The organism is Falseniella ignava CCUG 37419 (assembly GCF_000301055.1).
Lineage (GTDB): Bacteria > Bacillota > Bacilli > Lactobacillales > Aerococcaceae > Falseniella > Falseniella ignava.
Genome location: NZ_JH932301.1, coordinates 715,321 through 830,663 on the forward strand (window position 1 = coordinate 715,321; position 115,343 = coordinate 830,663).

Annotated in this window: 119 protein-coding genes, 2 tRNA genes and 1 other RNA gene (2 of these 122 only partly in view); 92 read left to right on the forward strand and 30 right to left on the reverse strand. The window is 37.3% G+C overall.

Annotation, left to right across the window (positions count from 1 at the left end; translation table 11 throughout):
• A protein-coding gene (locus HMPREF9707_RS09300) for a methylcobamide--CoM methyltransferase (protein ID WP_269943863.1) crosses the window boundary here: on the reverse strand, positions 1 to 1,000 show its 5' portion. Its footprint begins 194 nt before the window's first position; 1,000 of the gene's 1,194 nt are visible here — the first part of the coding sequence; it begins with the start codon at positions 998 to 1,000; its stop codon lies beyond the left edge, outside the window.
• Between the two features lie 345 nt (positions 1,001 to 1,345).
• Here HMPREF9707_RS09300 and merR point away from each other — a divergent pair, with 345 nt between their 5' ends.
• The 4 genes from merR (at position 1,346) to HMPREF9707_RS09025 (ending at position 5,169) form a co-directional block, all read left to right on the forward strand.
• Positions 1,346 to 1,738: an Hg(II)-responsive transcriptional regulator gene (gene merR / locus HMPREF9707_RS07540; protein WP_006702105.1), complete on the forward strand. Its 393-nt coding sequence runs from the start codon at positions 1,346 to 1,348 to the stop codon at positions 1,736 to 1,738.
• 24 nt (positions 1,739 to 1,762) lie between these two features.
• Positions 1,763 to 3,403, forward strand: a complete 1,641-nt coding sequence (gene merA / locus HMPREF9707_RS07545; protein ID WP_006702106.1) for a mercury(II) reductase — start codon at positions 1,763 to 1,765, stop codon at positions 3,401 to 3,403.
• Positions 3,404 to 3,644: 241 nt separating this feature from the next.
• On the forward strand, positions 3,645 to 4,970 hold the full coding sequence (locus HMPREF9707_RS07550; RefSeq protein WP_006702107.1) for an ISL3 family transposase: 1,326 nt from the start codon (positions 3,645 to 3,647) through the stop codon (positions 4,968 to 4,970).
• A gap of 102 nt (positions 4,971 to 5,072) precedes the next feature.
• Positions 5,073 to 5,169: transfer RNA gene (locus HMPREF9707_RS09025), tRNA-Sec, on the forward strand.
• A gap of 46 nt (positions 5,170 to 5,215) precedes the next feature.
• Here HMPREF9707_RS09025 and HMPREF9707_RS07555 read toward each other — a convergent pair.
• Complete coding sequence (locus HMPREF9707_RS07555; protein ID WP_006702108.1) at positions 5,216 to 5,551, reverse strand: phage holin family protein; 336 nt, start codon at positions 5,549 to 5,551, stop codon at positions 5,216 to 5,218.
• Between the two features lie 275 nt (positions 5,552 to 5,826).
• On the opposite strand from HMPREF9707_RS07555, the gene pflB reads away from it, so the two are divergent.
• The 3 genes from pflB (at position 5,827) to ssrA (ending at position 9,401) form a co-directional block, all read left to right on the forward strand.
• Positions 5,827 to 8,082 carry a formate C-acetyltransferase gene (gene pflB / locus HMPREF9707_RS07560; RefSeq protein WP_006702109.1) on the forward strand — a complete coding sequence of 752 codons (2,256 nt, stop codon included), beginning with the start codon at positions 5,827 to 5,829 and terminating at the stop codon, positions 8,080 to 8,082.
• 41 nt (positions 8,083 to 8,123) lie between these two features.
• A complete protein-coding gene (pflA, locus tag HMPREF9707_RS07565) occupies positions 8,124 to 8,906 on the forward strand; it encodes a pyruvate formate-lyase-activating protein (protein WP_006702110.1) in 783 nt (260 codons plus the stop codon).
• 129 nt (positions 8,907 to 9,035) lie between these two features.
• Positions 9,036 to 9,401: a transfer-messenger RNA gene (ssrA, locus tag HMPREF9707_RS08830) on the forward strand.
• A gap of 789 nt (positions 9,402 to 10,190) precedes the next feature.
• On the opposite strand, the gene HMPREF9707_RS07570 is transcribed toward ssrA, so the two are convergent.
• The 9 genes from HMPREF9707_RS07570 to HMPREF9707_RS07610 all read right to left on the reverse strand — a co-directional run bounded on the left by HMPREF9707_RS07570 (position 10,191) and on the right by HMPREF9707_RS07610 (position 17,102).
• Complete coding sequence (locus HMPREF9707_RS07570; protein ID WP_006702111.1) at positions 10,191 to 10,670, reverse strand: hypothetical protein; 480 nt, start codon at positions 10,668 to 10,670, stop codon at positions 10,191 to 10,193.
• A complete protein-coding gene (locus HMPREF9707_RS07575) occupies positions 10,660 to 10,965 on the reverse strand; it encodes a hypothetical protein (RefSeq protein ID WP_156790275.1) in 306 nt (101 codons plus the stop codon). The genes HMPREF9707_RS07570 and HMPREF9707_RS07575 overlap by 11 nt, the downstream gene beginning before the upstream one ends.
• A gap of 130 nt (positions 10,966 to 11,095) precedes the next feature.
• Positions 11,096 to 11,281, reverse strand: a complete 186-nt coding sequence (locus HMPREF9707_RS07580) for a hypothetical protein (RefSeq protein WP_006702113.1) — start codon at positions 11,279 to 11,281, stop codon at positions 11,096 to 11,098.
• Positions 11,282 to 11,591: 310 nt separating this feature from the next.
• Entirely contained in the window at positions 11,592 to 13,946 is a 2,355-nt protein-coding gene (locus HMPREF9707_RS08595; RefSeq protein ID WP_156790276.1) for a DNA primase family protein, read from the reverse strand.
• A gap of 46 nt (positions 13,947 to 13,992) precedes the next feature.
• A complete protein-coding gene (locus HMPREF9707_RS07590) occupies positions 13,993 to 14,379 on the reverse strand; it encodes a hypothetical protein (RefSeq protein WP_006702115.1) in 387 nt (128 codons plus the stop codon).
• 157 nt (positions 14,380 to 14,536) lie between these two features.
• A complete protein-coding gene (locus HMPREF9707_RS07595; protein ID WP_006701354.1) occupies positions 14,537 to 15,949 on the reverse strand; it encodes an ISNCY family transposase in 1,413 nt (470 codons plus the stop codon).
• 210 nt (positions 15,950 to 16,159) lie between these two features.
• On the reverse strand, positions 16,160 to 16,438 hold the full coding sequence (locus tag HMPREF9707_RS07600) for a helix-turn-helix domain-containing protein (RefSeq protein ID WP_006702116.1): 279 nt from the start codon (positions 16,436 to 16,438) through the stop codon (positions 16,160 to 16,162).
• 1 nt (position 16,439) lies between these two features.
• A complete protein-coding gene (locus HMPREF9707_RS07605) occupies positions 16,440 to 16,658 on the reverse strand; it encodes a hypothetical protein (RefSeq protein ID WP_006702117.1) in 219 nt (72 codons plus the stop codon).
• A 234-nt stretch (positions 16,659 to 16,892) separates the two neighbouring features.
• A complete protein-coding gene (locus HMPREF9707_RS07610) occupies positions 16,893 to 17,102 on the reverse strand; it encodes a helix-turn-helix transcriptional regulator (protein WP_006702118.1) in 210 nt (69 codons plus the stop codon).
• 125 nt (positions 17,103 to 17,227) lie between these two features.
• Here HMPREF9707_RS07610 and HMPREF9707_RS08835 point away from each other — a divergent pair, with 125 nt between their 5' ends.
• From HMPREF9707_RS08835 to HMPREF9707_RS08600, 5 genes are all read left to right on the forward strand, one after another.
• Positions 17,228 to 17,824 carry a helix-turn-helix domain-containing protein gene (locus HMPREF9707_RS08835; RefSeq protein WP_006702119.1) on the forward strand — a complete coding sequence of 199 codons (597 nt, stop codon included), beginning with the start codon at positions 17,228 to 17,230 and terminating at the stop codon, positions 17,822 to 17,824.
• A gap of 102 nt (positions 17,825 to 17,926) precedes the next feature.
• A complete protein-coding gene (locus HMPREF9707_RS07620) occupies positions 17,927 to 19,087 on the forward strand; it encodes a tyrosine-type recombinase/integrase (RefSeq protein WP_006702120.1) in 1,161 nt (386 codons plus the stop codon).
• A gap of 437 nt (positions 19,088 to 19,524) precedes the next feature.
• Positions 19,525 to 19,719: a hypothetical protein gene (locus HMPREF9707_RS07625; RefSeq protein WP_006702121.1), complete on the forward strand. Its 195-nt coding sequence runs from the start codon at positions 19,525 to 19,527 to the stop codon at positions 19,717 to 19,719.
• A gap of 64 nt (positions 19,720 to 19,783) precedes the next feature.
• Positions 19,784 to 20,176, forward strand: coding sequence for a DUF1622 domain-containing protein (locus tag HMPREF9707_RS07630; protein ID WP_006702122.1), 393 nt, complete (start codon positions 19,784 to 19,786; stop codon positions 20,174 to 20,176).
• A 719-nt stretch (positions 20,177 to 20,895) separates the two neighbouring features.
• Positions 20,896 to 24,339, forward strand: coding sequence for an SNF2-related protein (locus HMPREF9707_RS08600; RefSeq protein ID WP_006702123.1), 3,444 nt, complete (start codon positions 20,896 to 20,898; stop codon positions 24,337 to 24,339).
• Between the two features lie 93 nt (positions 24,340 to 24,432).
• On the opposite strand, the gene HMPREF9707_RS07645 is transcribed toward HMPREF9707_RS08600, so the two are convergent.
• Positions 24,433 to 25,611 carry a D-alanyl-D-alanine carboxypeptidase family protein gene (locus tag HMPREF9707_RS07645; RefSeq protein WP_006702124.1) on the reverse strand — a complete coding sequence of 393 codons (1,179 nt, stop codon included), beginning with the start codon at positions 25,609 to 25,611 and terminating at the stop codon, positions 24,433 to 24,435.
• A 169-nt stretch (positions 25,612 to 25,780) separates the two neighbouring features.
• Between HMPREF9707_RS07645 and HMPREF9707_RS07650 the strand changes: the two genes are divergently transcribed.
• The 5 genes from HMPREF9707_RS07650 to HMPREF9707_RS07670 all read left to right on the forward strand — a co-directional run bounded on the left by HMPREF9707_RS07650 (position 25,781) and on the right by HMPREF9707_RS07670 (position 29,011).
• The gene (locus tag HMPREF9707_RS07650) at positions 25,781 to 26,929 is read left to right on the forward strand and encodes an O-antigen ligase family protein (RefSeq protein WP_006702125.1); all 1,149 of its coding nucleotides are present in this window, start codon (positions 25,781 to 25,783) and stop codon (positions 26,927 to 26,929) included.
• Between the two features lie 183 nt (positions 26,930 to 27,112).
• Positions 27,113 to 27,661, forward strand: a complete 549-nt coding sequence (infC, locus tag HMPREF9707_RS07655; RefSeq protein ID WP_415751411.1) for a translation initiation factor IF-3 — start codon at positions 27,113 to 27,115, stop codon at positions 27,659 to 27,661.
• A gap of 27 nt (positions 27,662 to 27,688) precedes the next feature.
• The gene (gene rpmI, locus HMPREF9707_RS07660) at positions 27,689 to 27,886 is read left to right on the forward strand and encodes a 50S ribosomal protein L35 (protein ID WP_006702127.1); all 198 of its coding nucleotides are present in this window, start codon (positions 27,689 to 27,691) and stop codon (positions 27,884 to 27,886) included.
• 23 nt (positions 27,887 to 27,909) lie between these two features.
• A complete protein-coding gene (rplT, locus tag HMPREF9707_RS07665) occupies positions 27,910 to 28,266 on the forward strand; it encodes a 50S ribosomal protein L20 (RefSeq protein ID WP_006702128.1) in 357 nt (118 codons plus the stop codon).
• Positions 28,267 to 28,327: 61 nt separating this feature from the next.
• On the forward strand, positions 28,328 to 29,011 hold the full coding sequence (locus HMPREF9707_RS07670) for a YjjG family noncanonical pyrimidine nucleotidase (protein WP_006702129.1): 684 nt from the start codon (positions 28,328 to 28,330) through the stop codon (positions 29,009 to 29,011).
• Between the two features lie 14 nt (positions 29,012 to 29,025).
• On the opposite strand, the gene HMPREF9707_RS07675 is transcribed toward HMPREF9707_RS07670, so the two are convergent.
• Positions 29,026 to 29,712, reverse strand: coding sequence for a DsbA family protein (locus HMPREF9707_RS07675; RefSeq protein WP_006702130.1), 687 nt, complete (start codon positions 29,710 to 29,712; stop codon positions 29,026 to 29,028).
• A 187-nt stretch (positions 29,713 to 29,899) separates the two neighbouring features.
• On the opposite strand from HMPREF9707_RS07675, the gene HMPREF9707_RS07680 reads away from it, so the two are divergent.
• From HMPREF9707_RS07680 to ald, 28 genes are all read left to right on the forward strand, one after another.
• Positions 29,900 to 30,583: a GTP pyrophosphokinase gene (locus HMPREF9707_RS07680; protein ID WP_006702131.1), complete on the forward strand. Its 684-nt coding sequence runs from the start codon at positions 29,900 to 29,902 to the stop codon at positions 30,581 to 30,583.
• Positions 30,576 to 31,394: an NAD kinase gene (locus HMPREF9707_RS07685; RefSeq protein ID WP_006702132.1), complete on the forward strand. Its 819-nt coding sequence runs from the start codon at positions 30,576 to 30,578 to the stop codon at positions 31,392 to 31,394. Before HMPREF9707_RS07680 ends, HMPREF9707_RS07685 begins: the two co-directional genes overlap by 8 nt.
• A 17-nt stretch (positions 31,395 to 31,411) precedes the next feature.
• Positions 31,412 to 32,011: a thioredoxin family protein gene (locus tag HMPREF9707_RS07690; RefSeq protein WP_006702133.1), complete on the forward strand. Its 600-nt coding sequence runs from the start codon at positions 31,412 to 31,414 to the stop codon at positions 32,009 to 32,011.
• A gap of 10 nt (positions 32,012 to 32,021) precedes the next feature.
• A complete protein-coding gene (locus HMPREF9707_RS07695) occupies positions 32,022 to 32,909 on the forward strand; it encodes an RluA family pseudouridine synthase (protein WP_006702135.1) in 888 nt (295 codons plus the stop codon).
• A gap of 88 nt (positions 32,910 to 32,997) precedes the next feature.
• The gene (locus HMPREF9707_RS07700; protein ID WP_006702136.1) at positions 32,998 to 34,059 is read left to right on the forward strand and encodes a M42 family metallopeptidase; all 1,062 of its coding nucleotides are present in this window, start codon (positions 32,998 to 33,000) and stop codon (positions 34,057 to 34,059) included.
• Between the two features lie 32 nt (positions 34,060 to 34,091).
• Positions 34,092 to 34,721, forward strand: coding sequence for a DivIVA domain-containing protein (locus HMPREF9707_RS07705; protein ID WP_006702137.1), 630 nt, complete (start codon positions 34,092 to 34,094; stop codon positions 34,719 to 34,721).
• Between the two features lie 92 nt (positions 34,722 to 34,813).
• The gene (locus HMPREF9707_RS07710) at positions 34,814 to 36,394 is read left to right on the forward strand and encodes a peptide chain release factor 3 (protein ID WP_006702138.1); all 1,581 of its coding nucleotides are present in this window, start codon (positions 34,814 to 34,816) and stop codon (positions 36,392 to 36,394) included.
• Positions 36,395 to 36,496: 102 nt separating this feature from the next.
• The gene (locus tag HMPREF9707_RS07715; protein WP_006702139.1) at positions 36,497 to 36,763 is read left to right on the forward strand and encodes a phosphocarrier protein HPr; all 267 of its coding nucleotides are present in this window, start codon (positions 36,497 to 36,499) and stop codon (positions 36,761 to 36,763) included.
• A gap of 129 nt (positions 36,764 to 36,892) precedes the next feature.
• The gene (locus HMPREF9707_RS07720) at positions 36,893 to 38,089 is read left to right on the forward strand and encodes a glycosyltransferase family 4 protein (protein WP_006702140.1); all 1,197 of its coding nucleotides are present in this window, start codon (positions 36,893 to 36,895) and stop codon (positions 38,087 to 38,089) included.
• A 99-nt stretch (positions 38,090 to 38,188) separates the two neighbouring features.
• Positions 38,189 to 38,419 carry a YkuJ family protein gene (locus tag HMPREF9707_RS07725; protein WP_006702141.1) on the forward strand — a complete coding sequence of 77 codons (231 nt, stop codon included), beginning with the start codon at positions 38,189 to 38,191 and terminating at the stop codon, positions 38,417 to 38,419.
• Positions 38,420 to 38,541: 122 nt separating this feature from the next.
• The gene (locus tag HMPREF9707_RS07730; RefSeq protein WP_006702142.1) at positions 38,542 to 39,066 is read left to right on the forward strand and encodes a YqeG family HAD IIIA-type phosphatase; all 525 of its coding nucleotides are present in this window, start codon (positions 38,542 to 38,544) and stop codon (positions 39,064 to 39,066) included.
• The gene (gene yqeH, locus HMPREF9707_RS07735; protein ID WP_006702143.1) at positions 39,059 to 40,168 is read left to right on the forward strand and encodes a ribosome biogenesis GTPase YqeH; all 1,110 of its coding nucleotides are present in this window, start codon (positions 39,059 to 39,061) and stop codon (positions 40,166 to 40,168) included. Before HMPREF9707_RS07730 ends, yqeH begins: the two co-directional genes overlap by 8 nt.
• Positions 40,169 to 40,178: 10 nt before the next feature.
• The gene (gene yhbY / locus HMPREF9707_RS07740) at positions 40,179 to 40,487 is read left to right on the forward strand and encodes a ribosome assembly RNA-binding protein YhbY (protein WP_006702144.1); all 309 of its coding nucleotides are present in this window, start codon (positions 40,179 to 40,181) and stop codon (positions 40,485 to 40,487) included.
• A gap of 13 nt (positions 40,488 to 40,500) precedes the next feature.
• Positions 40,501 to 41,181 (forward strand): nicotinate-nucleotide adenylyltransferase, encoded by a 681-nt coding sequence (locus tag HMPREF9707_RS07745; RefSeq protein WP_006702145.1) that lies wholly within the window; start codon positions 40,501 to 40,503, stop codon positions 41,179 to 41,181.
• 9 nt (positions 41,182 to 41,190) lie between these two features.
• A complete protein-coding gene (yqeK, locus tag HMPREF9707_RS07750) occupies positions 41,191 to 41,787 on the forward strand; it encodes a bis(5'-nucleosyl)-tetraphosphatase (symmetrical) YqeK (RefSeq protein ID WP_006702146.1) in 597 nt (198 codons plus the stop codon).
• A 32-nt stretch (positions 41,788 to 41,819) separates the two neighbouring features.
• Positions 41,820 to 42,146: a ribosome silencing factor gene (rsfS, locus tag HMPREF9707_RS07755; RefSeq protein ID WP_269556271.1), complete on the forward strand. Its 327-nt coding sequence runs from the start codon at positions 41,820 to 41,822 to the stop codon at positions 42,144 to 42,146.
• 2 nt (positions 42,147 to 42,148) lie between these two features.
• The gene (locus HMPREF9707_RS08605; protein ID WP_006702148.1) at positions 42,149 to 42,913 is read left to right on the forward strand and encodes a class I SAM-dependent DNA methyltransferase; all 765 of its coding nucleotides are present in this window, start codon (positions 42,149 to 42,151) and stop codon (positions 42,911 to 42,913) included.
• 11 nt (positions 42,914 to 42,924) lie between these two features.
• Positions 42,925 to 44,073, forward strand: a complete 1,149-nt coding sequence (locus tag HMPREF9707_RS07765) for a nucleotidyltransferase family protein (RefSeq protein WP_006702149.1) — start codon at positions 42,925 to 42,927, stop codon at positions 44,071 to 44,073.
• Positions 44,074 to 44,163: 90 nt separating this feature from the next.
• Positions 44,164 to 44,718 carry a YceD family protein gene (locus HMPREF9707_RS07770; RefSeq protein ID WP_006702150.1) on the forward strand — a complete coding sequence of 185 codons (555 nt, stop codon included), beginning with the start codon at positions 44,164 to 44,166 and terminating at the stop codon, positions 44,716 to 44,718.
• Between the two features lie 19 nt (positions 44,719 to 44,737).
• On the forward strand, positions 44,738 to 44,905 hold the full coding sequence (rpmF, locus tag HMPREF9707_RS07775) for a 50S ribosomal protein L32 (RefSeq protein WP_006702151.1): 168 nt from the start codon (positions 44,738 to 44,740) through the stop codon (positions 44,903 to 44,905).
• A gap of 117 nt (positions 44,906 to 45,022) precedes the next feature.
• Complete coding sequence (clpP, locus tag HMPREF9707_RS07780) at positions 45,023 to 45,628, forward strand: ATP-dependent Clp endopeptidase proteolytic subunit ClpP (RefSeq protein WP_006702152.1); 606 nt, start codon at positions 45,023 to 45,025, stop codon at positions 45,626 to 45,628.
• 236 nt (positions 45,629 to 45,864) lie between these two features.
• Positions 45,865 to 46,905 (forward strand): sugar-binding transcriptional regulator, encoded by a 1,041-nt coding sequence (locus tag HMPREF9707_RS07785; RefSeq protein WP_006702153.1) that lies wholly within the window; start codon positions 45,865 to 45,867, stop codon positions 46,903 to 46,905.
• Between the two features lie 27 nt (positions 46,906 to 46,932).
• Entirely contained in the window at positions 46,933 to 47,940 is a 1,008-nt protein-coding gene (gap, locus tag HMPREF9707_RS07790; protein ID WP_006702154.1) for a type I glyceraldehyde-3-phosphate dehydrogenase, read from the forward strand.
• 98 nt (positions 47,941 to 48,038) lie between these two features.
• Positions 48,039 to 49,229 carry a phosphoglycerate kinase gene (locus HMPREF9707_RS07795; protein ID WP_006702155.1) on the forward strand — a complete coding sequence of 397 codons (1,191 nt, stop codon included), beginning with the start codon at positions 48,039 to 48,041 and terminating at the stop codon, positions 49,227 to 49,229.
• 15 nt (positions 49,230 to 49,244) lie between these two features.
• Positions 49,245 to 50,003: a triose-phosphate isomerase gene (gene tpiA / locus HMPREF9707_RS07800; RefSeq protein WP_006702156.1), complete on the forward strand. Its 759-nt coding sequence runs from the start codon at positions 49,245 to 49,247 to the stop codon at positions 50,001 to 50,003.
• Positions 50,003 to 51,538, forward strand: a complete 1,536-nt coding sequence (gene gpmI, locus HMPREF9707_RS07805; protein WP_006702157.1) for a 2,3-bisphosphoglycerate-independent phosphoglycerate mutase — start codon at positions 50,003 to 50,005, stop codon at positions 51,536 to 51,538. The genes tpiA and gpmI overlap by 1 nt, the downstream gene beginning before the upstream one ends.
• A 30-nt stretch (positions 51,539 to 51,568) precedes the next feature.
• Positions 51,569 to 52,864 (forward strand): phosphopyruvate hydratase, encoded by a 1,296-nt coding sequence (gene eno, locus HMPREF9707_RS07810; protein WP_006702158.1) that lies wholly within the window; start codon positions 51,569 to 51,571, stop codon positions 52,862 to 52,864.
• 77 nt (positions 52,865 to 52,941) lie between these two features.
• Complete coding sequence (gene ald / locus HMPREF9707_RS07815) at positions 52,942 to 54,063, forward strand: alanine dehydrogenase (RefSeq protein WP_006702159.1); 1,122 nt, start codon at positions 52,942 to 52,944, stop codon at positions 54,061 to 54,063.
• A gap of 44 nt (positions 54,064 to 54,107) precedes the next feature.
• Here ald and HMPREF9707_RS07820 read toward each other — a convergent pair whose 3' ends face one another.
• The 3 genes from HMPREF9707_RS07820 to HMPREF9707_RS07830 are packed head-to-tail and all read right to left on the reverse strand — an operon-like array spanning position 54,108 to position 57,409.
• Positions 54,108 to 55,103 carry a hypothetical protein gene (locus HMPREF9707_RS07820; protein WP_006702160.1) on the reverse strand — a complete coding sequence of 332 codons (996 nt, stop codon included), beginning with the start codon at positions 55,101 to 55,103 and terminating at the stop codon, positions 54,108 to 54,110.
• A gap of 17 nt (positions 55,104 to 55,120) precedes the next feature.
• On the reverse strand, positions 55,121 to 56,590 hold the full coding sequence (locus HMPREF9707_RS07825) for a DUF1538 domain-containing protein (protein ID WP_006702161.1): 1,470 nt from the start codon (positions 56,588 to 56,590) through the stop codon (positions 55,121 to 55,123).
• 33 nt (positions 56,591 to 56,623) lie between these two features.
• Positions 56,624 to 57,409 carry a M15 family metallopeptidase gene (locus tag HMPREF9707_RS07830; protein ID WP_006702162.1) on the reverse strand — a complete coding sequence of 262 codons (786 nt, stop codon included), beginning with the start codon at positions 57,407 to 57,409 and terminating at the stop codon, positions 56,624 to 56,626.
• Positions 57,410 to 57,608: 199 nt separating this feature from the next.
• Here HMPREF9707_RS07830 and secG point away from each other — a divergent pair, with 199 nt between their 5' ends.
• From secG to smpB, 3 genes are all read left to right on the forward strand, one after another.
• Positions 57,609 to 57,839: a preprotein translocase subunit SecG gene (gene secG / locus HMPREF9707_RS07835; RefSeq protein WP_006702163.1), complete on the forward strand. Its 231-nt coding sequence runs from the start codon at positions 57,609 to 57,611 to the stop codon at positions 57,837 to 57,839.
• 110 nt (positions 57,840 to 57,949) lie between these two features.
• Positions 57,950 to 60,262 (forward strand): ribonuclease R, encoded by a 2,313-nt coding sequence (gene rnr / locus HMPREF9707_RS07840; protein WP_006702164.1) that lies wholly within the window; start codon positions 57,950 to 57,952, stop codon positions 60,260 to 60,262.
• Positions 60,263 to 60,291: 29 nt separating this feature from the next.
• Positions 60,292 to 60,753 carry an SsrA-binding protein SmpB gene (gene smpB, locus HMPREF9707_RS07845; RefSeq protein WP_006702165.1) on the forward strand — a complete coding sequence of 154 codons (462 nt, stop codon included), beginning with the start codon at positions 60,292 to 60,294 and terminating at the stop codon, positions 60,751 to 60,753.
• Positions 60,754 to 60,837: 84 nt separating this feature from the next.
• On the opposite strand, the gene HMPREF9707_RS07850 is transcribed toward smpB, so the two are convergent.
• From HMPREF9707_RS07850 to HMPREF9707_RS07870, 5 genes are all read right to left on the reverse strand, one after another.
• Positions 60,838 to 61,314, reverse strand: a complete 477-nt coding sequence (locus HMPREF9707_RS07850) for a PH domain-containing protein (protein ID WP_006702166.1) — start codon at positions 61,312 to 61,314, stop codon at positions 60,838 to 60,840.
• A gap of 327 nt (positions 61,315 to 61,641) precedes the next feature.
• Positions 61,642 to 63,138 carry an amidase family protein gene (locus HMPREF9707_RS07855; protein WP_006702167.1) on the reverse strand — a complete coding sequence of 499 codons (1,497 nt, stop codon included), beginning with the start codon at positions 63,136 to 63,138 and terminating at the stop codon, positions 61,642 to 61,644.
• The gene (locus HMPREF9707_RS07860) at positions 63,128 to 63,772 is read right to left on the reverse strand and encodes a queuosine precursor transporter (RefSeq protein ID WP_006702168.1); all 645 of its coding nucleotides are present in this window, start codon (positions 63,770 to 63,772) and stop codon (positions 63,128 to 63,130) included. The genes HMPREF9707_RS07855 and HMPREF9707_RS07860 overlap by 11 nt, the downstream gene beginning before the upstream one ends.
• A 139-nt stretch (positions 63,773 to 63,911) precedes the next feature.
• Complete coding sequence (rnjA, locus tag HMPREF9707_RS07865) at positions 63,912 to 65,627, reverse strand: ribonuclease J1 (protein ID WP_006702169.1); 1,716 nt, start codon at positions 65,625 to 65,627, stop codon at positions 63,912 to 63,914.
• Positions 65,627 to 65,842 (reverse strand): RNA polymerase epsilon subunit, encoded by a 216-nt coding sequence (locus HMPREF9707_RS07870; RefSeq protein ID WP_006702170.1) that lies wholly within the window; start codon positions 65,840 to 65,842, stop codon positions 65,627 to 65,629. The genes rnjA and HMPREF9707_RS07870 overlap by 1 nt, the downstream gene beginning before the upstream one ends.
• A 180-nt stretch (positions 65,843 to 66,022) precedes the next feature.
• Here HMPREF9707_RS07870 and comGA point away from each other — a divergent pair, with 180 nt between their 5' ends.
• The 22 genes from comGA to HMPREF9707_RS07980 all read left to right on the forward strand — a co-directional run bounded on the left by comGA (position 66,023) and on the right by HMPREF9707_RS07980 (position 84,304).
• Positions 66,023 to 67,069 (forward strand): competence type IV pilus ATPase ComGA, encoded by a 1,047-nt coding sequence (gene comGA / locus HMPREF9707_RS07875; protein WP_462936789.1) that lies wholly within the window; start codon positions 66,023 to 66,025, stop codon positions 67,067 to 67,069.
• Positions 67,035 to 68,105, forward strand: coding sequence for a competence type IV pilus assembly protein ComGB (gene comGB / locus HMPREF9707_RS07880; RefSeq protein WP_006702172.1), 1,071 nt, complete (start codon positions 67,035 to 67,037; stop codon positions 68,103 to 68,105). The genes comGA and comGB overlap by 35 nt, the downstream gene beginning before the upstream one ends.
• A gap of 14 nt (positions 68,106 to 68,119) precedes the next feature.
• Positions 68,120 to 68,473: a competence type IV pilus major pilin ComGC gene (gene comGC / locus HMPREF9707_RS07885; protein ID WP_006702173.1), complete on the forward strand. Its 354-nt coding sequence runs from the start codon at positions 68,120 to 68,122 to the stop codon at positions 68,471 to 68,473.
• Positions 68,473 to 68,892, forward strand: coding sequence for a competence type IV pilus minor pilin ComGD (comGD, locus tag HMPREF9707_RS08610; RefSeq protein WP_006702174.1), 420 nt, complete (start codon positions 68,473 to 68,475; stop codon positions 68,890 to 68,892). Before comGC ends, comGD begins: the two co-directional genes overlap by 1 nt.
• Positions 68,879 to 69,211 (forward strand): type II secretion system protein, encoded by a 333-nt coding sequence (locus tag HMPREF9707_RS07895; RefSeq protein WP_006702175.1) that lies wholly within the window; start codon positions 68,879 to 68,881, stop codon positions 69,209 to 69,211. Before comGD ends, HMPREF9707_RS07895 begins: the two co-directional genes overlap by 14 nt.
• Positions 69,195 to 69,626 carry a competence type IV pilus minor pilin ComGF gene (gene comGF, locus HMPREF9707_RS07900; RefSeq protein WP_006702176.1) on the forward strand — a complete coding sequence of 144 codons (432 nt, stop codon included), beginning with the start codon at positions 69,195 to 69,197 and terminating at the stop codon, positions 69,624 to 69,626. The genes HMPREF9707_RS07895 and comGF overlap by 17 nt, the downstream gene beginning before the upstream one ends.
• Positions 69,595 to 70,455 carry a hypothetical protein gene (locus HMPREF9707_RS07905; RefSeq protein ID WP_156790279.1) on the forward strand — a complete coding sequence of 287 codons (861 nt, stop codon included), beginning with the start codon at positions 69,595 to 69,597 and terminating at the stop codon, positions 70,453 to 70,455. Before comGF ends, HMPREF9707_RS07905 begins: the two co-directional genes overlap by 32 nt.
• Before the next feature lie 95 nt (positions 70,456 to 70,550).
• Entirely contained in the window at positions 70,551 to 71,612 is a 1,062-nt protein-coding gene (locus tag HMPREF9707_RS07910) for a M24 family metallopeptidase (RefSeq protein ID WP_006702178.1), read from the forward strand.
• Between the two features lie 44 nt (positions 71,613 to 71,656).
• Positions 71,657 to 72,079 carry an Asp23/Gls24 family envelope stress response protein gene (locus HMPREF9707_RS07915; protein WP_006702179.1) on the forward strand — a complete coding sequence of 141 codons (423 nt, stop codon included), beginning with the start codon at positions 71,657 to 71,659 and terminating at the stop codon, positions 72,077 to 72,079.
• Positions 72,080 to 72,082: 3 nt separating this feature from the next.
• Positions 72,083 to 72,541 carry a transcription antitermination factor NusB gene (gene nusB / locus HMPREF9707_RS07920; protein ID WP_006702180.1) on the forward strand — a complete coding sequence of 153 codons (459 nt, stop codon included), beginning with the start codon at positions 72,083 to 72,085 and terminating at the stop codon, positions 72,539 to 72,541.
• A gap of 120 nt (positions 72,542 to 72,661) precedes the next feature.
• Positions 72,662 to 74,347, forward strand: coding sequence for a DUF1002 domain-containing protein (locus HMPREF9707_RS07925; protein WP_006702181.1), 1,686 nt, complete (start codon positions 72,662 to 72,664; stop codon positions 74,345 to 74,347).
• Positions 74,348 to 74,472: 125 nt separating this feature from the next.
• A complete protein-coding gene (locus HMPREF9707_RS07930; protein ID WP_006702182.1) occupies positions 74,473 to 75,354 on the forward strand; it encodes a bifunctional 5,10-methylenetetrahydrofolate dehydrogenase/5,10-methenyltetrahydrofolate cyclohydrolase in 882 nt (293 codons plus the stop codon).
• Positions 75,341 to 76,708 (forward strand): exodeoxyribonuclease VII large subunit, encoded by a 1,368-nt coding sequence (gene xseA, locus HMPREF9707_RS07935; protein WP_006702183.1) that lies wholly within the window; start codon positions 75,341 to 75,343, stop codon positions 76,706 to 76,708. The genes HMPREF9707_RS07930 and xseA overlap by 14 nt, the downstream gene beginning before the upstream one ends.
• A 12-nt stretch (positions 76,709 to 76,720) precedes the next feature.
• Positions 76,721 to 76,939 carry an exodeoxyribonuclease VII small subunit gene (gene xseB / locus HMPREF9707_RS07940; protein ID WP_006702184.1) on the forward strand — a complete coding sequence of 73 codons (219 nt, stop codon included), beginning with the start codon at positions 76,721 to 76,723 and terminating at the stop codon, positions 76,937 to 76,939.
• 13 nt (positions 76,940 to 76,952) lie between these two features.
• Positions 76,953 to 77,840: a polyprenyl synthetase family protein gene (locus HMPREF9707_RS07945; RefSeq protein ID WP_006702185.1), complete on the forward strand. Its 888-nt coding sequence runs from the start codon at positions 76,953 to 76,955 to the stop codon at positions 77,838 to 77,840.
• An 8-nt stretch (positions 77,841 to 77,848) separates the two neighbouring features.
• Positions 77,849 to 78,670 (forward strand): TlyA family RNA methyltransferase, encoded by an 822-nt coding sequence (locus tag HMPREF9707_RS07950; protein WP_006702186.1) that lies wholly within the window; start codon positions 77,849 to 77,851, stop codon positions 78,668 to 78,670.
• A gap of 17 nt (positions 78,671 to 78,687) precedes the next feature.
• Complete coding sequence (recN, locus tag HMPREF9707_RS07955) at positions 78,688 to 80,430, forward strand: DNA repair protein RecN (RefSeq protein WP_006702187.1); 1,743 nt, start codon at positions 78,688 to 78,690, stop codon at positions 80,428 to 80,430.
• Entirely contained in the window at positions 80,427 to 81,371 is a 945-nt protein-coding gene (gene miaA, locus HMPREF9707_RS07960; RefSeq protein WP_006702188.1) for a tRNA (adenosine(37)-N6)-dimethylallyltransferase MiaA, read from the forward strand. Before recN ends, miaA begins: the two co-directional genes overlap by 4 nt.
• A gap of 10 nt (positions 81,372 to 81,381) precedes the next feature.
• Positions 81,382 to 82,620, forward strand: a complete 1,239-nt coding sequence (gene hflX, locus HMPREF9707_RS07965) for a GTPase HflX (protein WP_040443493.1) — start codon at positions 81,382 to 81,384, stop codon at positions 82,618 to 82,620.
• Positions 82,620 to 83,186, forward strand: a complete 567-nt coding sequence (gene def / locus HMPREF9707_RS07970; RefSeq protein WP_006702190.1) for a peptide deformylase — start codon at positions 82,620 to 82,622, stop codon at positions 83,184 to 83,186. Before hflX ends, def begins: the two co-directional genes overlap by 1 nt.
• Positions 83,187 to 83,199: 13 nt before the next feature.
• Positions 83,200 to 84,153 (forward strand): thymidylate synthase, encoded by a 954-nt coding sequence (locus HMPREF9707_RS07975; RefSeq protein WP_006702191.1) that lies wholly within the window; start codon positions 83,200 to 83,202, stop codon positions 84,151 to 84,153.
• Between the two features lie 77 nt (positions 84,154 to 84,230).
• Positions 84,231 to 84,304, forward strand: a tRNA-Arg gene (locus HMPREF9707_RS07980).
• Between the two features lie 85 nt (positions 84,305 to 84,389).
• Here HMPREF9707_RS07980 and HMPREF9707_RS07985 read toward each other — a convergent pair.
• The 5 genes from HMPREF9707_RS07985 to HMPREF9707_RS08005 are packed head-to-tail and all read right to left on the reverse strand — an operon-like array spanning position 84,390 to position 88,477.
• The gene (locus HMPREF9707_RS07985; RefSeq protein WP_006702192.1) at positions 84,390 to 85,403 is read right to left on the reverse strand and encodes an LLM class flavin-dependent oxidoreductase; all 1,014 of its coding nucleotides are present in this window, start codon (positions 85,401 to 85,403) and stop codon (positions 84,390 to 84,392) included.
• Positions 85,396 to 86,451 carry a lipoate--protein ligase gene (locus HMPREF9707_RS07990; protein ID WP_006702193.1) on the reverse strand — a complete coding sequence of 352 codons (1,056 nt, stop codon included), beginning with the start codon at positions 86,449 to 86,451 and terminating at the stop codon, positions 85,396 to 85,398. Before HMPREF9707_RS07990 ends, HMPREF9707_RS07985 begins: the two co-directional genes overlap by 8 nt.
• A complete protein-coding gene (locus HMPREF9707_RS07995) occupies positions 86,451 to 87,335 on the reverse strand; it encodes an SIR2 family NAD-dependent protein deacylase (protein ID WP_006702194.1) in 885 nt (294 codons plus the stop codon). The genes HMPREF9707_RS07990 and HMPREF9707_RS07995 overlap by 1 nt, the downstream gene beginning before the upstream one ends.
• Before the next feature lie 15 nt (positions 87,336 to 87,350).
• Positions 87,351 to 88,145 carry a protein-ADP-ribose hydrolase gene (locus tag HMPREF9707_RS08000; protein WP_006702195.1) on the reverse strand — a complete coding sequence of 265 codons (795 nt, stop codon included), beginning with the start codon at positions 88,143 to 88,145 and terminating at the stop codon, positions 87,351 to 87,353.
• Positions 88,145 to 88,477, reverse strand: coding sequence for a glycine cleavage system H family protein (locus tag HMPREF9707_RS08005; RefSeq protein WP_006702196.1), 333 nt, complete (start codon positions 88,475 to 88,477; stop codon positions 88,145 to 88,147). The genes HMPREF9707_RS08000 and HMPREF9707_RS08005 overlap by 1 nt, the downstream gene beginning before the upstream one ends.
• 143 nt (positions 88,478 to 88,620) lie before the next feature.
• Between HMPREF9707_RS08005 and HMPREF9707_RS08010 the strand changes: the two genes are divergently transcribed.
• Positions 88,621 to 89,838, forward strand: coding sequence for an NADH-dependent flavin oxidoreductase (locus HMPREF9707_RS08010; protein ID WP_006702197.1), 1,218 nt, complete (start codon positions 88,621 to 88,623; stop codon positions 89,836 to 89,838).
• A gap of 111 nt (positions 89,839 to 89,949) precedes the next feature.
• A complete protein-coding gene (locus tag HMPREF9707_RS08015) occupies positions 89,950 to 90,579 on the forward strand; it encodes a cyclodeaminase/cyclohydrolase family protein (RefSeq protein ID WP_006702198.1) in 630 nt (209 codons plus the stop codon).
• Positions 90,580 to 90,677: 98 nt separating this feature from the next.
• On the opposite strand, the gene HMPREF9707_RS08020 is transcribed toward HMPREF9707_RS08015, so the two are convergent.
• Positions 90,678 to 92,027 carry an MATE family efflux transporter gene (locus HMPREF9707_RS08020; protein WP_006702199.1) on the reverse strand — a complete coding sequence of 450 codons (1,350 nt, stop codon included), beginning with the start codon at positions 92,025 to 92,027 and terminating at the stop codon, positions 90,678 to 90,680.
• A 142-nt stretch (positions 92,028 to 92,169) separates the two neighbouring features.
• Here HMPREF9707_RS08020 and nagA point away from each other — a divergent pair, with 142 nt between their 5' ends.
• The 17 genes from nagA to HMPREF9707_RS08105 all read left to right on the forward strand — a co-directional run bounded on the left by nagA (position 92,170) and on the right by HMPREF9707_RS08105 (position 110,619).
• Positions 92,170 to 93,333: an N-acetylglucosamine-6-phosphate deacetylase gene (gene nagA, locus HMPREF9707_RS08025; RefSeq protein ID WP_006702200.1), complete on the forward strand. Its 1,164-nt coding sequence runs from the start codon at positions 92,170 to 92,172 to the stop codon at positions 93,331 to 93,333.
• Between the two features lie 274 nt (positions 93,334 to 93,607).
• On the forward strand, positions 93,608 to 94,714 hold the full coding sequence (gene pdhA / locus HMPREF9707_RS08030; protein WP_006702201.1) for a pyruvate dehydrogenase (acetyl-transferring) E1 component subunit alpha: 1,107 nt from the start codon (positions 93,608 to 93,610) through the stop codon (positions 94,712 to 94,714).
• 2 nt (positions 94,715 to 94,716) lie between these two features.
• The gene (locus HMPREF9707_RS08035; RefSeq protein WP_006702202.1) at positions 94,717 to 95,694 is read left to right on the forward strand and encodes an alpha-ketoacid dehydrogenase subunit beta; all 978 of its coding nucleotides are present in this window, start codon (positions 94,717 to 94,719) and stop codon (positions 95,692 to 95,694) included.
• Between the two features lie 50 nt (positions 95,695 to 95,744).
• Positions 95,745 to 97,397, forward strand: coding sequence for a dihydrolipoyllysine-residue acetyltransferase (locus tag HMPREF9707_RS08040; RefSeq protein ID WP_006702203.1), 1,653 nt, complete (start codon positions 95,745 to 95,747; stop codon positions 97,395 to 97,397).
• 8 nt (positions 97,398 to 97,405) lie between these two features.
• Positions 97,406 to 98,815 carry a dihydrolipoyl dehydrogenase gene (gene lpdA / locus HMPREF9707_RS08045; RefSeq protein WP_006702204.1) on the forward strand — a complete coding sequence of 470 codons (1,410 nt, stop codon included), beginning with the start codon at positions 97,406 to 97,408 and terminating at the stop codon, positions 98,813 to 98,815.
• Positions 98,816 to 98,930: 115 nt separating this feature from the next.
• Entirely contained in the window at positions 98,931 to 99,224 is a 294-nt protein-coding gene (locus tag HMPREF9707_RS08050; RefSeq protein WP_006702205.1) for a UPF0223 family protein, read from the forward strand.
• Positions 99,225 to 99,226: 2 nt separating this feature from the next.
• On the forward strand, positions 99,227 to 100,027 hold the full coding sequence (locus tag HMPREF9707_RS08055; RefSeq protein ID WP_040443262.1) for an inositol monophosphatase family protein: 801 nt from the start codon (positions 99,227 to 99,229) through the stop codon (positions 100,025 to 100,027).
• Positions 100,017 to 101,864, forward strand: a complete 1,848-nt coding sequence (gene typA, locus HMPREF9707_RS08060; protein ID WP_006702207.1) for a translational GTPase TypA — start codon at positions 100,017 to 100,019, stop codon at positions 101,862 to 101,864. Before HMPREF9707_RS08055 ends, typA begins: the two co-directional genes overlap by 11 nt.
• Positions 101,865 to 101,940: 76 nt before the next feature.
• The gene (locus tag HMPREF9707_RS08065; protein WP_006702208.1) at positions 101,941 to 102,546 is read left to right on the forward strand and encodes a superoxide dismutase; all 606 of its coding nucleotides are present in this window, start codon (positions 101,941 to 101,943) and stop codon (positions 102,544 to 102,546) included.
• Between the two features lie 138 nt (positions 102,547 to 102,684).
• Entirely contained in the window at positions 102,685 to 103,941 is a 1,257-nt protein-coding gene (locus tag HMPREF9707_RS08070; RefSeq protein WP_006702209.1) for an FtsW/RodA/SpoVE family cell cycle protein, read from the forward strand.
• A 5-nt stretch (positions 103,942 to 103,946) separates the two neighbouring features.
• Positions 103,947 to 104,336: a YlbG family protein gene (locus tag HMPREF9707_RS08840; protein ID WP_006702210.1), complete on the forward strand. Its 390-nt coding sequence runs from the start codon at positions 103,947 to 103,949 to the stop codon at positions 104,334 to 104,336.
• Positions 104,327 to 104,890 (forward strand): 16S rRNA (guanine(966)-N(2))-methyltransferase RsmD, encoded by a 564-nt coding sequence (gene rsmD, locus HMPREF9707_RS08080; RefSeq protein WP_006702211.1) that lies wholly within the window; start codon positions 104,327 to 104,329, stop codon positions 104,888 to 104,890. Before HMPREF9707_RS08840 ends, rsmD begins: the two co-directional genes overlap by 10 nt.
• A gap of 3 nt (positions 104,891 to 104,893) precedes the next feature.
• Positions 104,894 to 105,385, forward strand: a complete 492-nt coding sequence (coaD, locus tag HMPREF9707_RS08085; protein WP_006702212.1) for a pantetheine-phosphate adenylyltransferase — start codon at positions 104,894 to 104,896, stop codon at positions 105,383 to 105,385.
• An 83-nt stretch (positions 105,386 to 105,468) separates the two neighbouring features.
• The gene (locus HMPREF9707_RS08090) at positions 105,469 to 106,110 is read left to right on the forward strand and encodes a helix-hairpin-helix domain-containing protein (RefSeq protein WP_006702213.1); all 642 of its coding nucleotides are present in this window, start codon (positions 105,469 to 105,471) and stop codon (positions 106,108 to 106,110) included.
• 203 nt (positions 106,111 to 106,313) lie between these two features.
• Positions 106,314 to 108,431 (forward strand): DNA internalization-related competence protein ComEC/Rec2, encoded by a 2,118-nt coding sequence (locus HMPREF9707_RS08095; protein WP_232217675.1) that lies wholly within the window; start codon positions 106,314 to 106,316, stop codon positions 108,429 to 108,431.
• 97 nt (positions 108,432 to 108,528) lie between these two features.
• Positions 108,529 to 109,467 carry a polysaccharide deacetylase family protein gene (locus HMPREF9707_RS08100; protein ID WP_006702215.1) on the forward strand — a complete coding sequence of 313 codons (939 nt, stop codon included), beginning with the start codon at positions 108,529 to 108,531 and terminating at the stop codon, positions 109,465 to 109,467.
• Between the two features lie 12 nt (positions 109,468 to 109,479).
• Positions 109,480 to 110,619 (forward strand): alpha/beta fold hydrolase, encoded by a 1,140-nt coding sequence (locus HMPREF9707_RS08105; protein WP_006702216.1) that lies wholly within the window; start codon positions 109,480 to 109,482, stop codon positions 110,617 to 110,619.
• 123 nt (positions 110,620 to 110,742) lie between these two features.
• Here HMPREF9707_RS08105 and HMPREF9707_RS08110 read toward each other — a convergent pair whose 3' ends face one another.
• Positions 110,743 to 111,594, reverse strand: a complete 852-nt coding sequence (locus HMPREF9707_RS08110) for a DegV family protein (protein WP_006702217.1) — start codon at positions 111,592 to 111,594, stop codon at positions 110,743 to 110,745.
• 206 nt (positions 111,595 to 111,800) lie between these two features.
• Between HMPREF9707_RS08110 and HMPREF9707_RS08115 the strand changes: the two genes are divergently transcribed.
• From HMPREF9707_RS08115 to HMPREF9707_RS08125, 3 genes are all read left to right on the forward strand, one after another.
• Positions 111,801 to 112,418, forward strand: coding sequence for a hypothetical protein (locus HMPREF9707_RS08115; protein WP_006702218.1), 618 nt, complete (start codon positions 111,801 to 111,803; stop codon positions 112,416 to 112,418).
• Between the two features lie 122 nt (positions 112,419 to 112,540).
• Positions 112,541 to 113,194: a YutD family protein gene (locus tag HMPREF9707_RS08120; protein ID WP_006702219.1), complete on the forward strand. Its 654-nt coding sequence runs from the start codon at positions 112,541 to 112,543 to the stop codon at positions 113,192 to 113,194.
• Between the two features lie 16 nt (positions 113,195 to 113,210).
• Positions 113,211 to 113,840 (forward strand): TIGR01906 family membrane protein, encoded by a 630-nt coding sequence (locus tag HMPREF9707_RS08125; RefSeq protein ID WP_006702220.1) that lies wholly within the window; start codon positions 113,211 to 113,213, stop codon positions 113,838 to 113,840.
• 97 nt (positions 113,841 to 113,937) lie between these two features.
• On the opposite strand, the gene HMPREF9707_RS08130 is transcribed toward HMPREF9707_RS08125, so the two are convergent.
• Both HMPREF9707_RS08130 and HMPREF9707_RS08135 read right to left on the reverse strand, forming a co-directional pair.
• Positions 113,938 to 114,477: a phosphatidylglycerophosphatase A family protein gene (locus tag HMPREF9707_RS08130; RefSeq protein WP_006702221.1), complete on the reverse strand. Its 540-nt coding sequence runs from the start codon at positions 114,475 to 114,477 to the stop codon at positions 113,938 to 113,940.
• A gap of 17 nt (positions 114,478 to 114,494) precedes the next feature.
• Positions 114,495 to 115,343, reverse strand: the 3' portion of a protein-coding gene (locus HMPREF9707_RS08135; protein ID WP_006702222.1) for an NAD(P)/FAD-dependent oxidoreductase. 138 nt of this gene lie beyond the right edge of the window; only the last 849 of its 987 coding nucleotides appear in the window; its start codon lies beyond the right edge, outside the window — the gene reads right to left on this strand; its stop codon occupies positions 114,495 to 114,497.

Sequence of the window (115,343 nt, forward strand, 5' to 3'; positions counted from 1 at the left end):
CGATATGATCAATTCTTGGGTTGACGACACCAACGCCAAGGGCAACTTTATCTTTAAGTTGTGGGTTTTTGAATAGGGCATCAACTGAACCTGCACGAGGTGTTGACATCTCTAATGTTAGCATATCTGCATCAATTGAAGCAAAAAAGTCTGATAACTTCTCATAGTTACCTTCGAGAAGGGATGATTCTTGACGGGTAAAGTTACCACGACAGACATGCAATTGGCTCACGACATTTGCATTTTTCATATCACTTAAGACTGGTTCAATTAAGTCATAAGCGAATTCTAGTTCTTTGCTCTCCAGAGCTCTCTCAGATAAGACACCTCAGTAAAAGGAACGCGCTGCGTCATTACTTGCAAAGCATACTTCTGCTAGAATTGGCTCATCTAATTGAATGACTTCAACACCAAAGTCAATTAAGCGTTGGATTTCATTACGAACAAGTTGTAAAATATCTTTAGCCAAATCACGTCGTCCGCTATAATATTTTCCAGACAATTCTTTCACCCATAAGTTGCGGACTAGGAGGTATGGGCTAGGAACTGTTGCCTTCAATGGTTTTTTAGTCATTTCACGCAGTTCCTTCATCTCTGGAAGAACAAATTCTGCGTTAACATCTAATTTACCAGTAGCGGCAGGACTGTTCATAGAATGGTCATCTGCATCACGCTCCGCTAAGCTCTCAGCAAAATCTTCTTGATGCTCTCCAGTCGTAATTTGTGTTAATTCCTCCGTACTGAACATGGATACGCCTGGGACATTTTGCGCAACAAATGAGATAAAGTTATCGCGGTGGTATTCACCTCCGGTAATCACATCGATGCCTACTTTTTCTTGCAACTGAACTACTTTCATCGTTTCGTCATGAATAACTTGATTGTATTGACGCTGATCAATGCGACCTGACTTCAAGTCATCCTGTGCTTGGAATACTTCTTGAGTTCGTGGCATTGATCCCATCAAATTCGTTGTAAACGGCTTAAAATCTTTTAACATATCACTTTCTCCTTTCTATAAACTCGCTTTTATCATACCATGGTATTATTAGCTAATCAATTCACAAGATGTATTGATTAGCTAAACGCTACGGTTTTTATCATCTATGTTTGATAAAGGATTAAATTTTGGGTCTTCGGAATATATAGTGGAATTACTTTCTTAATAGTTTAAAAACAACTGGTGTTTAAATCGGATTTTCTGGTGGGATGTTAGGACAATCAATAGTATTATATAAAAGCATCAATCACATACGAGTGATACGTTTGGGAAAAATAAAATAGTCCAATTTACTTGACCGCGTACTATGGTACACGGTTTATAATATTCATGGGGTGAAATAAGATGATTTATCGCATTAGTGAGTTTGCAGATAAATGTGGAGTTAATAAAGAAACGATTAGATATTACGAGAGAAAAAATTTATTACAAGAACCTCACCGAACGGAAGCTGGTTATCGGATATATTCATATGATGACGTTAAGCGTGTTGGGTTTATTAAACGAATACAGGAACTTGGTTTTTCTTTAAGCGAGATTTATAAAATACTTGGTGTTGTAGATAAAGATGAAGTTTGTTGTCAAGACATGTTCGAATTTGTTTCTAAAAAACAAAAGGAAGTGCAAAAACAAATAGAGGATTTAAAACGAATTGAAACTATGTTAGACGACTTAAAACAACGATGTCCAGATGAAAAGCAATTACATTCGTGTCCAATAATAGAAACATTAACATGAGACATTAACGAAAGGGGATTTTTTATGAATAAATTTAAGGTAAATATTCAAGGAATGACTTGTACGGGTTGTGAAAAACACGTAGAATCAGCACTTGAAAAGATAGGTGCTAAAAATATTGAGTCTAATTTTCGTCGTGGTGAAGCAGTATTTGAACTGCCCGATGATATTGAGGTTGAAAGTGCAATAAAGGCGATTGATGAAGCAAATTACCAAGCCAGAGAAATTGAAGAAGTATCAACACTAGAAAACGTGGCGTTAATTAATGAAGACGATTATGACCTTCTTATTATTGGTTCTGGTGCTGCTGCCTTTTCTTCGGCAATTAAAGCTATAGAATACGGTGCAAAAGTTGGAATGATTGAGCGTGGAACGGTTGGGGGAACCTGTGTGAATATTGGCTGTGTTCCGTCAAAAACTCTTCTTAGGGCAGGGGAAATCAATCATTTATCAAAAGACAATCCGTTTAAAGGTTTACAAACATCCGCTGGAGAAGTGGATTTAGCTAGTTTAATCACGCAAAAGGATAAATTGGTGAGCGAACTTCGGAATCAAAAATATGTGGATTTAATTGATGAATATAATTTTGATTTAATTAAAGGTGAAGCAAAATTCGTTGATGCTAGTACGGTTGAGGTCAATGGGGCAAAGTTATCTGCAAAACGCTTTTTAATTGCAACAGGTGCATCGCCTTCGTTGCCCCAAATTTCAGGACTTGAAAAAATGGACTATTTAACTAGTACAACACTTCTTGAGTTAAAGAAAATACCAAAACGATTAACTGTAATTGGCTCAGGATACATTGGAATGGAGCTTGGACAACTATTTCATCATTTAGGTTCAGAAATAACGCTTATGCAAAGAAGTGAGCGACTTTTAAAGGAGTATGATCCTGAGATTTCAGAGTCAGTTGAAAAAGCGTTAATTGAACAGGGTATAAACCTTGTCAAAGGGGCAACTTTTGAGCGTGTTGAACAAAGTGGAGAGATAAAAAAAGTTTACATAACAGTAAATGGCAGTAAAGAAGTCATTGAATCAGATCAGTTACTTGTTGCCACTGGAAGAAAACCAAATACGGATTCTTTAAATTTAAGTGCAGCAGGTGTTGAAACTGGAAAAAATAATGAAATCCTGATCAATGATTTTGGTCAAACAAGTAATGAAAAGATTTATGCAGCAGGAGATGTGACGTTAGGACCGCAATTTGTATATGTAGCAGCCTATGAAGGTGGAATTATTACTGATAATGCTATCGGTGGATTAAACAAAAAAATAGATTTATCGGTAGTTCCTGCTGTTACGTTTACGAATCCGACGGTTGCAACGGTTGGTTTAACAGAAGAACAAGCAAAAGAGAAAGGGTATGATGTGAAGACATCTGTATTACCTTTAGATGCTGTTCCAAGAGCAATTGTAAACCGTGAAACAACCGGTGTATTTAAACTAGTAGCAGATGCAGAAACACTAAAAGTATTAGGGGTTCACATTATATCTGAGAATGCAGGAGATGTCATCTATGCAGCATCATTAGCTGTTAAATTTGGCTTAACGATAGAAGATTTAACAGAAACCCTAGCACCATATTTAACAATGGCTGAAGGGCTAAAATTAGCTGCACTTACGTTCGATAAAGATGTTTCGAAATTATCTTGTTGTGCAGGCTAAGGGAACTTTTTTTACAACTCCCTATTCAAGTGAACCAGCTAATACTGTACTAAAGGTGTGCAGTAGTTTAGCAAAGTCTACAAAAGATTTCATACACTATTTTGCGATCACCCATTATATAAATGCTTTAAGGGATTTTCTAAGTGCATTTGTGGTCACAAAAATAATTTAACACTGATGATTTCGACATCAAATCTATAATTGATACCTTAACACCGCAGAGTAATAAAGGATGAACAATATGTCAGACTTATTATCCCTACCAGACATTAAAACAATAGAACCACCGCAAGAAAATGAAACCGATATGATGTTTAAAGTTGAAGCAGTCGGACCACCTGAACGTTGTCCTGAATGTGGTTTTGACAAGTTGTACAAACACAGTTCAAGAAATCAACTAATTATGGATTTGCCCATTCGTTTAAAGCGAGTGGGCTTACAATTGAACCGTAGACGATACAAGTGTCGTGAATGCGGATCTACCTTCTGGGAACGCCTAATATCTGTAGATGAAAAGCGTAGTATGACCAAAAGGCTTTTAAAGTCCATTCAAGAGCAATCCATGTCTAAGACCTTTGTAGAAGTCGCAGAAAGCGTTGGTGTTGACGAGAAAACTATTAGGAACGTTTTTAAGGACTATGTGACACTCAAAGAACGTGAATACCAGTTTGAAACTCCTAAGTGGCTTGGGATAGACGAGATACATATTATCCATAGACCTCGGCTTGTATTGACTAATATTGAACGCAGGACTATTTATGACATCAAGCCAAACCGTGACAAGGAAACAGTCATCCAACGTCTTTCAGAAATCAGTGACAGGACTTATATTGAGTACGTCACAATGGATATGTGGAAGCCTTACAAAGACGCAGTGAACACTATCCTTCCACACGCTAAAGTTGTCGTAGATAAGTTTCATGTAGTTAGAATGGCTAATCAAGCCTTAGATAACGTCAGAAAGTCTTTGAAAGCCCATATGAGCCAAAAAGAAAGACGTACCCTTATGCGTGAAAGGTTTATCCTTCTAAAGCGTAAACACGATCTAAATGAACGTGAATCATTCCTCTTAGATACTTGGTTAGGTAATCTTCCTGCTTTAAAAGAAGCCTATGAACTCAAAGAAGAGTTTTACTGGATATGGGATACTCCTGATCCAGATGAAGGTCGTCTTCGTTATAGTCAATGGAGACACCGTTGTATGTCCAGTAACTCTAAAGACGCATATAAAGACCTCGTGAGAGCCGTAGACAACTGGCATGTCGAAATATTCAACTACTTTGATAAAAAAAGGCTCACTAACGCTTATACGGAGTCAATTAACAGCATTATTAGGCAGGTAGAGCGAATGGGTAGAGGTTACTCGTTTGATGCCTTACGAGCCAAAATCCTTTTCAATGAGAAGCTCCATAAAAAGCGTAAGCCACGATTTAATTCAAGTGCTTTCAATAAAGCTATGTTATACGATACTTTCAATTGGTATGAAGTGAATGATCACGACATTACAGACAACTTTGGTGTCGATTTTTCCACACTTATTAAGAATTTGGAGAAGGGTGATTTATAAGCCCTTTTCCACCATGAAATCCGAATACCCTAAATTTTTAGGTTATTACGGTTGAATTTTAATATAATATTCAGTATAATCAATATTGTTCGTTAAATTTACGGGAGCGGATGGGTTCTGGTGTGCCCTCTGGTCTTCAAAACCAGTATGAGGGGTTAAGAGCTTCTCGGGTGAGTTCGATTCTCACACGTTCCCGCCATGAATATAAACAGCCACTTGCTTTTTGCAAGTGGCTGGTTTTTTTATTATCTACGAACCATATCAGTTTTATTTTCATAGGCCGTGGTAAAGAATGAGATGGCGATGGCAAGAATCGCTGCACTGAAAAATCCGTCGATATACACACCATTAATCATTTTTGCGGCCAGTAAAACCATAAACACATTAATCACTGCATTAAATAGCCCTAAAGTAATGAGATTGACTAAACATCCTACTAATTTCAAGATGTTACCTAAAAAGAAATTAAAAATTCCAAGTACTAAAGCAAACAATAATGCACTAAAAAATCCTGAGACAACAATTCCGGGTAAATAATGGCTTAATATTAAAGTAACAATGGCAGTAATAATTAAGTTCATATTTTCTCCTCCTATCTAAATATAATTATAGCAGAAAAAAGGAAACATAGGATAGGTCTAGAGACCTATTTCGAAAATGATGGCATTATGACTGATACAGCTAATGTAACAGAGCAACCTTGAAAAACGATAACTGTTATAATACAGGAAACAAATGTTGTTATAAAAGGGATTATCTGTATTAAAAATCTATATTTTATATTGACAAATATGCAATTGTCGGTTATGATAAGATTGTTAAAAAAATCACAATTAAAAATCAGGAGGAAAGAGAGATGGAAAAAGCTCAAGATACTTCGATGGTGCACGCTTGGGACGAGTTCAAAGGACATGTATGGCAAGAAGAAATTAACGTTCGAGATTTTATCCAACAAAATTACTCTTTATATGAAGGGGATGACAGTTTCTTAGAAGGAGCTACGGCAGCAACGTTTGAGCTGTGGGATCAAGTCATGGACTTGACCAAACAAGAACGTGATGCTGGTGGAGTCCTTGATATGGATACTAAAGTCGTATCGACGATTACTTCCCATGATGCAGGTTATTTAAATAAAGATTTAGAGAAAGTTGTCGGATTCCAAACTGATAAGCCATTTAAACGTAGCTTACAGCCTTTTGGTGGAATTCGTATGTCAGTAAATTCAGCTGAAGCTTATGGCTATCATATTGACGATGAGGTTCAACATATTTTTACCGAATATCGTAAAACACATAACCAAGGTGTTTTTGATGTATATACGCCTGAAATGCGCGCAGCGCGTCGTTCTGGTGTTATTACAGGTTTACCGGATGCATACGGACGTGGACGGATTATCGGCGATTACCGCCGGGTAGCATTATATGGTGTAAATCGTCTTAAAGAAGAAAAACAAAAAGATTTCGCCAATATTGGCTATGGCACTATGACGAACGATGTGATTCAACTACGTGAAGAAGTCTCTGAACAATATCGTGCATTGGATGAACTCATCGAACTAGGTAATATTTATGGATTTGATTTATCACGTCCAGCAGAAACAGCGCAAGAAGCATTCCAATGGTTATATTTAGGATATCTTGCAGCAATCAAACAACAAAATGGGGCAGCAATGTCACTTGGTCGTGTCTCAACATTCTTAGATATTTATATTGAGCGTGATTTACGTAATGGTATTTTAACGGAAAAAGAAGCTCAAGAATTGGTCGATCACTTTGTCATGAAATTACGTTTGGTGAAGTTTGCCCGAACACCTGAATATAATGAATTATTCTCTGGGGACCCAACTTGGGTAACTGAATCAATTGCAGGTGTGGGTGTGGATGGACGTCCACTTGTTACGAAAAACTCATTCCGCTTCTTACATACTTTATCAAACTTAGGACCTGCTCCAGAACCAAACTTAACTGTTTTATGGTCACCAAAATTACCAGAAAACTTTAAGAAATTTGCAGCGAAGATGTCGATTGAAACATCTGCGATTCAATATGAAAATGATGAAGCAATGCGTCCAATTTATGGCGATGATTACGGTATTGCATGCTGTGTGTCTGCAATGGAAATTGGTAAACAAATGCAATTCTTTGGAGCGCGTGCAAACTTAGCGAAAGCTTTACTTTATGCAATTAATGGTGGGGTTGATGAAATCTCTAAAGTACAAGTCGGACCAGCTTACCAACCGATTACTTCTGAAATTTTAGACTATGACGAAGTAATGGAAAAATATGATGATATGATGGAGTGGCTTGCAGGATTATACTTAAATTCATTAAATGTGATTCATTATATGCATGATAAATATAGTTATGAAAGTCTGGAGATGGCTTTACATGATACTGAGGTATTACGTACAATGGCTACCGGTATTGCAGGCTTCTCAGTTGCCATCGACTCTTTAGCGGCGATTAAATATGGTACGGTTCGTACGATTCGTGATGAATCAGGTCTAGTTGTTGACTTTGAAGTTGAAGGTGACACACCGAAATACGGTAACAATGATGATCGTGCAGACCAAATTGGAGTAGAATTACTGAAATCATTTATGTCTAAAGTGAAAAAACATCCAACTTACCGCGATGCTAAACATACGACTTCAATTCTAACGATTACTTCGAACGTTGTATATGGTAAAAAGACAGGAAATACTCCAGACGGACGTCGTGCCGGTGAACCATTTGCACCTGGCGCCAACCCAATGCACGGACGCGATACGCATGGAGCACTTGCGAGCTTACTATCGGTCGCAAAAATACCTTATGAATATGCTTTAGATGGTATTTCAAATACGTTCTCAATCATTCCTAAAGCTTTAGGGAAAGAAGAAGACATTCAACAAATGAATTTAGTTTCCTTATTGGATGGTTATTCTGTTGAGGGTGGACATCATCTTAACGTCAACGTATTTAACCGAGATACCTTGCTTGATGCAATGGAGCATCCTGAAGACTATCCACAATTAACAATTCGTGTTTCAGGTTATGCTGTTAACTTCATTAAATTAACTCGTGAGCAACAACTCGATGTAATTAATCGAACCATGCATGAGTCAATGTAAATTTAGATTTTTAATAAGATTTGTATAGGAGGAACTGAATGATGGTGACATCTGTGAATCGTCAAAAGGATCAGATTAAAGGGTATATCCATTCGACCGAGAGCTTTGCCTCAGTGGATGGTCCAGGAATTCGGTTCCTTGCTTTTATGCAAGGGTGTCGGATGCGCTGTCAATTCTGCCATAATCCGGATACTTGGAAGTTGACGGGTGGCAAAGAATATACGCCCCAACAGTTATTTGATGAAGCAATTAAATATCGATCTTTTTGGGGTAATAATGGAGGGGTAACTGTTAGCGGGGGTGAGCCGCTCCTTCAGCCAGAGTTTATTTTAGAATACTTTAAGTTATGTAAGGCGCAAGGAATTCATACAACGATTGATACTTGTGGAGCACCGTTTACACATGAAGAACCTTTCTTTAGTGTATTTGAAGAATTAATGGAGTATACGGACCTCTTGTTATATGATATTAAACATATTGACCCCAAGGGACATCTTAAGCTAACAGGACATTCGAATCAACCGATTCTTGAAATGGCACGTTATCTCTCAAATATTAAGAAACCGATTTGGGTTCGGCACGTACTCGTCCCTTATCGGACGGACTATGATGAATATTTGCAACGTCTGTCTGATTTTATTCAAACATTAGACAATGTTCATAAGGTAGAAATCTTACCTTATCATAAGTTAGGTGTTTATAAATATGAAGCCTTAGGTATTCGCTATCCTTTAGAAGGGATTGAGCCGCCTACAGCAGATCGCGTTGAAAATGCACGTCGCATTTTACGTTGTGATCAATATACGAAGTATTTAACGGATTAATCCGATCATAAAATACGTCAATAGTCGCCAATCTATCTTAGTAGATTGGCGATATTCTTTTGAGGGAGGGTTCTCTTTACATTTCTTGACATTCAAGCATGTTATGTTAAGCTATAAGTGTATCTTTGCGGGGGCGTTCCGGTTTCGACAGGTATTCTTCGTGCAGGTGATGCGTCAAGGAGGTTGCGACTCCTTAATAACGCTACAGTTAAATATAACTGCAAACAATACAAACAACAATTTAGCTTTCGCAGCGTAAAAAACTGCTAGCTAAGATCAGTCTAACTTCTCCCATGAGTTAGTAACTGGTCTCAAATGAAGTGGGATACGTGTATATTCTCCGTCTGTGAATGTACAAAGAGATAATCAGACTCGCTAATACTGATGCTTGTTTATCGGCTAGGTTGCAGCTAACTCTAAATAGATAAACTATTGACGTAGATTCATCTGATACGTGATATTTGGACAGGAGTTCGATTCTCCTCGCCTCCATAATACACTATATATTGATTTTAAAATGTTTCATTTAGGCTTGATATGACAATGTTTTTCAGAAACAAAACTTCAATCAATTTCAATCAATTTCAAAAAAACCTTGTAACTTTCCTTGTAACTTTTGAGGATTTAAAAAAATAACCGCCCTATCAAAACAATAGAAAAGAAATAAGCGCATCGATTTTCGGTGCGTTTTTTAATTGCATGAGAATAGACAAACCTCTTAAATGGCTTAAATTAGCCCGTTTTAGGCGTTTGATATTACCTAATACAACCCCTTTGGGTCTTCGTTCAAAAGGGAATTTTGTGTGTGATTGATGGACAGGGCGGTCTTTAAGAGGCTATTCTTCATGATTTCGGGCGGGGGGATACATGTGAAGTTGCACTAAACAATCTGATCGTGTATATGTGGTTGTTCGCTCGTGTTGATTTTTGCTGTTTGTTTTCGCGTTGATTTCTTCGTTTTTCGTCAGTTTTCTTGCAAAGTTTATTATTTATTTTATCGATTGATTTTATTTGTCTTATTTGCTCATCAACTTAAGAAGATTCTTTATTAATGAATAAAATTTTTTTCTATAAAACTTTTCAAATGAACATAAAAAATAAGGGCAAAGGTTAGCGTTAGCATTCGCGCTCCTTTGTACCCTCAGTACGTGATTGCACTGTGGATACAACATCGCGTATCAAGCAATCACTTTAATTGCATTGGTGACTTCGGTTGTCGTCTATTACAATAAATCTTTTGAATTAACTGTTACCGTTTCAATAATCGGTAGGCACTCATAACGGTTAGTGCAATTTACTGGCATCGTATTGCCAATGAAGTCGTACCTTAAACGCAATGTACAACCCCTCTGGCCATATCTTATCTAGTATCTTTACGGCTCCTTTTCTCATGGCATTGACGTCTTCGATGCTAACGTTCAACTTTTCGGCTATCTCTCTACGCTTTAGGTTGCCAATGCATTTTAAAGCTAAATAGGTTCCTGATACTTCATCTTTAGCGTGAACAGATTTAATGATTTCCCTAATCTGTTTCAGTTCGCTTTCGTACTCGTCAACGATTCTTTGTTCTACAATCACGCTGTCATTGAATCCTGAAATATTCGTACTTCGATATGATTCTTTAGACGATTCTAGGTCGTGTTCATGGAGTTCCTTATACCTTTTGATTCGGGTATAATTTTCAAGTTGTTGAATCTTTGTCTTTTTCTCTCGGTCTTTCAACCGTTCCACTCCTCGTATTCGGGTGTTGTTTTCAATCTTCATATAATTCACCTAATATATCATTTATTGTTAATTCGTCTTCGTCTTCTTCTGTCTTGTCTTCAACTTGCCTAATGGATTGTTCAATTTGAGATATGCGGGTATATTGTTCAACCTCTTCATAAGATAAGGGCGCATCAATGGGTAGCACCTTTATATGTGGGATATCCTTAAATTGCACGTATCTATCTGTTAAACGATCGATTCGCTTTTGCATCGTGTTTTCAGCGGTTAAGATTGCAACGGTGCCATAGTACGGACTAATGCCACCTTGGTAGTTCTCATCGCTTAATAGCATGGTGCCTGTGAACGAATGGTTTTGATAAAATCTTGGGGATATTAATTCCTTTTCGTTTTTAAGGAAATCTATTTTCGCCTCAATAGTTTGATAAAAACTAATAGTGCGCCTTATCTCCGTGGTACTGGCATCAAATACGCTCATACACTATCATGGCACTGTATTTAGTCGGTGCGCCGTTGGTGGGTGACGTTTGAAATTGCACGTCAGTAATGGCATAGCCGTCAGCGAATAACCTTTGAGATTTACAATTCAAGATGTCGGTTAGGTCTTCTGAATCGATGGCACTAACAACGGCAAAATGTTTTTGGGTCATGGGTTCGGGTCTCCTTTCACGTTGTAGGTGATAAATTGATGAGTTGTTACAGTTCAAGTTACACATTGGATTTTTGAAAAAGTGGCTACAAACCTTGTCGCATCAACGATTCTGAAAACTGCTAGGGTTGTTACACATTAATCGTCATACTCTATATTTATATCTATATACTATATATATTATTAATTTTAATTTTGATAAAAGAAATAATGCATTACAACTGTAACAGGTCTTCTAATCGTTGATGTATCAAGGTTAAATTGATACACATTGATTTGTATCATCAATAACAATGTGTACCAAGTGGGGGCTATGCGCTTTGGTCTTTCGGCTCGGTCAGTCTAACTAGGGAACGTATCTGTTTCTGAGGTGCAATTACTTTGGGAAACAACATGCTTGGTATTGTTTGAATGTAGTCGCTCGCGTATCGCGCGTTCTTGCTCTCGTATACTTCGCCCGTTAAATCGTTTAAGGCTTTAATCAGTGGGTTGACAAAATGGTAAGGTAGCTTTTGCCTTATACCTGTTTCGTCCATGTATTCCCTCAACAAGTCTTTGATATGAGAAAGGGGCAATTTTTCAAAACGGGTTAGGTTCTCGTGAATGAACACTTCTTCGACAAATGCGCGGTAGAAATCATTTTCAAACTTGTACTTATCGATTTCAGCCTTAACAGATTTAGGTACGATGAATGTTTCAAATTGCAATTCAAGGGCGGTCTTAAGTACATATTCTAAAATGGCCTTGTTATTTAGAAATGTATTCTTGATGCGTGGGTCGTTATATAAACCGTTAAAATCAGCATTGAATGGGATTAATAGCATTCGACGATGCCAACCTTGGGATTTGTTCCGTACATTCGGCATGCTATTGCCACTGAACAAACAGAACAGTTTTAGGTTTACCGCGTAGACGGGTTTGCCTTTGGGTTCGATGGTCACGACGTCACCCGTTGCAATACTCATCAAGTCACTTACCTCATCTAGGTAGGCATTTGAAATATCATCACCTATGTTGCATACCTTACCAACTAACATTTCTTTACTGAATCGGTCAGCAAACTGTGGTGGTTTGAGTGATGCAATATTCTCGGTGCCAATTAGATTTTGAAGAAGTGTTTGAAATGTTCCTTTTCCGCTGTTCCCGTCACCAATAAGAAAGCCTATCTTGTTGCGCGTATGATTCGGGTTAATAGCTTCATTGATCACTTGCCATAATAGGGTGACAATCTCATCATCATTGCACGCTATGGATTGTAGCCATTCGTTAAAGTCAAAATCACCAATACATGGATTTGTCGCGTCAACATTGTAGGCTGTTTTTATCTTACTCGTGAAAATGTATTTAGGACTGAATGGCAATAGTTGCTGTTCGTTTGTATTGAAGATGCCATTCGCCACGGGGATCAGATAAGGTTTGTCAGATTCTTGTTTTAGCTTGACCTCGGTTCTCAATACTTCAATGACGTTTTTCCAATCACTCGGCTTATATCGATAGTCTACCGCCTTGATAAGTTTATTCATCATGGTTTCGGACGATACATAATGGCCTTTGTCATAATCAAAGTATGCTAACCGTGCCTTGTCGTGTTCTGTTCCAATCAGAATTACCTTAGCATATCGTTTTAGGATTCTAGCGCATTTTAGATAGGGCATTAAAGGTGCTTTGTCGCTGTCTCCGTCTTTATTCGCGCGTTCCTTTCGCCATATCTCACCAATGTCGTGCAATAACTCGTATTGCTCTTTCATGCTCTTCGGCAATTCATCTTCTTTAAGAATAAAATAATCTGTTTGACCGTCTACCATTTGCACGATCGTAGTGAAATCATATTCGGTACGTATATTGCTATTGCCTTTCTCGGCATGGAATTCTTTTAAATTTCCCTGTCTCCATTTTTCATCCCCCATTGCCAATATTTCCATGGCTTTAATTGCACCTGATTCATCAATCACGTTATTTTGGAATGATTTAATGATTTGCATCTTGACGGCAACATAATAAGGGCGCTCTTTCAGTTGTTCAGCAAATTTATTGACGTACTCGGTCATATAATGTTCGACAACTTCAATGGGATAAGCCCCGCCCTCGTGTTTAGAAAGAGTGAGGGGGAGGCTGTTATCGTCTATTTTAATTTCTTTGACGGGTACTTTTTCACCTCGATTCACGATGATTCGACAATCTTCATACAGTCCATTGTCAACGGGTAGCCCGTGAATGCGTGTAAAATCTTTACTTGATGGGTCAGTAGGGATACTTAACGCGTTCATGAATTCTTCGGTAATTGCAATGGATTCTGGTTCGTTCATCGGTCTTTCGGGTTCGATAATTAATCGATACCGTGCGTGATTTGGTCTACTGTTAATTGTGGGGTACAGCAAGTATTGGTATTGCTGGCATACTTCGTGTACTTCTTCGATTACGTCTTCATCAGTGAGTGGGGTAGAGTCGCCTTTTTCTCGTTCAATGTCAAGAATGATGAGGCCTTTGCTCTTGGTTGAAATTTTAGTACGTCTACTGCCCACTAAATGGCCACTAAAAAAATAGGGCTGTTGGTGCTTAACTCTGTCGGGTACTGGTTTATCTGAATTCGCATCAATTGTGTAATCTATTTTTTGCGGTGGGTAGTCGGCTATTGCGTCAAAATCGCTCTTATCATTGTCTACCATAACGCCTACGGATTCATAGATTCGCTTGAACAGATATATCAATCATTTACACCTCTTTCTTTTTCGGCGTGAACAATCTGTAGATATCAACGCTAAGTTCAAGATAATAACTATTGATAAAGTAATCTAATACTCTCTCATTATCAAAATCAAGGGCGGTTTGGGCGTTATTAAGTATTAGGTCGGTTATATATTTTGCGAAAAGGGTGTTTAGGTTATCAAAAAGAAGTTTGTCAAATTCTTGTCTTAGTATTTCATAGGATTTAATAATCTTTTCGATAAAATATTGCTTTTCGCTTAGTGATACTTTTTTATCGTGTCCTGAACAATTGATTATTTTTTCCATTTCTGTAAAGCTTACTTCTAAACTATCATCGATCATACTAAATAATTCGCTTAAAGCGCTTGGGAATACAGTTCTTTTCGTCTCCATAAATGAAATCTTCTGTCAAGCACAAATGAATATGTCCCGATTTTTGGGTTTTTAGCGTGTAACGAAAGAGGGTTAAAAACTACCGCGCTTCGCTTGGTTGCCTCGTGATGATGGACGATACAAAAAGCGCATCGTCCTTCATCACGAGGGATTATCACTACACTTCAATTAGCTCTTTTTTCTTTATGTATTCTTGCTTCTTTAGGTAACGTTGATAAGATTGTCCTTTCCACGGATGCGACATCGGTGGAATGTGTGGTTTCGGTTTAGACTTAGCTTCTTGAATATCTAGTATTTTAGATATGGCTTGGTGTGACGGCATTTCAATTAGTTTAAAGAGTTGATTTTTATGAGAGACAAAGAGTTGTAAATCACGCGTACTAATGACCATAACTTTAGTTTTTCTTGGCAAATGGACTTGCCTCCCATGCTGGTCGTAAAGATGATAGACATGGTTGTTGTATCGAACAGTATGACCAGAGTGAATGACACGCAGGGCAAATCTAGCGAGGATGTAATCGAGATTTGTGTCTGCTGATAGTTTTTCAAAGGCATTTATGCTATCTTTAATGGGATGGGCGAATTTTTGATTAAACTGTGGGAGGTAGTCCCTTAGAAACTGATTCGCTTCATCCATATTACGGATACCATTTAACCGCATTTCTTGAAGTAAGCGGTTTTGAAACGTACCGAAAAGACGTTCAATACGTCCTTTAGCTTGGGGTACTGAGGTCGCTTCCAGTTCAATTCCAAGTGTCTGGCAAGCATATCCGTATTGAGTGAGGGCCTGTTCTTCAAGAGCAGCGCCCTTTTTTGGGGTGTTGACGCCTGAGAAAATGGATCGATAATCTGTCAAAATGCGATGAGGAATACCGTAGTGGGTCAGGAATTGATGTGAGACTTGATAATAGCCTTCAAGTGTCTCCTGTGCTGCGAAATAAGCACCAACGACTGTACCAGTGGCATCATCAATCGCGGCATGGAGATAGTAATAGTTCTCGTCAGCCTCGAACCATTGATGTTCTGAAGCATCCATCTGAAGCAGTTCCCCAGCATATTTGCATCGTGGGCGACTCGGGTGTGCTTTTGAGGCTTCAACGACTTGAACCTCCTGTAAGGTTTCTTTTTCGTGAGGGGTCAGGCCTTTCTTGTCTGCTTTGTCTTCGAGCTCTTTAGCGACACGCCGTTTAGTTCGACGGGTAGCTAGAGGCGAGACAATGTGTGCTTCCTTCAAGATATTTCTTAGCGAGCTTTCAGAGAGAAGGATTTCCTCAACTTCTTGAAGTTTTTCATGGAAGTGTGTGAAGTTAAAGTCATAGTATTTCGAGCGATAGAGCTGAACGATTCGCTTTCGAGTATGACGGTCAATGGTTTTAGAAGGTTTGCGATTGGCATTCTTATGTCTGAAGCCTTTTCGCCCCTCTTGTTTGTATTTAAGAATCAATCGATTGATCTGTCGTCTGGATAAGTTTAATTCCACTTCAGCACGAGCTTTGGATTTCCGTCCATTGACGACAGCCTTGATGATATTATATTTATGTGTCTCATTCATGTTAAGATAATCCTCCATTGAGATCCCTCCTTAGATTTAATATACACTAAAGTGGGACATTTTCATTTACGGTTACTTGAGACATTATCATTTGTGGATGAGATCTTTTCGTCTCCATAAATGAAATCTTCCTTTCAATTAAGGTATTTTTAAGGTATAATAATAATGATACACAAATGATTGCAACTTTCGCTTTGGTGGGGCGTTTGTTCTGTTGTTTGTGTTTTTTTAATTTATGACGTGATTATCCATAAACATATGTAGGTCGGTTCGCTTGATATAGCGTTTGTCGCCTATTTTAATAATCGGGATTCCTTTATTCTCGACTTGATTCTTGAACGTGTTGTGTACCATTCCTAACATCGATCTAACTTCAGGTACGGTCAAATAATCTTTGGTAATCGTTGCATCTGCTCGGGCTTGTTCCATGGCCTCACGGTAGATGCTTTTTAGTGATTCGTTTAATTCTTCATAAAACTCTTGTGGCAATTCTAACTGTAGTGCCATCTTATTCACCCCCCGCCAATGTAAAGTGTACGTTGTCTATCTTTTCAATTAATTGTTGGTGTAGGGCGAATGAAGCACTTAAAAAGTCCTTTGATGTTTTAGTGTATGCGAAAGGGTCTTCAATTGATCCAACCGCATTCATTGCAATCAGTTGTAGCTCTAACATGGTCATGCATTCGTATAATTCATCAGTAAGTTTTTCAACATCTATTTCTCTCATGATAGGGTCTCTCCTTTTCTTCAATCTTTGATAAGCGTTCGGTCATTGATGCGCCGTGTCTACTGGTCAATATGGCATGGGGTCACCTCTCTTTTTTGATATTCTTTATTAACATTCTACATGTTTCTGTAGGGGTTACTTTTTAATAGACTTAATATTAGGTAATTCAGTTTCAAAATCGAAAGATTATATGCGGTCGGTAAGTTAATAAAAATACATTTGAATACCATCTGCTTAAAAAAATAATCTGTCAATCGTTAATGATGGGTCAGCTTGCTTGAATATATTTAGCAAAATGATTTTTTCCTTGTCATTAAATGGTCTTCTGCCTAATTCTTTAGGATTGTATTGCTGTTTTGTCATACCTAATACATCAGCTACATCTTCTTGTGTTAGATTCATCATATTACGATAACCTTTGACTAAATTTAGTGATTCTTTCATAAAACAACTCCTTCCGATTTACTTTTGCATACTTAAATATTACCTTATTTTTAATACTGTGTCAATACTTATATTTACTTTTTCTTTTTAAAATGATATTATTAAGTTAAAGGGGGGGTGAATTAATGAATCTTAAACAATTAGGAAAGAAAATTGAATCAATTAGGATAAATAAAGGACTCACGATGGAAGAGTTTGGTAAGCTATTCAATACAAGTAAAGGAACAGTCAACAACTGGGAGAAAGGCAGAAATTCACCCAATAAGACTAATTTAAAAGCCATCGCGGACTTGGCGGGAATTACGGTTAATGAGTTATTAGGCGTTGAAAGATATGATAAGCAAGAAATAATAGATGCTATTCATGATGATGATACAATGGAACTTATTATTAAAGCAAAAACCATAGGGGAAGATGAACCTGAATATATAAAAAAAATTAATGAACAAGCATTAGATAATATCATTAATGCAATAGAGTCATCTAGAATACATTTTCAAAATTATGAAATAATATCTATGTATATAGATGTTTGTAAAGGGGCAAAAGTTTATGACTTGGTCACCCTTTGCAATTATCTGATAGATTTGCGGGATAAAAGAATTCGTTATATGGAAATGTTCAAGGATACCGATTTTATTGCACCGATGTATGCTAGTGAGATTAGTAGGTTAAATGGATATATAGATTCGATAAAAAGACAACTAGAATCAGAAAAATAACGCGTTCGTACGTATTATGAATTATGTGACACACAATACAATCTATCTGATTGGCTTTCTTTTTTATTGCTTTGGTGGGGCGGTAGAAAGGAAGATGCCACGATGGCAAAGTATAAACAGTATCAGAACAAAAACGGTGATGTCCTATGGCAAGTTAGGGGATATCTGGGCGTTGATGCGCTAACGGGCAAGGAGAAAACAATTTCTCGTCAAGGCTTCAAGACAAAAAAAGAAGCCCGTCAAGCTTACAATAAAGCGGTGACGGACTTTGAAAATGGCTCTTTTAAAGCCAAAAATAAAAGAATTACCCTAACTGAATTATACCACGAATGGCTAGATAACGTCTACAAAGATTCGGTGAAAGAATCAACACTAAACAAGACAAAACAGTATTTTAGATTACATATATTGCCCGCATTCGGTGATATGTATGTGGATAAGATAACGGCGAACATCGTTCAAAAGCAAATAAACAAATGGCACAAAGAATTCAAACAATGGAAGATGCTCTACAATTACTTAATTCGCTTATTAGATTATGCCGTGATTCATGGCTATATGAAAGAAAACATCAAGCCTAAATTATCGATTCGTAAGAACAAAATAAAATACGATACTGAACACGATGGCATAAAGTATTACAGTAGAAGCCAATTAAAAAGGCTATTAGACTATATCAAGTCCACGAACAACACAAGATGGTATTGTTATTTTAGGGTACTGGCCTTTACTGGAATGCGAAAAGGTGAGGCGCTCGCTCTTACATGGAATGATGTCAACTTTCAAGATGGCACAATCAACATCGATAAGACAATCACTTTAGGTGACAAAAATAGGGTGATGGTTAATTCTACTAAAACAGAAGCGGGCATTAGAACGATCTCAATTGATAAGGTCACGCTTAAGATTTTAGATGAATGGAAGAAAGAACAAGCTGTTGAAATGCTAAAATACGGATTCAATACCATCAAGCCTAATCAATTAATCTTTAGCAAGTATTCCACTAATGAACCTTTGAATCTATCAGCCCCGTATAATCGACTGCTTAATTACACAAAAAATTGCAATTTGCCTATGATACCAATCCACGGCTTTAGGCATACACATTGTTCATTGCTATTCGATGCGGGGGTAAGTATTAAAGATGTGATGAATCGGTTAGGGCATTCAGATATTCAAACGACAATGAATATCTATGCGCACGTAACAGATGAACAAGAAAAAGAATCGGCGGAAATGTTCGCGCGTTTTGTCGGTTTTTAAGTAAACCTTGTAACTTTCCTTGTAACTTTGGTAAAACAAGGCATTTAATAGGACGGAAACGTTGATATATCAAGTTTCTTCAGGGACAGGAGTTCGATTCTCCTCGCCTCCATAATACACTATATATTGATCTTAATACATTTCATTTAAGGTTGATATGACAGTGTTTTTCAGAAAGGAAACTTCAGTCAATTTCAAAAAAGTCATGTAAAAAATCATGTAATTTTCAAGGATAAAAGGTTTATTGTCAAATAGGGTTGATATAATATTTTTTTGGAATTAAGCTACTTTTTGTAGCTTAGTTCTTTTTTTGTGTTTCCCTATTGATGAAATAGACTATAAAGCATTACATATCTTCTACGAACAAGATGGAAAGGTAAAACTATTGACGAATGACTATGCAAGACGATAATCGTGTTTAAGTAGAGCGTATCTTAATGATTGATTACGGTAGTGGCTTAAGTGAAAAAACATTAAATAATGCGATTAAATTGATTCGAAAAAAGTTTGATGCAGATAAAATTTATTTAAAAACGCAATATCATGCGAATGATTATTATAAACGCGAAGGTTTACTGAGCAATCAGAGGGATTTATGCAAAGAGATATTGCTTATGTTGAAATGGAGTTAGAACTTCAACCTATATTCTAGTATAATGAATACGATGAAAATATAAACTAGAGGATGTAGAGTAGATGGAACAATTTTTTATCTTTAGTGAGCACACGCTAGCACCACTTGTTATTCATATGTTGGAATTGATTGGAATCTTTCTGATTGCAATGGGATCATTGCGGGCGTTTTGGCGCCTTCTTTGTTCGGGATTTAATTTCTCAGATCGCAGCACTCAAATTATGTTAGGTGAATCATTGGCGATGGCTTTAGAGTTCAAATTGGGTGCCGAAATAATTAAGTCGGTAATCGTACGTGACTTGTCCGAATTAATTATTTTAGGATTTGTTGTCGTATTGCGAATTGTCCTGACATTTGTGATACATTGGGAATTGAAACAAATGGATGAAGATAATTATCATGACACGATCGCTGAGGAGCAGCAAAATGCGGCAGCCTTCAAAGAGAAAATATAAAAAATAACCTTACTAAATTGGTTTGGTTAAACCAAAATAGCGGGTCTTTGTCAAAAAGGTTTGATAAAATACTTTATGGGAATTAAGCTACCTTTTGTAGCTTAGTTCTTTTTTTGTGTTTCTCTGAAATATACAGTCAAGATATTAAAGGAATTCGGTTTATCGAGGGAAAGAATTTCTGGATTTTCAGCTATAGCTATCGCAAAACTTAATCGTCCTTGTTGTCCACTCAATAATTTGGACATATGTAAGTTGATTAAATTATGTAGCTGTGTAATATTAACTAATTTGTCAAAAGATTTGAGTTGAGGATAATAAGAACGGGATAAAATAATTTTTTGTGCACTTTCAAATTTTTAAGCACAAATATTATTTTGCAACATAATTCCTGTCTTCTCTTTGACTTCTTGATGAGAGATTTAAGCCCTAAAGAACGTGACTTTACCATGATTAGTAGTAATTAAATGCTTCATAATACTAACTAAAGTTGATTTTTCAAGCTATTTTCCCCTGCCTTTAATCCTATTATATAAAAAGTTACAGAATCATTAGTGATTTTTTTGTAAATATGTATGGCAATTATCATTGAATCCTATGAAATATAATTACTCGAAGAACATATAAATTCTCTAATGGTTCACGCCACTAAAAACGTTTTCTATGATATTATGAATAAAATAGCAAATTATATATTTATTTAACAAATAGGACGGTAAATTATGGAAATAAAAAAGTCTCAGGCAAAAGAAGAGATAAAAAAATTAAGACAATTAAAAAATCGAATCAATGATCAAATAAATAAAGAAATATCTTCTGATATTATTAAAAATATTAGCGCGTCATTGGACCAAACGTTACAGCAACGGGTGGATGAATTACCAAAGTCTATCTTAAATAAATTAGTTATTAATATAGGCGAAAAGGATGAAGTTCAAAAGGCTGAGTTAAAGAATTCGATTAAACCTTATTCCTTTCCTTATTTGAACAGCGAGACTCCCAGCTCAGAGGAAATAGAATTGCTCAATGAATATGTTAATCAATCGAATGTCAAAAAGAAGTATCAAGATCTGAAGAATAAAACACATAAAGATTTAGAAGAATTCAATCAAGCTTTAGAAGATATTATTCGCTTAGATAAAAATTTCTTTTTTAAATTATTTCAAAGCAAATCGGATAAATACTACTTAAGAGATGCACAGCGTATTGCAAATGAAAAAATGATTATTGTTCAAAATATCGAAGAAAAAATGAGTCAATATGAGCGTATGACCTCTTCTAATCATAATTTTATTACTGATTATCGGGAGAATTTTGGGACTTTTCAAGATATTATTGCGAGGATTCTAGATTATAATCCATTAATGATCGATGAATTATGGGGGCGTTTGTCTGATCTAACTTTGTATTATGTTGAGCAAATTGAGAAAAAAGATCTAAAATCGGTCGAACAACATATTGTTAATAATTGGCTAAATGTTGTTGATGAAAAATCTACTGAAAATTTTGATGTTATTTCGATTGATGCGATATCAAGGCGAATTCATAATTCAGAGATGATCACCTATTTAAAAGATAAGGGAATTAAAACCTTAGGGGATGTGCGAAATTGGCAAGGAATCATTCCGTCTGAATTTGGTGATGATAAAAATATGCAGCAGGTAGTTGATGCTGTTAATGGCTTTTATCTGGATAGAGCAAAACAATATTATCCAAAATTCAATTTAAGGGAACTGGGCGGTAACGAAAAAGAGTTACTATTATGGTTATATATTTATAGACGATACACTCCTAAAGAAAAAGAGCTAATCAGTAAATTATCCAAACATTCTCATTTGCTAAGTCAATTGAGTAAAATCTTATCAGAGCCCGTTATCAATATCTATCAATATAACCTTTTAAGTGATAAAGATAAGGAATATGTTGGCCAGAAGTACCATCTTTTTTTAGATGAACTCGCAGATTTTATTGAAAAATATAATAAAATTTCAATTCCTAAATCCAGCAGTGTAACTACAGATCAAGTATTGTCTGACTTTGAAGAAAATAGTGCGTCATATTATTCATTATTCGAGAAGAGTACAGGAGCTGGATCAGGCGACAATGTAAATGATCTACCAACTTATATTATTGACGAAGTGAATTGCTTTGAACTAAATGAGACTGAGTTAAAAGCAACATTAAGACCATATCAAACCTTTGGCACCAAATATATTTTGACCTATACGAAGACGTTACTTGGAGATGAGATGGGTTTAGGTAAGACAATTCAAGCAATTGCTGCAATGAATCATCTCTATCAGGGAGGATCAAAACACTCGATGGTCCTATGTCCTTTAAGTGTGTTACCGAATTGGTCCCATGAAATACGACAATGGTCATCACTTCCAGTACATATATATCGTGGATACAGTCGCGAAAGAGAATTGGAAAATTGGCTCGTTAAGGGAGGTGTTCTCTTAACGAACTTTGAGCAAACTAAACATTTATTAAAGCGTTCAAGACTTCAAAAAATTGATTGCTTAGTTGTTGATGAAGCCCATAATTTAAAAAATCCTAAGGCTCAAAGAACAAGAGATGTTGAAAAATTAAGTGAGTATTGCGAATTTATCTTACTTATGACAGGTACCCCGATTGAGAACCGTTTAGATGAAATGAAACACTTGTTGAATATGTTAAATGAACCAGTGATATCACGCATTAATTCTAAAAATATTGAAAATAATCCTGAATATTTTAAAGAAATTATCGCACCGGTTTATTTACGACGCAAACGCCTAGATGTACTTAACGAACTTCCTGAGATTGAACACATTCAAAAATGGAGTGAATTCCATGAAATTGAAAGAGACTATTATAATAAGGCCTTAGAAGAAGGGTTGGCTGGTCTAAATAAAATGAGGAGAGCTGGTTATCAAGGAAGAACAAAAAAAGAGTCGCCAAAAATAAAACAGTTGTTGGAAATATGTGAAGAAGCGGCGCAAAATGATGATAAAATAATTATTTTTTCTTTTTTCAAACTTGTTTTAGACATTTTAGAACCACTCCTTAAAAATCGAGTTGTAGGTAGAATACAAGGAGGTGTCCCGCCTAAACAGCGGCAAAAATACATAGATAAGTTAGGAAGTGCTCCTAGTGGTTCTATTCTTCTTGCTCAAATAGATTCTGGTGGAACAGGATTAAATATCCAGGCTGCAAATATTGTAATATTATGTGAGCCGCAGTGGAAACCATCTACTATTAATCAAGCTGTGAGTCGTGTATATCGAATGGGACAAACAAAAAATGTCCAAGTATTCCATATGTTATCTGAAGAAAGTTTGGATGAAACGATACTGGAAATGTTAGACTATAAACAATCAATATTCAATACATATGCTGATGAATCGTTTGTCGCTGAAAGCTTTGAAGCTAAAGAAAATGAAGTAAATGAAAAGGTGCTGGGTAATCAGATTATAAAACGTGAGCGAGAACGATTAGATCGTCACAAAAAAGACTTAAAATCTAAGAACATCTCGAATGAAAAGGTAAATAGTCAATCTAAGTCGATATTTACCCCTATCCCGAATCGTGAAAGAAAGACGATTAAACCCAAACGAATTATAAGTTATGATGAGGTTGATTACTTGCTTAGACCACGAGGACAAGACTTGAGAAAGTATGTGGCGGTTGATGTGGAGACAACAGGACGTTATTTAACTGATGAAATTATTGAAGTGTCTGCTGTAAAATTTGTTGATGGCTATCCTAAAGAATCGTTTAATCAATTGGTAAAACCATCCGAATTAATTCCGGCTGAAGCAACTGAAATAAATAATATAACAAATGAAATGGTGAGAAATGCGCCAAAAATTTCAGAAGTAGTCAAACTTTTTGATGAGTTTATCGGGGATTGGCCGATTGTAGGACATAATTTAAGATTTGACTTAAGATTTCTTTATCGAGGTGGGTCACAAATTCTCCGAACACCGCGTAATTATTATTGCACGCATATGATAGGTAAAGATCGAATCGATCGTGGCCAAGTTGAGAATTATAAGTTGGTAACGTTATGTGGTTATTTTGGTATACAGCTTAATCGAGCCCATCGAGCCTCGACTGATGCTGTTGCAACAGGAAAATTACTTTATGCGCTTTTTGCCAGCCAAAAAGATAGATATTGGTAAACAGACTAATTAATTAAGTTAATGAAATGCCCCTCGAAAGTTAGAGTTAAAACTAACTTTCGGGGGGCATATCAAACATTGATACGGTTGCTCTTATTTTTTAAAGAAATTGAAGATGCCACGCATAAAGTTCGTAATCGGATTATCACGATGATTGGTTAGTGTTTGTTCTTCTATTTCAGACTCTTCAGTCGCTTCAATACTGGTTTCTTCTTGAACGACAACTTCTTTTGTAATTGTCGGTAAATCTTTTTGGTATAAATCCGGATAATCTAGCAAGCCGTCTAATAAAATTTCAATTTCCCAGTAAGATGAGTAAGCTTCTTCAAATACTCCCATAGCGATTGCGATATAATTGCGACCGTCTTGAGAACCAGTTGCGACAAAACATTTACCAGCGGAGTTTGTGAAGCCAGACTTCAATCCAGTAACACCTTGACGCGCATAAGTACCGCCTTCAAGTAGTTGGTTCATATTATAGAGTGGTCGCTCTTGCGCGGTGCCTTCCATAAAGATATAGTCTTTGGTTTGGGCAATATCTAAGATAAAAGGTTTTTCTTCAATAATATGTTTAGTCACTAGTGCAAGGTCGGCAGCAGACATCATATTTTGGTGTGTATCATTTGACCCTGGCATCCAGAAAGATTCAGGGACATCAAGGTTTGGAGCGCCGGAAGTTGAGTAAAGGGCAACATCAGTGATATTCCACTCAGCTAATTTATTAATCATCGCCTCGACTCCTGCTTGCTCACTGCCGTATAATTTCCACATCAGAGCAGAAGTAGCATCATTAGCTGATTCAATCATAACAGCGTAAATTAAATCTTTGACAGGGTATTCTACATCTTCCTCTAAGCCCACATTGCTTAGTTCAGGATTGTGAGAAATACCATCGACAATTTCTTTAGGAATGGTAATTTTATCATCCATTTTAAGCTGGCCTTGGTCGATCGCATCTAGAATTAAATAGGTAGAAATAACTTTGGTCATTGAAGCGATTGGATAAGGTGTGGTCGCAGATCCCTGTGCTAAGATTTTTTCCGTTTCTTGATCCACAACGATATAAGACCGTGAGTCGATATTTTTATTATAAAATTCGAGTAACTCAGTTGGGTAATCAGCAGGCATTTCTACAGGTTCAATTTCGCTAAAGTCAAGATTGCTTTCTAAGTCTGGGGTTTTACTCATACTATATACTGTCGGTGAAGAAAGATTCAAAGTAAGAATCAATCCTATGACTAGTGAAAGTATATTTCGAGTGAGTGATTGCATTTAAGGTCCTCCTAATTTCAAGATTCTTAAATATTATAACGAATTATGAAAAGAAATAAAAGGTTAATCGCCGCTTAAATAATTAGCAATTAACATTTATTAAGATGATAGGTATCAACAAATCATTAGGTTTTGGTATAATATGAAATGACTGGGAGGTGAGTCCGCCATGAAGCAGGTACAAAGTATGCTTCGAGATTATGAAGCGTTCAGTTTTTTTGTACTAACCGGAATTATGTTCTTACCGGTATATTTCCATTTACCTTTGGCGCTAATGGTTATTTTCTATCTATTTTATGAACAACGCAAATCGTTAGTTGATATGATTACGGCTCAACCGGTATTGATGATTGGACTCATTTATGCCATGTTGAATGCTTTAATTAATCAAAACTTTTTAGGGACCATGGTTCCAGTGGGCTATTTAATCTTATACTTGCTTTCTCATATTTATTTAAAATGGATTACACCGTATCGCTATGAGAAGTTAATGGCATTAGTAATGGTTGGGAGTGGCGCAGTGGCTGTGTTATCTTTAATTAAGTATTTGATTTATTCGCTTCAACATGGTTATGGGATTTTTTATATTTTCAAATACTCTAATATTCAGACTCGAGCAGAGGGTACATTTTTTAATGCGAATTACTATGGTATGTTTTGCCTCTTTGCGTTAGCGGTCGGTTTGTATTTATTTAAAAAAGAAACTAAGGTTTTACGACCCCGTTTGCTTTATTTACTAATTGGTTTAAATTTAATGGCGATTGTTTTAACAGCTTCACGCATCGTATTGCCGTTGGCAATTTTCGTTTTTGTAGTATTTTATAGTGTGCTCCAGCCCAAACGATTGATACCACTCGGGGGAGTACTTGGTCTTAGTGTAATTCTTTTGATTGCTTTCCCGAATATTTTTCCGAGATTTACTTCCTTAGTTTATGCTTTTGAAGATCGCTTTAGTATTTGGCATGTTGGCTGGGAAATATTTATGCGCAATCCTTTATTTGGTTATGGGCCGATGAGTTATTCGCATTTATTCCATCTGTATACAGATAAAGCAGATATTCATTCCCATCAATTGTATATCAACTTATTAGCGAATTATGGAATCATTGGGATGGTGCTATTACTTTACATAGCAAAAAATATTATTTGTAGATTTTTTAAAGCGTTATGGACTGAACGGACGCCGGAAGCAGCGCTATTTGTGACAGTCGTAATGGTAATCCTTACCCATGGTCTCGTCGATGTGGCAATTTTGTGGACACAATCGTTCTATTTTGCACTCATTATTACGATTCCACTTATTTATCAAAAAATATAAGAGAAAGGCTTGTTTCTAATAAATAACTGTGGTATTATATAGCAGTTGACAAAAACAAGTAGAAACTGGCCGTTTCTCGCCGCGTACGTTTAGGTATTGTGGCAAATATTAAGTAATCCTTCTTCATCGGAAGAACTATAGGGTTTATTTAGTGCGGCGAGTTTGTAATCAAACTTGCTTTTTATTTTGTCGAAAAAAATATGGAGGTGTCGGAGTATCGTTAAAGACTTACCAATTAATGAGAATATCCGGGCGCGCGAGTTAAGAGTCATTGGAGATAATGGTGAACAAATCGGTGTCAAATCATTAGACGATGCATTAACCATTGCTGAATCTTTTGAGTTGGATTTAGTATTAGTATCACCAAATGCAAAGCCGCCGGTTGCCAGAATTATGGATTATGGCAAATACCGTTATGAGTTGCAAAAGAAAGAAAAAGAACAGCGTAAAAATCAACGCGTGATTGCTGTTAAAGAGATTCGCTTAAGTCCATCGATTGAAGAGCATGATTATCAGACAAAATTGAGACAAGCTATTCGTTTCTTGGAAAAAGGCGACAAAGTTAAAGTATCGATTCGTTTCCGTGGCCGTGAGATTACCCATAAAGATATCGGTAAGGATGTAATTGAAGATTTTATCGATGATACTTCAGAAATCTCAGTGGTAGAATCTCGGCCTAAAATGGAAGGCCGCAGTATGTTTGCAATTATTGCGCCAAGTACTGACAAGTAATGTCAATGATATTAAGGAGGACTTATTATGCCTAAAATGAAAACACACCGCGGTTTAGCCAAGCGTGTTAAAAGAACTGGATCTGGAAAATTAAAACGTTCACGTGCGTTTACTTCTCACCGTTTCCACGGTAAGACGAAAAAACAACGTCGTCAATTGAGAAAAGCGGAATTAGTTAGCCAATCAGACTACAAACGTATTAAGGATCAAATTTACAACTTATAATTCGGTACTAAGGAGGAATAAATATGGCACGTGTTAAAGGTGGATACGTTACGCGTCAACGTCGTAAGCGTACAATTAAACTTGCAAAAGGATATTATGGAGCAAAGAGCTTAAACTACAAGATGGCTAAGCAACAAGTGATGAAATCTCACATGTATGCTTTCCGTGACCGTAAACAAACAAAACGTAATTTCCGTCGTTTATGGATTACACGTATTAACGCTGCAGCTCGTCAAAACGATATTAGCTACAGCCGTTTAATGAATGGTCTTAAAAAAGCTGGAATTGAAATGAACCGTAAGATGTTAGCAGAAGTAGCGGTTCATGATGCAGATGCATTTGCTCAACTATGCGAGCAAGCAAAAGCAGCGTTAGCATAATTAATTTTGATGAACCTTCACTCTAATATGGGTAGAAGGTTTTTTTGATAAGGAGGAGCAGATGTCATTGCATATTTTATTTGATTTAGATGGAACTTTGCTTAATTTTAGAGAAGCGGAATATGATGCGCTCGCATCATTGTTTAATCATTTCTCGATGGATTCAGCTGAAGAAAATTTCCAACTGTTTTCTCAAATTAATCAGTCACAGTGGGACTTATTTGAAGATAATCTCGTAACATTGACTCAGTTACGGTTCAATCGATTCAAGCAATTTTTAGAAGTCTTAGGTAGCGATTTAGACCCCTCTTTGGTGGCTACTTATTATGAAAATCAACTCGCCCAAGGAGCCCATTTGATTACGGAAGCTCACGAATTAATGGGACAACTGCATGGGAAGTATCCATTATATGCTGCCACTAATGGCATCGAACATATCCAAACGCAACGTCTCGCTAAGAGTGGATTAGATCATTATTTTGAGAAGGTATTTATTAGTGAAGCAATGGGCGTCTCTAAACCGGATACGGCTTATTTTAATCATGTGTTATCAGCTATTGAAGCGGAGCCGAGTGACGTTATAATGGTTGGCGATAGCCTCAACTCAGATATCTATGGTGGAAACCAATCGAATCTGACAACGGTTTGGTACAACCCCCATAACTATGAATTACCTATTGATATTGATCGTAGACCTAATTATCAAATTCAACATTTGATGCAATTGATTTCTATATTGCCATAAAATAAAACCCGTCCTTATTTTTGGACGGGTTTGTTTTTAACTAGTTTTAAAAGTCGTTTCGATTGCCGTTTTTGATGATGGATAATATTTTCTTCGACAATGGAATCAATTTCTTCTAACGCTTGTTTGCAAGTGATCGGCCGGTTTGTTAAAACTCGTCCTTCGTGATGATTAAATTCAAAAATCACTAATGAAGGTGACTGTGTTACTTGCAGTTCCTGTGCAATGCGTTGATCTTTGATAAATAATTGTCGTACAAAGTCACTTCGATAATCTGACATAAAAGTTTCCACGTCGCATTGGAGGTCTTTTGCAATTGAGATAAAATGATCTTCGTCGAGCGTGAAAATATCTGATTTTGCCAATTCTTGTATGCGAAGTAAGAATAAGCGCCCAATCTTTTTGCCTTGAATGCATGCCGCCTTATAAGCGATGGCAGCTTGATAGACCGCACGGTATACTTGATTACGTAATTGTAGATTGCTGGCGTCCATTTGGTGACGTCGCATGTAATCTTGAATTAAATTTTGGTTTAATAAAGGTAAAATATGGAAATCTATTTTAGAGGTAATTAAATGTGGTAATTTAAGTATTTCCTTTTCTGAAATATAACAAGATTGGCCAAGTGGGTTCACGAATAAATATAATTCAAGATAACTCGCTATGCCATTGTGTCGATATTCAATGCGATATTGATTCATGATTCTCCTCCTATCAACCATTCTTATACTTGTATACTAACAAACTCTTATCATAAATCCTAATGATTCGCTTAAACGGATAGATAGGTGAAAGATAATTCAACTAACGTAGGTCATTCTATGGTAAAATAGACAAGGTATAAAGTAAATGACAAGTTGATTAATGTTTTAAAAGGAATGAAAAAGTATGATTGAGGATAATTTTATAGATAATTGGGATATTTTCCTAGCGCCATATGCCCAGGCTGTCGCAGAACTGAAGCTAAAATTGAAAAATATCCGTAATGAATATCGTACCCATCAAAAGCATGCACCAATAGAATTTGTTACGGGTCGGGTTAAGACGCGTGAAAGTATTTTAGAAAAAATGGAAGTTCGACAAATCGCACCGCAAGATATGTTAATTGGAGTGCAAGATATTGCAGGTATACGTATTATGTGCCAGTTCGTTGAAGATATTTATGAAGTGGCTAATTTATTGATTGAGCGGACGGATTTTAAAGTGATTTTAATCCGCGATTATATTCGAAATCACAAGCCGAGTGGTTATCGTTCATACCATATGGTAGTCGAGTATCCTGTTCATGGTGCCAGAGGGATTGAACCTGTTATCGTTGAAATTCAAATTCGTACCTTAGCAATGAATTTCTGGGCTACAATTGAGCATTCATTAAACTACAAATATCAAGGTGAGTATCCTGAACATATTTTAAAGAGATTAGAGCGTGCTTCGGAAGCGGCTTTTCAACTAGATCAAGAAATGTCTGAGATTCGTGAAGAAATTCGTGAGGCGACTCATTTCTTTGAACAGCGAAAAATTAAAAATATTCCGAATTATGTCGTTCAACAGGAAGGGGAACGTCGTGAATAAAGTACTGGTCTATTCCAATGCCCATAAAGAATCTCTTAAAGTCAAAGAAGTTTTAATTGATCTGTTAGATAAAGCTTCTGTGAGAGTTATTACCGATAAAGAAGTTCCGGATTACATTATCACCATTGGAGGAGACGGAACCTTTCTCCAAGCATTTCACCGCTATTACCAATTTTTAAACACAAGTCATTTTATCGGTATTCATACGGGGCATCTGGGATTTTATACCGACTGGTTAGCAGATGATTTAGAGCAAGTGGTCACTTGTGTGACACAATCTTCGACGCAGACGCATTCTTATCCGTTGCTTGAAACATTAATAACCTATAACAATGGTACGCAACGAAAGATGCTCGCTTTAAATGAAATGACGGTGCGTTCTAATTCGGGGACGATGGTATGTGATGTAATCATCAAAGATTATTTATTCGAAACCTTTCGAGGTGACGGACTATGCGTTGCAACACCAACGGGTTCAACTGGGCTCAGTAAATCTTTGGGAGGGGCCGTCTTATCACCACAACTGAATGCCTTGCAGCTGACAGAGATGGCTTCGATAAATAATCGAGTATATCGGACTCTTGGTTCACCTTTAATTATTACTGAAGATGAATGGATTGAATTGGTTCCACAAAATAAACTATGGATTGATTTAACCATCGATAATATTAGCTGGCAAGATGTAGAATTAGCGAAAATTCAATGTCGAATTGCTGACGAACGATTGCACTTAGCTAATTTTAAACAAATTGAATTTTGGGACCGAGTTGAAAATTCATTTATCGGTGTCAATCGAAATGAATTAAGATAAATGAGAGAGGAAATAGGATGAAAAAAATTAAAGGGATTATTATACTCTGCTTAGGACTATTTGTTGTAGGATGTGAAGCATCAAACACTAACGGTAATATTCCAACGGCAGCACAACTAGAGAAGCAATATGAGCATCGGATTGATGCGCCAATTACCTTTGCGGACGATGAAAAACTATTAGAATTAGATGCAAAGGACAAAGAAGCTCGCTATCAAGCGCTTGATGAAATTGTGACAAATTATCAAAGTAATCAAGCTGCCCAAGACTACTCACAAATAGAGCTCATTGATTCTGAAATGGCATTAACAGAAATCCTTGATGCATCCTCAACGTCGCCACAAGTCATTTATTTTGGGTTTGACGAATGTCATTATTGCAAAGCGTTTGCGCCTAAGATTAATCAAATTGCGAAAGAATTAGATGTTACCATTCATTACTACAATACTGACGCACATCAAGAAGATGTTACTTTCCAAAATATTATTGAGACTTATGAAATCACGACTGTTCCACGCATATACATTGTTAAAGATGGACTGCCAACGCAAAGTTTAAACCATCATTCATCAATGACGGATATTGAAGCTTTTTTTAAGGCTGCTACACAAGACTAGAGGACTTTCTATGGAATTCAAGTATCAATACCAAGGCGAGCGACCGTTAATTTTACGAGAATTCTTAGTTCAAAAGCAATTACCGAGTAACTTTATAAAAAGTGTGAAATATCAAGGCGGTCAGATGTTGGTGAATCAACAGCCCGTTACTGTTCGTTATATGTTGCAACCGAATGATTTAGTTACCATTATTGCGCCAGTAGAAGTAGGACATGAGACTGTGATTGCTTCGAACGAACCTTTGGATATTCACTATGAGGATCGAGATTTTTTGATTGTGAATAAACCAGCAGGCCTCCTTTCGATTCCATCGATGTTAAATCCAGATGATTCGGTCGCCAATCGGTTGAAAGGATATTATCAACAGAAAGCATATCCAGACCAAGTAATCCATGTGGTTACCCGATTAGACAAGGATACTACAGGATTAATGTTAATTGCTAAACATCGTCTCGCACACGCTTTTTTTGATCGACAATTGAGAGAGGGAAAATTAACGCGGCAATATTTAGCGATCAGTCATCGATCTATTTGGCCAGACCATGGTTTTATCGACTCACCCATTGCTAGAAGCGATGATTCCATTATTACTCGTACGGTTTCTCCAACAGGTCAGGCTGCGTTAACCGAGTTTTGGCTTCAAAATCAATATTCTCAAGGGGCACTTTTAAAGTTACAACTCTACACAGGTAGAACACACCAGATTCGGGTTCATCTAAGTCATCTTGAGGGCGCATTAATTGGCGATACGCTTTATGGTGGAGTTTACCATTATAATATGCAAAGACCTGCGCTTCATTGCCATTTACTAGCGTTTCATCACCCTTTTACTGAACAGCCGATGCTTTTTAGACAGGAATTACCTGATGATATGCAGCAATGGATCAATAATAATTAATTAAAAACCGTATGGACGGCTTCAAATTAGCCGATAAATAAGGTAAACTATAGGTGTATGCGAAAGAATAGAAAGAGAGTGATATAAAATGACCGAATTATCCACTGAATCAAGAAAAAGACTAGAAGCTGTGGTTGAATTAACTTCCATTCCATCACCAACAGGACACACAGCTCGAATTATCGATTTTATTAGTAAGAAATTATCTGCCTTAAATGTTGACTATCAAGTGACCCATAAAGGAGCTATTTTAGTTACCATGAAAGGGAAAAATGATGAGCAACATCGTTTTGTCACAGCCCATGTGGATACGTTGGGCGCTATCGTTCGTAGCGTAAAACCAGATGGTCGTTTGAAGATTGATCGTATTGGTGGGTTCCCATACAATATGATTGAAGGAGAATACTGTACCGTTCATTCAAGTTTAACAGATCGAGAATATACGGGAACAATTTTATTACATCAGACAAGTACACACGTATACCGCGAAGCTGGAACGCTAGAGCGCAACCAAAGTAATATTGAAGTGCGTCTAGATTATGAGGTGAAATCACCAAAAGACGTTGAAGAGTTAGGGATTCAAGTTGGGGACTTTATTTCATTTGACGCACGTCCAGTTATTACAGAAGAAGGCTTTATTAAATCACGTCACCTAGATGATAAAGTAAGTGTTGCAATTTTACTTGAAATTATTGAAAAAGTAAGTAAGGGACAGCTAGATCTAGCGCACACTACACATTTCTTTATTTCAAATAATGAAGAGATTGGCTATGGTGGTAATTCTAATATTTGTGATAAGACGGTTGAATATCTTGCAGTAGATATGGGAGCAATTGGTGATGACCAAGCCACCGATGAGTATACTGTTTCGATTTGTGTGAAAGATGCTTCGGGTCCATATCACTTAGGTTTACGCAACCATTTTGTGAAACTTTGCCAAGCAAATGAGATTGGCTATAAATTAGATATCTATCCATTCTATATGAGTGATGCTTCTGCTGCAATGTCAGCGGGAGTCGATGTTCGCCATGGACTGATCGGAGCAGGAATCGATGCGAGCCATGCTTATGAACGAACTCATTCAAAATCTGTCGATGCGACGTATCAATTAGTTGAGGCGTACTTACAATCTGAATGTATCGGCGAATAAATGATATCGTAACGAATTAAAGGAGTTAAATGATGAATCAATTATCGCGGAGTATATTCGGCTATAATCCAACCCAAACGGACCAATTATTAAAAGAGCAGCAAGAAAAAATTAACCGCCTAGAACAACAAATCACAGAATTGGAAGAGCAACTGGCTTCGTATGTTGAGATGGAAGATTTATTAAAAGAAAGTATCGTTGACGCAAGAATGCGTGGCAATGAAATTCTCGATGAATCACACGTAAAAGCTAACCAACTTATTGACCGAACGAACCACCAAGTGTACGAATATAAATCAGATATTGCTAACCAAGGAACGGGATTAGTCGAAGCAGGTCAAAATCTACAAGACCAATTAATCCAAATGAAACAAAATATGAAAGATGTTTTGGCTAAATTTCAAAGCGAGCTTGATAGTACTGATTTTAAAGCGTATTTTCCAAAAGATTCTGTTGCGACTTTTAAGTTGCATATCGATGAACTCGAAGGTGTACACGAGATGGAGCCTACGGTGAATCAATCGAAAGACACAATCAATAATCAAAATCCATTAACACGTGAAGAAAAAGCAAACTTGAAAAGCATTATTCACGAAGTCATGGCCAATGAGTTAAATGATCAAACGGAAACAGTGACTTCGAATTTAAAAGTAGTTAAGTAATTTATAACACTTCGTTTGAAATCCGATCATCTATAGGGTTCACTCTTAAGATGTTCGGGTTTCTTGTTGAGAAGATTATTAAGGAGAAATGCATGAATATTAATATTGTCGAAGAAGTGAATAAGCGTCGAACTTTTGCGATTATTAGTCACCCTGACGCGGGTAAAACGACGATAACAGAAGCTTTGCTATTATTTAGTGGCGCGATTCGTGAAAAAGGGACGGTCAAAGCTAAGGGGAAGAAATCGAATAAATTTGCAAAATCAGACTGGATGGAGATTGAAAAGCAACGGGGTATTTCAGTCACCAGTTCGGTTTTGCAAGTGCACTACGATAATCATCAAATCAACATTGTTGATACACCCGGGCATGAGGATTTCTCCGAGGATACATACCGTACCTTAATGGCCGTTGACGCCGCTGTGATGGTAGTCGATTCGGGGAAAGGGATTGAGCCTCAAACAAAACGATTATTTGAGGTTGTAAGTCATCGAGGGATTCCGGTCTTTACTTTTATGAACAAATTAGACCGCGACGGCCGTGAACCGTTAGAATTAGTTGCGGAACTCGAAGAAGTCCTAGGTATTAACGCCCATATTATGAACTGGCCAATGGGAATGGGTAAAAGTTTGATTGGTTTATATGATTTATACAATCAACGCTTAGAATTGAGAAATCCCCAAGACGATGAAGATGATTTATATTTACCTTTGAATGATCAAGGAGATGTGGATGGCGATTATGACTTTAAGGAATCTTCTGTCTATCAACAAGCGATGGAAGATGCCATGCTGTTATCGGAGGCGGGTAACCCCTTTGACTTAGAGCAAATTCAACAAGGAAAACTTACACCTGTCTTTTTCGGATCAGCTTTAACAGGATTTGGCGTTCAAACATTTTTTGATGCTTATGTGGATTTAGCGCCACATCCTAGCGCGATTGAAACAGAAGATGGTCAAGAAGTCGAACCTTATTCAGAGGACTTTTCAGGTTTTATTTTTAAAATTCAAGCAAATATGAACCCTGCTCACCGAGATCGTATTGCTTTTATTAGAATCGTATCTGGTGTTTTTGAACCTGGAATTAATGTTACCCTTGAACGAACAAATAAGAAGTTGCGTATGGCGCATACGACACAATTTTTAGCGGACGCCCGAGAAGAAGTACAGTTGGCTGTTGCAGGAGATATTATCGGCCTATATGATACGGGGAATTTCCAAATTGGAGATACCATTTATAATGGAAAAAAAGTGAAGTTTAAACCACTCCCTCAATTTACGCCAGAACTTTTTATGCGAGTAACACCTAAAAATGTGATGAAGCAAAAATCTTTCCACAAAGGAATGGAACAATTGGTTCAAGAAGGAGCAATCCAACTTTATAAGACGTATCATACGGAAGAATATATTATTGGAGCAGTAGGTCAACTGCAATTTGAAGTATTCCAACACCGATTACTCCATGAATATAATGCCGAAATTGTGATGACGCCGATAGGTCATAAAGTAGCCCGTTGGATAGATCCAGCGGATTTAGATCCGAATATGTCTTCGAGTCGTAATTTGTTAGTGAAAGACCGATTCGATCAACCTCTCTTCTTATTTGATAACCAATTTGCTGAAAATTGGTTTAAGGATAAGTATCCTGAGATTGAATTAAAGTCATTGTTATAATGGAATAGATGGCAAAAGTAAATTTTGATTGTTGAAAACGCCTTTTAATGATATGCTACTAGTATATCGAAATAAAATAATGAGTAATTTTGGAGGAATCATATGGAGAAGAAAGAATTTACAATTATTGCTGAGACTGGGATTCATGCACGTCCTGCAACATTATTAGTTCAGGCTGCAAGTCGTTTTGCTTCAGAAATTAACCTTGAATACAAAGGCAAATCTGTTAATTTGAAATCAATTATGGGAGTCATGTCACTTGGTGTAGGACAAGGTGCTGAAGTTACGATTACGACCGAAGGTGAAGACGAAGTTGAAGCAATGGAAAGCATTGTAGAAACAATGAAGAACGAAGGTTTATCAGAATAATTTAAAACAATTTTTTCTAGCCATGCGACTTATATCGCATGGCTATTTTTAATATTGGAAAGCTGTTTTTATTGTGCTGCTTGCTGTGTTATAATAAAGCATATTATACGATGAGTCTGGAGGGATTATGTGCGAATTGGGATGTTTACAGATACATATTTTCCGCAAGTTAGCGGTGTATCGACTTCCATTGAGTTACTGAAGGATCAGTTGATTCAATTAGGGCATGAAGTTGTTATTTTTACAACAACCGATCCGAATGCACAAGAAACTCCTGGAATTGTTCGTTTACCGAGTATTCCATTTGCAAGTTTTGAAGATCGACGAATTGCGTATCGAGGATTTGATGATTGTCTAGCGATTGCGAAAGAATATAACTTAGATATTATCCATACTCATACAGAGTTTAGTTTAGGTTTGGCAGGTAAGTATGTTGCAAGTAAAATGAATATTCCTACGGTGCATACTTACCATACGATGTATGAGAATTATACGCATTATATATGGAATGGCATGTTGATCAAAAGACAACATGTAAAATGGTATTCAAAGCTATTTTGTAGTCAAACGCAAGGCGTCATTGCGCCAAGTCGGATGACTTATCAAACTTTGCTCGATTATGGCGTCAAAGTTCCGATTCAAATAATTCCAACGGGAGTTAAACTACCAAAATTTGATCCGAATATTCGTCATGAACTTCGACAACAAATGGGCTTGAGAGAGGATGACTTAGTGCTCCTCTCGTTGAGCCGTATTTCCAAGGAGAAGTCGATTGATGAAATTATTGAGGCATTTCCTAAAATTAAACAATCCTATTCAAATGCCCATTTGCTCATTGTCGGAGATGGCCCACAGCGCGCTTCGCTTGAAGCACTTGTACGTGGTTACGGATTAGAAGATGTGTATTTTATTGGTGAAATTGATCACAAAGAGGTATTTCGCTATTATCAGATGGCTGACATTTATGTTAATGCGAGTGAATCTGAATCACAAGGGTTAACTTATTTAGAAGCTTTAGCGAATCGATTGCCAATGATAGCGAAGCACAACGAGTATCTCGACATGTTAGTTAGCAAACCTAGCTATGGGAGACTCTATACTGCATCAGATCAACTAGCTAATACCGTGATTGCTTTCCTCAATCATCGAGGGCATGGTATGATTCAAGAAATCAATCAAGAGGATTTAAAACAAATTTCGGTTGAGCTTTTTGCAGATCGTATATTAGCTTGCTATGAAGAGGCGCTACAAGGAAATTCAAAAGGGACGACAACGTTTTTTAAATATATTGCAGGCGCAGCTCGCAATCTCTTTAGCTTTCGATAAATAGAATAAACGTTACTATTGCATTTATTTCTAACTTTGTTAACATAATTTAGATGTTGTACATAACAGAAGTTTTGAAGTGATGAAAGGAATAAAAATATGAAACCATCAGTACTCACAGGAATTATCCAACGACTAGAAGCTATGATCAAATCGCAACACGAAGAGAATGAAGTGCGTCGATTTGAAGTGGATGGAATCGAAAAGTGCCAAGTAACTTATCATAATGATAACGATACTTTTACGCTTTACGATAGCTTGAATAAAACTGAATATCAATTCGACAATCTAGATTTAGTAGCGATTGAAATTTATGAGCTTCTAAACTAATTTAGACTCCCGGAAAATGGTAAATAAGTGGACGTGCTTATTTACTATCATCTGGGAATTTTTTATTTGTGTTAAAAATGGTACAATAGGAGTAATTTATAAGATAGTAGGAGTAGACATTGATGAGAAGATTAATTACGCCAACATGGCATGTGAATTCGCTATATTCTTTAACAGCGAGTGATTTATCAAATCACCAAATTGAAGGAGTGATATGTGATTTAGACAATACTTTGATTGACTGGAATGAAGTTGATGCCACTGAGCGAATGATAAATTGGATTCATCAATTAGAAGGAGCTGGAATCCAGGTCTACTTGTTGAGTAATAATACGAATGAACGGCTTGAACAGGCAATTGGAGAGCATCAGTTCAGCTATCATGCAAATGCGATTAAACCACTCCCTCATGGGTATCACCGAGTTCTAAAAGAGATGAAAATTGATAAAGAAAAAGTCGTCGCGATTGGAGACCAAGTCATGACGGATATTATTGGTGCAAACCTTCAAGGAATACGCAGTATTTTAGTGAAGCCAACGGCGCCCAATGACAATATTTATACTTGGTTGAATCGACGGATTGAACGATTGGCTTTAAAATGGGTTGGAATTGAGCGAAATACAGATTGGGGGGATCAACTTGACTAATGAAGTATACCAATGCATTGGTTGTGGCGCGACAATACAAACTGAAGACCCTGAAGGGTTAGGTTATTTACCTGCCTCAGCATTAGCCAAAGGATTGGTCCAAGAATCTTTCTACTGCCAACGTTGTTATCGCTTGAGACACTATAATGAGCTAATTGATTTAGCATTAGACGAAGATCTATTTCTTCAACGATTATCAAGTATTGCTTCAGACGATGCTTTTGTGATATTAGTAGTTGATGTTTTTGACGTTGAAGGAAGTATTATAAGTGGGATTCAACGCTTGATTGGCGAGCAGCCATTTGCGGTTGCTGTAAATAAGTTTGATTTATTGCCTAAAGTAACGCGCCAGAGCAAAGTTAAAGAATGGGTTCGCCAAATTATGAATTCAAACCATCTGTATCCTGAGTCTGTTATTATTACAAATGGTATGAAGCGTTCTGGCATTGAAGCATTAGTTGAACTGATTGAACAATATATCCATTCTAAAAATATTTATATTGTAGGAATTACAAATGTTGGTAAATCAACACTAATTAATCAACTAATACAGCACTACGGCGGTGAACGTGAGATTATTACCACCTCAAATCATCCTGGAACAACACTTGATATGATTCAGATTCCTTTGACTGATGAGCATAGCCTCATTGATACACCGGGTATTATTAAGAAGTCACAATATGCGCATTATCTATCCCGTGATGAATTGAAGGAAGTTTTGCCAAGCAAACCGCTTAAACCTAAAACATATCAGCTGAAAAGTGAACAGACTTTATTTTTAGGGGGATTAGCTAGAATCGATGTTAAAACACAAGCAGACAAAGCGGCAGTTACTTTGTATGTAAATTCATCCCTATACATTCACCGTACAAAAACAGAAAAAGCTAGCGATTTTTACGAAAAGCATCTCGGAGAGTTGTTAAATCCTCCACATCAAAAAGAGGATTTTCCAGAGCTGAAAGCTCAGTCCTATCGTTTATCAGGGAAGGAAGACTTAAATATATCAGGTTTAGGATGGATAACATCTAATGCTCCGGTTAATTTAACAGTTTGGGTACCAAGAGGTATTGCTGTCACTAAGCGACCATCAATTATTTAAGGAGGTAACAATGAATAAAAAACAATTGAAGTTTTTAAGAAGTGAATCACACCAAATTAAACCGCTTTTTCAATTAGGGAAGAACGGTCTGACGGAAGAATTCATTCATCAAATTGATTTAGCATTAGAAAAACGTGAGTTGATAAAGTTTCATATTTTACAAAATTCAGATGAGGAATTAAAGGATGTTACTTCGGAGATTGCGAATCAATTGGGAGCAGAAATTATTCAAGTTATCGGAAGTACAGCGATTCTCTATCGTCCTGCCAGACAAACAAAAAATCAAAAGTTGAGTTTGCGTGTTAACGCACTAAGATAACGAGGAGACGAGTATGAAAAAGGAGTCAACGCTTTACGAAGTAAATGTTGATATCGAAGATTTTTTGCGACCGGTCTACTTGTCGAATACTCAGCTTGAAACTTCTGAATTTCGTCCTAAACGAATTGGTATTTTAGGTGGAACCTTTAACCCTCCGCACTTGGGGCACTTAATGATGGCAGAGCAAGCAGGAACTCAACTTGAGTTAGATCAAGTATGGCTGATGCCAACAGCGAAGCCACCACATGCTCCAGGAAAGCAAACGATTGCGGCATCACACCGTTTAGAGATGGTACGATTGGCGATTCAATCAAATCCTTTATTAGAGGTACAGCCATATGAGGTTCATCGTGGAGGTAAAAATTACACGGTGGATACGATGGAATATTTTAAAGAGGCCTACCCAGATTATGAGTTTTATTTTATTATGGGAAGCGATAGTGCTAACGACTTACCATTATGGCGTAATGTGGATCGGTTAGTTGAATTGGTTCAATTTGTTGGCATCCGCCGGCCAGGACAGCCCGCTTATACGGGGAAATATCCCATTATATGGATCGATTCTCCAATGATTGATTTGAGCTCAACCGAAGTGCGTTTGAGAGTGTTTCTTGAACAGTCGATACGTTATCAAGTGCCAAATGAAGTGATGGACTATATATATAAACATCAATTGTATTGTGATCAAGCATAGGAGGGTATAATGAGAGCGTGGGATACCTTTATTTCTATTTCACGAGATGAATTGATTGATTTGTTAAAAGACCAATTGTCAGCTCAACGCTTTGAACATGTATTAAGTGTCGAAAGCACAGCGCTCAACTTAGCTAAACAAATCGGTTTCGAAGAATATAATCAGGTGAGTATCTGTGCTTTATTACATGATCTATGTAAAGAAATGCCAGAACAGGAAATGTATCAATTAGCAATTCAATACCAACCGGCGCTAGCAGATTACGATGGAAATGGTGCCATTTGGCATGGAGCGGCTGCTGCTCAATATGCTAAAAACCATCTTGGCGTTAAAGATCAAGAGATTTTGCAGGCCGTCTCGGACCATACAATTGGGTCTGTTGAAATGTCATGTTTAAGTCAGCTGCTATTTGTAGCAGATTATATTGAACCGGGAAGAACATTTGAAGAGGCAAAAAAGGCTAGGGAAGTAGCGAATCATTCATTAAAAATGGCTACCCGTCAAATTATGCAACAGACGCTACTTCATCTTGTTAAGTTAGAAAAAAATGTTTATCCTCCAAGTGTTGTAATCTACAATCATTGGATGGAAGAAAGGAATGACTAAAAATCGAAGAAACAATAAACAAAATTAAATTAATCGTACAACATGCACATGACCGCTTGGCGCAAGAAATTACGGTACTTGATGTGCGTGAGTTAACACCTGTAACAGATTACTTTATTATTATGCACGGTCGGAATGGACGACAAGTTAAAGCGATTGTTGATGAGATTGTCGAATGTGTTCATCAAGCGGGTTATGAATTGTTGAGTGTTGAAGGGAAACAAGATGGGCAATGGACGTTGATTGACTTAAATGACGTCGTCGTGCATGTTTTCTTAAATACTGAGCGAGAATTATATGGTTTAGAACGAATTTGGATAGATGCTCCTGAACTAAATATTGAAGAATGGATTGATTAACCATGGGCTTTTCAAAATTAGCCCAAGTATACTCACGTTTTAATGATGAATCAGCTTACTTTGACTGGATTACTTTTGTCGAGCAGTCTTTGGATAAACGTCCACATACACTTCTTGATTTAGCTTGTGGCACAGGCGTTTTAACGGAAATGATGGGGGCATTAGCGGATGAAATTATTGGGATTGATTTGAGTCCCGAAATGATCTTCCAAGCTCAGGAGACATTGGTTCACCCCTACTCTAATGTGTCCTTTAGAGTAGCGGATATGACGCAATCGAGTGCTTATCAATGGGTAGAGGGATACGATGTCATTACTTGTTTCTTAGATTCCCTTTGTTTTTTAGAGGATGAGACGCAGTTGAACCAAACTTTTCATCAAGTCTATCAACATTTAAATGAGGGAGGACAATTTTTGTTTGATGTTTGGACACCGTATCATATCCGCTATGGTTTCAATGGCTTTGAATATTTTGACTATGATGAATCTACCGCACTACATTGGGAGAGTTATCCAACAGAAGCCCTAGAAGAAATTGAAGTGGAACATGATTTAACACTTTTTATCCAAAAGAACGGTAATCTATATGAACGAACGAATATCACGCTCGTCGAGCGGAGTCACCCGTTAGAAGCATTTATGCATCATCTTAAAGAAGCTGGCTTTACACCGGATAATATTCAAGTGTATGTAAATCATGGACGAGAAATATATGATCCAAGTCGACATCACGAGACACCCCGTTGGTTTTTCCGTTGTTATAAATAATGAGGTATGCCATGAAAAAAGTGGGAATTCTTGCAGAGTATAATCCATTTCACCGAGGTCATCAGTATCAATTACAAGTCATTCGCCAACAATTCCCAGAAGCTACAATTATTGTGGCAATGTCAGGAAATCAATCACAGCGTGGAGAATTTACATTGATGGACAAATGGACTCGAAGTCGATATGCGATTGAAGCTGGAGCTGATATCGTCGTGGAGTTGCCAGTCATCGCTTCGCTCCAATCTGCTGATTATTTTGCGGATTGGGGAATGCGAATTTTATCAGGCATGGGAATCGATACTTTAGCATTTGGGGTAGAAACCTTGGATCTTAATTCTTTAATTAAGATTGTTGAAGAGATTGAGACCAATCAATCAATGATTGATTCGACGCTACAGAAGGAAATGAGATCAGGCGTCAGCTATCCGGAAGCTTATTCGAGAAGTATTGAAGCTCATCTTGGAGAAGTGGCGGCTGAACATTTAAATGCCCCTAACCATATGTTAGCAGTACGTTATATTCAATCAATGAAACGATGGAATCCAGACGTAAAATTTATGGCAATCCCTCGAAGTCTAACAACGTTTGATGGGAAAACGATTCTGTCTGGAACGCAAATTCGTAAACACTATTTAACAACAGAAGAATTAATCGCAGTTCCCTATTCAATTCAAGTTGATCAAGGGGTGGTGCTAGAGGATTATTATCCTTACTTGAAATATCGGATTATGAGTGATCAACCAAGTGGTTTGGAACAAATATTCGATGTGAAGAACGGTTTAGGTCAGTATATATATGAAACAAATCAAAAAGCGAATTCTTACGATGAATTAGTAGAATTGTTAACAAGTCGGCGATTTACACGATCGTCAATCCAGCGTAAATTGTTACGGATTATGTTGAATTTTACTGATGAGAAATGGCAGCAATCGATTGAACTCCAACAAGAGATGCCAACAGTGCGTCTATTAGGAATTTCATCACGAGGTAGGGTACATCTTCGAATGGAATCATTGAAAACAACCATTTTTACGCGGTTAAATCGTGAAGTTAATCCTTATTATCAACTAAATTTAACACTAGATCAAATCTATCAAAATAATATGAAGCGCATGATTAATGAACAAAATATCGATAAAATTCCATTTTTAGGTAAATAGACAGGAATTAAATCGAAAAAACTTACTCTGTATCTTGACTTTAAAGCTTGAATTCCATATAATAAAGCTTGTTGCTTTAGAGGTGATATTATGAAGTACACAATTCGTGAAATAAGAAATAGTTCCGAAGCGATTGTTGAAGTGGATCAAATTATTTCGATCCAAGATGAGTTAATCGACCGTCAAATTAATCTCGAAATTCAAAAAGAACCACGCTTAAAAGGATATTTTACCTATGACGATCACGAAGTTGCTTTGCATGGGCAAATTGATGTTACATTAATTCTCCCATCAAGTCTATCTTTGAAACCTGTCGTGTATGACTTAACGATTCCAGTGAGTGAACGGTATGTTGAAGCTCAGTATGACGGGAATATTGAAGACTATGCAGAAACAACGGTTGTGATTACAGATGATACAATTGATTTAGTTGATTTAGTTACGGATTTAATATTGATTAATATACCTACCAAAGTCTATGGTCCAGACGAAGATGAAGCACATCTTCCCCATGGAAAAGATTGGGAAGTTATAACAGAGGCCAACTATATTGAGCAGCAAAGTGAACGTCGCCTACAATCTGAGGATTCGCCGTTTGCCGCTTTGCAACAATTATTAAATGACCAAGAAAGAAGCGATTCTTAAATTGTAGGAGGTGGATAAAATGGCAGTACCTAAGCGTAAAACTTCAAAAGCTAGCAAGAGAAAACGTCGTACACACTTTAAACTTCAAGTTCCAGGGATGAACGTTTGTCCTGAATGTGGTGAATTAAAAATGAGTCACCGTGTATGCGCGAATTGTGGCTACTATGACGGTAAAGAAGTAATTTAATGTAATTTCACGGCTAAGTCGAAAGATTTAGTCGTTTTATTTTTAAAACAAAAAATTTGTCTTTCTTTGACCATTAAGGTAAAATAATAATTGTTGACAAAGATAGGAGGTTTTTATATGAATTTAATTCCAACAGTAATCGAACAAACTTCACGGGGAGAACGTGCGTATGATATTTATTCACGCTTATTAAAAGACCGTATTATTATGTTAAGCGGAGGAATTGATGATCAATTAGCAAACTCCGTTATCGCTCAATTATTATTTTTAGATGCCCAAGATCCTGAGAAAGATATCTATTTATATATAAATTCACCTGGGGGTAGTGTAACAGCTGGTATGGCTATTTATGACACAATGCGCTTTATTAATGCCGATGTACAAACGATTGTAATTGGTATGGCAGCATCAATGGCCTCAGTATTGCTTGCAGCAGGGGAAAAAGGCAAGCGTTGGGCATTACCAAACTCTGAAGTGATGATTCACCAACCACTCGGTGGTGCTCAAGGTCAAGCAACAGAAATTGAAATTGCAGCTCGCCATATTTTAAAAACGAAAGAACGTTTAAATCAAATTTTAAGTGACTTGACAGGTCAACCTTTAGAAGTAATCGAACAAGATACTGACCGTGATAATTTTAAAGATGCGGATGAAGCGCTTGAGTACGGTCTAATAGATGGTATTATGAAAAATAGTAAAGAATTGAATAAATCAAAGAAATAAATAATAGACTCCTTTGATTCCAAAATTGAATGAAAGGAGTCTTTTTTGTACACATTCACTCATTGGACAGTTAATGTCCACTATATTATAAAACGATTCACCTTTTCACTTGTCTTTAATCAGAATCAATGGTACTATGTTACTGTAACCGTGAGAAATAAATGTTTATGGCTATGTTAATTTGTGATTACGCATTGGACTTAATTTGACCAACTATTTATAGGGAGTGAAGGTCGATGAATTATTATAAAGAAATTCAAGCACTTGCTCCAGAGATTGCCTCATTAGTTGATATGCGTTTAAGTATATTGCAAGTGATTGATCGAGAACAGCTTATTGGACGTAAATCTTTAGCTCAAAAAATTAATTTGAGCGAGCGTGTGACGCGTTCTCAAGTCGAAGTTTTACGAAATCAACACCTAGTTAATGTTAGCCCGTCGGGTATTGAACTTACCGATGAAGGACGAAGGATTTACCAAATACTAAATCCTTTACTAAGTATTACATACAATTCTCAATGTTATCAGCTACAAGAACAACTTAAAGCTAAACTCGGAATTGCTCATTGTGTCGTTGTTCCGGGAGATGCTGGAGAAAATCCGGCGATATTTGATGAGCTGGGGAAAGCTGTTGTCCAAGTACTTGGAGATTATTTGCCAGTAGGTGATAATACAATTGCTGTAACAGGTGGCACAACTTTGTCGAAAGTAGCTCATCAGTTTGATCTATCTTTAGCTAAAAATCGTCAGTTAACATTTGTTCCTTCACGAGGAGGGTTAGGTCAAGAAATTGACATTCAATCGAACTCAGTTGGAAATGTGATGGCACAGCGGACTTCGGGAAGTTATATTCCACTATTTATTCCTGAAAATATCACGCTTGAAACATCAAAGATATTAATGAACGATGAAGAAGTTGCTTCAATTGTCGCTAAAAGTAAAAATGCAGATTGTTTGATTCTCAGTGTCGGAACAGCTAAAGTTATGGCTGAGAGAAGAAAAATTAATTCCGATAAGCTAAATCAAATTAATGATTATCATGCGGTTGGTGAAGCGTTTGGTGCCTTCTACAATCGCCAAGGAGAAATTGTCGCTAGTTACCCTCGAATAGGCCTAAAGTTTAAAGATTTAGAGCAAATTCCTTTAGTGATTACCGTCGTAGCTGGTGAAGAAAAAGCTGACGCAGTGGAGGGATTCTTCCATTTGGCACCACGTCACAGTTGGTTAATTTGTGACGAAGCGATTGCATTAAAGATTTTAAACGGGGAAACCCTTTGAAATAAATATCCTTAAGGAGGAAATGGAATGACAGTAAAATTAGCAATTAATGGTTTTGGACGTATTGGACGTTTAGCATTAAGACGTATTTATGAGGTAGGTGCAGATGTTGAGATTGTTGCAATCAACGACTTAACTGATAACGATAACTTAGCTTATCTTTTAAAATATGATACAGCACTTGGACGTTTACCTTACGACGTTGAAGTAAAAGGTGATTCAATTGTTGTTGACGGTCATGAAATTAAAGCATTTGAAGAAAAAGATGCAAGTAAATTACCTTGGGGTGAATTAGGAGTAGATATTGTCCTTGAATGTACAGGTCACTACAACTCAAAAGAAAAAGCACAAGCACATATTGATGCTGGGGCAAAACGTGTATTAATTTCAGCACCCGCAAAAGATAAAGAAACAAAAATGGTTGTATTCGGTGTTAACGAAGACATTCTTGAACCAACGGATACAATTATCTCAGCTGCGTCATGTACAACAAACTCACTTGCACCTGTCGTTAAAGTATTAAACGATAAATTCGGATTGAAAACAGGTAACATGGTGACAGTTCACGCTTATACAGCAACTCAAGCATTACAAGACTCACCAAACGCTAAGAGCGCTCGTTCTGGACGTGCAGGAGCTCAAAACATTATCCCTGCATCAACCGGTGCTGCGAAAGCGATTGGTCGCGTAATTCCAGAAGTTAATGGATTACTTGATGGATCTGCATTACGTGTCCCAACGATTACAGGTTCACACACAATCCTTTACTCATTATTAGGTAAAAATACAACGGTAGAAGAAATTAACGCAGCGATGAAAGAAGCAGAAACAGACTCATTCGCATACAACGAAGATGAAATTGTTTCAGCCGATACCATTGGATACCCAGCAGGAGCAATTTTTGATGCTACTTTAACTTCTATTCAAGAAGCTGAAGATGGATCTCAATTAGTTAAAACAGTATCTTGGTACGATAACGAATCTGGATTTACAGGTAATATGATTCGCTTACTTGAATATTTCGCTAAATTGTAGTCCTTAGAATTTTACAATTCTAGACGTCAAACCAAACGGCGGGGAGGCGTAATGCTTTCCTGCCCTTTTTAGATATTCGCTATATTAGGAGGAATAGAATGGCTAAAAAAACGATTAAAGATTTACAACTCGATGGCAAAACGGTCTTAGTCCGGGTTGATTATAATGTTCCGATGAAAGACGGTCAGATTACAGATGATAACCGAATCGTTGCCTCACTTGAAACATTAAACTACTTATTGAAACATGATTGTAAAATTGTACTATTTTCTCACTTAGGTAAAGTAAAAGAAGAGGCAGATAAAGCCAAAAATAATTTAGCTCCCGTTGCGAAACGCTTAGGCGAGTTATTAAACCAAGAAGTACAGTTTGTTCCAGTTACTCGCGGTGAAGAGCTTGAACAAGCAGTTGCTAATTTACAATCTGGTCAAGTTCTATTGGTTCAAAACACACGTTATGAAGATTTAGATGGTAAGAAAGAATCTAAAAATGATCCAGAACTTGGAAAATATTGGGCATCATTAGGAGATGTATTTATTAATGATGCGTTTGGTACAGCACACCGTGCTCATGCCTCAAACGTTGGTATTGCTTCACATTTACCTAATGGTATTGGCTATTTAGTAGCGAAAGAGGTTAAATATTTAGGTGAAGCCGTTGACCATCCAGTGCGCCCATTTGTAGCCATTTTAGGCGGTGCCAAAGTTGAGGACAAGATTAAAGTCATCGAGTCTTTACTGACTAAAGCAGATAAAGTGATTATTGGTGGAGGGATGGCTTACACTTTCTTGAAAGCTCAAGGAAAAGAAATCGGAAAATCTTTATTAGATGAAACGAGCTTAGATTTTGCTAAAGATATGTTAGCAAAAGCGGGTGATAAGTTAGTCTTACCGGTTGATATTGTGGTAGCAGATGAGTTTTCTAACGATGCTAACCATCAAGTCGTTAGTGCTGACGAAATTCCAGCAGACTGGGAAGGGTTAGATATTGGACCGAAATCGGTTGAATTATTCAAAGATATCCTTTCAGAAGCGAAAACCGTTGTTTGGAATGGACCGATGGGCGTCTTTGAATTTGAACAATTTGCGCATGGTACCAAAGCGATTGCTGAAACATTAGCAAACTTAGATGGAGCTAATACGATTATCGGTGGAGGAGATTCTGCTGCAGCGGTAATTCAAATGGGATTTGAAGATAAATTATCACACATCTCAACGGGTGGCGGAGCTTCATTAACTTATTTAGAAGGTTCTGAATTACCTGGAATTGCTTCGATCGACGACAAATAATAAAGGAGAGATGATATGTCACGCAAACCGATTATTGCCGGAAATTGGAAGATGAATAAATCATTGGAGGAAGCTGTTGAATTTGTTAAAGAAGTTCAAGACAAATTACCGGATGCTTCAGTAGTAGAATCTGTTATCGGAGCCCCTGCATTATTCTTACCAACAATGATTCAAACACGTACGAATGATCAACTAGTGATTGCAGCCCAAAATTGCTATACTGAAGATGCTGGTGCTTTTACGGGTGAAATAAGCCCTAAATTATTAGCAGAAGTGGGTGTTCAATATGTAATCATTGGACATTCTGAACGCCGGGAATATTTTAATGAAAGCAACCAATTTATTAATGAAAAAGCGAAAGCCATTTTCCGAAATGGAATGCTTCCGATTATCTGCTGTGGTGAATCACTTGAACAACGTGAATCGGGTGAGACAGAACCATGGATTAAAGAGCAGATTACTGAAGCGTTGGCTGGACTTAATGCAGATCAGGTCAAACAATTAGTGATTGCGTACGAACCTATTTGGGCAATTGGTACAGGGAAATCTTCTTCTGCGGAACTTGCGAATGAAACTTGTGGTTTTATCCGTTCAGTGGTTGAAGAGTTGTATTCTCAAGACGTTGCCAATGCAGTTCGTATTCAATATGGTGGTTCTGTTAAGCCCGATAATATTGCACAATATTTAGCCGAAGAACATATTGATGGCGCATTAGTGGGTGGAGCAAGTCTAGAACCAACTTCATTCATTCAATTATTGGAGGTGACTTGTTAATGGAACATAAGCCAGTTGCTTTAATTATCTTGGATGGATTTGGATTACGGGATGAAGTTATTGGGAACGCCGTAAAAGCGGCAAATAAGCCGAATTTCGACCGATACTGGAATCAATATCCACATAATCAACTCAAAGCTTGTGGCAATGATGTTGGTTTACCCGAGGGTCAAATGGGGAACTCTGAAGTAGGGCACTTAAATATCGGAGCTGGGCGCATTGTTTATCAATCATTAACGCGGATTGATCGTTCGATTGAAGAAGGAGATTTTTTTGAGCGTGAAGCGCTAGTTGAGGCGATGACCCACGCGAAAGAGAATGATAAAGCATTGCATTTGCTTGGATTATTATCCGATGGGGGAGTGCATTCGCATATCAATCATCTTTATGCATTGCTTAAAATGGCTAAACAATTTGGTCTGGAACGTGTCTACGTTCATGGTTTTCTAGATGGTCGTGACGTGGCACCTGACACTGGATTGAAATTTGTCCAAGAGACTGAAGAGAAGTTCAAAGAGATTGGCGTGGGACAATTTGCTTCAATCTCAGGTCGTTATTATGCAATGGATCGTGATAAGCGTTGGGAACGAGAAGAACTTGCATATCGCGCCATGGTAGATGGCGTTGGCCCATCTTACCAAAGTGCGGCAGCGGGAATCGAAGCTTCTTATCAAAATGAAGTGTTTGATGAATTTGTCGTTCCATTTTATATTTCATCGCAAGGTCAACCGGTAGCAACAATTAATGATGAAGACTCCGTCGTATTCTTTAACTTTAGACCCGACCGTGCGATTCAAATGTCCACAATCTTAACCAATCCTGGATTTGATAAGTTCGACCTAGGAGAACATGCACCTAAAAATATTCAGTTTGTTTCATTTACAGAATATAGTGCAGATGTGTTAGGTTCAATTGTTTTTGAACCGTTAGATTTAAAAAATACGATTGGTGAAGTATTACAAGATGCTGGTAAAACACAGCTTCGTATCGCAGAAACCGAAAAATACCCTCACGTAACTTTCTTTATGAGTGGCGGTCGCCATAAAGAATTTACTGGAGAGAAACGCATTTTAATTCCGTCACCAAAGGTGGCAACGTATGACTTAAAACCAGAAATGTCTGCGTATGAAGTGAAAGATGCTTTAATTAATGCGATTAATCAAGATAATCTTGATGCAATTATATTAAACTTTGCTAATCCAGATATGGTAGGACACAGTGGAATGTTAGAGCCAACGGTTAAAGCGATTGAAGCCGTCGATGAGTGTCTAGGTGAGATTGTTGATCTAATCTTATCAAAAGGTGGTTATGCGATTATTACTGCAGACCATGGTAATTCGGATGAAGTTGTGACCCTTGAGGGCGAGCCAATGACGGCACACACGACGAATCCTGTTCCGGTGATTGTCACAAAAGAGGGAATTGAACTCCGATCTGGAGGACGCTTGGCAGACTTAGCGCCAACACTACTTGATCTACTTGATATTGAAAAACCTGCTGAAATGACGGGTGAATCATTAATTGTTAAAAAATAATTTTAAGAAATTAAAAAGGAGAAAATAACTATGTCATATATTACAGATGTCTATGCTCGTGAAGTTCTAGATTCTCGTGGTAATCCAACAATTGAAGTTGAGGTTTATACTGAAAGTGGTGCTTTTGGTCGTGGAATGGTTCCTTCGGGAGCTTCTACAGGTGAGCATGAAGCCGTTGAGTTACGTGATGGTGATAAGAGCCGTTATTTAGGTAAAGGTGTTACAAAAGCTGTGGATAATGTGAATGAAATTATTGCACCAGCTTTGTTAGGTTTTGATGTTCTTGAACAACAAGCGATTGACCAATTCATGATTGAATTAGATGGTACGCCAAATAAAGGTAAATTAGGCGCTAACGCAATTCTTGGTGTTTCAATTGCCGTAGCACGTGCTGCTGCAGACTACTTAGGAATTCCGTTATATCATTATCTAGGTGGATTTAATACGAAATTATTACCAACACCGATGATGAATATCGTCAATGGTGGTTCTCACTCTGATGCACCGATTGCTTTCCAAGAGTTTATGATTATTCCAACAGGTGCACCTACTTTCTCAGAAGCATTACGTTGGGGTACTGAAGTTTTCCATGCATTAAAAGATATTCTTAAATCTCGTGGATTAGAAACTTCTGTAGGTGATGAAGGTGGATTTGCACCACGCTTTGAAAATACTGAAGATGGTGTTGAAACAATTATAGAAGCTATTAAAAAAGCAGGTCTTAAACCAGGTGAAGATGTCTTCTTAGGTTTCGACTGTGCTGCTTCAGAATTCTTTGAGAATGGTGTTTATGATTATGCTAAATTCGAAGGAGAAGGTGGCGCAAAACGTTCGATTGAAGAACAAGTTGACTACCTTGAAGAATTAGTTAATAAATATCCGATTATCTCAATTGAAGATGGTATGGATGAAAATGATTGGGAAGGTTGGAAGCTATTAACAGATCGCATTGGAGATCGTGTTCAATTAGTAGGTGATGATTTATTTGTAACAAACACTGAAATTCTTGAACGTGGTATTCGTGAAGGAGTAAGTAATTCAATCCTAATTAAAGTTAACCAAATCGGTACATTAACGGAAACATTTGATGCTATCGAAATGGCTAAAAAAGCAGGATTTACGGCTGTAGTATCTCACCGTTCAGGTGAAACTGAAGATTCAACAATCGCTGATATTGCAGTAGCTACGAATGCAGGTCAAATTAAGACAGGTTCATTATCTCGTACTGACCGTATTGCAAAATACAATCAATTATTACGCATCGAAGACCAACTGGGTGATGTTGCGCGTTACGATGGTGAGAAAGTATTTTACAATATTAAGTAATTAAAGAGTGAATAAAAGTTGGAGTTTGGCTTCAGACTCCAACTTTTTGTATCAAAAGGCATATAAGGAGTGATTTTATGATTATTGGAGTTCCTAAAGAACGAAAAACGAGAGAAAATCGAGTTGGATTGACCCCTGATAATGTTCGAGAAATTATAGATTCAGGCCATGAAGTTTGGATAGAGACGAAAGCAGGAACACAATCGCGCTTTGAAGATCAAGATTATGTAAACGCAGGTGCGAAAGTAGTACCAACTGCAGAAGAGGTTTGGCAAGCTGATATGGTGGTTAAAGTTAAAGAGCCTCAGCCATCTGAATACCAATATTTTAGAGAAGGACAAATTCTTTTCTGTTATCTACATTTAGCAAGTGAAAGAGAGCTTGCGGAAGCGTTGGTAGAGAAAAAGGTGACGGGGATTGCTTATGAAACCATGACACGTAATGGCCGGAAAACCCCATTACTGATGCCGATGAGTGAAGTAGCAGGTCGGATGGCTGTTCAAACAGCAGCTCATCTACTCGAACAGTCACAAGGTGGTCGAGGTATTCTACTCGGAGGTATCCCAGGTGTAGGTAAAGCGAATGTTACCATTATTGGTGGCGGGGTCGTTGGCGAGAATGCGGCTAAAATTGCGCAAGGTATGGGTGCATCAGTTACCATTATTGATATTAATCCAAATCGATTAGCGGAGCTTGAAAATACGTTGGGTCAAGGATTGCACACGCTAATGAGTAATGAACAAAATATCCATGATGCAGTGATTCAATCGGATGTTGTCATTGGATCGGTTCTAATTCCAGGTCGAGAAGCGCCAGTCCTTGTTAAAGAAGAGACTGTGAAGCAAATGAAACCAGGTGCAGTTATGATTGATATCGCAGTCGATCAAGGCGGAAACTTTGAGACTACAACGCATTCAACAACCTTTGAAGATCCAACTTACATTGTTCATGATGTCGTTCATTATGCGGTTGCGAACGTCCCTGGAGCCGTTCCAAGAACGTCTACTATCGGATTAACAAACGTTAGTTTACCATACGTAAAATGGATTGCAAGCGCAGGACTCATTGAAGCAGTCAAACAAGACATTATGGTTGAAACAGGAATTAATACTTATCAAGGTCATATTACGCATTATGAAGTTGCAACGTCACTTGATATGCATCATGAACCTTTAAGCAACTTAATTCCAGCTAAATAATATGCACGCAAAAAGCCAGACGGAGTCTGGCTTTTTTAGATGGTTTAATTACTTTGGTAAAGACCTTTTGCGCCTAAGATTGGCATGGTGAAGTACACACCTTGGTGAGGAGCCATCATTATAGGGTGATCTAGTAAGTGGCGATATGCTTCGTTGATTTTATCCGTCTTATCGATTGTAAAGATGATTTCTTTCCGAGGTGACATAGGAATTGAGAAATATTGTTCAATAATTTCGGAACTCAACGTACCAAAAGCACTAATACTAGTTCCGCCATTCATATTCAATTCTCTCATGATATCAACATAAGTTTCTTTCAAATCATCATTGACAATTGAGAATAAGGCAGAAAACTCTGCATTTGAAGGCTCAATTTTTAGTGGGTCCGCAGCTTGACTAAAGGCGTCGACTGCCATGGATAATAATTTTAGCCCTTTGGTTTTCTCAATTTGATATCGATTTTCTAAGTGATCGAATACATCTTTTATATGTTCTTTTGATACAACACTTAGCATCGTCTCTCTTTGAGGAGCAACCTTGATGCCTAGGAAAGATTTCTTTTCGCTAATAAATTCACCACGACCTGTGAAAAAAGTAGCGCCAGTTAGGCCAGACTCACGAATATTATTCATCATTTCTTTATGCATTCCATGTTTAAATGACAACCAAATTAATTGTTGCAAATGGTCTAATTTACTGAAATCATTTTCTGAGTAGTCATAAAAACGAGAAATTGCATTCTTAACTTCCATGTAGAACATAATTCCATGATTTGGCAAATGCATTTGATAGCATTGAGCAAGTTTCTCAATAGCTGGTAGCATAATACTTTCACGGTCAAATAATACTACGACATCTTTCTTTTGTGAGCGAATGGATAATAAATTTAAAATTTCTGAATTGATTAACCCACTTCCAGGACTGATGAATCCACCTCTTAAATCATATTCAATCGCATGATTTACAAAAGGTAAACCTTTCCCATCTTCTAAGATAGCGATCGCTAATATTAGTGGGTCATGTTTCATTGGATTAGGCATGTTTAAAAAGTTCCTTTCTAATCTTCTAGGCGCTTCGTCGCCATGTGGTAGATAAATCCTAAAATTTCGATAAATAGAATGGGTGTCATTGCAACGACAGCAATCATTCCAAAGCCATCCACGATAACATCGGCATGGGGGTTGCTAAGCGCGATTCCTTGTACAAAGGCAAAGATAAAGGTTCCCGTCATCGGACCACTTGCGACACCACCGGAGTCAAAAGCTAAGCCGACAAATAATTTTGGAATCACCCATGATAATGCAATCGAAATTAAAAATCCAGGCAGTAAAATATGCCATAATCGTAGACCCGGAATCATAATCCGAACGATGGTTAAGGCAATTGCTAATCCTACGCCGAGACAGATAGTAATCAGCACCATTTTTTTACTGATTGTCCCACCTGTAATTTCTTCGACTTGATCAATTAGAACATAAATAGCAGGTTCTGCTAAGATAGCTAAAATACCAAGAATAAACCCAATAGCAATAGGCCAAAATGCGGAATAGTTGTCGTAAAGGTCTGCGCCTAAAGTTTGAGTCACGGGCATAAATCCAGAAGAAACACCAGTTAGAAACATGGTGAGACCGATTAAGATGTAAACTAAACCAACATTAATATCTTGGATTGTTTGTCTAGATTGTCGTTCAATAAAAAAGTTAAATAATATGAAAATTATTAATACAGGTAAAATTCCAAGGATGACTTCAAACAAACTACGTGAGGTATCTTGAAGTATAATTTGGAAAATTCCATCCGAGGCGACTTCTTGCACAACTTCAAATTCACCTTGAGTCAAATCTGCATCAAAAAATAATCCCATCACCATCATTGCAACGATTGGACCGACTGAAGCAATCCCAACCATCCCGAAGTTAAATTGATCGTCATCACCTGAACCGAGCGCTGCCATACCGGCACTCATTGCAAGAATAAAAGGAACCGTGATGGCACCTGTTGTTGCACCACTCGAATCAAAAGCAAATGTAAAGAATGCTTCTTCAGCAATAAAACTTAGTAAAAAGACGATGCCGTAACATATCGTCATTACGAGGGCTATATCCCAACGAAATGCAATCCGTAACATCCCAATACTTAGGAAAAATCCGACCCCCAATGATACTACGATCACAACGAGTGTTCCGTTGAGTAGACCATTTGACATTTGATCGATTTGACTTCCTAGGATGGTTAAAGCAGGTTCAGCTACTGAAACGGTAAAACCAATAATGGCTCCACCTGCTAAAAGCAAGGCTAGGTTATTTTTCTTTGTAATCCCTTGACCTAATATTTGTCCCATTTTATTAATTGAGACATCGACACCTAATAGGAAAACAGCGAGTCCTACAAGAACTAGAACAGCTCCTGTAAAGAATAATACTAATTCATGATTTGAGAGTGGGACAAAAAAGAAATGCAAAATCAAAACAATGATAGACAGCGGGATGACTGCCGTAGATACTTCTTTAAGTTTACTTAATAACATTCGCTTCCTCCCTTTAAAAAATAGATTTTTATTTTACGGTTCAGTGGTTGTTGTAGTCATTGCAGTGTTTACTTCATCACGATAAGCAATCCATGCTAAATACTCTTCTAAAACCAAATTATACTTTTCCATATATGCGGCGTGTTCTAAGCCTACATAACGAAAATGCCAAGGTTCAAATTCGATTTGAGTGATTTCTTGCTTGGAGTCAGGGTATCGTAGTACAAAGCCAAACTCCGAGGCATTATCAGCCATCCATATTGCAGAAGCATCATATTGATAATTTTGATGGAGTCCTTGCCCCGTATTTAGCCAATCTGTTGATAATAAATCAACTGCAAGACCGGTCAAATGTTCTGAAGCCTCTGGTAATGCATAGAACAAGTTCACTAAATATAAAGCGTCGGCTTCGCTATATCCTTCTGCTAAATATTCATTTAGCGCGTTTGCTCGGTTATTTTGTTGGTATTCAATGGTACGGAAACCTGATATTACTTTGAGATAATAACCTTGATTTGCGGCTGCAGCAATAAAGTCACTTAAAGGTTGATAGATATCAACACTAAAGTATTTATCACCATCGAATGTTGTCAGCTCAGGTTGGGGTTGTTGTTCGACTTGATTATCGATATTAACGAGTTGCAACAAAGGATTGTCTAAGCTAGCAGACGGCGGCATTGAATTCAACCGTTCTTCAATCTCAGTTGGATTAAGTGCGTCAATCATCGGTTTAATATCCGGTAATTGATAGGTAGCAGCTTGTGCTGTAATGGGTAGTATATGAAGGATAATCAAAAAACTTAATAATATTTTTCGCATCAGGTTGCTCCTTTGCTAAATCTATTGTCTGTAAAAATTCTAATAACTCCATTGTAACGAATTTAAAAAATAAAAGACAGTAAAGGAAGTAAAAAATATCGAAGGAATGTAGTACATTTGAGTTGATGATTGAATTTATCTATTTATTCCATTATAATAGAGAGCGTTGATAACATTTAGATTTAAAGGAGGTAAATGAATGTATAATTTTTTATTAACAGCATTCATTGTTGTATGTGTGCTTTTAATTATTATGGTCGTAATGCAACCCTCTAAAAGCAATGCGGCAAGTATGTTAAGTGGAAGTGACGATGGTCAACCGAAAGCAAAAGCAAGAGGTTTCGAAGCGTTTCTAATTAAAGCTACAACCGTTTTAGGAATTCTATTCTTTGTATTAGCGCTAGCGTTAGCGTATTTATCAGCAAAATAATAGTGATTACGACAATGTCTCTTCGGTGTACATTGTCTTTTTCTTTATTATCGTGGCACACTACGGTATACTTTGACAGTGTAAGGATGGTAGAGTAAAGGAGGGATAGTATGAGTTTAACTAAAAAAGAACAGCGGATTTTAAAATTTTTACAAGATCATCAAGAACATAGTTATTCAGTTCAAGAACTCGCGGGAATTTTTAATTATCAAGGGAATAAAACATATAAAAAACTTGTTAAAGCTCTCGCATATTTAGAGCGAATTGGGGAGATTGAATTTCTTGCCAATGGCCGTGTCCGTGCCTTTGGTCAACTTCAAACAACATTGACAGGTATTTATCGTGCGAATGATAAAGGGTATGGCTTTGTTGATTACGAAGGAGACAGTGATTTATTTATACCACCTGGCTATGCATTGAATGCAATGGATCAAGATAAGGTCGAGGTCACGGTTCTAAAACAAGTCAATCCGATGACTGGTAAGGGTTCGGAAGCCCGGGTAGAGCGAATCATTGAACGGCACTATCAGCAACTGGTAGGTGAGTTTTATGCTTATTCGAATGAAGAACAAGTTGAGACAGGCTATCTGGGTTATGTGATTCCCCAAGGGACAAGTGGCCAAGCATATACAGTATTTATCTTGCCCGAAGGAATTGAACCAGTTGACCATTCCATTGTGATTGTAAAAATCCGTGATTATCCAACAAACGAAAATCCAAGTACATTAACCGGCTATGTGGCCAAGGAAATTGGGCATCGTGATGAGCCTGGTGTGGATATCTTAGCGATTCTTTACCAGTTGAATATTCCCCATGAATTTCCACAAAATGTATTGGAAGAAGCTGAGAAGTTTGGGTTAGAGATTAATCCGGAGGATGTCAACGGCCGAGTTGATCATCGAAACCAATTGGTGATGACTATCGATGGTGCTGATGCAAAAGATTTAGACGATGCGATTGCCTTAGACCAATTAGCCAATGGAAATTACCGGTTATACGTTCATATTGCAGATGTATCGCATTATGTGAGAGAAGGCTCACCAATTGATCGTGAGGCATTTGAACGCGGGACATCGGTCTATCTTACAGATCGAGTGGTTCCGATGTTACCTCAGCGACTATCGAATGGGATTTGTTCGTTACATCCAGGAGTGGATCGGTTAACCTTAACTTGCGCGATGGAAATTGATGCGCAAGGCAGTGTTGTGGATTATCAAATCTATCCCGCGGTCATTAATTCATCTTATCGTATGACTTATGAAGCGATAAACGCGATCTATAACGGTGACAAAGCATTGATTGAAGAATATGATCCAATTATATCGACACTCTATTCAATGCGAGATTTACATCACATTTTAGAAGCAAAACGTCATCGTCGAGGAGCAATCAATTTTGATACTACAGAGGCTATCATAGAAGTAGACGATCAAGGTCATCCAATTTCGATTAAGGCCCGTGAACGGGGCGTAGGCGAGCGTTTAATTGAAAGTTTTATGTTAGTAGCGAATGAGACGGTAGCCCAATCGTATCATGAGAAAGAGTTACCGATGATTTATCGTGTGCATGAACAACCGGATGCAGATCGAATGTTAAAATTTGCTGAATTATTAACCGGATTTGGAATTATATTACAAGGGCATGTTGAAAGTATTCAACCGAAACAACTGCAACGCGTGATGCAAAAGTTAAAAGATTCCCCATACGAAGAAGTCGTCTCAATGATGCTACTTCGGAGCATGCAACAAGCGCATTATAGCGAAGAATCATTAGGACACTATGGGCTTGCTGCTAAATATTATACTCATTTTACTTCGCCGATTCGACGTTATCCAGATTTGATCGTTCATCGATTAGTACACCAATATTTAATTAAACGGCCAAATCAAGCAGAAATAGATCGTTTAGAACAGCGTCTGCCAGAAATCGCAGTGCAATCCTCGAAAAGAGAGCGACGCTCTGTTGAAGCTGAACGTGAGACGGATGCTTTGAAAAAAGCAGAGTATATGCAAGACAAAATTGGTGAAGAATTTGAAGGGATGATTAGTTCGATTACTTCTTTTGGTATCTTTGTCCAATTGCCTAATACCGTTGAAGGACTTGTTCATTTGAACAAGTTAAATGATGATTATTATCAATATTACCCAGAGCAATGGGTACTGATCGGTAAAGAACGAGGTAAAGTCTATCGAATTGGACAATCCGTACGCATAGTGGTCGATCAAGTTAATATTGAAGAGCGAGAGATTGATTTTAATATTATCGATGCAGAAAATGCGGAGACAGATGATTTGTCGCACTTGATTAAACGAGAGTCATCTTCAAAAAAGAAACGTAAATCACGTAACCAATCCCATCCCGTTCGACAACGCAAGAATACGAAAGCAAAAAAACATTCACCTAAGAGAAGACGCCGTAAGTAAGGTGATTGTGAAATAGATTGAGGTGCATTATGGCCAAACAACATGATAAACCACTGGCTCAAAATCGCAAAGCAAGACATGATTATGATATTTTAGAGACGCTGGAAGCTGGACTTGTTTTAAAAGGAACGGAAATAAAATCCATTCGTGCAGGCAAAATAAGTCTAGTGGACAGTTATGTTTCATTTCGTAATGGAGAAGCCTGGTTAAAAAATTGTCATATTAGTCATTATGAACAAGGAAATATCTTTAATCATGATCCCCTAAGAGATCGAAAATTACTCTTACATCGAAGAGAAATTTTTCAATGGGAAACTCGTGTCAAACAAGAGCAATTAACGGTCATCCCATTAAAAGTTTATTTAGTACGTGGAAGAGCGAAAGTATTGATTGGCTTAGCACGTGGTAAGCGTAATTATGATAAACGTCATGCCTTAAAAGAGCAACAAATGAAACGTGAAATTGATCGTGTTATGAAAGAAAGATATTAGTTAGTGGATTAATTATTATGGAATAAGCTAAAGCGCCCCCTAAATATAAAATTGGGGGGCGCTTTATATTGTATAAATATATTTTTAATTATCTAACTTAGTATGATAGCCAGTATTATTATCAGGACGATAAGCGTTAGGATATTGCTGGTCAGTTGTAACATCTAGCGCATTTTTCTTAATCATATTATATATTTCATAAGGATTTTCAATACCAATTAATTTAATACCACTTATGGTATAGCTGCCATCACCATCTGAATAACTGCGATCAGGAGTTAAAGATACAGTTCCTCTATGGAGTAATTTACCTAACAAGTTGACATTAACATTTAATTTACTGATTTCTTTATATTCTAAACTTTGAATATCCGTTCCAATAATTCCTGACTCGATATAAACGCGTAAATCTGTTACATAATATTTGACCTTAAAAGATTCAATGATACGTTTAATTGGAAAAATAACGAAAATGGTGAAAATTATAAAAAAGAAAATTAAGGGAACCAGCGAAAAGATAGAGAATGGTGTTTTAAAGAAATTATCGACAGGAAAATCCAACTTTCTAAATTCATTCGAGATTGAAAAAAATGACCTCCGATGGTGATTACAATGGAAGACCAAACAATTAAGAATAAAAAAACAAAGAGATTAAAACCATTAAATAAATACATTAATTTACTTGGTTTACTTTGCCAAAGGATCTTTTCATGTTCATCTAAAAAATATGGTTTCATAATGCCTCCTAAGTTTGTTTATTTGTGTTGCTTATCTTTATCATACACCAATTTAATAAAAGCTAATAATTTATTGCTTTTAGATTTGTTCAACATAAAAACGCTAGGACTTTGAGGTGACCCTCAAAGTCCTAGCGTTTTTTGTGAAAAATTAAATGGTAACGGAACAGATATCGGTATGAAGAAGGCCTACTTCTTCAAGCGAGTTTGCTATTTGTAAGAGACGATACTCCTCTCCAATCGCAGCGGCAAAATGAACGCCCATTGCTAGACCTTTATCTGTTTCATGGACAGGCAAGGAGATTCCTGGTTGTCCTGTAATATTTAGCAGTGGACAATAAGACGTGCGTAAATAGGTAAAATCAAAAGCTTTCTTCGTAACATCCCACTGTGCCTCATAGTTTAGCTGTTCCATTTGATGAATTTCGCTTAAAAGTTCCTCAGGATAGACTAAGTCTGTATTATTAACTGCTGGACTTGAGCAAGTTGGGGTCAAATATAGATCATATGTTTGATGCAAAGTTTGCATTGTTTCAACCCAAAGATCTTGTTGGGCTGAAAACTTTATATAAGCACTCGCAGGGACATTCGGTGCAAATTGGTACGTTACCCAAGTGAGAGGATCGAGTTGATCAAATTCAATGGTTGTTTGATTTTGTTCAATTTGCCGAACGAGTTGGCCCGTTTCCGTAGCCATTATCGTATAATAAGCTTCCATCACCGCTTCGTAATCCACTGGCAAGTCAATTTCGATGACTTCATGACCGAGATTCTTAAGTGTATTCAGTGTCTTCTTCATGGCAATAATTGCTTCTGGATCCGTATCTAAGCCACGAGGGTGTTGATAAGAATAGGCAATCTTTAATGGCTTTTCAAGCGATTCAAGGGTGGGAGCCTCAATTAAAGGTAGATGATGGATGGCTGTTTTTTGATTTGCTTGGAAAGTTTTCAAAGAATGAAATACATCACGTACTGAACGAGATACGACGAGGCTTGTAGCTAAACCATTGACTGGACGGTAACGATTTGGTCCTTGGGCAATTCGTCCACGACTCGGTTTTAATCCAATCAATCCAGTGTCAGAAGCAGGGACCCGAATTGATCCTCCAGCATCAGATGCTGCAGCAATTGGAGCAATCCCTGCTTTGACAGCAGCAGCTGCTCCTCCTGAGGATCCACCGGGATTATAAGATAAGTTCATCGGATTATTTACTTTGCCAAAGTATTTTGAGTCCGATACGGTTTTTAGACCAAATTCAGGGACATTGGATCTCCCCCAGTAGATTAACCCCGCATCCAGTCCTTGTTGCAATGAACGGTCGGTATGTTGTGAGATAGACTTAAGTAATAAGCTAGAGCCTGCGGTAGTAGGATGGCCTTGATAAAATTGGCCTAAATCTTTTAAAAGATAAGGAACCCCATAAAAAGGGGAGAGTGTTTGACGGGTTTTTGCGTCCATTTGAGCTAAGCATTGATCCATTTTTTTTGCTTGTTGAAGTGCTGAGTCAGGATAAGTTTCCGTAATGGCATTTAGCTTAGAGTTAAAATGTTTGGTATTCTCCAAAACGGCCTCGACTAAATCCGTGCAACGATAATCGCCATTTTTAATGGCTTGGCCATAGTAACTAGCATCTTGGTTAAAAATCATAAAGTTCATCTCCTAAATAGTTTTGTCCAGTATGAATAAGAAAACGCGTTAGCGGATATAAGATAATTTCATAACATGTCTCAAAGAGCGTGCCGCCGATTATCATTGAAAGCAATGCATTATTAGGTAACACACCCCAAAAAGCTAGTGCTGCAAACACAAGGTTATCAAGTAACTGACCAAAAATCGTTGAGGTAATCGCTCTGAAAAAGAGCGTGTCAGGATATTTGGTTTTAAGTTGCGCCATGACTTTTGCATTTACGAGAGATCCGATCAAATAAGCAAGTAGCGAAGCTGCTGTAATCCGGAAGGTTGTTTTAAGAATGGTGACAAAAGCTTCTTGATGGGGCCAAAAAGTCGATGGTGTAATCATCATTGCGAGCTGATAGATCATTGTGGCAACCACTAAAATGGTAAAGCCAGTATAAATCATTCGTTTTGATTGTTGGTAACCAAATAATTCAGTTGTGACATCTTGAATTATAAAGGCAATCGGGGAAACTAAAATTCCCGTAGTGACTGTAAAATGCCACAAATCAAATTGTTTTGTGGCCAATAGATTCATTGCGAGTAATGAACTAGCATACGCCGCATAGAGAATAGGTAATAAGTTCAAAGTTTTTAATTTTTTCATCGATGATATGTCCTTTTCTTTATAGGTTTATTTCACCATATAAAAAAGCCTCTAAAGACTAGAGGCTTTCCCTAGTTTTGTTTATAGACAGGATGGTGTTAATGAACTGTCTGTTACTTAAATCGTAAGTAAATTTTGATTAGTTATTAACTTTTTGTCGTGGACGAACGCCTTTGTTGATATCTAAAAGTACCGGAAGAATCATCGGTGAACGTTGCGTTCGGTCGTATAAGAAGGGCTTAATCGTTTCAAAAATAATATCTCGAATTAATTTTTCATTAATATGATTTCCATTTTCATTAAGTCCTCGATTGATTGCGGCTTTTAATTCAACTTGCATATCATGAATTAAATCACCTGATTCTTTCATATAAATGAAACCTCGAGACATAATATCAGGTCCACTGACTAGTTGTTTGCGTTCATAATCAATGGTTGCAGTAATGATAACTAAACCATCTTCAGATAGCATTTTTCGGTCACGCAAAACAATATTTCCTACGTCCCCGATTCCACTACCATCGACATAAACATCATCTGCTTCGAATTGTCCAGCTCGGCGGGCACTATTACGTGTTAATGCAAGCATTTCGCCGTTACGCATGATGAAACAATTTTCCTTAGCAATGCCAACTTCTTGGGCTAATTGACTTTGGATACTTAACATTCGATACTCGCCGTGTACTGGCATAAAGAATTTTGGTTTTAATAAGCGCATCATTAACAGTTGTTCAACTTGTGATCCGTGCCCTGAAGTATGGATATTATTAACTTTACCGTGGATAACATGAGCGCCTGTCTCGAGTAGTTGATTAATTACTCGGTTAACACTGGTTGTATTTCCCGGAATGGGGCTACTTGAAAAGATTACCGTATCATGCGGTTGAATTGAGATTTGATTATGGGTTCCATTAGCAATTCGACTCAAAGCGGCCATCGGTTCACCTTGCGAACCGGTACATAAAATAATGAGCGATTCAGGATTGTATTGGGCTAAGTTGCGATTATCAACAAATATATCCAATCCGTAGTCTTCAATATAGCCTAGCTCCAATCCATTCGTAATGGAATTTTCCATACTGCGACCAAACACTGCAATCTTTCGATTTGTTTGGATGGCAGCTTCCACAACTTGTTGAAGTCGTGAAACGTTGGAAGCGAATGTTGCAAAGATAACCCGACCTTTAACACTTTGAATAATATTGTGAATCGATTGACCGACAATTTTTTCTGACATCGTAAAGACAGGGATCTCTGCATTGGTACTATCGCCCATCATCAGCAATACTCCATCGTGGCCAAGCTTTGCCATTCGGTAGAGGTCAGCAGGTTCACCAACTGGGGTGAAGTCAAATTTATAGTCTCCAGTAAAAATAATATTCCCTTCAGGGGAGTGAACTACAATTCCGTGAGCTTCAGGAATAGAGTGGGTGACTCTAAAGAAGCTAACTGATAATTTTCGGAAGTTAATCACCGTGTCATCATTATATTCATGGATTACAGCGTCACGTAATAAACCACGTTCTTGTAGTTTATTCCGGATTAATGACGCTGCTAATGGATCGGCATAGATTGGGAGATTAATTTGTTGAAGTAAGTAAGGTAACCCACCAATATGGTCTTCATGTCCATGGCTAATAACAACGGCCTTGACTTTATCTCGGTTTTGTAAAATATAACTGTAATCGTTAATAACGTAGTCGATTCCAAGTAGCTCATCTTCTGGGAAGAGGACGCCACAGTCTAAAATAATAATCTCATCTTGAAATTGGACGCCATACATATTTTTGCCAATTTCATTCAGTCCTCCAATGGCGAAGACACCAACTTCATTATTTTTTAAATTTACTGACATTATATTTTCTCAATCTTGAACTCAGGATGGTGTTCTTTTTCATATTCTAAGTGCTCCTGAGAAATTTCACTAACACTTTCAATCATGTATGGCGTATTTTCGGCTAAATAATGAATCACTTCACGACGTGAAGACGCATCAATAAATAATGATTGTGTTGTTTCACGACGCGGTGCTTTGACCGCATTATCTTGGTATAAAACTTTATATATCATTTAAATTCTCCTTTTTTTATTTACTGAAATATAACTACCTTATTTTAACATAGATATGCTCGGCTGTCATGCAGCCGCTTTTTAATTATTAAGAAATTATTAAGATTGATGCTTCATGCAAGATTTTCTCAATTTTTTCGTATCTATTATTAGGCTAGGACAAAAGGAGGTGAGGGAATAATTGAAACAATTGCTCAGACCGTTTTAAATCAAGCGGTTCGCTTTGGGACATCAGATATTCATTTTTTACCCAATAAAGATGACTATCATATCTTTTTTCGGATGAATGGTCAGCTTGAATTTATTCAAAGTCTGTCCATTGATGAGGGGAAGCGTTTAATTAGTTATTTCAAATACTTAGCCAATATGGATACAGGGGAGAAGCGTAAGCCTCAATCTGGAGCTAGTGATTATATATTAAGAGATGGTCAACGGATTGAGTTGAGGTTTTCAACCTTACCGAGCGTATTATTATTAGAATCGCTCGTAATTCGTATTCTTAAACAACAGTTTAAAGAAAATCAAACACTCGCTACTTATTTTCCGAATATGGTGGCCGTGTTACGCCATCTTGTGGGGAGAAAAAGCGGTTTATTATTATTTTCGGGTCCGGTCGGCTCAGGCAAGACGACAACGATATATCAATTGTTGCGAGAAAGATTGCACGATGAATCGCTCCAAATTATTACAATGGAAGATCCGGTTGAAATGTATGAGCCGAAATTTCTACAAGTTGAAGTGAATGAACGTGCGGGTATTGGATATGACACGATCATTCGCGCTTCACTCCGACATCATCCCGATGTATTGATGATTGGAGAGATTCGCGATGAAGATACAGCACGAATGGCAATTCGGGGTGCGCTAACGGGGCATTTAATGATTGCGACCATTCACGCAAAAAATACACTCGGAGTTGTTGGGCGATTGCAAGAATTACAAATTACTGACGAACAACTTAGACAAACGTTAATTGGAATTAGCACCCAAAGGTTAATTCCACGTTATTGTCCACGTTGTAATGGGGCATGTCATTTTGATTGTCAATATTATGCAGGACATCAGAAGCGAATGGCCCTGTATGAAATTTTGACAGGAAAGGAGTTAAAAGCAGTACTGGATGGCAATATGTTGACGAATATGAAGACGCTCAATCATCACCTTAGAAAGGCTTATGCTTTAGGATATATTGATGAAAAAACATACGATAAATTTGAAATGGTTTAAAGGGAAGACTATCCCTCAATCTGTAGCAAAAAAAGATCAGAGTTATCTAATGAAAGTGTTGGGGGAACTTCTACAGGAAGGCTTTTCCATGAATCAGTCGATTCAATTTACAGTAATTTTATTACCTAAGTATCAAAGTATTTTCAACCAATTTGATCAACTACATGAGCGTGGTGAATCCATTGAACGCGGCTTAAGAATGCTAGGTTTTTCTTTACCAATTTGTGCCCAACTCTTTTATGCTCAGCGGCAAGGGCGGTTTATTGAATCATTGATGGAAGTGAGTGAACAACTCGCCCAAGAAGCAACGTATCGGGAAAAATTAATTAAAATCCTTGTCTATCCATGTTTTTTAATGATTTTCCTAGGTGGGATGTTATTTGGAATGCGGAATTTTGTACTCCCTCATATTTTAAGTTTTATTTCAATGGAAACCTATGAAAATCAGTATCTTATTAAAATATTAGTCAATTTCTTTGGTTATCTGCCTCAAATTACATTGACCTTGTTAGGGGTTATCATATTAATTTATGGGTTAGTCGATTATTTTTTCTTAAAAAAGAGTGCTATTGAACGATATCTTTTCTTGAATCGTTGGCCGCTAATTGGGCGATGGTCAAGGCAATATGCAACTTACAAACTTACGCATCAATTAGGCCATTTTATGAGAGGAGGTTATTCAATTCAACAAATTATTCAATTGATTCAAGATTACCCGATTGATCCATTTTTAACTGAAGTAGCTATGATGATACGTCAAGGAATGTATGAAGGGCGAGAGTTAACAGAGATACTCGATCGGATGAATTTGTTTACCGAAGAATTAGGTTTAGTCATTTATCAGGGCGAACTAACGAGTCAAACAGCTCAAAAGTGCAAATTATATTCACAAAAAGTTTATCAAGATTTATTGAATGATATTGAGAAAAAGATGGCATTCGTACAACCCATTTTGTTTATTTTTGTTGCGTTATTAGTCTTAAGTATGTATTTAATGATGATGCTACCAATGCTTATGATGAGTGAATTTAATTAGAAGGAGTGGAAAATATGAAGAAAATTATCAGAAAACTAAATTCAAAAAAACATAAAAAAGGTTTTACATTAATTGAAATGTTGATTGTATTAGTCGTAGTTGGATTATTAATGGCAATTATTATTCCGAATGTATCTGGTCAGCGTAAACGAATTAACCAACAAGCTGCTGAAAATATTGCAGAGATTTTGACAACGCAATATAATACTTATGTCATAGCGGAAAGTCCGCAGGGTTCAGTTACACTAGCGGAATTAGAAACTAAAGGTTATATTACTTCAAAACAAAAAGATCAAGCTGTGAAGTTATTAAATATTGAAGATACTTCAGAAATAAAACCTCCGATTGTGGTACCAGAAGTAGATTAATGAATCGAGGTGGTTACACTTTAGTTGAAAGTCTACTTGTCTTGGCTATATTGAGTCTATTGCTCATTTTATGGCCCCGACCGGATCAAAGTGTTGCTAATCAAATAGAAGAAAGATTATTCTTTTCAACCTTAAGTAGTTCAATACAATATTGTCAGCAACTTGCTTTGACGAGTCAATATCAAACAAAAGTAAGGTTTGATGCTCAAGAACAACAAATTTTATTCTATTTATATGGGAATTACTGTTATGAAATATTAACTTTGCCGGAGGATTTGTTTTTATTAAATCAACTGCAAATTCAATATAATCAATACGGTCATGTGTCTTATTTTGGGACGGTCCGTTTCCAAAATAATCAAAATCGACGTTATAATTTAGTTTTTCAATTAGGGAATGGTCAATTTGAAATACGATAAATTACATCAAAATGGGTTTACAATTGTAGAATCTATCGCAGCATTACTGTTATTTAGCGTGATGTTAATGTTATACTTGCCTGCCTTTATGACCGAAATGCATCGTCAACATGCCCTGTCACATCAGACAGCAAATTACCGAATCTTTTATGAATTAGCAGCGATGTATTATGCGCAACCAATTTCGCTTATAGAAACTGGAGTTGAATATCATAACTTTTCGATGCATTCAAAGTCAATTGCAACTTTTAGAGCTTCAAAAGAAGGATGTCAAATTGAATTTATGGATGGAGAGTATATTGATGTCTCACAACAATAAATATCTACGAGGCTTCACTTTTATTGAGTTAATCGTCTCAATGTTTGTGATGAGTCTCATACTTTATAGTTTGTCAGCTGTCTATCAAAATTATCAACGAATTGATCATAAAATTGAAGGAGACAATCAAATTCATTTTTTACATTTTATCACCATGCTTGAGAACGAATTGGTCTATTATCGATATCAGTCGATTCAACAAAATCAGTTATGGTTGCAGCGACGAGATGATGCTTCTCAAAAACAAATTATCGCAATAGATCGCCTACGAATCGTAAAACGACCAGGAACTCAAATTATGCTTTATAACGTAAGGGCATGGCAAATTGAAGAAATAGGTCAAAAAATTTTCATTAAGGTGACATTTAATAATGGGCAAGTTTATGAAGCGATTATTCCAATTTTTAAGCTCTAGGTATCGTAACCATCAGGCGGGCTTTGCATTAAATATTGTGATAATATTTATGTTACTATCACAATTGTTATATTGGTCTTTAATCGTAAAAAATCAATATGCAACTCGGCAATATAAGCAATATCAACGACACTATTTGAATCAAATTCAACTTTTAGTCAGTGAGAAGTTATTTGAAGGCGTGATTTTAGATCAACTTGGTGACTTTCAATCGGAGGTGGAGCGAAAACTTTCAGAACGCATCCGTGATTTTTTAACGGAACCCATTGACGAGTGGCTCATCCAAACCCCTCAAATGGGTTTAGCAAAACTAAAGATGAATATCGAGGATACGTTACTATGTCTCTATTATTTTGAAATTGATTGTGATGAATTGTTACGCGAATATATGCTGTCTCATCCACCACAATCTTGGCAGGTGAACCAGTGGCTTGTAGTAGAGCGAAATCAAAATATTGAATCTCGACTACAAGAAGACATGCGAGGGGTTGAGGAAGTAACACAAAATTCTTCTGAGATAGAATATCAAGCAATGATTCAAACGCTCACTCAAATGGGATATACACCGGCCAAATTACCCGTACAACGAGAATATTTGTATCAATATCAATTCAGCTCTTTACCGAATCAGTGGAATTATGATGATGGTCTAGTTCAATTAAAGACGGATACATCAACAGGTCAGACTTTGTACTATTTAGTTTCTCAACGCATTCAAGATGAAAGTGGTCGAATATCTCAATTGATCTTTCGTGATCCGTATTATCGCATTAAAATGGAGCTACGGTGGTTTATTAAAACGTCATCTGTTGATTTCGAAAATACCTAATTATATGATTAAACCAGCGTCCGCTAAATACATATTTAAGCGGACGTTGAATTTTGTTATAATAAAATAAAAGAATTCAAGAAAGAAGGGGCAGCATGTCTAGAGTTGAAAAGCTAAGAAATTGTATGAAAGAATTGGAAGTTGATGGTTATTTTGTCACGACCCTTCAAAATGTCCGATATTTAACAGGATTTACAGGAACAACGGGAGTAGCATTTGTTACGGCAAACGAGCAATTTTTCATTACAGATTTTCGCTATCGTGAGCAAGCGACAGAACAATGTAAAAATTTTGATGTGATTATTCATCAAGCAGGCGTCTTCCAAGAATTAGCTTGTATTATTGATGATCTCGGCTTGCAACGTATAGCTATAGAAGCGGATGAAATGAATGTTGCAACTTATCAACAATTGCAATCGATTCTAAATATCGAAATAGTTCCAACTTCAGGAGTGATTGAAAAGATTCGAGAAGTTAAAGATGCATCAGAAATTAAGATCATCCGCCAAGCAATTGAGATTGCTGATCAAGCTTTTGAGCATATTTTAACATTTATAAAGCCAGGTATAACTGAAATCCAAGTTGCGAATGAACTAGATTTCTATATGCGCAGTTTAGGAGCAAGTGGTGTTTCATTTGATACGATTGTTGCCAGTGGGGTTCGTTCTTCGATGCCACATGGTGTCGCTAGCCAAAAAGTGATTGAATCTGGCGATTTGATTACACTCGATTTTGGTTGTTATTACGAAGGCTATGTGTCTGATATGACTCGCACTATTGCTTTAGGCACCATTGATCCAAAGTTAAAAGAAATCTATGAAATAGTACTTCGAGCCAATGAAATTGTTAATGAAAATACAAAAGCTGGGATAACCGGTAAACAAATGGATGCCCTAGCTCGAGATTACATTACACAAAAAGGATACGGAGATGATTTTGGTCATTCTACAGGACATGGTATTGGTTTAGATATTCATGAGGGACCATCGATTTCGTTTCGTAATGAAGAACCACTCGTAGTTAACAATATTGTAACGAATGAACCGGGTATTTATCTTGCTGGGTTAGGTGGTGTCCGAATTGAAGATGATCTGTTAATTCAAGAGGGCGGCGTAGAAATTTTAAATCACAGTCCAAAAGAATTAATTATTTTATAAATATGGTATACTAATGGAGACAAAGATGTATAGGAGGAATTACCATGTCGAAACCAACCGAAGTACCCTTCCAATCTGAACCTAATCATTTAGGAGAAATTAAAGTTACGACGGCAGCGTTAGAATCAATCGCAGTCAAAGCAGCGAGTGAAGTGCCAGGTGTTGTCGTCTATCAAGAAAGTACTCAACGTCAAATTGGCAATTTATTAGGAATCTACAATGACGTTCTAGAAGCGAAAGTTAAATATGAAGCACCGCATATTAATATTGCTGTGAAAATTGGTGTTCAATTTGGGTATTCTGTACCCGAAGTAGCTTTCCAAGTGCAAGAACGAGTTAAAGAGCAAATTTTATTTATGACGGATATCTCAATTTATCAAGTGGATGTTCACGTAGTTTCAGTTGAAACAGAGCCTGCTTATGATGAAGCGCCGTATGAATATGAATACGAAGACGGTGAGGCTTAGCCAGTGAAAGGGATTAAGCGACGTCAAGCAGCAAGAAGAGTGGCGGTTCAAGCATTATATCTTCTTAACGAAACAGATCAAGTCACAGTCGATCAAGCGATTGAGTTTGCGCTAGAGTCAGGAAATTTTCCTGAAGAAGGATATGGTCAGCTAGAAGAACCTTATTTGCATGAATTGGTTCAAGGTGTTCAAAATCATACGGAGGATCTCGATTCAAAAATTACGCCGTATTTAATTAATTGGACGCTCGATCGGATTGCTAAAATCGATTTAATTATTTTACGCTTAGCTTTTTATGAGATATTCTACCAAAGCGATGAGAAAGTTCCACCAGCGGTTGCAGTGAATGAGGCCATTGAGTTAACGAAAGTATTTAGCGATGATCGTTCACGACAGTTTGTAAGTGGGGTACTGGCTCAAGCAATGGATGCTTTAAAAGACGAAAAAAACAATGACGAATGATTTTTTAAATCATTCGTTTTTTTGTGAAAAATGTATGAAGAAAATATGTAAAAGTAGCTATTAGACCATCAATAATTTTCATTATGGTATAATTAACTTAATGAATGGAGGTAGTTATCAATGAAAAAAAGAATGATATTTACAGCATTAGCAGCTGCCATTGTGATAAATCCAATCGCTTTAAATCCAATGCCACTTAATCAGGTGATGGCGGTTCAACAAAATGAACAACAAGAACTGGTTGCTTTAGGAGCATCTCTTGACCCAGCCAGTGCTCAACAAACCTTAGCCTTATTAGGCGCACAACAAGTTCCTCAAAGTAATATTTTATATGTGAATGGCGATATGATTAACCGTTATTTACAAGATGGATCGAATGCATCGACACAAGTATTATCAAGTGCATATATCCAACAAATGCCAGAAGGTTATGGAGTTCAAGTTCAAATTGTTACCCCGCAAAATATCACAGTCGTTCGACCTTTAACCTATCAAAATGCGGCAATTACAGCAGGAGCTCGTAACGTAAATATTCGTATTGCTACGGTAGCTCCAGTAACTGGTGAAGGCGCATTAACAGGTGTCTATGCGTTACTTGAGCAACAAGGTCAAGCGGTCAATACGCATGACGTTCAGGTTGCTCAAAGTGAAATTAATTTAGTTAATCAAATCGAACAAGAAGCGACGGTAAGTAATGAAGTAGCTAATAACGCGGTTGCAGATATTAAAACGCAAATTGTTCAAGCGACACAAGAACAACAAATGTCTGGGAACCAAATTAATGCGGAAGGTGACGTGACACTTACGCAAGAACAAATTACAAACATTGTTAATAATATTATTAATGAATATCAAATTACGAACCAAGTGGTTATCGAACAACTAAATGTCTATGCACAAGATTTTTCTAAGACAGAAGCAGCTCAAAATGCTGACACCATCCAACAACTTGAAATGAGTATGACCGAAGATTGGAAGGATATTTTGCCAAATCTAAACAAAGGATTGACTGCGGATGAAATTTTATCTGAGGAACGTTTAGACTTTAACGATAAAACGCAATATCATCCAATACTTCAAAAATTTGCCGAAGCATTTTACGATAGAGTCGGCCAAGGCGAATTGATTAATGATATTTATAGTGACACCTTTATCTATGAGTTGATTGTTGATGCGGTTCCTACACAAGAGAAAGAAGCTCTTAACCAATTGAGAACTAAGATGTATCAATATCAAGCGGGGCAACTCGATGAAGTTATGGCAGAAAATGAAATGACTACCGGATATGGTTCGGTAAAAGAAGCTTGGGAAGCACAACTGCAAACGGTTGAAGATTTAAATATGATGGATCCAGTCCAATCTGAAATCATTCGCCGTTTAGCGATTGCAACAGGTAGAGCACCACAAGTCTATGATTTTATGAATCCAACACAGTCTGATTCCGTTATTACTTATGAAAGTAGCCAGTCCGTAACGGGTGAATTCAACGCTGATTTTACGATGCTTACTTATGATTTGATGAGTAGCGAGATTACACAACTCAATGCTGTTTCAGGTGTATTTGAAGCTGTGACACCGAATTATTTAGCTGAAAAATATCAAGTAGCAATGAATGAAACTTATCAACCACACATTGATATTCCGCAAGATTATTTAATTCCAGGATATATGCCAGTGACGGAAGAATCTAATGAAATGACTGAACAAGAAATTGTGGACGAAAATCCAGATGCAGCTACTGAATCGGCAGAACAGAGCGAAGCAGAAATGTCAGAAGAATCACAAGCTGATGAAGATATTGAATAAGCCAATTACGCCCAGTAAAATATACTGGGCTTTTTTGAATACGTTTTTTATTGAGACATTACGCGCTTTCATGTATACTTATTATGTAACAAAAAAATATGTTGATTAGGAAAGGATGTTTTTGATTGGTAGCACAAATTATCGATGGAAGATCTTATTCTAAGGAGCTTACGGCACAGTATGCAGATGCCGTTGAGAAATTAAAGGCAAAAGGGATTACCCCTAAGTTGGTTGTCGTTACGGTAGGGAACGATGAAGCCAGCATTATTTATGACGAGCAAAAGAGAAAACGTTGTAACAAGATCGGGATGGATTTTGAAGCGTTCTACTTAGATAAAGATATTACCCAAGAAGAGCTAAACGCAAAAATTCGTGAGTTAAACGAGGATGACTCTGTATCAGGTATTTTCGTTTCTGCTCCACTTCCTGGCGACTTAAGCCACCAAGAAGTAAGTCGTGTTATCGATCCTGATAAAGATGTGGATGGATTCTCACCTGTTAACCTAGGTAAAATCGTAGCAGGATCAGGACAATTATTCCCATGTACTCCACGTGGTGTAATGAAGTTATTGAAACACTATAATGTTGAACTCAAAGGTAAAGATATTGCGGTAATCGGTAAGAGTCCAGTAGTTGGATTACCTTTATCTATCTTATTGATGAACGAAGATGCAACCGTGACACCATGTCATTTATCAACAAAAGACACCAATTCATATGTTCGTAATGCAGATATTGTAATTTCTGCTGCGGGTGTGCCAGACTTAGTTCATGGCGACAACCTTAAAGAAGGTGTTGTGGTAGTTGACGTAGGTATTAATCGTCTTGAAGATGGTTCAATTGTTGGAGACGTTAACTATGATTCTGCTGCAGAGAAAGCATCATTAATTACACCGGTTCCTGGTGGAGTAGGCCCAATGACGGTTGCAATGTTATTAGAGCAAACGATCGAGTGTGCATGTATTCATAATGGTCTTAAATTAGAGGACGTTCTTGAAGACGCATAATCCAAATGCTCACGCGCAACCTTATTTAACACCAGGTGCCCTAACTGAATATATCAAACGCAAGTTTGACAATGATCCCCATCTACAGCAAGTGCACGTAGTTGGGGAAATTTCAAATTATAGACCTCGAGCTACCCATCAATACTTTTCTTTAAAAGATGAACGAGCTGTTATTAATGTTGTAATGTTTAAGTCGGCGTTTTCTAAAGTTAAGTTTAAGCTTGAAGATGGCATGAAAGTGCGAGCCATTGGTCGCGTGAGTGTTTTTGAAAAAAGTGGACAATATCAACTGTATATCGATCATTTAGAACCAGATGGCATTGGCTCTTTATACCTAGCTTTTGAGCAAATTAAAGAAAAATTTCTTAAAGCAGGTTTATTTGATTTACCTAAAAAGCCCATTCCTAAATATCCTCAAAATATTGCCGTAATTACGAGTGAAAGTGGTTCAGTAATTCATGATATTCGAACGACTCTATATCGGCGCAATCCATTGGTTCAGTATCATTTATTCCCTACAAAAGTTCAAGGCGATGATGCGCCAGATCTAATTATTGAACAATTTAAGAATATTGAAAAGCAAACCGAACGTTATGACTTAGTCATTTTAGCGAGAGGAGGCGGCTCAATTGAAGATTTGTGGGCTTTTAATAATGAGAGCTTGGCCATGGCAATTATCAATTGTTCATTGCCAGTCATTACGTCGATTGGTCATGAAACTGACACGACACTAGCGGATTTAGTTTCGGATTGTCGTGCAGCGACACCAACTGCTGCGGCTGAAATAGCGACAACGCCATTAAACGATATCCTTCTACAATTAAGCAATGCAGCGTATCATTTAACATCAACTTTACATCATCAAATTAGTCAGTATAATCAAAAACTTCAACATATCCAGCAACACCCATTATTTACTCAACGCGATCAGCTGCTTGCACCCTATTTACAGCGTCTTGATATGGCGAATGAGCGGTTATCTATTTCAAGCCAACTGCGGTATCAAAATGAAGTCACTAAATTAGAGCAATATCGTTATCGTCTTCAAAGTCAAAGCATGCAACAAATGATGCAACAGAGTGGAATACGACTCAAACAATATTGCCAGTTGATGGATACGACCTTCAATAATATTATCAAGTTAAAGACTCAGAAAATGACTGGTTTAAAACAAATTATTACAGCGTATGATCCAAATCAATATTTGCAAAGAGGCTATGCGATGGTGTTATCTGAAGGACAGGTTGTTACCAGCATTCAGCAAGTAGCTCAAGAACAACGTCTAAATATCCAACTAAAAGATGGTTATTTAGATGTAGAAGTAAAATCGATTTTAAGTCAAGATGAAAAATAAAAGGAGAATCGTATGAGTGAATTAGAAAAAACTCCCGCATCATTTGAGGAGGCAATGCAAGAATTAGAACAAATTGTACAAGCCATGCAAAGTGGGAATTTACCGCTCGAAGCAGCCATTGATTATTATGAACGCGGTATGAAATTACAAAAATATTGTGAAAATCAGTTAGAAGAAGTCAAAAAACGGATGGATAAATTACAAGAAGAACAGACACAGGTAGAAGAATAAGGGATAATGTAGTATGACGGAGTTAACTTTAGTTAAATATAAATCAATTTTCGAACAAGCATTAAGCCAGTGGTTTACTCAACAGACCACTCCTAATTTAATATTTGAGCCAATGCGCTATTCGTTAAATAACGGTGGTAAAAGATTACGACCGGTCATGCTTCTCGCAGCGTTAGAACTCGGTGGACATGATGAATTGGAAGATGGGTTTAAAACGGCTATTGCGTTGGAATATATTCATACTTACTCTTTGATTCACGATGATCTTCCAGCGATGGATAATGATGTATTGCGACGAGGCCAACCAACGAATCATGTTAAATTTGGAGAGGCTCCTGCTATTTTAGCTGGAGATGGGTTATTAACCGATGCCTTTGGCTTAATTGCGGATGATATATGTTTAACAGCGTCTCAAAAAGTAGCTTTAATTGCCTCCTTAAGCAAATCAGCAGGAGCTTCAGGAATGGTCTATGGTCAAATGCTTGATATGCAAGCAGAGGATTATCCCGTAACCATTGAACAACTTAAGACAATTCATGAACATAAAACAGGTCGACTCTTTTTGTTTGCGCTGGAAGCAGCGGGAATTATTGGAGATTTTAGTCCGAAACTAAAACAACTGTTGAAACAATTCGGGACCCATTTTGGCGTTGCCTACCAAATCCACAATGATTTGATTGATACGCAAAATGATGCGTTGAATCCAGATGCTGGGCAAGCAAGTGATGCTAAAAATCATAAAATGACCTATCCGGTTTTGTTAGGATATAACGAAGCGATTGATGCGTTAAATCTTGAAAAACAATTAGCTAAAGAAACACTCCAAACCATCACAGAATATACAAAGCGGGATACCCAGCCATTTAATGAGCTAATCGATGTGATACATTTTGAAAAATAGGGGGACGTATGGCCAAAGAAAGAATTGATAAATTAGTCGTACAGCAAGGTTTGACAGAAAGTCGTGAACAAGCGAAACGCTTAATTATGGCGGGACAGGTATATGATGAGAATAATCAACGTTATGATAAACCTGGAGAAAAAGTAAGTACTACTAAGTCGTTACATATCAAAGGGAAAACCATGCCATATGTGAGTCGCGGTGGTTTGAAACTTGAGAAAGCTATTGAATCATTTGGTATTGATTTAACTGACCAATGTCTGCTTGATATTGGTGCATCAACCGGCGGCTTTACAGACTGCGCCCTACAAAATGGCGCGAAGCAATCGTATGCATTAGATGTTGGATATAATCAGTTGGATTATCGACTCCGCCAAGATCCACGAGTTGTGGTGATGGAGCGTCAAAACTTTAGATACTCTAAGCCAGAAGATTTCAAAGACGGGCAACCTACTATAGCAAGTATCGATGTCTCATTTATATCTTTGCAATTAATATTGCCGCCATTAGTTCCGATTTTAGAAATCAATGGATCTGTCCTTGCCTTGATAAAACCCCAATTTGAAGCAGGAAAAGAACGAGTAGGTAAAAAAGGAATTGTAAAAGATCCACAAGTACACCGGGATGTGTTAAAAGAGGCACTTACATTTGCACAACAGACAGGATATCAAGTGAAAGGATTAACTTTTTCGCCCATTACGGGTGGTGAAGGAAATATTGAGTTTTTAGTGCACCTAATCAATACCAATACACCCTCGCAACCGATACAAGACTGGGATGACATGATTGATGAAGTGGTACAGCAGGCTCATTCTCAATTTAATTCGTAGCCAAGGAGTGAAAGATTGTGTTAACAAATCTATCCATTAAAAATTTTGCGATTATTGACCAAATTGAGTTAGATTTCTCATCCGGGATGACTGTTTTGTCTGGTGAGACGGGTGCTGGAAAATCCATTATTATTGATGCGCTCGGCATTTTATGTGGTGGTAGGGGCTCAACGGATTATATTCGCCAAGGCACAGAACGACTTGCGATTGAAGGGCAATTTATCATTCAACCTGAGCATCATACATTGTTAACCGTGCTTCATGAATATGGGATTGAACTTGATTCGGAAGATTTATCACTCATTATCCGACGTGAGATTTCTCAAAGCGGAAATAATACCATCCGATTGAATGGTCAACTAGCCAATGTTTCAACTTTAAAGAAAATTGGGACTTACTTAGTTGATATTCATGGACAGTACGAGCATCAGACATTATTAGACCAAAATCGTCATGGCGATTTGCTAGATGTCTATGGTCAACATGAACTTCAACAATGTTTAGATGATTATAACCACGCATATTCAACTTATCGAAGTCATTATCAACAGTGGGTTGAAGTCTATAATCAGACAGCGCAGCAAGATCAGCGTATTGAATTTCTACAGTTTCAATTGGAAGAAATTGAGCGTTATCATTTAGTGCCTGGAGAATATGAAGAATTAGAGCAAATGAGTCAGCAACTTCAAAATAGTCAACGATTTTATGAAGTGCATCAATTACTCATTCATTATTTGAGTGAAGGTGAACACAATATGATCGATTTAATGAATAAAGTCGAAGTCTCGCTGCAAGAAATTACCGAAGTCTATCCTAAAGATCGAGAGTTACTCTCATTAGCTTCTGGAATTACTTATGACTTAGAAGAGTTAATCCACCGAATTAATCAGCTACAATTTGATCAAGCGGATAATCAATCGATCGACGATATCGAGAATCGTTTGGGTGAGTTGAGTGCTTTGAAAAGAAAGTATAAGATGGATATTCCAGATTTGATTAATTATTATCAACAAATTAGTGAAGAAGTCTATCAATTGACGCATCGCGAACGATTTTTAGAAGAATTGGCTCAAAAAGTTCAAGATGCTTATTATCAAGCGCTTCAACTGGCGGAGGAAATACACCGTATTCGTCAACAAATCGCTGAAAGATTGGAGCAAGCGATACATCATGAATTAGCCGATCTCCATATGAAATCAACGCGTTTTAAAGTTCGGCTACAAGGCGTTGAACGCATTCAACCTCCAAGTCAATTATTTGACCAATCGATCTATCGACTAAATTCACGAGGAATGGATCAAATATCTTTCGATGTCTCAACGAATATTGGAGAAGATTTTAAACCTTTGATTGCGATTGCAAGTGGAGGAGAATTATCGAGATTAATGCTAGCGCTCAAGAGTGTCTTAGCAAAGACACAACCTGCAATGACCATGATATTTGATGAGATAGATACCGGTGTTTCTGGGGAAGTAACCTATGCAATCGCACAGAAAATGTACCAAATCGCACAGGCTCATCAAGTCATATGCATTACACATCACCCACAAGTCGCTGCGATCGCTGATCATCAAGTCTTTATTCGGAAAGTCATCCAGCAGGAACGTACTTCGACAGTCGTTCAAACCTTAACAATGGAAGAACGGATTGATCATATTGCGTCGATGATATCTGGCGAAAATATTACCAAAGCTTCACTCACGATGGCTAAAGAGTTGATGAAGCAACTGAGTGAATATAAAGGAGAATTACATTCATGACAAAACTTCATCCAACCCTTCCAGTTGTAGTCATCGGAGGTCCCACTGGCGTGGGAAAGACCGCGTTAAGTATCGAAATTGCACATTTATTTAATGGAGAAGTAGTTAATGCGGATAGTATGCAAATGTATGAACACCTTGATATTGGAACGGGTAAAATTACTTCAGAGGAAAAGGAAGGTATTCCGCACCACTTACTGAGCGTATTAACGGTGGATCGTCCCTATTCGGTGGATCAATTTAAGCAAGATGCAACGCAAGCTGTCTTAGATATTGCAGACCGTGGGAAGCTTCCAATTATTGTTGGCGGCTCTGGGCTATATTTAGAGGGGTTGTTATATGATTTAGAATTTGGGTATGCTAATAGTCATGATGCTTCTCTTCGTCAGTCACTCCAAGAAAAAGCAGATGAGATTGGAAATTATGCACTTTGGTGTGAATTAAAACAACTAGATCCCGTCGCCGCCGAGAAGATTCCTTATCAAAATGTTCGCCGAACCATCCGCGCTTTAGAAATGATTCAATTGACGGGAGAATTATTCTCTAATCAAATGAATCATCAATCCAAACCTTCTGTATTTAATGAACGACTTTTTATTTTGAATCGCGAACGCTCAAAATTATACGACCGTATTAATCAACGTGTACATATGATGGATGAAATGGGACTAGAAGCAGAAGTAAGTTGGCTCTATGAACAAGCAAAAGGTCAGGATTGGCAGAGTCTTAAGGGTATTGGTTATAAAGAATGGATTCCTTATTTTGAAGATCAAATAACAAAGGCTGAAGTGATTGAACAAATTCAACAAAATTCTAGACGCTACGCGAAACGACAACTCACGTGGTTTAGAAATCGGATGAAAGCACCTTATTGGATTGATCTTGATAAACCGGATGCAACAGAATATGTTATATCGGAAATTAGACAACTCCGATCATAGAAAGGGTATTATGATTGAAAATCAAATTCGCCCAGAGCGAGTCTTAATTGTGGGGATTCAGACAGAAGAGATGTCTGACCAAAAGTTTCAAATGAACTTCGATGAAATGCTGGATTTAACTAGAACTGCTCAAGGGAATCCAGTCGCGCAAATTACGCAAAAATTAGATCGATTGCATCCTAAATCAGCGGTCGGGCAAGGAAAACTTTATGAAATTAAGGCGTTAATTGAAGTCGAAGAGATTGATTTAGTGATTTTCTTAAATCGATTGAGTCCTTCAATCAATCAATATTTAGAAAAAGAATTACAAATCAAAGTCATTGATCGGGTTCAATTAATTTTAGATATCTTTGCACAACGTGCTCGCACCCAAGCTGGGCAATTGCAAGTAAAGTTAGCCCAATACGAATATTTACTCCCTCGTATTGTTGGACAAGGATTGAGTCTCTCGAGATTAGGGGCTGGAATTGGAACGCGTGGGCCGGGGGAAACGAAATTAGAAACTGATCGTCGCGTTATTCGTAAACAAATTAGCCAAATCAAAGCGCAACTAAAGGACTTAGCGAATCATCGAGAACGAGCACGGGAACGCAGGCTCAATAGTCACGCCTTTAATATTGGTTTAGTTGGGTATACTAATGCTGGAAAATCAACTTTATTGAATCAATTAACGCAAAGCGGTGCGTATGTACAAGATCAGTTGTTTGCGACACTCGACCCGCTCACTCGTCAATTTAGTATCAACAGTCATGATTTATTTACAATTACCGATACGGTTGGCTTTATTGATGAGTTACCTACCGAACTAATTTATGCATTTAGATCAACCTTAGAAGAAATTCGTGATGTTGATTTGTTGATTCATGTGGTTGACAGTTCGAGTGAATCTCGATTAATGCATGAAGATACGGTAGATTCGTTACTAAAAACTTTAAATATGAGAAATATCCCCATGTTAACCGTCTATAATAAAGGGGATTTATTAAAAACACCTAATCAGCTTGTTTCACTTCGCCAACCGAGCCTAATCATGTCAGCTTACCAGAGTCAAGATATTGAGAAGTTAAAGCAAATGATTTGGCAAGAAGCGATTGAACAATTTAAGCGATATGAAGCAGTCGTCGAAAGCAATGATGGCCAAAGACTTGCTAAATTAAGACGGACAACGCTCGTTGAATCCATCGATTTCGATGAAAAAAGACAACACTATATTGTCACAGGTTATGAAAGACAAGGAGATAATGAATAATGATTACGATGAAAGACTTTGTCCCAGAAAAGGATCCTATCTTACGAGAACACGCTCAAGAAGTTAGCTTTCCTTTATCAAAAGAGGACTATGAACTTGCAACCAAGATGCGTGATTTTTTAATCAATAGTCAAGACGAAGCCATGGCAGAAAAGTACCAACTCCGACCCGGTGTGGGTGTTGCTGCACCGCAAATTGGTCAAAGTAAACAAATTTTTGCAATTTATATTATGGACTATGACGAAGAAGGAAATCCAACCGAACCTAAGGTTGACCAAATTGTTATTAATCCCAAATTAATTAGTCATTCCATCGAAGAAGTAGCTTTAAAAGATGGTGAGGGATGTTTATCTGTCCGTCGCGCCGTTCCAGGCTATGTACCTAGACCGAAACGCGCGAAAATTAAATTTTACGATTTAGAAGGCAAGGAGCATGTTGTTAAATTACGTAATTATGAAGCGATTGTCTTCCAACATGAACTTGACCATCTGAAAGGGATTATGTTTTATGATCATATTAACCCAGATGCCCCATGGACGCATGCAGAAAATGTTACGATTATATAGGAGTTGATACGAGATGAAACAATATCAACAATGTCTACAACATATTATCGACCATGGTCAAATTGTCAACGACCGAACTGGCGTTGGGACGTTAAGCACCTTTGGTTATCAAATGCGTTATGACTTAACTGAAGGCTTTCCCATTGTTACAACGAAACGTGTTCCGATGCGGTTAGTCGTTTCAGAATTGTTATGGTTTTTAAAAGGCGATACGAATATTCGCTATTTGCTGGAACACGATAATCATATTTGGGATGAATGGGCATTTGAGCGATATGTCAACTCAAGTGAATACGAAGGACCGGATATGAAAGATTTTGGATTAAGAGCTTTAGAAGATGGCGCGTTTCACGAAGTGTACCAAGCTGAAATGAATAAGTTCCAACAATTAATCTTAAATGAAGATGCATTTGCTCAAAAATGGGGAGGTCTTGGGCCGGTTTATGGAAAGCAGTGGCGAGCATTTGAAGGAATTGATGCGCAAGGGCATCGCAGTGTAGTTGATCAAATCGAACAATTATTGATTCGACTTAGAAAGCAACCTCATTCCAGACGACATATTATTAGCGCATGGAATCCAAATCAAGTTGATTCAATGGCTTTACCTCCATGTCATACACTCTTTCAGTTTTATGTTTGCGACAACAAATTAAGTTGTCAATTGTACCAGCGAAGTGTGGACTCTTTCCTTGGCTTACCATTTAATATTGCGAGTTATGCTTTACTGACTCATTTGATTGCGCGTGAAGTAGGGTTAGAAGTAGGTGAATTTATTCATACATCAGGTGATTTGCACTTATACCGTAATCATTTAGAACAAGCTCAACAATTATTAGAACGTGAGCCGCGTTCACTTCCAACATTAGAAATCAAGGGTAACCGAACAATATTTGAGCTGGAACCTGAAGATATCCAATTGATAGGGTATGACCCGCATCCAACGATTAAAGCACCGATTGCTGTTTGATAGGATATTTGTTAAACATAAAGATATTGGTCTTGACAATTTCTGAATTCATAGTATGATAAAGTAGTTGTCAGATTGGTCCAGTAGCTCAGCTGGATAGAGCACTCGCCTTCTAAGCGAGCGGTCGCAGGTTCGAATCCTGCCTGGATCGTAAAAGATTAGATGAGTATATTAATTAATCTAACATGCAAAAAGACGCCATGAACAGTTAGTCGTTCATGGCGTCTTTTGATGTATTAAATGTTATCAAATGCTTGAGCCAAAGATTTTAATCCGGCTTTTCGGTTTTCAATACCCGGCATCAGTGGGATAACTAGAATTTCATCGGCTTGTGTAAGTTGCGCTCGATCGAGTAACTGATCACGGACTTGTTCAGCTGTCCCGACTACCATCCTTGACCGATTATTTTCAATCCGCTGTTTTTCTTTATCAGAGTATGAATATTGATTAGCCGTATCAATACTTGGATACGTTAGATGCTCGCTAAAATTATTCGTCCCTAATAACCATAAATCTAGTGCACGGCCAAACGCTTCTGCTTCTTCAGGAGTGTCGCCAATACAGGCAAAGACAGCAATGCTTACTTGAGCTTGTTCCATAAAGCCAGATGGTTTGAAATTTGAACGGTATACCTGACTGGCTTCTTGTGCTGTTTTAAGCGCATCTCGGTTTGCATAAGGGAAAAAGCCATAACAATAGCCGATACCTAATTCCGCTGCCATGATAGCTGAATCCACCGAGGTTGATAGAACCCACATGCTAGGAAGTTGATCAATTGCAGGATTGGCTTTAACTTCATGATGCCGGTGTTCTTCTGGAAGGTCATCAGCAATAAATCCTTGTAAATCTTGAATAGCCTCCTTATAATCTAAAAATCGTTTTTTAGTTTCATTAAGAGCATGATTTACAATACGTGTCCCTTTAGTATTGCCAATCCCTAGATCAACGCGTCCTGGGAATAAGCGCAAGAGAATTTTAAAATTCTCAGCAACTTTTAAAGGGGCATAATGGGGGAGCATGACACCTCCTGAACCAATGGAGATTGTTGAAGTGTGATTTAATAAATGCATCATAAGGACCTCAGGTGAGGAAGATAAAAAAGCTGGAACATTATGATGCTCTGCAACCCAAAAACGATGATAGCCTAGTTGTTCTGCGCATTGCGCCAAGGATACGGTATTATTGAGTGCTTGGGTTGGCGTTTCGTGTTCATCGATTTGAGCATAATCAAGTACACTTAATTTAATCACAGTTTTCCTCCTTTGGAATGTTGAGCAATAGATTGATAAAAGTCTCATTATCTAAGCGGCTAATATAACTTGATAAGTCGATGTTCTCTAACACAGCTAGAAGATCTGATTGCTTCAGGCGCGTATCTCTAAGCAGTTCTTCAAGCTCTTGAATCGATTTGATTGAGAAGAAATCTCCGCTTATCTGAACATCATAGATTTTTGCATTTTGAATAGAAAGACCAATATGTAGTGTACCGACACCTTCAATTCTTTCATTAACTTGATAGTCAAAGTTTTTGAATCGACCATAATTCCAGTCCCAATTATTATAGGTTTTTGCTGCAATTTCATCGATTGCTTTCCAGTCTTTTTCACTTAGAACATAGCGTTTAGCTTGTTCTAAATCATCTACTTGCAATAATTCCCTTAACAAGTAGTCCGTAAGCTCCCAAACGTCGATATTTTGATCTTCCTCGCGTAAGGCTTGTCGAAGTGACCCAACCCGAGCTCGAACGGACTTTATACCGTGAGATGATATTTTTTTGTAATTTGGTGTGAGCACGGCTTCCATTGTCTCAAAGTCAGGGTCTAGTAGTAAAGAGTATCCAGCGTAAATTCGACCGTGGACAATGGTCATCGCCGCACCTGAAATCTTTTGACCATTTAAAGTTAGGTCATTTCGGCCTTTTTGTTCAATATTTTTGACTCCGAGTTTTTCGAGGGCTCGAATCACTGGTTCATAGAGTTTGGCATAATTACCAAAAACATCGGAGTGGTTTTCACTATCAAGTAAAAAACAAAAACTCATATTTTTATCATCGAGGTAGATCGCGCCACCACCCGTCTCACGTCTTACTAAATCCATTTTATGTTCTTCTAGATAAGGAAGGTTAACTTCTTCATAAGCGTTTTGAAACAGTCCAATTTGGACAGAGGGTTTAGGCATATATGGAAATACAATATCGTCATCTAAAAATAAATGATCACGTGCGTATGATTGGATCGCCATCAATAAACCTTGATTATAGATCCATTCGCCGTTTCGAATAGGTTCAATTAAATACATTACGCTCTCCGTTCTTTAGCTATTTGATTAAATAAAGTGTAAATATCTTCGGTAATGCGGACAGATTGAGGTAGAACTTCAGGAGGGATACGATAGCGTTTTTGATTCATGGTAACATATAGCGCATTTGGATTATTCGCCGTCATCTCTTGGAACGGTTCGCGAATAAACTGAGGTGTGGTATGCCCGACCCCTATTTCTAAAAATAGAATCTTTTTACCATCGTGTTGTTGCAAGAAATCTGTATAAGCCGCCTCTTGCTCATGCCAATAATCGTCTTCTACCATCCCTCGAACGGCATCTCGTTTATTAACTTCTAATGGTGCGTGACAGTGAGGGCAATAAGGAATTAATTCTGTCGGTATTTTCATATTTTGTTGTTCTTCAACCATCCTGCGAATAAGCGCTTCATCTTGATAGGTGATTTGTTGACAAAAATCGGAGCATTGCCACAAGCCGTATTCTCCTTGAATATAAAAAACTTTATCACGATCATAATTTGCAGCATAGAAGGCATTGTCTGCATTGGTCGTAATAATATGATACGTTTTTCCTTCGAGAATATCTTTTAAATCAACGTAAGATTGGCCGACAGGTTGATCAAAATAATTGAGCAGGGCGAAACGAGATTGAAAGGCCCAATATTCTTCCCAATCTTCAAAATCTGCTAAAAAAGCTTGTAACATATCAAAAAAATTATACTTTTCAATGAAATCAGGGAACGCTTCTTCAAAGCGAGGTCCAACGTAGGTAAAGCCTGTAGCAGCAGACATTCCAGCACCAATTCCCGGTACAACAACTTCCGCTTCTTCAATCAATCCTTTAAGTAAATCTTTTTGTGATAAATCTTTATTAAGGTGTTTCCAAGTTGAGGGGTGTGTCATAATCTCTCCTCCCTTTTATGACTCTTTGAGTATTGTTTGATATAAATTATGATCGATATCTAAATAAGTATTAAAAATAACTTTAATTGCCGATTGGCTTTCTTTTAAATAATCCTTAACAGTCTGATAAGCAATCCGAGCCGCAGGTTCATTAGGGAAATTAAATTCTCCAGTCGAAATACAGCAAAATGCGATTGATTGTAAATGATATGCATCTGCAAGTTTTAAACAATTGAGATAACTTGATTTTAATAACTCTTCCTTCATTGGAGTCAGCGCTTGGCCTGGAACAATAAAAGGGCCAACGGTATGAATCACGTATTGGCTTGGCAGATTATAAGCTGGCGTGATTTTTGCTTTTCCAATGGGCTCGCGTCTCCCTTGTTCATCCATAATTTGTTGACAAGCGAATCGCAATTGAACACCTGATCGAGTGTGAATGGTATTATCAATACAATTATGATTTGCTTGAGTACATCCTAAAAGATCCGAGTTCGCGGCATTGACAATGGCATCCACTTCAAGCGTAGTAATATCACCTTGCCATTCGTAAAGCTGAGGTTGGATTGGGGTTAAATCATCTATCGAGGTAATACCATCTTGGACAATCAAAGCTTTAAGTACTTCATCTTGTAATTGAAGAAATTCCTCAGAAGCTTTCATAGCAGGGCGTAGATTAACATATCCACGATAAATTTCATATTTATCGTGGATAGTTTCGTTTGGATAATCTTTGAAAAGCTCGCTTAAATAAGGCTGTTCCTCAGATAAATAAGCAATCAAAGTGTCTAATTTATCGATTAAATTCATTAGGCATCAGCTAAACTATCAAAATCTTCTGAAGATACGTCCGTTAATTTAACTAACCAATTTTCTGCTGTGTCAGCAGAGTTTAGCATTTTCGGATTATCAATCGCAGCCTCGTTGATTTCAACGACAGTCCCAGTGACAGGGCTAATAATTTCTAAAACTGTTTTTGAAGCTTCGATATGCGCTATAGCATCTTCTTTTTTAAGTTGTTTCTCTTCTGTAAATTCAACAAAGCCAACAGTTCCAATGTCATCTTGAAGTTCTGGTGTCATCGAAATTGTTACGATGTTGTCACCTTTTTCTAAAAATAAATAATTTCCAGTTTTAAGCATAAAATCGCCTCTTTCAAAATATTCTAAGCCAATTTTATCATAGGGGTGTGGAAATTTAAAGCATATTATGAGATTATATGATTATACTTACGTTTTAGGTAAAAGTAGGTAATTGTTCAAAAAAATATACGAGGTGATAATAGGTGACCCAGTCTGAATTATACGCACCACTATTTAATCCCATAACATTATCTAACGGTATTGTATTGGCCAATCGATTTTCATTAAATCCAATTACGACTAACGCGTCGAGTTTGGAAGGATTTGTAACGGAGGAAGAAGTAGCTTATGCAATCCGTCGAGCTTCGTCAGCACCACTCCAAGTTACGACTGCAGCTTATATTGAAGACTATGCACAGTTATTTGAATATGGACCTTCCATCCGAGATGATCGATTTATATATGGTTTAAGCAAATTAGCAGCAGCGATGAAGTCTCAAGGGGCAAAAGCGATAATTCAATTAACACATGCAGGGCGATTTGCTAAAGTCAGCTTGAGAGATTATGGCGTGGTTTACGGACCATCCCGAATGCATTTGATGACACCGATTGAACACGATGTGATTGAGATGTCTCACCGAAAAATTCAACATGTCATTGAACAATATGCACAGGCTACGCGCCGTGCCATTCAAGCTGGTTTTGATGGCGTTGAAATTTCTAATGCTCAAAGGTTATTACCCCAACAATTTTTTTCGCCTTTTTCAAACCAACGAACGGATCAATACGGACCTCAATCTGTTGAAAATCGTTCACGATTTGGGGTGGAGATTATGGGCGCAGTGCAGAAAGTTATTGATGAAGAAGGGCCGGATGATTTTATTTTAGGTTTTCGTGGAACACCTGAAGAAACACGCGGAGAGCAAGTGGGTTATACCGTTGATGAATTCAATGAATATTTTGATCGAATGATGGAGGTATCGAATATTCATTATTATGCTATCGCATCTTGGGGACATGATATCTATTTAGATCGTGCTCGAGCAGGTTCTCGTCCTGGAGATTATGTGAATGAGATTGTTCGGGATCACTTAAAAGGACGTGTCCCAATTATTGCAACAGGGGGTATTAATTCGCCAGAAAAAGCACTTGAAGCACTGAGATATGCAGATATGGTAGGAATGTCTTCTGTATTCGTAACAGAACCAGATTTTGTAGCTAAGTTAGAAACAGGTAGACAGGATGAGATTGATTTAAGTATTCGTCCAGAAGAGATCGAAGATTTAGCCATTCCTCACCGAGCTTTTAAAGATTTGGTTGAATTTATGGATTTTGGTGGTTCTCTACCTGAGGAAACGCGTGAAGCATTTAGACAGATGAGTGAACAAAGTGCAGTTTCTTATTTCAAAGAGTATAAATAAGAGAATGATAGTGTAGGGGGAGATTGGATATTAGATAATTAAAGCGTTTTATTCATTTCTTGCCTTAAACATGCTATACTTGAGAAAGAGTACATTATAGGAGGTTATACAATGACGTATTACGATTTATCGGTTAAAGAATTCGTTGAGAAATTAGGATCTGGAGACCCAACACCTGGTGGCGGAGGTTCTTCGGCATTAAATGCAGCTTTAGGGATCGCTTTAACTAAAATGGTTACGGAATTTACCGTTGGTAAAAAACGTTATGCGGAACATAATGAGTTAAACGAACGTGTTCTAAAAGAAGCTGAGGATTTAATGAATAAATTCTTGCAAGGGATTGAAGATGACCGACAAGCCTTTGATGAGGTTGGGAAAGTCTATGCAATGCCACGCGGTACTGAAGAAGAAAAAGAAGCACGCCGTGTTGCAATGCAAGAAGCGACGCTCGTGGCTTTAAAACCTCCATTTGATTTAATGGAACTATGTGTAGAAGCTTTAAAAGTCACTGAAGAAATCGTTGGGAAATCCAATCCGAATGTTGCTAGTGACGTAGGTGTTGCGGCTGTTCAACTTAAAGGAGCTCTTCAAAGTAGCTGGGTAAGTGTCGTTGTTAACCTAGGTATTTTAAAAGATGAAGACTTGAAAGCTCAATACCAAGAACGTGGAGAAGCACTATTAGCTGAAGGTTCAGAAATTGCTGACCGTGTCTACGAAGCGATTATCGAACAAGTAAAATAATTAAAATAATAACCCCAAGCCATTTTGAGGCGGGTTACGATACCCATATTCAGGATTATCGTAGTTTCTGCCATTTCGAAATGACTGGGGTTATTTTATTAATCCATAGTTAAGTTACGAACCCATTTTCCGGATTGGATTCGAATAATACCAAGTAGAACTTTGCAGATGTTCTCAGCACAGGCTAGACCTACCACTAAGTGAATAGGTAATTTGAGAATGGCAGCACCAAAGAATGATAGTGGAACTCCCACAACCCATAGTGAGAATAATTCAGCCTTCATGGAGAACCCGGTATCTCCACCTCCACGCAATATTCCAACGATTATAATATTGGATAGAGCAATAAATACAATCATAATTCCGATCATATTGAGTGACTTATGTGCTAAGATGTAAACATTTTGAGAGATGGACTTGAATAGCATTAGGGTATACGGTGCTGAAATAATAATTAAAGCTCCCATTACGACACCTGTGATAATTGAAATTAACAAGAAGCGTTTGGCGTAGAGTTGCGCTTCTTCAAATTTATCTTGTCCAACTTTTTCACCTACCATCACAGAGCAACTGCTAGATAACCCGCGCACGATAACGAGTGCTAAGTTTTGAACCGCAATCACAATCTGAACAGCAGCAGTGGCTTCAGTTCCAATCAATGCGTATGCCACGCTATACATAATTTGACCTAAAGACCAAAAAGTTTCATTAATCATCACCGGTAAAATGGTTGGCGAGTAACGTTTAATTTTATGCCATTGTGGATGGATCAATTCTTTCAGTGAATAATTTAAAGGCCCATTATAACTACGAGAAATAAAGTAGAGAGTAGATAATTCGGCAAAGCGCGCGATGATTGTCCCAATCGCGGCCCCTGCAATACCTAGACGTGGGAAACCCCACACTCCAAAGATAAATACATAGTTAAAGAATACGTTGAAAAAGACACTGACAATGGTTGCAAATAGTGGTGTCTTAGGGTTTCCCGTTGTACGGAATGTCATAGAGTAAACAAAGCTAATCGCGCTTGGAATGTATGATAGTGATACGACCCGTAAGTAGATCGCACCTTCTTCAATGACATTAGGGTCTTGAATAATTAATCCAATAATTTGTTTTGGGAAAATGAGTGCAATGATTGTAAAGAGGATTCCAATTATCGTCGCAATGACAACTGTTAGTTGTGTAATCGTTCGAACCTCTTCCCAATTTCGTCGTCCCCAATATTGAGCAATAAGAATGGCTGCTCCCGTAACTAAACCGAAACAAATCATAAAATAAAAAAAGAAGAACTGGTTAGCAATACCAACACCCGCAACCGCTACATCCCCTAAGGAAGAAATCATCAGCGTATCAATTGTATTAATTGAAGATGTAATCAGATTTTGTAGCGCAACGGGAATCGCAATGGCTAACATTGTTTTATAAAAAAGTTTTTTATTTTCCATTATTATCACCTCATTCATTATCATTGCTATTGTATCTTAAAGGGTTAGTGAAGTCATCATTAAAATAGTAAGTTATTAATGATTGTTAAATAATAAAGAAAGAGTATGATAGAATCAAGCAAATCATTGAGGAGATGATAAAATGAAAACCATTTATAAGGCGGATTATATTCTATACGAAGATGAGATGAAAGAGGGAGGTTATTTAATTTGTGAAGATCAACGTGTTGTTGATTATGTTGATCATCTCCCAGTAACAAATGAAGTAACGATGATTGATTACAGCGGTTATATAATTGCACCTGGGTTGGTCGATACGCATATTCATGGTTATGGTGGATATGATGTGATGGATTGCAGCCCTGAGGGAATGGAACAAATTTCTAAAGGGTTGTTAGAGTGTGGCGTGACCAGCTGGCTAGCAACGACCTTAACAGATTCACCAGAGCATTTGATGAAAGCTTGCCAAGTTGTTGGAGAGAGTGCAAGCCAAGTAACAGGGGCACGAATTCAAGGGATTTTTCTAGAGGGCCCATTTTTTACCGAAAAGTATAAAGGGGCTCAAAATGCAAAATATATGCAAGATCCTTCGATCGACTTATTGAATCAATGGAATCATGCTTCGGATGGAATGGTTCGAAAAATTGCGATTGCACCAGAACGAAAAGGTGTACAAGATTTTATTAAAAAAGCAGTTGAACAGGGGATTTACGTTGCTTTAGGACACTCTGATGCAACTTATAATCAAGCCTATGAAGCCGTTGAAGCGGGTGCGAATATTTTTGTCCATCTTTACAATGGAATGCGCGGATTGCATCATCGTGAGCCAGGGATGGTTGGAGCAGGATTAACGCTTGATGAAGCTTATGCAGAGATTATTGCTGACGGGCATCACGTTCATCCAAAAGCGATTCAAGTTGTAACCCAAGCAAAACCACAGGATAAAGTCATCTTAATATCTGATTGTATGCGCGCTGGGGGGTTAGATGAAGGTGAGTCTAGACTAGGAGAGTTTGAAGTAATTGTTAAAGATGGTCAAGCGCGTCTGAAAGATAGCGGTAATTTGGCCGGATCAGTTCTAAAACTAATTCAGGCTGTACACAACTTGGTAGATTGGGATATCGTCAATTTGACGACAGCTTTAAAAATGGGTTCACTTTATCCAGCTCAATCGGTTGGCCTTGATAAGCATTGTGGAAGACTGAGTGCAAATTATCCAGCGGATTTTATTGTAATTGAACCCCAAGGAAAACTATATGCAACCTATTTAGCAAATCAACGTGTATATTGTCGCCAAGACGCATAAACTAATATAAAATTAACAATAAGAAAGCCAATAATTTTATCCTTGTTATACAACAGTATAACCTTGATGTAACACATAATAAATTAAAAATATAACAGAAAGGAGTACGAGATTTACATAAGTAGTGCATTAATTCACAAAGTAAAACGTTGCTATTAAAGGAAAAATAGCGACTAAATGCTTGCTAAAAGTCGTTTTGAATGATAAATTATTAATAACGTACTGGTACAGTTTGTACCTGGTGTTAAAAATATTGGAGAGGAATGTAAAATACATGGCTACAAAGAAAAAACAAACTTTTGAACAATTGTTAGACCCTCAAAATTTTGACTTTAGTACAGTTCAAATTTTGGATGAGAAAGGCAAAATCGTTAATGAAGATTTAATGCCAGAATTATCAGATGAAGAACTTGTTAAATTTATGGAGGATATGGTCTTCTACCGTGAATGGTATGCAAGAACTAAAGCGTTTAGTCGTCAAGGACGTCTAGGTTTCGTGGCACCCACTACAGGTCAAGAAGCTTCACAGTTGGGTACAATAGCTGCGACAACTGCAGATGATATTATCTTCCCAGGATATCGTGATATTCCACAATTAATTCAACATGGTTTGCCACATTACAAAGCTTACCTATGGTCTAAAGGCCATGTTTTAGGAAATGAATACCCAGAAGATTTCCGTGCGTATCCACCGCAAATTATTATCGGTGCTCAATACATTCAAACAGCGGGTGCCGCTTTAGGTATTAAGAAAAATGGTCGTAAAGCAATCGCTATGACTTGGACAGGAGACGGTGGTTCTTCTCAAGGTGATATGTATGAAGGAATCAACTTTGCTGGAGCATATAAAGCCCCTGCAGTTTTTGTAATTCAAAATAACGGCTGGGCAATTTCCACACCGCGCGAACTACAAACTGCAGCACCTACTTTAGCTCAAAAAGCTGTTGCAGCAGGAATTCCGGGAATTCAAGTAGATGGAATGGATATTTTAGCGGTGTATGCTGTAACAAAAGCAGCTCGTGAATATGCGATTGCAGGTAATGGTCCAGTTCTAATTGAAACATTATGCTACCGTTACGAACCTCACTCATTATCAGGAGATGATCCTAAACGCTACCAACCTGAAGGTGTTCAAGAACACTGGCAAGGTCTAGACCCATTAAACCGTTACCGTACATTCTTAACTGAAAAAGGACTTTGGTCTGAAGAGAAAGAACAAGAAGTTATCGAACGTACAAAAGAAGTAGCTCGTGAAGCAATTAAACAAGCAGAAGAAGTTCCACAACAAAAAATTTCTGATTTCTTGAAGAATATGTTCGAAACACCAGATCAAATTACGCAAGAGCAAATTGCATATTACGAAGCAAAGGAGACTAAATAATCATGGCGAATTTAACACTCATTGAAGCAATTAGAGATGCATTAGATATTGCCCTTACTCAAGACAAGAAAACGTTAATCTTTGGTGAGGACGTTGGTAAAAACGGTGGTGTTTTCCGTGCGACAGAAGGATTATTTGATAAGCATGGTGAAGAACGCATCTTCAACACACCACTTGCTGAATCCGGTATTGGTGGTTTAGCTATTGGTCTTGCACTTGAAGGATTCCGTCCAATTATGGAAATTCAATTCTTCGGATTTGTTTTCGAAGTTATGGACTCTGTTGTAGGCCAAGCAGCACGTACACGTTACCGTTTAGGAAATACACGTAATCTACCCATTACAATTCGTTCACCATTTGGTGGTGGTGTAGCAACCCCTGAACTTCACGCAGACTCACTTGAAGGATTAATGGCACAATCACCAGGTGTTAAAGTGGTTATCCCATCAAATCCATATGATGCAAAAGGTCTATTATTAGCTTCAATTGAAGATAATGACCCAGTTGTATTTTTAGAACATATGAAACTTTACCGTTCATTCCGTGAAGAAGTTCCTGAAGGTCACTATACTGTGCCATTAGGTGAAGCTAATGTTGTTCAAGAAGGAACGGATGCAACGATTATTGCCTATGGTGCGATGGTTCGTGAAGCTATTGCTGCAGCAGAAGAATTGAAAAAAGAAAATATTTCTGTTGAAATTGTAGACTTAAGAACTGTCTATCCACTTGATATTAAGACTATTACAGCATCAGTGGAAAAAACTGGAAAAGTCGTTATGGTTCAAGAAGCACAACGTCAAGCAGGTGTAGGTGAGAAAGTTATTTCTGAAATTTCTCAACGTTCAATTCTATCACTTGAAGCGCCAATTAAATTTGTGGCTGCGCCAAACACAGTTTATACTTTTGGTATGGCTGAAAAAGATTGGCTTCCAAATGCTGCTGATATCGTTGCCGCAGTGAAAGAATTACAAGAATTCTAATTGATTCCACGTCTATAAGTTAGCAAAACATAAAAAAGGAGTGTCACTGAATGGCAGTATTTAAATTTAAATTACCTGAACTAGGTGAAGGTATTCATGAAGGTGAAGTTGTTAATTGGCTCGTTCAAGAAGGCGACACCATTGAAGAAGATCAAATTATCGTTGAAATTCAAAATGATAAAGCAGTTGAAGAACTTCCAACACCATACGCTGGAACGGTTAAATCAATCAATGCGACAGTAGGTACAGTCGCAAAAGTTGGCGACGTACTCGTTGAAATCGATGCCCCGGACTATGAAGGTGGAGAAGAAGCTGCTGAGGAACCTGCAGCAGAGGCAGCGCCTGTTGAAGCTGCACCAACAGCTCAAAGTGGATCTAACAGTTTTATTTTCCGTCTTCCAGAGCTAGGTGAAGGAATTCATGAAGGTGAGATTGTTGCATGGGACGTAAAAGAAGGCGACCAAGTCACTGAAGACCAAATTTTAGTAGAAATTCAAAATGATAAAGCGGTTGAAGAGTTACCAAGCCCATATGCAGGTAAGATTATTAAAATCCATGCAGAAGTTGGAACGGTAGCTACTGTTGGCCAAGCATTAGTTGAAATTGATGCGCCTGACTATGATGGTCCAGCGGATGAAGTGGTATCAACCCCTGCATCTCCAACAGGAGCCGTTGGCGAAGACCCAGCGCAAGCAGAAGTTCCGGCAGAAACAGCTGCCCCAGCACAACCTGCAGCGGTAAGTACCGCAAACCCAGCGCAACGCGTACTAGCAATGCCATCGGTTCGTAAATTAGCTCGTGAATTAGGTGTAGATATTACACTCGTTCCAGCTACAGGACGCGGTGGACGTGTAACAGCAGATGATGTTCGTAACTTTACTCCTGGACAAGCAACTGCAGCACCAGAAGTTGAAACAGAACAAACAGCAGCATCCGCACAAGATAACGCTGCTCAAGCTGAAACAACAACTGCTAAGCCAGCTTATGTTCCAGTTTCAGGTGAACGTGAAGTACGTGAATCAATGTCTAAGACACGTCGCTTAATCGCTGAAGCAATGGTAAATTCAAAACATACAGCACCACACGTAACTCATTTTGATGAAGTTGAAGTGACTGCTTTATGGAATCACCGTAAGAAATTCAAAGATATCGCTGCAGAACAAGATATTAAATTAACATTCTTACCATATGTTGTTCGCGCATTAATTGCTGCAGTTAAGAAATATCCAATTCTCAATGCTTCTGTTGACGATGCAACACAAGAAATTGTGTACAAAAACTACTACAACATTGGTATTGCAACCGATACAGATCGTGGATTATTAGTTCCTGTTATCCATGATGCTAACATGAAGAGCATGTTTGAAGTAGCGGATGAAATTTCTCAATTAGCTCAAAAGGCACATGCAGGTAAATTATCATTGGATGAAATGTCAGGTGGATCGATTACGATTTCTAATATTGGTTCAGCAGGTGGATTATGGTTTACTCCAGTTATTAACCATCCTGAAGTAGCAATCTTAGGATTTGGTTCAATTGTTGAACAACCTGTTATTAAAGATGGTCAAGTTGTTCCAGGTCGTGTTGTGAAGTTATCATTAAGCTATGATCACCGTGTCATTGATGGTGTAACTGCACAATCTGCGATGAATGAAATCAAGAAATATTTAAGTAATCCAGAATTATTATTAATGGAAGGATAGTGAAATAAATGGTAGTTGGAGATTTTGCAATCGAACTCGATACAGTGGTTATCGGTTCTGGTCCTGGTGGCTATGTTGCTGCTATCCGTGCAGCTCAACTCGGACAAAAAGTAGCAGTCATTGAACGCGAATTTATTGGCGGCGTATGTCTGAATGTGGGCTGTATTCCATCAAAAGCTTTAATTAATGCAGGACATATTTATCGTAACGCTTTAAATAGCGAAGATATGGGAATCGAATCCGAAGTTAAATTAGACTTTACTAAAACACAAGATTGGAAAGATAACAAAGTTGTTAAACAGTTAACTTCTGGTGTTGAAATGCTACTTAAAAAGAACAAAGTAGAAATTATTCGTGGTGATGCTTATATCGTTGACCATGAAACACTTCGAGTGACGAATGATGCTGAAGATACTTCCCAAACTTATAGCTATAAAAATTTAATCGTTGCTACAGGATCTCGACCAATTGAAATTCCTGGATTCAAATTTGGTGAACGTATTGTGGATTCAACCGGTGCATTGAACTTTAAAGAAGTACCAAAACGTCTTGTTGTTATTGGTGCGGGCATTGTCGGATCAGAATTAGGAACTGCTTATGCTAACCTAGGTTCGGAAGTGACTTTAATTGATGCTGCAGACCATATTTTACCTTCATTTGAAAAAGATATGGTTAAAGTTGTTGAGAAAGCAATGAAAAAACGCAAAATTAAAATTCATGCAAAAGCGAAAGCTAAAGAAGTAATCGTGAACGAAGATTCAGTTACTGTGAAGTTCGAAGTTAAAGGTAAAGAAAAAGAAATTGAAGCAGACTACGTATTAGTATCAGTAGGTCGTCGTCCAAATACGGATGATATTGGTCTTGAGCATGCAGGCGTTAAAATTTTAGACAATGGTCTAATTGAAGTTGATGCACAAGGTCGCACCTCAGTACCAAATATTTATGCGATCGGTGATATCGTCCCAGGACTCGCACTAGCTCATAAAGCATCTTTTGAAGGTAAAGTTGCAGCTGCTGCAATTTCAGGTGGAAAAGATGAAGTGGACTACCATTCAATGCCTTCTATAGCCTATACAGATCCTGAACTTGCATCAACTGGATTAACCGAAGCTGAAGCCAAAGAACAAGGCCTAGAAGTTAAAGCATCTAAATTCCCATTCGGTGGTAATGGCCGTGCACTATCTTTAAATGATACCGATGGTTTCGTACGTTTAGTTACAACCAAAGAAGATAATATTATTGTTGGAGCGCAAGTCGTTGGACCGAACGCCTCAGAAGTTATTACTGAGTTAGGTTTAGCGATTGAATCAGGTATGAATGCTGAAGATATTACGCTGACCGTTCATGCTCATCCAACATTAAGTGAAGCAGTAATGGATGCCGCAGAATTAGCTTTAGATCAACCGATTCATATGTAATTAAACGATTATTCGTTGATTAAGAGAGGCGATGATTGCCTCTCTTTTTCATTATAAATTTATCTCTTTAAATCAGTGTGTTATAATTTTTACGGTATCTTAGCGAGGTGATAAAATGAACTACAGTTATCCGATTCAACCTGATTGGAGTACTGAGGAGATTATAATGGTTGTAAATTTTTTAGATAAAGTAGAGCGTGTTTATCAAGAGGGTGTCAATTGTCAGGAACTAATGGATAGTTATCAGCAATATAAACAAATAGTTCAAAGTAAAATGGAAGAAAAACAAATTGATAAAGAATTTGAAAAAATAACTGGATACTCAACCTATCAAGCAGTAAAATTAGCTAGGACATTGAGACAAGAAGGGAAGCAACGATCGAAGGTGCAAATAAGAAAGGGTTCATGACCATGGATAAACAAATGCATCAACGTGCGATTGATTGGTTAAATCAAGCAGCGGATTTACTTAGAGCGACATTAGATTCGCCGCTTCAAGTTAAACAAAAGCAAAATGCACATGACTTAGTTACCGAAATGGATTGTCGTATCGAAGACTATTTGATACAACAAATCCGTCATTACTATCCAAATCATCAGATTCTTTCTGAGGAAGGTCAAGGAGATGTATTCCCTAACACAGAAGGTTATTTATGGATTATTGATCCGATTGATGGGACTTTAAATTATGTTAAAGAAAAGAATCATTTTGCGATTTTATTAGGGATTTATTATAATGGAAAACCTGTTGCCGGATATATTGTGGATGTAATGAATGAGCAACTCTATTACGGGATTGTCGGGGACGGTGTTTATTTAAATCACCAACCGCTATTACCCATCCAGATTGCTTCGTTGGAAACGTCCTTAATTCACGGTAATGTGCATTTGTTTATTCATAATCGTTACCAAGCAAGGGAAATTTTAAATCATAGTTTAGGAATGAGGCATTACGGAGCAGCAGGTTTAGATATGATTAGTGTGATTCGCGGAGAAGCGGCACTCTATTTGTCACCGCGACTGCAACCTTGGGACTTTGCAGCCGGTCTGGCCATTTTCACAGCGATGAACTACAAAATGACGACTCCTACTGGACAACCACTCGACCTTCTTAAACGACAAGCGGTTTTGGCTTGTCACCCTGCAGTCCATTCACAAGTATTAGATATTATTCAATCTACAGATAGCGAGGCAAACAATAATGATAATTAGAGAAAATATTCGAAATATTGCAATCATTGCGCACGTTGACCATGGTAAAACAACTTTGGTGAATGAATTATTGAAACAATCGGACACATTGGATGCGAGAGCACAACTCGATGATCGTGCGATGGATAGTAATGATATTGAACGCGAACGAGGCATTACAATTTTAGCTAAAAATACCGCGATTAACTATCATGGCGTTCATATTAATATCCTTGATACACCAGGGCATGCGGACTTCGGTGGAGAAGTGGAACGTATTATGAAAATGGTTGATGGGGTTATCCTTGTTGTAGATGCAGCTGAAGGAACGATGCCCCAGACACGATTTGTTTTAAAGAAAGCGTTAGAAGAAGGCTTGAGTCCAGTCGTTGTGGTGAATAAAATTGATAAATCAGGTGCCCGTCCTGTGGAAGTGATTGATGAAGTCCTTGAATTATTTATCGAGTTAGGTGCTAATGACGATCAATTAGAGTTCCCAGTTGCGTACGCATCTGCCGTAAATGGCACTTCCAGCACTTCAGACCAAATTGAAGATCAAATGCCAACCATGGATCCAATCTTGGATATGGTACTAGAACATGTTCCTGCACCAGTTGATAATCGTGATGACCCTTTACAATATCAAGTGTCGATGTTAGATTACAATGATTATGTAGGGCGTATTGGGATTGGACGCGTCTTTCGCGGGACAATCCGAATTGGTGATACTGTCACATTAATAAAACGAGATGGTCAACATAAAAATTTCCGAGTTACAAAAATGTTTGGATTTTTAGGATTAAATCGAATTGAAATAACAGAAGCTTATGGAGGAGATATTATCGCTCTGTCTGGAATGGACGATATCGATGTCGGGGAGTCGGTAGTGGATCCAAATCATCTTGAACCACTTCCAGCGATGCATATTGATGCTCCTACTTTACAGATGACCTTCTTAACCAATACATCACCATTTGCGGGAAAAGAAGGGAAATACGTAACTTCTAGTAAATTATCAGAACGATTACAGCGAGAATTACAAGTGGATGTGTCGCTCAATGTTGAACCCACAGAAACACCCGATGCTTTCTTAGTGTCAGGGCGTGGGGAGCTTCATTTATCAATTCTGATTGAAAACATGCGTCGAGAAGGTTATGAATTCCAAGTATCACGACCTAAAGTGATTATTCGTGAAATCGATGGTGTAAAGTGCGAGCCGTTTGAAAGTGTTCAAATCGACACACCCGAAGCGTATATGGGTGCTGTAATTGAAGCGCTTGGAAAACGTAAAGCGGAAATGGCGGATATGATTAATACAGGAACCGGACAAGTCCGTATGGTCTTTTCAATTCCATCACGTGCATTAATTGGCTTTTCAACAGAGTTTATGTCAATTACAAGTGGTTATGGCATCTTAAATCATAGTTTTGATGAATATCGTCCTGTTGTGTCAGGGGTGATTGGAGGACGTCGTAACGGTGCATTGGTAGCAGCGGAATCAGGAAGTGCAACGGCTTATAGCATTCAAAACATTGAAGAGCGTGGAACAGTATTTGTTGAACCAGGTACGGAAGTTTACGAAGGAATGATTGTCGGAGAAAATCATCGAGAAAATGACTTAACGGTTAATATTGTTAAAGGTAAACAACTCACGAACGTACGCTCTGCAACCAAAGATCAAACGAGTGTCCTAAAACAGCCACGTAAAATGACATTGGAAGAATCTTTACAATATATGAATGATGATGAATATTGCGAGATTACACCAGCCAATATCCGCTTGCGTAAGAAAATTTTAAATAAAGCAGATCGTGAACGCGCTACAAAACGCGAAAAGAAAGCTCAAAATAAAGGGTAATACTGAGCATATCAATTGTGATTGCCGACAGACATGTTATGATATACATAACAAATTTAAGGAGGTAGATTTGATTATGGCTTTTGAATTACCTAAATTACCCTATGAATATGATGCATTAGAACCAGTGATTGACAAACAAACAATGGAAATTCATCATACAAAGCACCATCAAGCTTACGTTACAAATTTAAACAAAGTGATTGAAGGAACAGAGTATGAGTCATTGGAGCTTGAAGAATTAGTAAAGAAAATTGACACATTACCAGAATCAATTCAAACGGCTGTCAGAAATAATGGGGGAGGTCATTTGAACCACTCTCTATTCTGGAATTTATTACAATCACCTAATGAAGAGACAACAATTCCATCCGAATTATCTGATAAACTGATTGAAGATTTTGGATCGATTGAATCATTTAAAGAAAAATTTGAAGCCAGCGCAAAAGGACGTTTTGGTTCTGGTTGGGCATGGTTAGTTGATAATCAAGGCACACTCGAAGTGATTGATTTACCAAATCAAGATAATCCTTTAATGATCGGTAAAACACCACTTTTTGGGTTAGATGTTTGGGAACATGCTTATTACTTGAACTATCAAAACCGTCGTCCAGAATACGTATCAAACTTCTGGAAGGTTGTTAACTGGGAACAAGTTAACAAGTTATGGAAAGAAATCTAATTAATTGAAGTTAAAACCGTGAATATATTTCACGGCTTTTTTATTTTGGATGGCTGGTAATGGATACATGACTCGATTGTTTAGCTCTCCTAAGCTTTGTGGTATAATGGACCTTGAATTACTATAAGGAGGTGCAGTATGAATGAAAATAATTTTTCAGATCATACAAGCCAATCCACGCTTAAGAGTACAACGATATTAATGAGAATGAAGCAAAATTTAGCGCAAACTTTCTCTCGACTCGATTGGAAAATTATCAGTTTAACAAGCATTTTAATAATTATCGGATTAGTCTCAGTATTTAGCGCAACGATGCCGAATGATCCTGTTGGAACGTTACGTACCCAAATTTTTGCCATTACTTTAGGGGTGATTGCAGGGTTGGTTATTTTATCTGTTCCCTCAAAATGGCTAACAGATTACCGTCTAATTTTTCTAAGTAATTTTGTTATTTTAGCTTTAATGTTTGTTACGCTTTTGATTGGGAAAATTGGAGGTGGAGCTCGAAGCTGGCTGATGATTGTCAATCGCTCGTTCCAGCCAAGCGAGTTCTTTAAATTAACTTCCGTATGGTTAATAGCTTGGGCGATTAACTATTCAGATCGTGAAGAGATTCTTTCCCAGAAAAAAATCCGCATGTCGGTAGATAAGCTAGCGTTACTTACGATTTTAGGAGGTTGTTTTTTAATTATTTTACAGCCAGACATGGGAATGTTGATGATTATCGCTATCAGCTTATTTTTGGTTAAACTTTATATAGATGGAAGTACCAAATGGGTTTCGAGATTCTATGGTGGAATGATTGCAGTATATATCGGTCTGCATCTCGTTTCTAATCTTTTTGATGAAGCGTTAGTAAGTTATCAAGGGATGATGGAACATTTTTTTGAACGGGTCGCTGTTTTTACCAACCCTTTTAAATACCCATTAGCAGGAGGATACCAATTAATTGAGGGGTATAAAGCCCTTGCGGATGGTGGATTACTTGGAGTGGGCCTCTTTAATGGTCAAGCTAAGCAAGGACGTTTACCAGAAATACATACTGACTTTATTTTCGCTAATATTGGAGAAGAATTAGGATTGGTAGGATGTTTAGTGATTATTATTTTATACACTATATTATTTTTGATTTTATATCAACGCGCTGCTCGCTCAAGGGATGTTTTTCGTCGTTCAATGATTGTAGGGATTGCTAATATGTTGGCCGTTCAGACCTTTACAAATATAGCCGGCTTGGCAAGTTTAATTCCATTAACTGGCGTAACATTACCATTTATTAGTGTGGGCGGAACGAGTCTGTTGGTTTCCATTATAATGATAGCAATGGTACTACGGATGATTGTTGAAGAAGAAAATAGTAAAGAGTTAAGATTAATTTCGAATAAGAAGGGGTGACTAACTTGAAGTTTATACAGCGACAATCGATTATTGTTTGGTTATATTCGACAAAAAATATTCGACAACTTAGGAAGTATGGCTTTGTTCATTATGTAAGCCAACGTATGAAGTATGCAATATTATATGTTAATAAAGAAGAGACCGCTAAAATCCTTCAGGAATTGCAAGGCTTGTTTTTTGTTAGAGAAGTAGAATTGTCTCATCGTGATGAAATTGATATGACTTTTGAAGGTGCGATTGAACCATTCGATATTAATATGGTTCAGGACGATTTTATAATCGAGGAAACGGATGAATCATTCTTCGAGATGATGCGCCAATCATTCAAAATAGAAGATTCAAAGAAAAGTGCAGCATCGGATCGGTCGGAGGAAGAGTCATCATGCGAGTGATTGCAGGGGAGTATGGCAGTCGAAAGCTCCAAGCAGTACCTGGTAATAATACGCGACCTACTACAGATAAAATTAAAGAAAATATTTTTAATATGTTAGGCGGTTTTTTTGACGGAGGGGTTGTATTAGATTTCTATGGTGGTAGCGGTGCTTTAGCGATTGAAGCGGTCTCGAGAGGGTTTAATAAAGCCATTATATGCGAACGCTATCGTCCTGCCATTCAGACAATTGAAAAGAATATTGAGGTGACCCGATCACCTGAAAAATTCAAAATTCTTTCGGGTGAAAATCGAAAGGGACTATTAAAATACACTGATACCTTATCGATGGACTTGAAATTTAATTTAGTATTTATTGATCCCCCCTATGCTAAAGAACGAATTGTTGAAGATATCGAATGGTTGGTCGCACATGAGTTGCTAGATACAAACTGTCAAATTGTTTGTGAATATGACGCAACACATTCATTGCCCGATTCAATCCTTCATTATCGTGAGAATAAGACCAAACGGTATGGTCAATCGATGATTCGAATCTATGAAGAAATGAGGTAAACAATGGACCATCAACCTAAAATAGCTTTATTTCCCGGGACATTTGACCCATTAACCCTAGGTCATTTAAACATAATTGATCGTGTAAGTCGGTTGTTTGATGAAGTGATTGTTCTTGTAGCAGTCAATACGTCGAAGAAACATTTATTTAGTGTAGATGAGCGAATCCGTCTCATCTATGAAAATATCAAAGAATATAATAATGTCCGCATTGATACATTAACAGATGGACTTGTTGCGACTTATTATCAACAACATCACGCTAGTACCATTGTAAGAGGTGTACGCAACTCAACGGATTTTGACTATGAATTTACCATTGCATCTGGGAATGCTCGACAAGGAAAAAATATCGAGACGATGATTTTATACGCAGCCGATGAATATCGCTTCTTAAGTTCATCATTAATTAAAGAGATTGCGTATTTTAAAGGAGATATTCATGATATGGTACCTGAAAATGTTCGAATCGCCATGGAAGCGAAATTCAAGTAATTATTACAAATATATTAAAGAGGCAAATCTGATAAAGATTTGCCTCTTTTTTGCGTATCTATTGATAGAAAGGAGGAAATATTGTGCAATACCAAAATTATCTTAGAAAATATATGTTGTGGATTGTTGGAGGGATTGTATTGTTTATCATCTCACTGGGGGTTCAATATTATAACATAAGACAAACCCCACTTTATTTTACTGAAGAAACTTCAGAAGAACACCTGTCCTCGGAAAATACGTCTCAATCCGAAGAAACAATAATCTATATTGATATTAAAGGGGCGGTAAATCGCCCTGGATTATATCAATTAAGTGAAGGAAGCCGAATGATTGATGCGATTGAAGCTGCGGGTGGCTTAACTATAGAGGCAGATGATCGTACGATTAACCTAGCAGAAAAGTTATTCGACCAGCAAAAAATAATAGTTTACACGGAAAGTGAAGTAGAAGAACAATTAACGCAAGGAGATAGGGATAATTTGCTGGACCGAGATTATCATCTATCCAGTCCGTCCGTTGCTTCTCAAAAAATTAATATTAATATAGCGACTGTCGAGGAGCTACAAACATTACCGAATATTGGACCGAAAAAAGCACAAGCGATTATTGAATATCGTCAAACGAATGGTTCATTCCAGTCAACTGATCAAATTAAAGAAATTAAAGGGATTGGTGAGAAGACCTATGAGGAACTCGCTCACCTAATTTCGGTAAGTCCATGAGTAAGTTAAAATATCATTGGTTTTTTATTTTTTGTGCGATATTCGCGTTTATATATTCTTGGCTTCAACCTAGCTATTTATCAATAGGGATATGTATTTTAATTTTTATTCGTTTAATTACGTTAAAGAACAAACTTCTTTTAGTAATGAGTTTGGTCATTAGTTTACTCATTGTAGGGCGGGTGCGTATAATGGATTATGAAATGAAGGAACATTTACAAATCAATTATCAATCCGTTGAACAAACACAAGTAAAGGTGGACCCTTATCAATTAGAATTTCGAGATGGCTATGCTAGAGGTTATGGCTATCTCTTTGATCGGCAACAAGAGCGTTGGTTCAAAGTATATTTAACGTTCAAAAATCCAGAAGGAACGCTGTATCAACAATTCGAAGGCACTCCTTCGATCGTTCAAGTTAAAGGTGTTTTAAAAAGACCTGCTTCGAATCGTAATTTTTATTTATTTAATTTTCAAAAATATTTAAAAACAAAACAGATTATTTGGCATTACGATGTTTTGCATGTTGAAGCGATTCGTTCAAACCCATCGATAGCATCCCGCTTCTATAAATTGCGTAATCAAATTGTCGGACAATATAATCGGTATCAAACTCATCCTTGGTTTGCATTATTTCATAAACTGTTATTAAATAAATCTACTGAATTTTACCGAGACCAACGTGATACTTTTCAAATTATGGGCGTAATGCATTTATTTGCGATTTCTGGTTTTCATATTGTGATGTTGCATTCTTACTTTAGTTATTTTCTAAAAAGAATGAGTATCTTAAATGATTATGCATATTATATCGTGTTTGCTATTTTAATTTGTTATGCGAGTCTGATTGATTGGCCGATTGGCGTAACGCGTTCGATGTTTATGTTATATGTCACCCCCCATATCATGCGTCGAACTCAATGCGTGTCACGAGTTGATTTATTATCAATTCTTAGTATCACTTTGTTAATCATTAATCCTTATGAAGTTTGGTCCATAGGATATATCCTAAGTTTTTTAATATCCTATGTTTTAATCTTTAGCCCGAATTCATCGGTGATGCTATCAATACGAGATACCTTTAAAGTGAGTATGACTATCATCCTATTTACTTGGCCGATTATGCTTCAGAGTCAATATACGTTGCATCTCGTTCAAATTATTACGATGACTTTAATAGGGATTTTATTTGAGAAAATTATTTTGCCTTTCATGTTGCTGTCGGGATGGATCATTTTTCTTCCTGAACCCTTTCATCGTATTTTCATCCGCGGGTTCGATGCGATTGCAGAAATAATGATTAATTTTTTTGAGATTTTATCATCAATCTCTCCATCGATTATTCTAGGTTATTTGCCGCATGGACTGTTTATCGGATTAATGATCGTAGCATTGTATCAATTATATTCAAAAGAAAAGAAACGTCGATTGCTCGTTGTTACGATTACCTATCTCTTATTAATATGCGTTTATCCTTATTGTAATTTTACAACGAAAATAACGATCATTGATGTTGGTCAAGGGATGGCAGTGTTGTACCAGTTGCCATTTAATCAAGGGACTTGGTTGATTGATACCGGAGGTAAATACGCCTACGATACAAAACAAATCGATCGTCGATATGCTCATTACAATATCATTCCTGCTATGAAAGCACTCGGTGTCCAGTCATTGTCTGGGATTATTTTAACTCATTTAGATTTAGATCATGTTGGAAATTTACCAGCAATTTTAGAAACTTTTCCAGTAGAATCAGTATTGTTGTTGGATAACCTAATGGCTGATGATTTTATTGTTGAACAAAAAAATACATTTCAAAATGTAAGTTTTCAAGGCATTCCAGAAGGTCGTCTGTATAAAGTTTGGAATGAATCAATCCAGTTAGCTAGTTTAACTTCCGATGAATTGACAACGAGCACCAGTCTTAGTAACGATCATAGTATTGGGGTACGATTAAAAATAGGCAACCTTTCATTTCTAACTTTAGGCGATATGTCAACTCCTTTCGAAGAACGTTTTATACAACAATTTCCAAGTTTTTCACCGGATATTCTACATTTAAGCCACCATGGAAGTCGACATAGTTCGTCGGAGACTTTTCTGTCAATTATTGAGGCAAAACTTTTATTAAATTCAGCTGGTGAAAATAATCACTATCACCACCCACATTCAGAGGTAATTGAACGGGTAGAAGCATTAGGTAAGCCATATTTTTCAACTCATTCTGGTGGTGCGATACAATTAATCTACTTTCCTTATATTGGACTCCAAGTACGTCAAGTTTTTTCTGAAAAGCCATCCTTTACTAGTAAAGATTATTAATTAATGTATAATGAATTTTATAGTAGAAGATATCCTATGAAAGAATCTAATCTAATTTTATACATTAAATACAATAACTGAAAAGGAGCATAAAACGATGCAAGCTTTGAAAATATGTAGCCTAACTATGCTAACGTTAAGTGTTTTAGCAGGTTGCGTCAATAGTCAAGCCAATCAATATTCATCACAACAGGAAGAAATAACATCCCAAGAAGTTGAAACGGCAGAAGAAATGGCTGATTCTGTTGAGACAATAGAGGAATCGAGTGCAACGACTGAAGGCACTGCTGTAACACACCGTGTATGGACAGATTATCAACATTATGCGACGCCAAATGAGTCTGGATATGCTTACACCATCTACGATGACCCGGATATTTCGTCGGAGATTTTTCCAATGGATGAGCGAAGTTCTGAAAATGTGTTGCTCTTTACCTTTGACGATGGTCCGGCAGAGCCTGATAGCTATATGCTTGAGATGGCGAAATTGATGAAATCAAAAAATGTTAATGCGATTTTCTTAGTAAACGGCATGTTTTTAGAGGGTGAACGTGGTCGCTCGATTCTTAAAGAAGTCTATGATATGGGATTTGAGATTGGGAACCATACAACTTACCATCAAAACTTAAAAGAGTTGACTTATGAAGAACAATATGAAGAAATCGCCCGTACAAGTGAGTTGATTGAAGAAATTACCGGCGAATCTGCCCGTTGGTTCAGACCTCCTTTTGGATTATATAACTTAGATACTTTGAAGATTTGTAATGAATTAGGTATGCAATTGTTTACCTGGAACTTTGGTTATGACTGGCAAGATGAATATTTAGATGGTGATGCGCTGGCGGAAATTTCTTTAACAACAGATTACTTACGCAAAGGAGCTAATATATTAATGCATGACCGTAAGTGGACCTATGAAGCATTAGAGCGAATGATTGATGGGTATAGAGAAATGGGATATGAAATTGTTGATCCACTTCTAATTCAATCACGGCCTAATAATTTAGAAGTGGGTACAAATAGTCAACAAGAATAGGAGTGTTAATTGATGGGTCAAATAGATAAATGGGGACAGCGACTGACCTATGGGGTAGGAGGATACTTAGCCTATAAGTTGTTTTATGATTTAAAAAACCAAAAAGATAATCAGCCCTCACATACGTTCAAACTTGACGAGTCTCAAGATGGTTTCCCAAATGATTTTGATTGGGTAAGTGAGAAAAATTATCAAACAAAGATGGATCAGCAAGTATTACCTTATGTGCAAAACTATTTAATTTCGAACCAAATTCCTATCTCAAATTTCAATTTACATTATGATTTCTATTTAAAAAAAGAGGAATTCCCAACAATTATCTTTACACATGGGTTTATTGAAAATAAAGAAAAGTACTTTGAAATTATTTATTACTTACTTCAACTTAATTGCAATCTATTGCTTTATGATGTACGCGGTCATGGAGATTCAAAAGTTAATGCGAAAGATACACGCGTTGATATTGATTTCTTTGATCAGTTTGTTAATGATCTGTATCGTCTTATCGATCATGCAAAACAAACATATCATTTTACTGGACCATGTTATTTAATGGGACACTCAATGGGTGGCATGATTTCGATGCGCTATGCTAAGCAATATCCTGAGACGATACAAGGTGTTATCTTATCTTCACCTATGCTCGCAATTAACACGCGACCTTTCTCGGCGGCATTTGCTTCATTATTAAGTAAGACACTTAAGCTTTCAGGGCAAGGGCATCGAGCCATTCCATTTCAAGATATGATTGTACCGGCTGTGTTTTCAAAAGATCAAAGTGATGAATTAACATTGATGCCTAAAATGTCATACAGTCAAGCACGTATAAATTACATGCAGAAGATATCACGTAAGTTTGAAGTCAATCCTACCATCGGAGGAACATTATCTTGGTTGGCATCTTCGATGGCAGCAAGTGAGCAGATGCTTCAATTAAATTATTATGATTCAATCCATATTCCTGTTTTAATTTTTATGAGTCAAGGTGATGACTTAGTCGATATTCGAGCTATAGATCATGCCTTAAATCACTTATACCTTGGATACGGATATGAGTACGAACACACAGGTCACAACTTGCTCCATGAAAAAGATGCTGTAATTCAAGATATAATTCGAAAAGTTAATTGTTTTATTGATTCTCACTCGTAATTAAAGACAAATTAAAAAAACCACTTAACGTATTTTTAAAACACCCTCAGTGGAGTAGGCATATAAATAATGAGTCTACTTTACAGAGTGTAATAATATTCGTCAAAGTGGTTTTTTTATCTATTATATTGTTTCATAGCCGATAATAATGCCGTTAGTTTCAGCGTAAAATGAGCATAAAGCGCTCCCGCAGTTGATATGAATATCGGCTTCAGGAAATAGTTTAGTTATTTCATCAGATACTTCTTGGGCTAAAGATTCACACAGTATATGGTTCAGATAAATTCTTCCGCCTCGGTAGCCGTTCTTAACCATATCATCAACCATCGCACGGATACCTCGTGCTTGACCTCGAACTTTGTGATTCAACTCAATGGTTCCCTCGTTAGTACGTGTTCCAATTAAACGAATGCCCATCATTCCTATAACAGCGCTAATTAACTTTGATACACGACCGTTATTGGCTAAGTTTTTAACAGATTCAAGCATAATTGCTACATGAGTGTTTTCATGATAGGCTTGAATCTTTTGCGCAAGTTCTTCAATAGATTGATTTGGATTTTCCTCAATCAATTCTACCGCTTTATGAATTAATAAATCCATTTCACCTCCAGCAGAGCGACTATCATGGATATAAATGTCCAAAGAATTATTTTTTTCCTGGGCGAGGGTGGCACCGATTCTCGCACTATTAAAACTACCAGAAAGCTGACCTGTAATAGTAAAACAAATAATTTTATTGGCCCCTTCAAAATGTTGGGCATAAACATCCGGTGATGGACAGGCGCTCGATGACTTCTCTTTTGCTTCATGCATTGTTTGAACAAAATTTTCTAAGTCTAACTGAGCATCATCAACAAATTCTTGTTCTCCGAGTCGAATCGTTAATGGAGCAACATCGAATTTTATATTTTTATTCGTAGGTAACGTTCGGATGGCAGAACCTGAGTCTGTCACGATTTTCCATTCAGTCATTATAAATCTCCTTTCAGGTGAATAATGATAACATCATTATACCTTGAATTCTTTTCGAACGTCAAACAATTGCTAAGTTGTCATAGGTTTGTAGTTTATGGGTAAGATTTTGAATAGGGAAAATGGGGATTTTATCCATTGTAATAATTGCCTTAACCATGTAAAATAATAGATAAGAATAATTGATAGAAGGAGGTTGGAAACAAATGTTCCATTTATTAAATCAAAAAAATGCATTTTCATTATTTAGTTTATTTTTTGGAACGGTAGGAATCGGCTTTGCATTAATTGCTCAGTCACACTACGTTTTGATTTCGTTAATGATTGCATCGGTTGCGTTTGTTTTGTCACAATGGTTCATTCAAGACGAAACGTCGACAAATCCAGTGTTTGACCAACAAATATTAGCACTTTCCTATGTAGTCGTTTATGGAGTACTTCCAGTTGTTCTTTTGAATAGTATTTCCTATGGATCAATCATTGCAGTGATTGTTGGAGCAATATTTTTATTAGCTGTAGTATTGAGGATAGCATATTATGGTGTTGAATCACCTATTATTTTTTCGCAGTCTTCAACTGGTTTGCCATTAGAAGCGATTGCAATCTTAATACCTTTAATTTGTTTATTGGCTTATATTATTCCAAGTACAGTGTTTTATGTTATTTTATGCGTTGTTATGGCGATATTAGCAGTCGGTTTTGTGCTTGAAATAAAAATACCGATGATTCCACGCGAGTGGTTACTCTATGTATTAGGCTATATGGTACTCATGGTTATTGCGTATATCTTTTTGGGAAGTTTTACTCCTGTTATAGCCGCTTAGTAGCTTTAAAAGATTCATTGTTAAACTTCCAAATAATGCCTAAATTATTTGGTAGTTTTTATTTTTGATTTAAAGGTACAAAATTAAGAGATAGGTAAAATTTAAAAGAAAGGGGGATGGGAATGAGTCATAAAGAAACAAGTTTAACTGATCAAATTGGTGAGATTTTGGTAGATGTACTACACCAAGAGTTAGAAGAAGTTTCAATTACGATGTTAGATGAAGGAATCTATCAAATTAACGATACTACTTATAAGTTAGCCATGGATTTTCGAGAAGGATTTGATATTGAAGCCCTAAAGAAGCTCTACGATCCTTTTTTTGAAAAATATGATTTTATTGTAGGAGACTGGGGCCATGAAAAACTTCGTTTGAGAGGATTTTATCAACTAAATACTCCGAAAGTTCCTAAAGATCAGCAAATAGATTTTTTAGACGACTATTTAAAAGAATATTGTAATTTTGGTTGTGCTTATTTTGTATTGGCGAAAGAATCCGCTGAGTTGGAATACAATAAATTGAAAGAAAATTATTCAACCATCTATAAGGGGAGACCTAAAAAAGGAAAGTCACAAAAACATCAAGTTTCAACACGAAATAAAAATGAACAACATAAGAAAAAGGATAGTCAATTTAAAAAGACAGCGCAGGAAAAACCTTTTAAACGCCGAAGGAAGAATAAGCAATTTGAGAAAAAAACGTCTAAAAATAAAGTGACTTCGAATAAAACATTAAGCAACAATAAAGATTTTGTGATTAAACAGCGTAAGGTCTAATAAGAGGTATATACGTATGGATGTTTTCAAACGTTATGGATTGGTAATATATGATGTAACTTTTATTTTTTGCCTAGCTATTTTAGGCGCGACATTACTGACGATTCCGATTTATCGCGTATTGCTCTGGCTATTTCCTCTGGGAGAGGTCGTGCATTTGACTACGGCTGAAACGATGACAACATATTTAGAACTTGTCCGCTTTATTTTAATTCCTTTTTATCCTTTTAAAATGACATATCTTTCAAGTAGTTCGGCTGCTGTAAGTCATTTCTATGAAGTGAAAATTATCTTCCAAATTGTATTAGGTCTCTTTATTTTATTGCTCGCGAGTTATCCTAAAATTATAAAAAAATCCAATGCATGGGAAGATTTAATGGGAAGCATTCGTTTGCTCACCTATTTGAAGTATGGTTTGATTATGGTCGTGGGGTTAGTTGGATTGTTTTTTGATCAATTTTTTATTCTTTTTCATCAAATATTATTCCGTAATGATAACTGGCTATTCAACCCACAAACAGACCCAGTAATTTATATCTTACCCCCAGAATTATTTCTGATTGCGTTTATGATAGGTTTTGCGCTATTGTTACTTGTACTACAATATCGAATTTCAATGTATCGATATGAATTATCCAATGAATAACATGCGAATTAAAAAGGCTATTGCCTTTCCAACTACACACTTCCAGTAGAAGTTGAGTTAGTGAAAGGTAATAGCCTTATTTTTTATGTTTTTAGGATTATGGGTGACGGCCAAGTTTTTCTTGGACTTTCATCTCGAATTGAGAAGGTTGAGCGTGAGCAATGCGGCTCGCAGCAGCAGCGGCTAATGCGCCTACAATATCATCGATGAATGTGTTGCATGAAGTGCGTTTTTCACTATTTAATACCCCAATAATTCCTGGTTTGAGTTTATCAACGTAACCAAAGTTTGTTAAGCCAATTGAACCGTAGACATTTACGATAGACAAAACTAATATTTCATCGATACCGTACAACCCTTCATCGTTAAGAAGCATTTGAGTTAAAATAGGTGAGAATTGCTCTTTTTCTGCGGCAATGTCGATTTCAATCCCTGTGATAACTGCATTTTGGACTTCTCGTTTACGCATCACAGCAATTACATTCTCTAAACATTGATCTATCGTTAAATCATCGACATATTCTTTTTGTAATTCATAGACAATAAAAGCAATATCCTCTAACTTAACGCCACGCTGCTCTAATAAATTATGGGCATGTTGTTCAAGTTGATTGTTCGTTACAAAATTATTATTCATTAAAATTCCTCCATTATTTATTGATGTGTAATATGAATTGAATGACTTTGATCGTTTGGATACAGTTGAGTGACAACGTGATTTATCGCTTTAATTCCTTCACTAAAGCTAATGGCAATTAACTTAATTTTTTCGGAATAAGTTGCAATATCTCCTACAGCATAAATTCCAGGTAAATTAGTTTCAAGGAAAGGGCTAACTTCAATAGCATTACGTTTAAAATCAAATCCCCATTTTTTAATTGGGCCTAAATTCATTGAATAACCGTAAGCAACTACAATTTCATCAATCGGTAATGTCAGTACTTCTTTAGATTGAATTTGATCAAGTGTGAGTGATTCAATTCTCTCTGTTCCTTGAATAGATTTGAGTTGACTAGATGTGTGGATTTGAACGCCTCGTTTTTCCATTGCATTTACATTGCTTTCAAGAGCTCGAAACTGATCTCTTCGATGAACAATTGCAACGGACTTTGCGACTTTGCTAAGTTCAAGCGCCCAATCAACTGCTGAGTCGCCACCACCGAATATCGCAACATTCTTTCCGGAGAAGTGTTGTAAATCTTTTATAAAATAATGGATATGGGATTCAAACTCAGGGGTTAATGATTGGGTTGTAAGTTTTCTGGGTGTAAATGCACCATTTCCAGCAGCGACAATGACAGTTCGAGAATAGTAAGTATTTTTTTGTGTTTCGATCTCGTAATAAGATAGTTGATTATCTTGCAAGATAGGGGTCACAGTTAATACTTGTTCGCCAAGTGTAATTTTAGGCTGATAGCGTTGCATTTGTTCTGTCAGTTGATTAATCAATTCAGATCCTTTAATTGCCGGGTGTCCCGGAATATCATAAATATTTTTTTCTGG

Coding starts and splice junctions, on each gene's coding strand:
- merR (WP_006702105.1), top strand. CDS start 1,346: ATGATTTATCGCATTAGTGAGTTTGCAGATAAATGTGGAGTTAATAAA.
- merA (WP_006702106.1), top strand. CDS start 1,763: ATGAATAAATTTAAGGTAAATATTCAAGGAATGACTTGTACGGGTTGT.
- HMPREF9707_RS07550 (WP_006702107.1), top strand. CDS start 3,645: ATGTCAGACTTATTATCCCTACCAGACATTAAAACAATAGAACCACCG.
- HMPREF9707_RS07555 (WP_006702108.1), bottom strand. CDS start 5,551: ATGAACTTAATTATTACTGCCATTGTTACTTTAATATTAAGCCATTAT.
- pflB (WP_006702109.1), top strand. CDS start 5,827: ATGGAAAAAGCTCAAGATACTTCGATGGTGCACGCTTGGGACGAGTTC.
- pflA (WP_006702110.1), top strand. CDS start 8,124: ATGGTGACATCTGTGAATCGTCAAAAGGATCAGATTAAAGGGTATATC.
- HMPREF9707_RS07570 (WP_006702111.1), bottom strand. CDS start 10,670: ATGAAGATTGAAAACAACACCCGAATACGAGGAGTGGAACGGTTGAAA.
- HMPREF9707_RS07575 (WP_156790275.1), bottom strand. CDS start 10,965: ATGCTATTAAGCGATGAGAACTACCAAGGTGGCATTAGTCCGTACTAT.
- HMPREF9707_RS07580 (WP_006702113.1), bottom strand. CDS start 11,281: ATGACCCAAAAACATTTTGCCGTTGTTAGTGCCATCGATTCAGAAGAC.
- HMPREF9707_RS08595 (WP_156790276.1), bottom strand. CDS start 13,946: ATGGTAGACAATGATAAGAGCGATTTTGACGCAATAGCCGACTACCCA.
- HMPREF9707_RS07590 (WP_006702115.1), bottom strand. CDS start 14,379: ATGGAGACGAAAAGAACTGTATTCCCAAGCGCTTTAAGCGAATTATTT.
- HMPREF9707_RS07595 (WP_006701354.1), bottom strand. CDS start 15,949: ATGGAGGATTATCTTAACATGAATGAGACACATAAATATAATATCATC.
- HMPREF9707_RS07600 (WP_006702116.1), bottom strand. CDS start 16,438: ATGGCACTACAGTTAGAATTGCCACAAGAGTTTTATGAAGAATTAAAC.
- HMPREF9707_RS07605 (WP_006702117.1), bottom strand. CDS start 16,658: ATGAGAGAAATAGATGTTGAAAAACTTACTGATGAATTATACGAATGC.
- HMPREF9707_RS07610 (WP_006702118.1), bottom strand. CDS start 17,102: ATGAAAGAATCACTAAATTTAGTCAAAGGTTATCGTAATATGATGAAT.
- HMPREF9707_RS08835 (WP_006702119.1), top strand. CDS start 17,228: ATGAATCTTAAACAATTAGGAAAGAAAATTGAATCAATTAGGATAAAT.
- HMPREF9707_RS07620 (WP_006702120.1), top strand. CDS start 17,927: ATGGCAAAGTATAAACAGTATCAGAACAAAAACGGTGATGTCCTATGG.
- HMPREF9707_RS07625 (WP_006702121.1), top strand. CDS start 19,525: ATGATTGATTACGGTAGTGGCTTAAGTGAAAAAACATTAAATAATGCG.
- HMPREF9707_RS07630 (WP_006702122.1), top strand. CDS start 19,784: ATGGAACAATTTTTTATCTTTAGTGAGCACACGCTAGCACCACTTGTT.
- HMPREF9707_RS08600 (WP_006702123.1), top strand. CDS start 20,896: ATGGAAATAAAAAAGTCTCAGGCAAAAGAAGAGATAAAAAAATTAAGA.
- HMPREF9707_RS07645 (WP_006702124.1), bottom strand. CDS start 25,611: ATGCAATCACTCACTCGAAATATACTTTCACTAGTCATAGGATTGATT.
- HMPREF9707_RS07650 (WP_006702125.1), top strand. CDS start 25,781: ATGAAGCAGGTACAAAGTATGCTTCGAGATTATGAAGCGTTCAGTTTT.
- rpmI (WP_006702127.1), top strand. CDS start 27,689: ATGCCTAAAATGAAAACACACCGCGGTTTAGCCAAGCGTGTTAAAAGA.
- rplT (WP_006702128.1), top strand. CDS start 27,910: ATGGCACGTGTTAAAGGTGGATACGTTACGCGTCAACGTCGTAAGCGT.
- HMPREF9707_RS07670 (WP_006702129.1), top strand. CDS start 28,328: ATGTCATTGCATATTTTATTTGATTTAGATGGAACTTTGCTTAATTTT.
- HMPREF9707_RS07675 (WP_006702130.1), bottom strand. CDS start 29,712: ATGAATCAATATCGCATTGAATATCGACACAATGGCATAGCGAGTTAT.
- HMPREF9707_RS07680 (WP_006702131.1), top strand. CDS start 29,900: ATGATTGAGGATAATTTTATAGATAATTGGGATATTTTCCTAGCGCCA.
- HMPREF9707_RS07690 (WP_006702133.1), top strand. CDS start 31,412: ATGAAAAAAATTAAAGGGATTATTATACTCTGCTTAGGACTATTTGTT.
- HMPREF9707_RS07695 (WP_006702135.1), top strand. CDS start 32,022: ATGGAATTCAAGTATCAATACCAAGGCGAGCGACCGTTAATTTTACGA.
- HMPREF9707_RS07700 (WP_006702136.1), top strand. CDS start 32,998: ATGACCGAATTATCCACTGAATCAAGAAAAAGACTAGAAGCTGTGGTT.
- HMPREF9707_RS07705 (WP_006702137.1), top strand. CDS start 34,092: ATGAATCAATTATCGCGGAGTATATTCGGCTATAATCCAACCCAAACG.
- HMPREF9707_RS07710 (WP_006702138.1), top strand. CDS start 34,814: ATGAATATTAATATTGTCGAAGAAGTGAATAAGCGTCGAACTTTTGCG.
- HMPREF9707_RS07715 (WP_006702139.1), top strand. CDS start 36,497: ATGGAGAAGAAAGAATTTACAATTATTGCTGAGACTGGGATTCATGCA.
- HMPREF9707_RS07725 (WP_006702141.1), top strand. CDS start 38,189: ATGAAACCATCAGTACTCACAGGAATTATCCAACGACTAGAAGCTATG.
- HMPREF9707_RS07730 (WP_006702142.1), top strand. CDS start 38,542: ATGAGAAGATTAATTACGCCAACATGGCATGTGAATTCGCTATATTCT.
- yhbY (WP_006702144.1), top strand. CDS start 40,179: ATGAATAAAAAACAATTGAAGTTTTTAAGAAGTGAATCACACCAAATT.
- HMPREF9707_RS07745 (WP_006702145.1), top strand. CDS start 40,501: ATGAAAAAGGAGTCAACGCTTTACGAAGTAAATGTTGATATCGAAGAT.
- yqeK (WP_006702146.1), top strand. CDS start 41,191: ATGAGAGCGTGGGATACCTTTATTTCTATTTCACGAGATGAATTGATT.
- HMPREF9707_RS08605 (WP_006702148.1), top strand. CDS start 42,149: ATGGGCTTTTCAAAATTAGCCCAAGTATACTCACGTTTTAATGATGAA.
- HMPREF9707_RS07765 (WP_006702149.1), top strand. CDS start 42,925: ATGAAAAAAGTGGGAATTCTTGCAGAGTATAATCCATTTCACCGAGGT.
- HMPREF9707_RS07770 (WP_006702150.1), top strand. CDS start 44,164: ATGAAGTACACAATTCGTGAAATAAGAAATAGTTCCGAAGCGATTGTT.
- rpmF (WP_006702151.1), top strand. CDS start 44,738: ATGGCAGTACCTAAGCGTAAAACTTCAAAAGCTAGCAAGAGAAAACGT.
- clpP (WP_006702152.1), top strand. CDS start 45,023: ATGAATTTAATTCCAACAGTAATCGAACAAACTTCACGGGGAGAACGT.
- HMPREF9707_RS07785 (WP_006702153.1), top strand. CDS start 45,865: ATGAATTATTATAAAGAAATTCAAGCACTTGCTCCAGAGATTGCCTCA.
- gap (WP_006702154.1), top strand. CDS start 46,933: ATGACAGTAAAATTAGCAATTAATGGTTTTGGACGTATTGGACGTTTA.
- HMPREF9707_RS07795 (WP_006702155.1), top strand. CDS start 48,039: ATGGCTAAAAAAACGATTAAAGATTTACAACTCGATGGCAAAACGGTC.
- tpiA (WP_006702156.1), top strand. CDS start 49,245: ATGTCACGCAAACCGATTATTGCCGGAAATTGGAAGATGAATAAATCA.
- gpmI (WP_006702157.1), top strand. CDS start 50,003: ATGGAACATAAGCCAGTTGCTTTAATTATCTTGGATGGATTTGGATTA.
- eno (WP_006702158.1), top strand. CDS start 51,569: ATGTCATATATTACAGATGTCTATGCTCGTGAAGTTCTAGATTCTCGT.
- ald (WP_006702159.1), top strand. CDS start 52,942: ATGATTATTGGAGTTCCTAAAGAACGAAAAACGAGAGAAAATCGAGTT.
- HMPREF9707_RS07820 (WP_006702160.1), bottom strand. CDS start 55,103: ATGCCTAATCCAATGAAACATGACCCACTAATATTAGCGATCGCTATC.
- HMPREF9707_RS07825 (WP_006702161.1), bottom strand. CDS start 56,590: ATGTTATTAAGTAAACTTAAAGAAGTATCTACGGCAGTCATCCCGCTG.
- HMPREF9707_RS07830 (WP_006702162.1), bottom strand. CDS start 57,409: ATGCGAAAAATATTATTAAGTTTTTTGATTATCCTTCATATACTACCC.
- secG (WP_006702163.1), top strand. CDS start 57,609: ATGTATAATTTTTTATTAACAGCATTCATTGTTGTATGTGTGCTTTTA.
- rnr (WP_006702164.1), top strand. CDS start 57,950: ATGAGTTTAACTAAAAAAGAACAGCGGATTTTAAAATTTTTACAAGAT.
- smpB (WP_006702165.1), top strand. CDS start 60,292: ATGGCCAAACAACATGATAAACCACTGGCTCAAAATCGCAAAGCAAGA.
- HMPREF9707_RS07855 (WP_006702167.1), bottom strand. CDS start 63,138: ATGATTTTTAACCAAGATGCTAGTTACTATGGCCAAGCCATTAAAAAT.
- HMPREF9707_RS07860 (WP_006702168.1), bottom strand. CDS start 63,772: ATGAAAAAATTAAAAACTTTGAACTTATTACCTATTCTCTATGCGGCG.
- rnjA (WP_006702169.1), bottom strand. CDS start 65,627: ATGTCAGTAAATTTAAAAAATAATGAAGTTGGTGTCTTCGCCATTGGA.
- HMPREF9707_RS07870 (WP_006702170.1), bottom strand. CDS start 65,842: ATGATATATAAAGTTTTATACCAAGATAATGCGGTCAAAGCACCGCGT.
- comGB (WP_006702172.1), top strand. CDS start 67,035: ATGAAAAAACATACGATAAATTTGAAATGGTTTAAAGGGAAGACTATC.
- comGC (WP_006702173.1), top strand. CDS start 68,120: ATGAAGAAAATTATCAGAAAACTAAATTCAAAAAAACATAAAAAAGGT.
- comGD (WP_006702174.1), top strand. CDS start 68,473: ATGAATCGAGGTGGTTACACTTTAGTTGAAAGTCTACTTGTCTTGGCT.
- comGF (WP_006702176.1), top strand. CDS start 69,195: ATGTCTCACAACAATAAATATCTACGAGGCTTCACTTTTATTGAGTTA.
- HMPREF9707_RS07905 (WP_156790279.1), top strand. CDS start 69,595: ATGAAGCGATTATTCCAATTTTTAAGCTCTAGGTATCGTAACCATCAG.
- HMPREF9707_RS07910 (WP_006702178.1), top strand. CDS start 70,551: ATGTCTAGAGTTGAAAAGCTAAGAAATTGTATGAAAGAATTGGAAGTT.
- HMPREF9707_RS07915 (WP_006702179.1), top strand. CDS start 71,657: ATGTCGAAACCAACCGAAGTACCCTTCCAATCTGAACCTAATCATTTA.
- HMPREF9707_RS07925 (WP_006702181.1), top strand. CDS start 72,662: ATGAAAAAAAGAATGATATTTACAGCATTAGCAGCTGCCATTGTGATA.
- xseB (WP_006702184.1), top strand. CDS start 76,721: ATGAGTGAATTAGAAAAAACTCCCGCATCATTTGAGGAGGCAATGCAA.
- HMPREF9707_RS07945 (WP_006702185.1), top strand. CDS start 76,953: ATGACGGAGTTAACTTTAGTTAAATATAAATCAATTTTCGAACAAGCA.
- HMPREF9707_RS07950 (WP_006702186.1), top strand. CDS start 77,849: ATGGCCAAAGAAAGAATTGATAAATTAGTCGTACAGCAAGGTTTGACA.
- miaA (WP_006702188.1), top strand. CDS start 80,427: ATGACAAAACTTCATCCAACCCTTCCAGTTGTAGTCATCGGAGGTCCC.
- hflX (WP_040443493.1), top strand. CDS start 81,382: ATGATTGAAAATCAAATTCGCCCAGAGCGAGTCTTAATTGTGGGGATT.
- def (WP_006702190.1), top strand. CDS start 82,620: ATGATTACGATGAAAGACTTTGTCCCAGAAAAGGATCCTATCTTACGA.
- HMPREF9707_RS07975 (WP_006702191.1), top strand. CDS start 83,200: ATGAAACAATATCAACAATGTCTACAACATATTATCGACCATGGTCAA.
- HMPREF9707_RS07990 (WP_006702193.1), bottom strand. CDS start 86,451: ATGTATTTAATTGAACCTATTCGAAACGGCGAATGGATCTATAATCAA.
- HMPREF9707_RS07995 (WP_006702194.1), bottom strand. CDS start 87,335: ATGACACACCCCTCAACTTGGAAACACCTTAATAAAGATTTATCACAA.
- HMPREF9707_RS08000 (WP_006702195.1), bottom strand. CDS start 88,145: ATGAATTTAATCGATAAATTAGACACTTTGATTGCTTATTTATCTGAG.
- HMPREF9707_RS08005 (WP_006702196.1), bottom strand. CDS start 88,477: ATGCTTAAAACTGGAAATTATTTATTTTTAGAAAAAGGTGACAACATC.
- HMPREF9707_RS08015 (WP_006702198.1), top strand. CDS start 89,950: ATGACGTATTACGATTTATCGGTTAAAGAATTCGTTGAGAAATTAGGA.
- HMPREF9707_RS08020 (WP_006702199.1), bottom strand. CDS start 92,027: ATGGAAAATAAAAAACTTTTTTATAAAACAATGTTAGCCATTGCGATT.
- nagA (WP_006702200.1), top strand. CDS start 92,170: ATGAAAACCATTTATAAGGCGGATTATATTCTATACGAAGATGAGATG.
- pdhA (WP_006702201.1), top strand. CDS start 93,608: ATGGCTACAAAGAAAAAACAAACTTTTGAACAATTGTTAGACCCTCAA.
- HMPREF9707_RS08035 (WP_006702202.1), top strand. CDS start 94,717: ATGGCGAATTTAACACTCATTGAAGCAATTAGAGATGCATTAGATATT.
- HMPREF9707_RS08040 (WP_006702203.1), top strand. CDS start 95,745: ATGGCAGTATTTAAATTTAAATTACCTGAACTAGGTGAAGGTATTCAT.
- lpdA (WP_006702204.1), top strand. CDS start 97,406: ATGGTAGTTGGAGATTTTGCAATCGAACTCGATACAGTGGTTATCGGT.
- HMPREF9707_RS08050 (WP_006702205.1), top strand. CDS start 98,931: ATGAACTACAGTTATCCGATTCAACCTGATTGGAGTACTGAGGAGATT.
- HMPREF9707_RS08055 (WP_040443262.1), top strand. CDS start 99,227: ATGGATAAACAAATGCATCAACGTGCGATTGATTGGTTAAATCAAGCA.
- typA (WP_006702207.1), top strand. CDS start 100,017: ATGATAATTAGAGAAAATATTCGAAATATTGCAATCATTGCGCACGTT.
- HMPREF9707_RS08065 (WP_006702208.1), top strand. CDS start 101,941: ATGGCTTTTGAATTACCTAAATTACCCTATGAATATGATGCATTAGAA.
- HMPREF9707_RS08070 (WP_006702209.1), top strand. CDS start 102,685: ATGAATGAAAATAATTTTTCAGATCATACAAGCCAATCCACGCTTAAG.
- rsmD (WP_006702211.1), top strand. CDS start 104,327: ATGCGAGTGATTGCAGGGGAGTATGGCAGTCGAAAGCTCCAAGCAGTA.
- coaD (WP_006702212.1), top strand. CDS start 104,894: ATGGACCATCAACCTAAAATAGCTTTATTTCCCGGGACATTTGACCCA.
- HMPREF9707_RS08095 (WP_232217675.1), top strand. CDS start 106,314: ATGAAGGAACATTTACAAATCAATTATCAATCCGTTGAACAAACACAA.
- HMPREF9707_RS08100 (WP_006702215.1), top strand. CDS start 108,529: ATGCAAGCTTTGAAAATATGTAGCCTAACTATGCTAACGTTAAGTGTT.
- HMPREF9707_RS08105 (WP_006702216.1), top strand. CDS start 109,480: ATGGGTCAAATAGATAAATGGGGACAGCGACTGACCTATGGGGTAGGA.
- HMPREF9707_RS08110 (WP_006702217.1), bottom strand. CDS start 111,594: ATGACTGAATGGAAAATCGTGACAGACTCAGGTTCTGCCATCCGAACG.
- HMPREF9707_RS08115 (WP_006702218.1), top strand. CDS start 111,801: ATGTTCCATTTATTAAATCAAAAAAATGCATTTTCATTATTTAGTTTA.
- HMPREF9707_RS08120 (WP_006702219.1), top strand. CDS start 112,541: ATGAGTCATAAAGAAACAAGTTTAACTGATCAAATTGGTGAGATTTTG.
- HMPREF9707_RS08125 (WP_006702220.1), top strand. CDS start 113,211: ATGGATGTTTTCAAACGTTATGGATTGGTAATATATGATGTAACTTTT.
- HMPREF9707_RS08130 (WP_006702221.1), bottom strand. CDS start 114,477: ATGAATAATAATTTTGTAACGAACAATCAACTTGAACAACATGCCCAT.